Source organism: Clostridium sp. MCC344 (genome assembly GCF_018785365.1).
Lineage (GTDB): Bacteria > Bacillota > Clostridia > Lachnospirales > Lachnospiraceae > Pilosibacter.
This window is the reverse complement of record NZ_WQPQ01000020.1, coordinates 74341-180357: the sequence shown is the minus strand read 5'-3', so window position 1 is coordinate 180357 and position 106017 is coordinate 74341. Positions and strand designations below refer to the sequence as shown.

Genomic DNA, 106017 nt, shown 5'->3' with positions numbered 1-106017 from the left:
TATCCTTTATATTCAAAGTAACGTCTCACCGTATCAAATACGATCATCGGTCTTGCGTTTCCGATATGGATAAAGTTGTACACGGTCGGCCCGCATACATACATTTTTACTTTTCCCGGCTCGACCGGAACAAATTCTTCTTTTCTCTTTGTAAGTGTATTGTAGATCTTCATACCTTAGCTCCTTCATCTATCTTTCTGTCTGTGAGTCTCTTTTCATCCCTGCTGTTTACAGCCCGGGCAGCCTCCACAGCCCCCGGAGATCACTCCGACGCGGTCCTCCGGCGCGTAATCCGCAACCGAACTCAAAAGCGCGATCGCCTGGGCGGAGATTCCTTCCCCGGCCCCGGTAAATCCAAGACCTTCCTCCGTCGTCGCCTTCACGCTCACCTGATCAGGCTCGATCCCCAGCGCATCCGCGATATTTTTCGCCATCTGCGGACGGTACGGCAGAAGTTTTGGTCTCTGCGCGATCACCGTGGAATCGATATTCTCGATCAGATATCCGTTTTCCTGCAGGATCTTTCCGACTTCTTTTAAAAGTTCAACGCTCGAGATCCCTTTATATCTTTCATCTGAATCCGGGAAGTGCTGACCGATATCTCCGAGAGCCGCAGCCCCTAAAAGCGCGTCCATCACCGCGTGAAGAAGGACATCCGCATCCGAATGTCCTAAAAGTCCCTTTTCATACGGGATCTCCACACCGCCGAGGATCAGTTTTCTCCCTTCTACCAGACGATGTACATCATATCCCTGTCCGATTCTCATGAGAATCTCCTTTCCATAGCTGTTCATCTTCTTCCGTTTATGGGCAGTCCAAGACCGGCCCCGATACCACCTCAAGAACCGATCATCCGCATCCGCTTCGGGATACAGCGCACCACGAGATTCTGCTGGCACATACAGCTCTCACCGTCCATATGGACCGCGAGCGGTCTTGCCAGATGGACTTCCGCCTCGTTGCACTCAAAGACCCGGATCCCACGTTCTTTTTTCCGGACCCCCATCACAAGGTCCCGGAGGATCGGGATCATTTTTGTCTTTCTCGCGCTGTTTCCGATATAAACCGTCATCTTGCCATCATCATTCATCAGTTCGCTGTTCTTCCGTTTCTTCTTGTCTTCCCTGCGGACCATAAACGTAATGAAATATATATGATTAAACTCCACTTTCTGCGTCCCGTCAAGCAAAATATATCCTTTTGTCGGTTTTGCGAGAAAAAGCTGCTTGAGGCCAAGGCCGAATCTGAGTATTTTCGTCAGATGAAGTCTCGTCATCTGGTTTCTCACCGGGCAGCACAGAAGATTATGGCAGATCGCCGCGTCCAGTCCGATCCCGCACCGGCCCGCAAACCGCCTGCTCACGATCTCCTCATCTCCGAATGTTGCGACCCCATAGTCCAGCATCCGGTAATATTTCGGATGAAGGATCCGTTTTGCCTGACAGTTGACCTTCCAGAAGGATTCAAATCCCTTCGACAGCGCATTCCGAAAACCCGCCGGTACATATCCGAATGTCAGGAGTCCCCGGAAGGATACGCCATTCAGCACTTCATTATAAGTTCCTTCCCCGCCGACGATCACGATCACTTTCGCGTCATCCCGCTCGGCAGTCAGTACTTTTGCGATCTCAGCCGCGTCCCCCTGGTGTTCCGTAAAAAAGACCCGGTACTCCCGGCTGTCCATCTCCAGCTGATGTTCCAGTCGTTTCCAGATCCGGTATCCTCTTCCGGCACCGGCACTGGGATTTACGATAAACTGATACATAACGTCCTCCGAATCTTATATGTTCAGAATTTTCCGTGCAGCCATACACATCCTGACCGGGTCAGTACCATATGACATACGATATAGATTATAGTATATCACATAACCGCTAAAAAAAGGCTAAATTTTTTCTAAACTTCATGCAAGTGCACCGCGGGCACGTTACTGTTCGTTCCTTGCACAGACAGTAACTGATTTTGCCGAGGCTTCGCATTCCAAATCAGCGAAATGCACACACCACTCTATTGTCCGGAATTTTCAGTTCAGAAAATTCCTGCCCGCATACAGTAGCACGGACACATCCGCGTTGAAACGTAAGGAAATAGTAAATATCTCTTTCTTGTCAGCCAATATCTGTATCGATTATAATAAAAACAGATATAAGAAGCAAAGATATATAATTTTATGAACCCAAGCTCTGAAAGGAGGTCCCTGCTATGAAAAAAAGAATGCATGTCAGGCTTTTCATGTTGCTGTTCTATCTGATCTTTACAGTCACAGCACTTCCGATCACCGCAAAAGCTGATACGGGTCCAAAGCCCTCGGTGCGCATCCAGTTCAAAAATATGGGCGATGATCTGTGCTATGGCACACTGCTTTCAAAGGAGAAACGTACAGGACCTGCACGTGTCTGGGACGGCACCGCCAGAAATGAGCAGCTCTATGATCTTGACCGGAACATCTGGAAAGCTTTTGTAGATTACAAGGATCCTGACGGATATTATTTCCTTCAGAGGGGCTGGACGGTAAGCGAAACAGGCGAGATTGCGTGGACCTATTATCCACCCGAGGATTTTAAGATCCTCCTGTATTATCCGGAAACCGGGACCTTTGTATCAAGCGGAAGCTATGGGCGTTATGCATTTGATACTTATTACACCGTTGACATGGAGGGCGTCCGGATCGGATCCGTGGAATACAATGAGGGCCTGAGCACAAACGAGCGGATCAACGCGTATCGTTCCTATAATTATCGAAAGGAGCTTTTATCGCTCGCGGTCCGTATCCTTCTTACGATCGCAATTGAAATGGTCGTCGGGCTGTTATTCGGCTTCCGGCAGAAAAAACAGCTGCAGATCCTTGCGCTTGTAAATATCACGACGCAGCTTCTCTTAAATCTGCTTCTCAATATCATTCATTACAATGCCGGTCCGTTGGCCTTTATCACAAGCTATGTCTTTTTTGAGTTCATAGTCTTTGCGCTGGAGGCAGCTCTGTATTGCAGGCTTCTGAAGAAAGTGTCCCCAAAAAAGGAAAACGGGTACTACGTTCTCTATTCATTCATCGCAAATTCAGCATCGTTCTGGGTCGGATATTATCTTGCAACAGTATTACCGGGAATCTTTTAAGTGAGAATCCAGGCACCGACAGAGCCTCCCTTATGTCTGCAAGATCATTGCGGATGTTCTTTCCCGTTTTGGTGCAGCAGAATATTTCAGAAAAATTATTATGATCGAAAAAAATCCCGGGATTCTTCTCAGATTCTCGGGATTTCCAATCGTAGCGGAAGGGAGATTTGAACTCTCGACACCACGTTTGAAATACCCAATAAACAAGGAGGTTTGAGCACGTCATCCACCCAGTGTAAACAAAAGTGTAAACAAATTTTAGCTATTTTTTCGAACATAGGTTCGGAAATCGAATTAGTGTCTTTTTTAAAAATATAACCATTATATTATATCATAAAAATCCAATTTAAGGGAGTAGTCATTTTATTTTGACTGCTCCCTATTTTTTACGCCTCAGTGTTTGAGACTAATAGCAATAATAGTGATACTTTGTTTTTAGGTATACATTACCTTGACGACCGCCACTCTGGTATAATACGCCGTCCGGGAGAATACTTCCATTCTCTAACAACCACCGTGCATTTGCCCAGTTACGATCTGTGATCTGACGGTGAGCGTTACCGTCCCACCAGCTTGAATACTGCCCTCTCTGCGTGGCTACACCCGCAAATGTGTTAGGAAATTTGTTACTCTTGATTCTGTTTAAGAATACTGAGCCTACAAGTCTTTGCTCCTCGTCAGGAAGACTCTGGGCTTCTCCGCATAGAATCATTGCAAGGATTTTTAAATCCTCATCAGAATATGTACTGACCGGAACATCAGAGAACCAGTCTGCTTTCATAAAGGCGTATCCATCTTGTGTGGTAATCATTGCCCATCCATTGATCTCTGTAACAATCTCAAAAGATCCACCTCTCATGCTCTGTCCAAGGATTTCAGAGCTTGCGTTCGGTTCCTTACGGATGTTTACAGTAGTTGTAGTATACTTTGTTACCGTATCTGTCACGCTATTTAGAGCTTCTGCAAACTGTGCTGCCGTGACTGCAGTTGATGATTCAATTGTATTTGCCCGTGTCGCCACAGGCGTACAACAAGTGATGCACAGGGCGAACCCTGTTGCTAATAGAAATTTTTTCATTAAAAATACCTCCTGTTAGTTGTTAGTTGTGGATTACCGGTTTATCCATGTGTATGTAAACTCAAATGTCAACTACTCATAAGCCAAAGCTTAATGGGCTTGTAGCTCGATTAGACTTCGCAATTACATTTAAGGGCGTAATTGCTTATTCCAAAGCATAAACTACCTATCAGGACCAGAGCCAGCCCCTAAAATTCTTTTTCCCTCTGCTAATATATTTTTTGCAGCGTTAATATCTCTGTCGTGTATTTTGCCACATTCAGGACAGGTCCATTTTCTTATATATAATGGCTTTTTTCCACTAACACAGCCACAATAAGAACATATTTGAGAACTTGGAAACCATCTATCAATTTTTACAACAGTTCTTCCTTTGTTCGTTGCTTTATATTCCAACATGTTAATAAACATAGACCAACCAACATCTGCAATAGATAATGCCAAGTGATGATTTTTCATCATACCTTTTACATTTAAATCTTCCAAAGATATAACTTGATTCTCGTTAGTAATTTTGCAAGAAATTTTATGTAAATAGTCTTTTCGTTGATTCGCAATGTGTTGATGTAATTTAGCAACTTTTAATTTTTGTCTATTATAGTTATTGCTTCCCTTTGTCATTTTACTCAATTTTCTTTGTTCTCTTTTAAGCTTAAATAAGTTATTTCGTAAAGACTTTAATATAGGAAATTTAGTTCCATCAGAACATATTGCTAAATCTGTTAACCCTAAATCAATTCCTATTTCTTTTTCTACTTTTGGTAAGTTTTCGTTCATTTCATCTTCTTTCCAAAGTATAGAAATGTAAAACTCATTAGCAGGTGTCATAGAAATAGTACAAGACTTTGCAATTCCGGTTTTATGTCGATGGTTTACTATTTTTACTTTACCCAATTTTGGCAATTTGATAATTTCATTATCAATAGGAAATCCATTAGTGATCATAGTTTTATAACTATTTTTAGGATGTTTTTTACTTTTATATTTAGGAAAGCCTTTATTTGATTGTTTGAAGAATCCAGAAAAAGCAGATTGTAAATCCATCTGGGTAAAACAAAGTGCTTGTCCATCTACTTCTTTTAACCATTCATATTCTTTTTTATAAAAAGCTGGTGTATTTATCCTACTTTTCTTATTTTCCTCATAGTATTTAATATTGTCGGAAAGTGCTTGATTCCAATACCATCTGCAGCATCCAAAAGTTTTAAATATCAACTGCTTCTGTTCTTCGGTTGGAAAGCATCTAATTTTATATGCTTTTATGGTGCTCACCTCCAGATATAATATTCTCTCTTTGTTTTATTATTTGTCATACTCTCTTTCATTAACTAAAAATTCATTGGCTAAAAATTATTTTGAATTTCTTGTCACATTTTACGATCTCTATCGTTTATATTAGTGAAGGGCGGTAAAGCTAAAAGATATTTATGTGTAAAAGAGGTTGTGGTATCTTATGCCGTGCGTGAACCGCCCTTCGTTTTATCTCTTTATGCTGTGACAATTTCGTCGTAAAGTTTTGAAAAATTGTTAATATATGTTTCTTTGTATTTTTTAACAAATGTTTCCTCAATTAGCTTTATCATTTGCGATTTATTTTTCTCAAATAAAGCTTTAAATATAGGATACAGCTCCATCCAATCCACCATTAAAGCATAGTATTCGCCATTTTTTTCAAAAGTAGAATTATATTCTACTTTGTGAAATAATGCCAGTATAGAATTTGCAGAAAGACTGTATTTAAAATTGTCTTTAATCCAATTTATATTTTGTTGACTTTCGGCTAATTGTTTTCTTTTTTCTTTTAATTGGGTTATCAGATTAACATTGCCTTTTTCCACAAACTCTAAACAAGATTCTTTCCACCAGGCAGAACTTCCACCTGTTTCCATGTCAATGATTGAGTATCCGCCGTAACATGTTCCATTGCCGTATTTTTCTCCGTAAGAATATTCTATTACATACAATTTCCCTATATCGTCTCTTGGATCATTTGGATCACACCAATATGTATCAATTTTCTTAACGATATTTCCTGGTTTAAACCCCATATACCCACCTCTTTCTTTTTTTCTTTGATCCCATTTATTTTGAAATCACCATTTTGTGGTGATATTTTTTTACTCTTGCTGTAACATGTACTTCATAAGACGCTCAGAATCGCCTGTGGTGGACGTTACGAGTGTTAGTTGTAAAATGTACCCATTGGTAAATAAATCTGCGATAGCAAGGTACTGTGAGAGCTTGCTTTTAAGATTAATCATGTCCCCTTCGTCAGAAGCCAGAAATACATCTCCCTGGCATTCATCGATGACCTTAAAAAAGGTGTTGATATCTTTGATATTCATGAGTTTCATCTTCATATATAATTATTCTCCTTGTACAAGTATGATCTTGCCATTAACTCGTAATTAATCAAATTTGTAAATCCTGTTTCGAGAGCAGATTTGAGTAATTCCTCTATTTTATGTTCTGGCACATTGAACTTTAATGCGTATCCGTTAAATTCAACAATTAAAAGACATTTACTTAAAGAGTAGTCGTATTCTCTATATATCCTTTTTACCTCTATAACTTCTCGGTGACTATACTCTTTATACATGATTCTCATATGGTTATTCTCCTAATTTCCAACCAAAATAAATAATTTTCTTTTGCCAAGCTTGATCTCCTTGTAACTTAACCCATCAAGATTAACAACGAGATCCTTCCTATTTCTGCGAATCTCGCTGATAGATTTTGTTGCGCCAATGTCCACAAGGATTTTGGGCAAGAATCGCTCTTCCGTATAATGAGTCTTATCTTTTTCATTGGTGTCCCAATCGGTTAAATTCTTGCCAAAGATACTACATGGAGGAACGATTGGAGTTCCGATTACAATATTTTCTATGTACATGTATTCTCCTTAAGAAGCGATTAATTGATTGGCATTTATAAAGTTGAAAAATTTGTTCCTTAATTCTATTTCTGAATATGTCCCTTTTTCAACCTTTTGGATCTTTCCACCGGTCAATTTTTTTATTTCTTCATTTAAAAGAATATGGAACCTTGTATGCAATCCTCTTTTTATAATGTATAAATTTTCAGGATTATTGTTCAACTTATCGAAATCAATGTGATGCACACAATATTCTTGTGACAAATATTTTTTCCCGTTAATAATCGTGGAATTTTCTTCTGTTAATAAATATTTCTCGGCAATTAGACGATGTTCAAAGACCATATCATCAGAATTCTTAAATGGATGATTTAAACAACGGATAAGCTTATATCCGTAATAAGAAATTCGTTCATCAGATTTCCATGATGAATTTTTATCACCCTTTAAACCATATTGATGATTTCCTTCTCCACGCATTAAAATCGACTCAGCTTTTGACTTACATTCAGTCGAGCAATAATTATAGGTGTTTCTATCAATATGCGATTGTTTTCTGTGAAAAATTTTTCCGCAATATTCACATACACAGTTTTCTTCGCTTTGTTTTCTCCTGTATTCTCCCTCGCATTTCTTTCCACAAAAGATGTGCTGATGTTTTTCTATTCTAAATCGTTGACATAGAAATTCTTTTCCACAGTTATCACATTTTATTCTGATTTTGTCACATGGATGATCTTTATCAAATAAGAAATAATAGCCCTCAATCGGTTTATTATTTTTTCTACTTTTTCGCATTCTATGATCACTTATTCCTGTTGCAACCACTGCATCTTCTTGAGAGCTATATTTTGCAATAACGTTCATATTCTCGTCGTATTGTGTAATCGGTCTGTTTGGCATTAATTCTTACCTGTACTACCAAAGCCGCCACGACTTGTGTTGTCGAGATTTTCTACTTCCTCGATCTCAACCTGCGGCATTTTTTCCACGATTCTGAACTGACAAATACGGTCGTTTTTTCTAATAATTGTTTCTCTGGTAGCGTATGCCGGAAAGAACCACTGATCAGAAGAACCACAATACGTCTCGTCGATTAGGCCCATAGAGTTTGCTTGAATGATGCCATAGTTCTTAAAGGTGGAGCTACGTGGAATCACATGAGCCTCATAGCCTTCTGGAAGCTTCATACCAACACCCAGAGCGATAAGTCGAAAATCTCCTGGCTTGAGATTTGCGGATTCAGCCGCTCTCAAATCGATCCAGTCGCCCTTTTCAATTTTTTTAATTTTATCAATTTCTTTGTCAAAGTATTTAATCTGAATTTTTAAGCTCATTATCTTTCTTCCTTCCTGTATAATACTTCTCTTTTTATAAGGTCATTGATCAAGATTTCGAAGTTCTTAATCACATTTTCACGAACCAAATCACGACAGCAATTCGGGTTAAAGTAGAACGTGTTGTAAGTTGATTGTGTGTTCTTGTCGATCACTTCCCACTCAATTAAATCATGCAGATCCGCATTCAAATCAACTGTGATTGAGACATAAATAAGATTGCGACATAGGTTCTTTCGCAGCTCATATTTTGTTCCAAACTGTTTGAAGAAGCCAGCCTGAACTAACTTCTCAGGCGTGGCTCGTTTATGTAAATATAGTTCCAATTAGTTATTCTCCTTTATGGCAGAAAAATTGAATTCAGAGGACGAAATCTTCTTGTTGGAAATCTTTTGATAGATGTCTACATACATCTCATCTTTGTCACGGTTATAAGTAACTTCTGCATATTTGATTCCCATTGGTGGTCCCCAAATAGTACACTTTTTATAGCCCAATTCATGCGCAAACCAGACAAAATCTAACTTTGAAATGTCAGTTTCAACACCATATTTTTTTAGCTCATTAACGACCGCATTTTTAGCAACTATTTCGAATTCGTAACTTGTCATATAATCATTCTCCTTCAATCGCAATATAGGACGATTCTGCCCTGTTTAAGAGTCTCTTGCACGTCAATAACTCGCTGATTGGATGAACCTCGATAATTCAAATGTTGATCTTTTAATTTTTCAATATATGGGCCCTCAACAAGAACATCACACAAAGAAACAATCTTATTTCTCAGTTCGATGCGCCCATGTTTTTGAAGATCAAAATCGTTTGTAATAACTGGATGCATAATTTGCTCCCATGTTCGGCCAGAGTAAATCCAAATATTTTTTTCTGAAAACTTGTTTTTTATTCTTAGAACAAGGTTATAAATATCTTTCACGTTATCGTCAGCTAATGGCTCTCCACCTAAAATACTAATTCTCTTAATATAAGGGCGGTTGATGAGATCGAGGAAATGATCCTCGACCTCTTTCGTCCATTCTTTCCCATTATTAAAATCCCATGTGTCAGGATTGAAGCATCCTTTACAGTGAGGTATAATGTCACATCCCTGAGCAAATAAAGATACACCAATCTGACTTCCGTTGGAAATATCTAACTCTCTAATCTGTGCGTAACGCATACATTATTCCTCCTCAACTTCATGATCATCAAGATGTACATACCTCTCATGAATTTCTTCGGTTCGCCCTTTATTCCAGAAATTTGATCCAATATATCCGCAAGTACGTCTCGCGACATTCATTTTGTTGTGATCACGGTTCCCGCAATTAGGGCATTCCCAAATGAGTTCTCCATCTTCATCGATGAGCTTAATTTCGCCGTCGTAGCCGCATACCTGACAGTAATCGCTCTTCGTATTTAACTCCGCGTACATGATATTGTCATAAATAAATCTCATTACCTGTAGAACGGCTTCATTATTATTAGTAAGGTCGGCACATTCAATATATGAAATAGCTCCACCCGGACTAAGTTTTTGAAATTTACTTTCGATTTCCAGCTTCTTGAATGGATCGATTTTTTCGAATACAGGAATGTGATATGAATTGGTAATATAGTCTCGATCAGTAATCCCTTCTACGACCCCAAAACGCTTTCTTAAACACTTTGCGAATTTATAAGTAGTTGATTCGATGGGGGATCCATATGGGCTGTAATCGATATTTTCTGCCTGTTTCCAACTTTCACATTTGTCATTGATTTTTTGCATAATCTCAAGACCGAATTTCTCACCAATATCTCCATCCGTATGAGAATGACCTGTCATATATTTTACACATTCATATAGACCTGCATATCCTAACGAAATAGTTGAATAGCCATTATGTAACAATTTGTCAATTTTTTCACCCTTTTCTAATCTGGCTAAAGCTCCATATCTCCAAAGAATCGGAGCTACATCTGAAGAGGTTCCTTCTAACCTTTTATGTCGAATTTGAAGTGCCTTATGACAGAGTTCCATTCTTTCGTTAAAGATCTCCCAAAATGTATCCAAATCTTTTCCAGAAGAAAGTGCAATATCAGGAAGATTGATAGTCACAACACCTTGATTAAAGCGACCGTAATACTGTGGTTCTCCTTTTTCGTTTACATACGGTGTGAGGAAACTCCTGCAGTTATAACTATAAATGCCACTTACTTCAAAATGATCACTTGCAGTAGTAACATCGTAGCTGTAGTCACTAAGGACAATCGGCTCGACACTGTTTACTTTTGCTTTTAAATAAGTGTAATTTGTAGTATTTTCTACCATGTTGTCTTTTTTCTTCTGAGATACAATGAAAGACAACAGATCGTCCGTAGGCGCAAATTCAATTCTATATCTAATGGCATTTGGATTCTTTTTAGAGTAGTGGTTTAAATAACATACTGACGGCATACCTAATGCTCTCGCAAGTGCAGCTTGCTGTAATGCTAATTCCTTATTTGTAGATCCGATCTGTACGACTGATCCACCATGGCTTGTTGGATTAATGTATCCGTCTGCATCAATCATTCCAGCCATAAAGCCGAGTTTTGCAGTATAGTTCCATTCAAAGACCTCATTTGGAATGTGTCTTCTTGCTTTGGTTAAGCCCTCAAATTTCGTAGATAAATAATCGATCATCTGTGGCACATTTGGGCCAATAGAACAAAGGTCTTTGTAATTGCCCCTTTTACCTCTATGTCTTTCCACCACTTCTGTATCGATAGAGTATAATCGTCTCATCCTGTCTACATAAGCATCTTGAATGTCATTCTCAGAATCTAATGCAATAGATGACCATAAATGATTGTCGTAGCAGCCATCACAAAGGATGAATCCTAAAAGCCACGCCTTTTCATCATTAAATACAATATTTTCTTCAAAATACTGATACGGATTAATATCCACAATATCTTCGGAAGTTAAATCCTTTGCATTTTTTCTACCATTTGAAGTATGGAATGGGTGATCCGTAGTACACAAGAGAGATCTGCCGTGTTCCAATTTTACGTTTACCCAATTGTTAGATTTATTTCTAATTACTCTTTTTACTTCCACAAACCCATCTTTAGAGTCATAAATTTTTACATTAGATACATCAATATATAAATTGTCATTGATATTATTCTGTTTTTTAGCTTCAAAGCAATCAGACATTCTCTGCCACATTCTTTTAAACGATTCGACGTATAGTTTTTCATTTAAAGTATACGTGATGATCTCGTCGCCCTGAACACACCCCATACACGGGAAGCAATTGCCATTTCCGTTCTTATCAACCTTGTATTCAAGCATTTTCTTTTCTGAAATGTAGTCTGGAACCATGCGCTTTGCGGTACATTTTGCAGCAAGCTCTGTCAGGTAATAATATGGAGAATCTGATGCAATGTTGTCCTCTTCTAATACATAAAGTAGCTTTGGAAATGCCGGAGTAATCCATACGCCAGCTTCATTTTTTACACCTTGAATTCTTTGTTTAAGAACTTCTTCAATGATCATGGCAAGATCTTTTTTTGTCCTCTCATCATGTACTTCATTCAAATACATGCATACGCTCAAAAATGGCGCTTGTCCGTTCGTCGTTAAAAGGGTCACAACCTGATACTGAATTGTCTGTACGCCTTTACGAATTTCGTCTTTAAGACGTTTTTCTGAAATTGATTTAATTAATTCTTCGTCATTGGTATTTCCCAAATTTAAATCATTTTCAATGTGTTTAAATTCTTCTCTAACTTCCTGTAAAATACTCTTCCTACTAACTTCAACAAATGGAGCAAGGTGTGATAATGTTATAGTCTGCCCACCATACTGACTGGATGCAACCTGAGCGATGATCTGTGTCGCAATATTGCAGGCTGTGGAGAAGCTGTGCGGTTTTTCAATGAGTGTACCGCTAATCACCGTACCGTTTTGAAGCATATCTTCCAGATTAATCAAATCACAATTGTGCAATGTTTTCTGCCCGAAATAATCTATATCATGGAAATGAAGAATGCCGTCATCATGAGCCTGAACAATTTCTGGAGTTAAAAGGAACCTTCTACTCATGTCCTTACTGACAATTCCAGCCATATAGTCTCGCTGTGTGGTTACGAGTTTTTCATCCTTATTGGAATTTTCTGTTGCCCAATATTCACTTGTTCCGGTTAATAATTCTCCGATTTCCTTATCAGTAGTATTATAATTTTCTCTCTGAAATTCTCTAACACTACGATATCCTTCGTATGCCTTTGCAGTAAGTCTCTGTTTTTTTGAGATTAATTTATCGTATACTTTACCCTCGATTTCAGATATGCTCACATCTTCGAGATTCTTGCACTCTTCTTCAATTTCATTGGCAATATCTTCTGCAATTTTAGGCTTTACAACGCCAGATCCGTTCCTCATAGCTTTTAAAATTGCTGTAGAAATTTTCTTTTTATCGAAATCCACTTCGGTGCAGTCTCTTTTAATAACTTTTACCAAAATCTCGTACCTCCATTATTCGTCTTTTAACACGATGCAAATATGACTTTCTGGACTATCACATCCATATGTTCTCGTCCTTCGCACCGAGTCAATAGTATATTCTCTTCCGTTTAGTTCAACGGTAAGAAAATCGTCATCCATCTGAGTAAGGGTTCTCCTTAGCTCTGAACTTGTAAAAATCACTTACAGGTTGCCACCTCGATCCATGCGAAACTGTTCCATAGCAGCATCGAATCTTCTGATATCATCTTGATTGTCGCTGATCAGCACAGCTTCTGCCTTTAACGGATAGACAAAGCAAAACATGCCTAATGCCGATTTCCCGTCTAAGTTCATAGATCCGCAATTGATATCAATATCATCTACAAAGGTATTTGCAATTCTGCTAAACTCATTACCCTCTTCTTTATTCTCTAAAAAAATGTTTATTTTTCTCAAATTTTATGCTCCTTTACTTTTAAAAACCGTTCTAATTTATCAGCCACGGCCGCAATATTGTCATCGTTGTTATAAAGAATTCGATCAGTTTCTTGCTCAAATCCTTTAAAATCATTGATGTCAGCTTCAATTCTTCTCTTTGCTTCATCAGGGTTATCACCTCTTGATTTAAGGCGGTGCTGAATTGTCATAAGATTTGCAAACAGATAGATGACATGTGGCATAAACTCCAGTTCTTCTTTTACCGCTCGAATTCCGGAAGGTGTTAGAACAATAAACCTGTTAGACTCGTCAATATAGTCCTTGATTGCAGACCCATAATACCAATCTCCAAATTCGGTGTGGAAGACATTATGCTCCGCAAATTCATGATTTTCTAACATCTCCTGAAACTGTTCATTTGTAATGAAGTGGTATGTCTCTCCTTCTACTTCCCCATCTCTCGGAGGACGGGTCGTATACGTTACAACCCGCTTGTATCCGCGAGAGATAAGTTCTTGAGACAGTGTATCTTTACCACTTGCACTTTTTCCCGCAATGATAAACATTCTTAATCTCCTAACATTTTAATTAGCTCATTCTCTGTGATAATCTTCACACCTAATTCTTTCGCTTTTTTATTTTTGGACGAGGTGCTATTAATATCATTGTTTACAAGGTAATCTACTTTGGCACTTACGGATCCGACCACTTTACCGCCATGATTTACAATTGCGTCCTTGACAGTATCACGATTTGCAAAATGTTCTACACTGCCAGTGATTACAAACGTCTTTCCGGAAACTTCAGAAGAAAGACTCAGGTTTACTACTTTGGGAACATTGAAATTGAATTCTTTGGAAAGTTCAAAGATATTAGAGCATTCCTTATTGAAATACTCATCCATAGATTTGATAATGGAATCGCCTACTCCGTCCAAATAGTTAAAGAATTTTGCTCCTGTTAGTGTCATAATCTGCATAAATGCACCGAAATCATAATCACAAGCTTTGGCAATCATCTCACTGGCAGACCTTCCAACCATAGGAATACTCAGTCCATAGAGGAATCTGTCCAGTGTTGTCTCTCTACTCTTTTCAATAGCAGCCAGAATACCTGTTACAGATTTTGACCCAAATCCTGGGAACCGTTTCCATTCAATCTCATGACCTTTTAAATGGTATAAGTCCTTAAAGCAGCTTACCCATTTTCTTTTAAGTAAGAACTGGATTGTGGATTCAGACAACCCTTCGATATTAAGAGCATTACGACTTGCAAAATGAGAAAGTTTGTAGAGAAGTTTTCCCTGGCAATCAGGATTTGCACAAACAAGAACCTCAGAATCATTTTCTTTTACAATCTTAGTTTCGCCGCCACAAATAGGACAAGTTTGAGGGATATTAATAAAAGAGAGCTTCATGATGTCATTAAATTCACGCTGTTCTGTTACTGGTTCTCCCCATCTTATCTGAGGAATAATCTGGTTACTTTTAAAGACTCCAATTTTCTGTCCAACAAACGGTCTATGCAGAACTTCCCGCATAACTGAAATGTTATGAACTGAAGCCTTCTCAATAGTAGTGCCGTCAATCTCCACCGGCTCAAAAACCGCAACAGGAGTGAGAACACCAGTTTTACCAATACTCCATTCAATAGTCTTTAATTCTGTTTCTTCTTCATCTTCATAAAACTTAAATGCGAGGCTATGTCGAGGATGATGACTTGTCATTCCCAGAGATTTACCGTATTCAATGTTATCGTATGTAATTACCAGACCATCAATCGGATAATCTTTTTCTTTTGCGACCTGTTTTAATTCCTCAATTTTCTCATTGATATCATCTGTATTGCTGTTGTACTTTACATATGGAACTACTTCAAATCCCCACTCTGCAGCAACTCTGAACCCATCGGTAAAAGTAGTAAGTCCAAACGGGACTTTCCATACTACAAATCGCACATGCCGGTTCTTTGTAATATTGCTATCAAGCTGGCGCACCGATCCACTGGCGAGATTCCTTGGATTCTTATATTTATCATCAGGATTCTTGATTGTTTGATTGATCATCTCGAAGTCAGAATAACGAATAATTGATTCTCCTTCGATCTCAAATTTTCGATCAAACGGAATTTTAAGAGGTAGTCCCTCGAAAACTTTTGCATTATGAGTAATAAGTTCTCCAATCTCGCCATTTCCACGAGTCTCTGCCTGAACTAATTCTCCATTTTGATATGTACATAAGGTTGTAAGCCCGTCCATTTTCAAGGAAATAATACAGTCTTTTCCACTGGAAAACTTCACAAGATCATTAGGAGACTTTGTTTTGCCAAGAGAAAGCATCGGGTGTGAGTGTGTAACCTTTTCGAGTTTAGAAACGACTTCACAGCCTACTGTGTGTGTTGGACTTCCGGCTAATGAAATACCCATTTTGTTTTCAAGGGCTTCCAGCTCGTCATATAAATCGTCGTAATTCTTGTCCGACATAAATGGCTTATCATCCTGATAATAAGCTACAGAGGCTTTATGAAGCTCTGCCGTAAGGTGTTTTAATCGGTCAAGATCTTTATCGTATCCTTCTGTCATTTATTTTCCTCCTCAGAATGCGATTCTTCATTGCTACTTGTGTAAAGCTTTATAAGATCATCAACACACCTTTGGACTTTTTCATCATATTTCTCCAGTAATTCTTTTGAAACTGTTATACATTGAGAATTTATTTTAGTTGGCTCTTTTACAGGTTTTACAATTCTAAAAAAATCATTCTCTGTTGCGACTGTGTACTCTTTATTTTTTCCAAGCCGATGTAACAACTCAAAAAGTTCTTTTGTTAATTCTGTTTTGTATTCTTCTTCAAAATATGGTCCACCTAAGTCACCACCATATCTTGTTGCTGTTTCGAGAATTGAATTAAGGTGTTCAAAAAATGCATCTCCGATATAGATCATTTATTCTCCTCCTCGTTAATACTCTTTTTTAACAAAGATAACATCTCGGATTCTTCAGGGAAGAACGGATCAATTTTTTCCATGCCCTTAAGCCAATTAAAAAAATTCACCATAAACTGCCCATACCTCCAATCTGGAAAATATGTTTTATGAATACGGCACAACTCAGCATAGAATCTATCTAATCTATTCGGATCACGCATTCTTATCGTCTCCTTCGTACATGATTAGCTCCTCTGCATACGGCAATGTCTTAACCCACTCAACAAAAGATTTAGACCATTCTGTAAGTTTATGGTGTCTGCGATCAAAATACATCTGGCGGAGTACCTGATAATTCAGAGTAGTTGTTCGCTTTTGAAGCCACCCTTCCGGCAGTAATCGAATTAATTCTTTCCAATAGCGCTTATCATCTGTTGCTAAATATGCTTTTCTGAGATTTTCCATCACCATAATCATATCTTCAACATATACAGAAATATCGTCCAGTCCATCATCATGATCGTCGTCTTCCCTGTCGTATGCCAACGAAAGGTCTGGATCATAATCATCAGTCTCAAAGCAATCCAGTGTGATCGGTGTCTTTGCCAGACGATGCATGGTGCTTTCACTATTTGTTGTCACACCAACACGATATTGATCGGTTTCCTTCCACCAATAGAGCGGCGCCGTAATGTCCACGCACACAAGGATCTGTCTCAGAAACTTACTATGTGAGTTCCCCTGGGCAATAGATGCTTTCAGAAGACGCTGCATTAAACCTAAGTCATTTGGTCCGACAATATATTCTCCATTCTCATCGTACTTGCTATCGGATCTCGCCCAGCTTTCCAGAGGATTTCTCATTCCTCTGATTGATCCTTCAAAGTTCATAACCTTTGTATTCTCAAATTTCATAAAACTCTCCTTCTTATTTAATTGCACTGATACATCTTCCAGTTTTTTGTCCGTTGGAATATTTCGTAACCACCTCAAGCTCTACTCTGTCGCCAATTCTCTTATTTGCAAAACTGGGTGCATTATCATATCCCTCTACTGCCCCATCATTGATCAGCGTTAAATCTTCATACTTCACAATGATCCGCCATTCATACTTATCGACCTGATCGTACCAGTGTCTCATGTCAAGATCGGCAATTTTACCTACAACATCCTCGCAGCTATATGTAATATTCTCTCTTTCTGTTGGCTCAACGGGATTTTCAGTGCGACCGCACCCAATTAGGAATAATAGAACTGCCAAAAGAAATACAAAATGTATTTTAGTCGATTTTAACATCCGCTCCATCCTGTTCATCTTTGTGTAGATCAATACCCTCAATAACAGCTCTTGCTTCAAGAACAGTGAGATAATCCTTCATAGCACGAATCTGCAGGTCAAAAAGACTTCCTGGGCAGGTTGGTGTAAAGTTTAATGTGCCATGATCCATTTTATCTCGCATAATCACAAGACCGGTAAGCCTGCAAAAAAGCTGCTCATACTCTGCAATGAATCTTTCCTTATAATCGGTACTACACATAAATTCGCAAGTCTCTTTTAATGTCTTCATAGGTTATTTCTCCTTATTTCCAACTGATCGAATACCAGCTCTGATTATATTGATTTCCAACCTCCACTTTGTATCCTAATTCTTCTAATTTTTCTCTTGTTTTAGGTTTTAAACAGCCGTCATCACTGCATGAATAGTTTCCTTCTTTTGAGGCGGCATTGATTTTAGTAGCGATTTCTTGTAGTTCTTTTACAAGAGCATTATCAACAGCTTCGTCCGCGCGCTTTCTTGATTCTTCTGCTGATAATAATTTTCCCTTCGGAGGTTCTACTTTTGGCATTGGAATAGTATATGACGGATTGACATCGTAAAGCATTGTATGTATATCTCCACATAGATCTTTTTCGTTACACAAGATACATGCATTATGCATTCTACTTTCTGGTGGATATTTGCAAATCATATATTCTCCTCATGAAAAACATATTTTATTCCAAAACATTTACAGCTTTGTCTATATTCTCATTCGCCCATTTAACCCATCTTTCTGCATATGAGCGCGTCTTATCGTTCAAGCCAAAGATTTCGTTTGTAAGAATCCAACCTTTTCCGATTGATTCTTCCATAATTTTTGTATTACTATCTATATCATCTGCATCTAATGGATAAAATTTAGATTTTGTAAAATATCTTCTACCATATGTTTTTGTGATAGTAATCTTATTGATTTTATCTTCGATAAGCCGCCAGAATACTTTCCCATCTTTTTCTCTTTTTTGAAGCGTTCCAACAGAATCACCCACATTTAAATTTTCCATATTGATTGCCCTCCATTTTTAATTCCCAATTGTTTCATCAGAAGGAAATATTTTTATTTTAGACGATTCTATAAGTCGCCTATATGTAAGTAAAAAATTATTTGCATTCGACGCAGGAACAATTCTAATTGCACCCTTTTTCGTTCCGGCAACTTTAATGTCAAAACAAACATTGTTCCCAATCGTACCGTCTTTGCGAAGTTCAGCGACTCTGATGGAGTCTAAGGAAATTCTCATCTCGTCCAAAACATAATAGTTGCCAGTAAATCGTTTAATTGTCTCTACTTCAACCAGCCTTGTCATATTATCTTAGTTCAATTTCTCCGTATTTAAGACTATCGTTTCTAAATATCTTGTAACCATTGTATTTTGCGAAATAACCAGTTGACCAATCTGACAGTTTTTCTCCTGTTGAATTCGAAAAATCTTCAGATAATGCATAAAATGTTCCTTTACTCATAAACAAATATGGATCCGTTTTATATTCTACTTTATACATTAAAATCTCATTGTTAAGTTTATCCATATCAACAATCGAGGTAATTACTGAAAATTTACTCATAACATTTCTCCTCTATATTTCTTAATTTTCTCTCTTCTTTTCTCTTCCATCGTTCTCGTTCCAATGCTTGCTGATGTTTTAAATTTCTACATCCATTGCAGTTGTTTCTATTTTTGCAAAACCAGCAACCATCCGTATCCCACCAGTACCATTTTGCCGGTTGTGGCCGAGGTTTTCTTTTTGTTTTGCCCATTATCTTTTGGTTATCCCTACATTATTATTCTTCTGAACATCACTTCTACTTGCTAAAATTTGGTACTGAACCTTCCAACAATTGTGCGGGTTGCCATGGCATTTACTGACGTCGTAACCCTTTTCACACCAATGGTGCTCATTATACCCTTCGTAGTAACTGCATTGTGCGCCTATTTTATTTTGCGGCTTATCTGGATTGTGCCGTGCTTTTCTTGTTCTTTTCATATTTATAATTCCGCAAAATATGACTCAAAATAAATAACTTCCTTCATCTTGTCATTCTTCTGGACAGTAGTAAATTTGAACGAATAATCAGTAATATTAGATACTGTGCCGTTCCGATGATTGGTCTGGAAAATGTTTGCCATTTTAAACATATCTACCATTTATTTTTCTCCTTTTGAAAGTGCGATTTTATTGTCTCATGCAAAGTTTTGCTTCACCTTGTATAATTTTTTCTGTCTGTTAATCGTCAAGTGTTTTTCCTTTTATCTTCCATATTCCAATCTTTTTATGTACGAACTCTTCGTACAAAGTGTAAGGGTCTTCAGGTTGCAATAGCTTACATAGTTCAAAAAATATTATCTTTTTTCTTGCATAAAAGTTAATGTCGTCATCACTTTTTATGGAAATGTCATTTGTAACAAGCTTAATGGGTTGATCTTTAACTGGAAGAATATAAACCGTTTTGTCTTTTACAATTGTCATAGAATCGCTATTATAAAACTCATTTACTCTTTGTTGCAACTCTTCAATACCATGAATACTTCTCTTATTTGTTCCAGAGGCAATGGATTGAACACTTGAACCATTCTCAAACTTTAATTCCATTTAATCACCTCACGAAACTGCGAATTTATATATTATTTTTTATATGGTTTGCAAAATAATCTGTCTATAAATGTTACATATCCTTCATGTGCCGTCGCACACTTTTTGGATTGGCATGTGTTGTTTTCTTCATGGTAATAAATACAATTATTACATTTATTTCTCATTTTCTACCTCTGTGAAATAACTCTCTAAATCTTCTTTTGCAATCTCAAGCCAGTATGAAATTTGTTGGTCGGCACTCTCTAATCTTACTGTCTTTGGTCCATCACAAATCCTATACATATCGTAAGGATCTTCCTTCCAGATGGTATCCTTTTGTATAGTCTCGTATTTCCCAGTTAAGAACCCGTCATAATCACATATTTCGATACAAAGATTCTCTTTACATTTATATTTTTTGATCATTTTATATTTCTCCAAACTTCTTTACTTGTCCGACAGAATCCTCGACCTTTACAAATTTATCAAAGTAACTGTTACTAAATACATAATTTGAAACAGCCTTGTTAATTTCCCTTTCTATTTCCTTAAAAAGTTCAGACGAGGAAACCGAAGATCGAAATACTTTTGATCTATATTTATTTAAATCCCCTCTGAGAACCGGCAAGTTAGCATTTCTTCTTTTGTTGTTATCCCAATGCATAGGATTGTTATAGAATTCTTCTCTTTTGGTTTTATAATTATTTATATCCCGTTTTGCTAATTGTTTGATCTTTTCAACCATTTCATTAGGTATTTCGTAACCCATCCATTTCCTCCTGAAACCCACATTTCATCATTTTCCACATCGCTCTAACAATTCTTTGGGACAATAAATTATTCTCTTCCCGGCCTTCTGTGCCTTTCGAATAGTTGACCAGACACCACCGGATTTATTCCCGTCCCAAATTGCAATTAGGACATCACAATGATCAACCAAATATTGATCTCGAACACTGTCGCAGCCTTTATAAAATTCATCTGATAATTCTACCCATTCATACGATCTCTCTTTAATTTCTTCGTACAGTTTGTGAGTGGAATTATAATTTTTACAAGGTAATATACAATGTAATTTAACATTTCTCAAACAGATTCCAATTTGGGCAAATAGATAATCGCACCCATCTGCCATTCCACTATACATATGCAGTTCTTGTTTGTAATACATTAAAGTATATAATGTATCGATCACCCAACAACGGATCTGCCACCACTCTTTATTTGTCTCGTCTTCCGGTAAACCTAATCTCTGAGGTCTATGACCTGTTAATGCAACTTTCATTTTACCTCCGCTCAGTATAATTCGTTCCAAAAACCATACAATTTATGGCAACTCCATCCATTTTTTAATTCTCCTTTGTATCGTCGAATTTTCTTACTGGATTGCCGCTTATAATACTTTGACATTTTTCCTCGATACCATCTTTTGTAATATGGCTTTTGACGTTTTAATCTAACACCCCAAGAAATATATATCTCATCTTCTAATGTCACAGGAATAGGATATCCAGAACAATTTTCTGCCAGCCATTTAAGATGACGCTGATGCCGGATATATCTTTCTCTTTTGTCATGTTTTCGCCTACGAGAACTCGAAGGTTTTATGACCGGATTAGGCTCATGCATCTCAGAGCAGTGTCCTGCCCAAATAACTTTGCCACCAACTTTGTCGCACCAGCAATATTTTTCTGTTTGCTCAATTGCCGTATCTCGTGACATATCACCATAAACATCATTTGGGATTCCCTGTTCTGCAACGATAGCATCATACATATTTACTCTTCGAGTATAATCGTATTCACCGTAAGGACATTCGCTGCATCGCATGTTATCACCTACTCTCGAAATTTCTCTTTTATATCTTCGTCGAAAATCACAGATTTTCCAACAGGTCCTAACCAGAACTTAACCGGATGATCATAATAATCTTCCAAAAACTCTTTTGTATATAATTCTCCTGTTTTCTCCAACCATTTTCTAAAATCATTTTTAGAGGAAAAGCAATGAGAACATCCCATATTGCGCATAACAAAAGACTCCGTTACATAATCTCTAAATTCACATTCATACATAAGCTCTCTTTTGTATTCCATACCACACTTATCACAACGATAATAGAATAAAATTGGAAAAAATTTATGTATCGAAATTGAGTTCAAACAATCATTAACATATTTTTCTTTTGGATCTCTTATCATAGCCTATAATCCTCCTGAAACAACGGTTTTATTCACTTTTATTTCTATATATTATTCTCCAAATTTTAGCAAATCGTCCTTCTTAACAAAAATCATTACGAATAGCACAATCACAATAAGCACATTCATAATTGGAACGAAGAATGACCATATCCCAAGATTTATTGTCATATCATACTTCATATTTGAATCATTATTGATATAACCATGTTCTTTAATCTTGTTATAAAATGCCTTCGTAAAGCCCCAAAATGTAATCAGACATAATAACGAAAATGCAATATGAAATTTAATTAATCCCATCTATTTCTCCTTTAGTTTTTCGCATTTTTCAAAATCGTATTCTTTTAACGGAATAATTTCACCATGCACTTTAATCATTGGTTCCGAATATTTATCGCTTAACTCCACGCCGTATTTTTCACATAAATCATAAAATAATTTTGAATCAAACATTGTGTCTCCTGTTTACACATCTAACTCTTTATTACTTACTCGAACCTGTACATAACAGCTATCACCAAACATAAATCCGAAGCACTCAGCACCATCAAATTTATATGTGAGTACCAAACTATCCTCCAAAAGAAACAGCTCCATAAGTCTTTGTGCGAATTTTCTAACTGCTCTGCGTTGCAGAAATTTGCAATGTCTTCTGATCCAGCTACTACACCAAATCCATCCATATCCTATGCCTTCAACCTCGACCCATGTGTTATAATCTGGATCATTTTTATCGTCATACCAATATTCACAAACATCTATGTATTTGTATTTCCTGATGTCGGGAATGTCAGCATCACATCTTTTACAGATAAAAGCTCCGCATTTCTGTAGCTTAAACTCATCGATAATTTTAACTAAGTTCATTTGAGACCTCCGAATCACAATTTATAAAAATGTCAAATAACTGCTGATCTTCGGGGTTATTACAAATAACATCGATGTCCCCAATTCTATCTTTCGCACACTCTCTCATTCTTTGCCAAAAATACATAATCTTCTCATTTATAAGAGAATTATAAAGCTCTACGCATTCCTCATATGTGTCGGCGTAATAGCGACTATATTCTGCTAAGACTTCTTTGGATTTTGCGAGACTCTTTGAACCTTTTTTATACGGAGCAAAATAAGTTCTATAACCCTCTCCATAAATCTCACCTTGTACCGGTTTTTGGATAAGGCCATTTTTGTTTTTATTATTTTGCAGTTCATAAGCACACGCCCAGATAGGTTTATTTTTATGCGACTCAATTAATTTCCAAACTTCTTTTCTTTCTTTGTAAATCATACAACCTCCGCTAATCCAACAACCTTGCAAGTCCCATACCGAAGCCACAGCCAAGCCCCATAAACCATGCAGTTGTTCCAAATTCTTGTTTCAGCATCACTAAACATACAATCCATATAATCATTCCTGAAATTCCAATGATTTTTGCTAATTTCTTCATTTTATTATTCTCCTATCCGATGGTAAAACCACTATAATATTTATATTCTCGTGGTTCTTCTACTGGAACACATGTATCTGTCTCGTGATCATATTTGAACCACCAGCGTTCGCTGCTGTTAGTGGGCATATATAATCCTTCTTGAACCTTCTCGATTAGAACGTAATTGTAGTAGCATTTATCGAACCCACATAGGTATTTAGTAACTGATGAAACTGCCGTTTCATAGGCGCCGTACCAGCCAATTAGACGGCTTGTACCGAGGTCTGGGAAGAAATTTTTGACTCCCATGCGTTCACACATCATAATGGCGTAGATGAAGTCTCTGTGGATCGTCAGAGGCTGCACATTAAGGTATGTAAGTTCGTTTTGAGGATTAAGTATTTTATAGCCGGTTGGCATGTCCAGTGTAGCTGTACTAAACGTCATAGTTTTATTCTCCTTATCTTAGATAATTTTTCAGATAATATTGGAAATACCCTCGGATGAACACCCCTGAATACTGTGGATCTGGCATGAAGAATACTGGAATATGGTATTTAAACCAAAATGAATGAATCGACGCCCAAAAAGATTTTTTGTTGTATTGAGTGTTATAATTTCCGGTAATAATATCTGAATAATTTGCATTTTCAATCAGCAATACTTTTTCTTTCGGAGCCAAACAGAGTTCTTTTTCCAGACGATCTCGATCCTTTGTAAGATTACCACTAATTTCTTCAAGACTGCCCTTGCGCTCTACAATACATTCCTTGTCAAAATAAAGATCTCTTGGGATAGATAAATTATCATTCTTAGGTAACATAAAACTATAATCACCAAAGTCTAACGCTTTCTTTTTATAAGAAACCTTCCTTTTATCGAAATAGTCCGTTATGTGAGAAAACTGTTGTTCCCTTGTGTCGATAAGGATTACGATGGATGAAACGAGTTCATCCATCTCCTTATCTGTGTATTTATACTTATTAAATATCAGACTCACCATCCTCTATGTCATTTTTTACAATATATTTTCCAAGCCAATATTCAAATTTATCTGGTACTTCACGATAAATTTTCTTATCAGTATTTGGATCAGTCTCACCAGTAGGTTCTTTCTTATTCTTTTTCTCTAATGAAGAAATGTAGAGAATAGAGCATTCACAAAATGGTTTCTGATTATATTGTCTTGCCCACATTTTTACTTCTCTTATCTTCCCACTATAAACTTCATATAGATTGATATTGACTACTGATTTCTTTATATCCATACTTGTTACATAATAAATTCGCTTGCTAATCGCTGGTTCCACAATATTGACTATCCCAAGGATTTTTTGTTGATTATCCAGACGCTCTTTTAGAGTAAGCTCTTTATATGGGATCTTTAAAATCAAATCTTCAATGAGAGCTTTTGAATCCAATTTATTAAATTGTTTCTCTGTTTCATGCCCATATTTTGATAATGTTTCAAAAGGAATATTATTCTCTTTTGCTTTCTCTTTTCCAAGTTGCTTTTTATCATGAAGTAAATCATAATATGCAGCAATTTGAAGTAAAGTATTTACATCACCAAATTTTCTAAAATAATTAATTTTTATAAGATTTCCTACAATTGTTTTATTGATAGAATTAGAATATAGTGTCTCCAATACTTCTAAAAATGATTTATATTTTCTATTTCCTAATTCATAAAGGACGTTTACAACCCCTTCTCCAAAACCCTTTACACTGAATAAATTGGGATATATGTATGTTGAATTATTCTCCTCGTGGATATTAACTTTTCGATTATCTGTACCAAATTCGTAATCACCTAATTTATAACCCCAGAATTTAATAGCCTCTTTCACAAGAGCATCTATTTTGTCTTTTTTATTTTTCTCCTGATAGTGGTTAATTGCGACTTCGTAAAACATTTTTGTATAATGGGCTTTAAACCATGCCTGATAAGCGGAATCTCCGCCCATTGAATATGCATGAGGAGAATTAAAGGCATACGATCCAGAAGATTCAATTACATTCCAAACATTGCTAAAATTATCCAATTCCCCAATTTCGTTTTTCCAACCAGTTTTTAATCTTTCTTGTAGTTCTTTTAGCATCTCTGGGTGCGATCTATATTTTTTCTTCGAAATATTTTTAATTACTCCATATGTCTCTGACATCATCAACTCTAAGAATGACAAGACTTTCATAATTGATTCCTGATAAATCATGAAATGTGCCGTATCATCTAAAAGGTCGTCAATCTTTTTCTCACCAGTAGTATATGGTTCTCTGTTAAGAAAAGTATTTAATAATGATGAGAATCCTGGTCTGATCGCAGCAATAAAACTGCTTAATTCTGCTAAATTTTGTGGTTTATATTTCTTGACTCGATCAGTTGTAGCTTTTTTCTCGCATTGATTAACACAGCAGGTAATACCTTTCGCATAAATATCCCACGTCTTTTTATCTCCACTGATCATATCTCTTAATTCATCAAAAGACGGAACTTCTTTGCCAATACTATGAAAAAACTTATATGTGAGATACACGCTATCCACAATAAGAAAATCCTCTTTTACGTATCCAAATTCATCCAGATAACCGCCTTCAATTGCGGCGCATATAGTTCTTTTCCCTGTAGTCTCAGAAATGGCGCTGATTAATCCTACTTCTCTTCGAATATCACCATCGAAAATAAAATGACCACAGGCATGAACTTTCAAATTAATTGTGATTCCTTGATATTCATTGCTTTGTTTATATAAGTCAGCATATTCTGCTGGAATAAAATCTTCTACATGAATATCTTCTTTTTCATCCTCATCAGCATATTTCAAAGCTTTATTGTACTCATCAAGATATTTTGAAATCTGATTTGCATCATCTGGTTTTACATCATTAGCTCCTGCGTATAACTGCCATGCTGCTTTCTCTTTTAATTTTTCAATAGCCATTAGAGGGTAACATCCATGTTCACCTAATAACTTTTTTGCAGCTTTTACAAATGGTTCTTGTGTGGCTACATTCAAGTCAATATCTGGCATCTGTCCCGCCAATACACGTTCCTTTGTCAAAAATCTTTCAGGATAAATGGGAATATCTGCATTGAATCTATCGACAGTAGTCAAGCCTAATAGTTTATTTGTGATAAACGATGCCGCACTTCCTCTGGATGTTGTTGTTAGGATACCGCCTTCATTTTGGACAGCATCGTCAACAATAGCTTTACTTGTTAAGAAATAATCAACGACTCCAGCTTCCATAACTTGTTTTGCTTCATATCGAACGCCATCTGCTTTTTCTTTTGATTTTTCTTTTTCTTTTGCATAGGCTTTATTCAAAATTTTCTTATAGATATCACATTTTTCTTTATACGATTTTCCTTTAAAAACGCTTGGAATTTTGAATTTTCGATCAAGAACAATCTCTTCACACTCAGGAACAAAAACATTGGTGTTCATAATTGCTTCAAAGATTTCTTCTCTGTTCAATATCCCTTGTTCTTCAAATCTTTTAATAACCGTAGCCGTATCAGGATAGTCAAGATACCAACCTTCCTCGTCAGGATATTGTACTTTCTTATATTTAAGGATCTGTTCTCTTTTGATCGAATTTTCTTCTTTTACATAATGACTATCAAGTCCACATATAATCTGTATATTATTCTCTTTGGCGATACGAAGAATTTTTTTATTCAATTCTTTCTGCTTATCGGTATTATGGTATTGAACTTCCAGGAAGAAATTATCGCCAAAATAATCATGAATTTTTAACCAAATCTTTTCAGCATCTTCATAATTCCATCCGGCAACACATGCAGAAGTTACAATTACATTATCTTTTGGAATGTTGAATAATAATTCCAAATCAATTCTTGGTTTGTAATAATATCCATCAATATTGGCCATAGAAAGAGCAAAATTAATATCACCTCGTCCTTCTGCATTTTTCGCAGCGATAATCATATGACAGTTTGCTCTATCTTTTTCTTTTCGGTCTTTTACCCAATATACTTCAGAGGAATGGACATATTTTAGATGGTCATTTTCTGCAACTTTATATACTTGAAATTGATTTCCTTGAGATCCATGTTCTCCTGAAAACAAACATTTTGTTTTAAATTCTTTTATTCTTTTTGCATAGTTTTCTATAGACTCAGCGCAGTCAGGTGTTGATGTATTGCTGAAATCTTTATGACAATGATAATTTTCAAGATATAGATTTTCTACATAATCTTCTGCAGAATAAGGAAATTCAAATGATAAAGTTGGGATTATTTTTTTTATCAATTCAAGATCAGTAATATTAATCTACCTCCTCAATCTCATCGCAAATAGCCTTAAGCACAAATGTTCTACCAAGGAACCCTGAATCCAGTGTACAAACTGCTATAAGCTCATCCCCCATTAAACTGTGGTCTTCCATCTCGTCAAAAGACCCAGTAAAATTCCATTTAATAATCCATAAATAGTCACTTGGCTTAATGACAAGATGCTTGTAATCGCTCATTTGCCCAATGGTATACTCTGAAATTCCAGTCAATAAAATCTTAATTGGTTTGAATCCAGTCCCCGACACTTTATCTATTTTCTTAATTATGTTTACTAAATTACGGGAGATATCAGAAACATCCAGACAAATATCAGTTTGAACGGTAGAATCGAATTTAAGATCTGGCATTGTGCGTTCAATGTAATCTATAAAATCAGACATGTTTGATTTCTTAATTGAAATACCGGATGCAAGTTCGTGGCCGTCCGCTTTAGCAAAACCACTATCATTGCAGATAGCTCTGAAATCATCGACACCAACAGCTCGCATGGATCCTGAATAAAGGTTTCCATTATCTTTCAACACTAAAACTGGTTTCTGATATCTTTCAAGAAGTTTATTTCCAAGCAGACCACCAACTCCGTATGGAGAATCGATGTACGAGACAATCATTTTATTGGCTTTTTGTTTTTCGCATTGCTCCAAAACATCAGGCATAATTCTGTCTACTTCCTGATTTTGCGCTTCTTTACATTTCTTTAATTCTCTTATACAAGCTAAAACAGATTTATTCTCATCCTCAAGAAAGGCTTTCATCGCAACTTCATTTTTGCCCATTCTATTCGCTGCATTCACGATTGGAGCAATGCTGAATGCTATTGCTGTACTATTAAACTCAAAACTGCCTACAATCTTTTTAATAGCGGGATTATTAATCTTATTTAATCCAGTTGACACGATGTATCGGTTCTCCATCACAGACATATCCATCATATCTGCCACAAGACCACAGGCTGCAAGATCTAAAAATTGGTCTGCATAATCTACTCCCATTTTTTGATCCAGATATTTACAAAATTTCCATACAACACCAGCACCAGAAAGCTGTGGGTTTCCATATTCTCTTTGTGAAGAAACTAAAATAACAAACTTATCATACGGTTCTTCAACTGGAATTGCATGGTGATCTAAGATAATAATATCTTTGCCGCTATTATGCAGTTTCTTATATTGCGAAACATTTTTATCCAGGCTATCTACAATAATAATCAAATCTGAATCTGAAAAAACATCAATATCCTGTCCAATTAAACCGTGTTGTTTACCCTGATCAATATATGTAAATGGCTCAACAGAAAAGTTTTTGAGATACCGCGTCATAATTGTACCGGAAGTAATTCCATCTAAATCAGTATCAAAAAAGACTGCAATTTTTTTATTATTCTTGATAGCGTTTATTAAACAAGTTGCAGCTTCGTCAATTCTTTTAAGTAGACTTAGAGGAAGAAGTTCATTTTCGGTCGGATTAAAATAAGAATCCGGATCACCGATTCTTCGTAATTCTACAATTTTTTCGAATATGTCTTCTTCGCTCATTCCTCTGCAATCAGCTAAGTAATTATAATTCGTCCTCATCATCTCCAATCATTACTATTTCTTCTCTTATGATTTTTTCAAAGACCTCTTTCCCCATGTCTGTAGGTGAGACCTTGCTTGGATATTCTCGCTTTTGCCAGTTCCAATATCCAACATCCAATTCAGAAAATCTGGAATATCTTTTTAAGACATCAATATTTTTTAAAATATTTTCTTTTTCATATCCTTGATCATGTAAAAAAATCACCTTCTTAGGATGGAGCGAAAGAATCAATTTTGCTTGTTGAATACTTAGGCTTCCACTCATCAGCGCAAGAGCATTTCTATACCCATATGAATAGCACTGCATAACAAATTTCTCAGCTTCTCCTAAAAAAATTGTTCCATCAACCAAATATTGATAATTTTGTGAATATCCGAATAAAGTAGTGCTACACCGACATGGAATTGAATAAAAATACTTCATATCGCCATCTTCAACTTTATAGTTAAAACGCTCTTTGACTCCTATTAATTGCCCAAGTGAATCTCTGATAGGGATAACAATTCCTTGGGATTCAATGTCATATCTTATTCCAAAATATCGTTGGGATTCTAAAGAAATATGATCTCGTAAAAATCGCAAATTTGGAACATACTCGAATTGATTAAGAACCGACTCTTCTTGAATTTTAGATTCTGTAAATGTTCGTTTCCTGATTCTTTCATAAAAACCACCAAATATTCCTTTTCTATTAAAAAAATCATAATAGTCAGTAATATTTAAAATCTTTTTTGTGGCGTTGAGAATATCTACAAATTCAAGATTCCTTTGGGTGGCGATATATGAGAAGATATCCTTATTTATATTTCTGGCATAGTCGTGAACATATAAGTATGAATTATTTTCCAGCCGAATCACTATCGATTTTTTAGAAGAGTCAGCATCTCGACCAAACTGTATATAAGTCGGTCTTATTGCAATATTACAATAGCCGAACTGTCCTAATAGTTCTTTAATCCTTTCAGGATCTTTAAGTAACTCTTTTTTAATGTCTTCTAACATATATCACCACCGTGAACATTATTTTATTTCGCCATGTTTAAAACGTGCCTGGGCCGTCTCTCTGAAGATACAATGATCCCCATCAAATTTAAGAATATATCCAATTCCGTTATCACTTGAGTTTGCACCATTTCTGCATTTCTCAACAAACAATGCACGATATACTGCAGTCGGATCGAGATGATATTCTTCTTCAATCCATTTATCGTTGACTTTCTTCAACCTAAAAGGACGACAATAATATTTGCTCTTTTCATCCAATTCTTCATCATATACCGTCCGCATAAGGAATAAATTTTCGAGAATTTCTTTTATCTGCTTTGCATTACTTAATACTGAAGCATCAAGAAATAATTTACCCTTCATATATTCTGCCAACTGAACTGAGGCGAGCATAATCAAGTTATACTTTTTTGCAAGCTTATCTAAAGTTCTACTATCTCGCACTAAGGAGAGATCCTGTCTTTGACCTTGAAAATCTGATTCCTGAATTTTGAATGTGTCGTAAAGAACAGTATCATACCCATACTTTAGGGCATTTTCGCGGACTTTCTTTTTTACAACTGACATATCAGCATCGGCAATAGTAATAAATTTCACTCGCCCTTTATAATTCTTTCTCCAAAATTCTTGAACATCTCGAAGTTGCTCCCTACTAACCTTATCAATGTCACCTGTAGACATCTTTTTCTTTGTAAGTTTAAAATATCGATTGCGTTTACCGAGAAGCCAGATCATAAACTTGATTTTATATTTCTTAACCGTTTCTTCGTTTGAAATTATAAGAATTTTTCGATCATAATGAAGAAGTGCCATGATGATAGTAACCCACCAGGTAGACTTTCCAGCCGATGAAAACCCTCCCATCATGGTCAGAGTTCCTTCTAATAGACCCATAATCTGCTTAGAAAGAAACGGGAAACAATTCATTTCTTCGCCATTTTTATCATAGCCAGCGATATCAAACGGGACACCATTTTCTTCACCGTCTTCACACGAGTCAATAAACTCATCATCGAAGTCAATTTCCTCTTCTTCAAGAACCTTGCTGGAATATCCTGTTCCGTATCCACTAATCCTTGACTCATACCAATCAGTGACTTCTTCTGCCGTCATTTTCCGAAATAATTTTAAAGGTACGACTTTTTTACCGTTTATATCGATCTCTTTTAAAAGATTAAAACCATCATCACTCATGTGTAATAAGATATTCTCTCTGTAAAGAATGTCTATGTATGTGTCGAAGTTCTCCACGTTAATAATTTCAATCTGATGTTGAATTGATTCCCAACCACCGATATCTTCATATCGTTCAATAACATCTTCTGGGAGGTTTGATAAAATGGTAACCTCGTCTAAAGAATAAAAACCTTTGTCTCGGAGTACCTTTAACATAGAAAAATAGAACAGACCGTCGCTGGTAATAAAATCCTTTTGTACAAGAGATGTATCATCAATAAGTAGCATATCTTTAAAAAGACAGCTAATCACATTGCCCTCAGTTTCAATCCTGCCTTTTAATAACTGTGCGGGATATTTTTCTTTTACACCTGTAATAAATTCAGCTATATCACTCACCGACTTCCTGTTCAATTTCAGCTAAACTTCTTTTTTTATTTTTTCGCTTGTATTGGATTTTATCTGAATCATCCACACAGATTTCTTTACGAATCGGTTCCTTATTTAACAACTTTGATTTGGAATAATCTTGAATAGAATTGCCCACGACCACAGAAAAGTACCGGATTTTCCCGTACTCTTTATCGAAATCCCGATGCGCAATAGAATATAAGTAATCAAAATTTTCTTTAAGGTAAGAATATAATAACTTATATCCGTACTGAGAAATAAGCGGCGTCATTTCTTTAAATAGCGCCGTGTTAGTAACTACATACCCGAAAATTTCATTGATCTGTCCATACATTAAATTCTTATCTTCGCGTTCTTCACAAATTTTCTCATATTCTTTTTCATTGCAGTAGTAGGCGTTTTTCTCGCCTACTACCACTTTGAATGCATTGTTTCGATCAATCTTTTGACCACAAGCTCTGCATTTTACCAACATAATGATATTCTCCTTATCTCATCATGTCATAGATTCTTTTTAAACCATCCTCATCTACATCAACAAGTTTTCCGTATTCTGCAATCACATCTCTAACCTTTGCCTTCAAAACCTTATCTGTGCATTCTTTGAACATTGTGCGAATCGTGCCGGAAAGATCTGCCGGATAATCAGAATCTTCATCAATAGAATCTTCCAGCTCATCGTCAAGTTCATTGACTTTGGATTTCGCATCTTCTTCAAACGGTACATCAGATTCCACCTCTGTAGCCTGAGCTGGTGTTGGCTGTGTGGTTTTTTTCATTTCGTTTTTAGTAGTTACGGGATTACCCATTTCCTTTGACTTCTTAATCGCGTCCTTAAGAGCTGCAATTAACTCATCTGCATCCAGCGGAATCTCATTTACAATTCCTGCAAATCTGGACTTAGAATCAACACTGTAAGAATCGTCTCTAAATACGATCTTACGTTTTTCATCTTTAACCTTATTCACAGTTACTTCTTTATGAGTGACAATATTAGTACGACCAGTTCCTTCTGTCTCAATAGACCTGTCTACACAAGCCACACCAACAACATGAACTTTTGTTTTGAAATCGTTGAAATATCTCTGCGCCATATTAGAGGTTAAGGTTGTGTATGCTGCGTTTGTAATCGGATCAATGATATCCTTAGTCTTTGAATGGCATGTATACCATACCTTTACACCAACTTTTCCTAACGCCCTGACCTTATCATAAATCATATTAAATACGACATCATATCCAGCACCAAATCCACCCTCAATGCCATTTAATGTCTTAGCCGGTTTGAAATTTTTATTGCCGAGATTCTCTTTATTCCAATTTGCAATAGCCTGTGTTTCCGTACACTCTAAAAGCTGGTCAAGCGTATCTGCAATAACAACTTTAAGGTTTGGATAATCTGTGTCTTTATTCTTAATAATGTCGTTACATACATCTGTAAATTTCTTGAAATTCGGAACATTTTCATAAGTTACACCCTGAATTGCAGATACACCCTCCTCGTCTCCTGTATTTAAAAGTAAGTATCCGTCAGGACCAAATTCTTTCTCACAAACCTGACTAATTACTGTTGTTTTACCAACACCAGATTCACCACAAATCATAATAGAATAATCGTATAAGTTGTCACTAATCACACTTCTTTTTCCGAAAGCCATATATGTATTTATCTCCTTAAATTATATTATTTTGTATAGTAAGGGGATTGCTCCCCTTACGGATTATAGTTCATCATCATCAACAGCGTTTTCATCCTGGAATAAATCTTCCTCGGTGTTTTCATCCTCTTTTTCAAGTGGACGGATTACCATATCGTCATCGGTGTATACCGTGTCCTGACGTCCTTTGGTAAAGCCTTTGGCCGGTTTTACAAACTGATATTCTCTAATTCTTTCCCCATAAACACTTCCACCGAGTTCTGCACGAATATCGTCCAGAGTGATCAGTCCACACTCCAAATCTTCTTTCTGATCATCGGTAAGCATATCCTCCGTGATTTCTGTCTTCTGGGCACCATTGAGCATATTCACAACGACACCATATTCTTTATATGTGTCATCCTCTACGATGAACTTATGCTTAATACGTTCTACCTTCTTTTTTTCTTTTTCATCGTCATATACCGCAGGAATCACAATGCTAACCGGAACCGGAATATTTGCCCTTCTATTGTTGTCGTATTCCATCATGTGACCAGAGACATAATATTTACCTTTCTCTTCAACAGAGCCTTCATCTAAACTGTCTGCATTAAAGATAAGATTAATTGTCGCCGTAGAATATTCATCCTCGTCATCATTCGCTAAATAAATGCGGCTTGGTACATAACTTTCATAAACCTGCTGCTTGTTTTCGGAATACTGGTATTCTCCGTTACCTCTGATGTGGAATTTTGCGTCAGTATATTTACCGCTATCAACGACTTTTTTAATAAAGTCCATAAAATCCCATTCAAAAATAAATTCATGGTGCTTCTTATTACTCTTTTCGAGTGCAGATGCGACTTCATCAACACTCTCCAACCCAACTTCTTTAAGAGCTTCATCAGTTACATCTTTACCTTCGTGAACATCATCAGCCAAACGCTGTAGTTTATATCTACGGCCTGGCTTCTCAAGATCAAAAACAAACTTCTTATATTCTGCAACCTCTGCTAATAAAGGAGATGTTAAGCGATCTTTGAATGGAATTTTTAATAACTCACCCTTTGTCTTCTTTCCATCAGCACCTACAGATCCCTTAGAAAAGGTATATACATCACCGTCAGGAAATGCCCCTTTCTGAATCGTCAACATATGTCTGTTGTCTCCGCATGTTACATTAAAAAGTAACTGCCTTCTCACCCATCCAGATTCATATTTGCTTTCTGTAAATGGTTTAAATTTGTCGGTTTCTTTTCCGATACTTAGTTTTCCAAGCATTTCAAAATTCATAAAATATACTCCTTATGTATAAAAATTATTTTCTTTATCTCAACGCCCGCATCTCATTGATACAGGCGGATCATCAGGTCGCTAATATGTAAAAATCTATCTAAAATAGCGATTTTGGGGTACAAAAACCCAAGGGTGCGCTATTTTCACCCTACCGAAATTTGGTATTATGTTTTATTTTTTGAATTTTGATCCGAACCGGATCAGGAACAAATAGAAAGCCTAATTAGTTATTCTCTGTTTTCTTTTTACTTTTAGAAGATGTTTTAGCTGCTTCCATCAGTCGCAGGTTATCATTAATAAGAAGTGCCATTGCCTGATCTGCTGTAAAACCTACATTCATATATGCATCATAGGCGTTCTTAGACACTCTTGCTTTTGTTTCTGGGAATTCTGTATTGTTCGCATAGTCTTTATAGACTCCCAGAAGCTCATGCAGGATACCATACACGGCTGGTTTATATAAATCAATTACCTGTTTTACGAGTTCTACTGCCATCATAGGATCCTCTTTTGCTGCACTTACAAGTGCTTTTGTTGTTTCATCATCCATGTTGAAATTCATCTTTCATCGTCCTTTCTAAGCTTCAATTTCAGTAAAATTTTTCCTGTTTTTGTACCATTCAGTATTTTTTGTTGATTTATCTGACACTTTCAAAGCCATTTCAATCAAATTTTTTGCCAGATTCTTTCTGCGCGTTTCTGCGTTTGGTCCAATTGCCATACAGTAGTTGTAGCACCAATCAGCGCTGTTTATTTCGTGCCCATACTCAATCATTTTGGTAAGGCGGTATGTACCTTTGTCTGTTGTAATTTCTGTGAACTTCATATGTATTATTCTCCTAATCCCTATTTACAATTAACATAGAAGAAATGACATGACAAATCAGGAAAATAATTCCACCAACGGTACTTCCAAAGATGCATTTTAGGGCTGATGTCCCAACCATTAATCCTGTAAGAGTTCCTGCGTCAAACGCAACGCAGCAAGCAATAATCGGTTTAACAAACATTAACCAACCACCGACATATAGCCCTAAAACTGCTCCAATAACCCAGATAATGATTGCAATAATTCCTCTCATTATTTCTCCTTTTTCTCCTCTTTTTTCTTCTTTGCGTTGACTCTTTCAGCCTTTTCTTTTTCCTGCTGATTTGCCATTTTTCTCATAACGCCTTTAAGTTCTGTCATTTTGCATGTGATTCCCATAATAGAAATCCTCCTTTAAAATATTTTTATTGCATTGCTGCAGTGCGAACTCTCGGAGTCGAACCGAGTTTAAACCTTGCCAGGGCATACGGCTTATAAGGCCGTGACTCTTACCAGTTGAGTTAAGTTCGCATAACTGGGCATGTTGGATTCGAACCAACGAGTGCAGGAGTCAAATTCCTGTGCCTTACCGCTTGGCAAATGCCCATTGTCTATATATTTATTCTCTTTTCTGACCTCGATTTTCCAGAATTTTTCTTTCCAGCTCCAACCGCATTTTTCTAAGTTCGTCTAAGTTCATATGTAAATATTCTTCTGGAATCTCGAAATGGTCATTTTCTTGTATCAGATCTTCGTCGTTCATACTTTTATTCTCTTTTCTGGTGTAGCACTGAATCGAAATCCAGTACCACACCATATTGTTTATTCTCTTCCTATTACCACATTGTTCAGTAGCATAGCCACTGTCATCGGGCCAACGCCACCAGGAACCGGTGTGATAGCGGATACAACGTCTTTTACATCATCAAAATCCACATCTCCGCAAAGCTTACCATTCTCGTCTCGGTTGATTCCTACATCGATTACAACAGCACCCTCTTTAATATATTCTCTGTTAATCATCTTAGGCTTACCCACTGCAACGATCAGGATATCGGCTCTCTTGCAAACTTCTTTAAGACTCTTAGTGTGCGAATGCGCAATCGTAACTGTCGCATCCATTCCGAGCATCAGATGTGCCATTGGCTTTCCTACAATATTACTTCTCCCAACGATTACACATTCTTTTCCTTCTACCTCAATGTTGTATTTTAAGAGCAGTAACTTAATACCTAATGGAGTCGCAGGAATATGTCCGACAGGATAATCATGCATTAATCGCCCAGCGTTTTTATCTGTAAAACCGTCAACGTCTTTCTTCGCTCTGATCACTGAAAGAACTCTTCTTTCGATTATCTGTGGCGGCAATGGAAGTTGTACAATAATTCCATCTACTGATTTATCACCATTTAATCTTGCTATATGACCGCACAATTCAGTTTCTGAAATATTCTCCTTAAAGCGCTTTACTTCACACTCAACGCCAACATATTCACAAGCTTTAACCTTATTCTTGATATATGTATTTGACGCTGGATTGTCACCCACCTGCACGATCACAAGCTTCCGATGAATTCCAGAATCAACAATTTCCTTTAAACGGTCTTTTTCTTCTTGAGCCGTTTCTTTTCCATCTAATAGAATCATATATTTATTCTCCCATCTCCCAGTATTTTCTTCCTTCGAGAATATTAATAATAGAATTCTTATCACGCTCCAATGCGAGACAATATGATGATTTACGCATCGCATCCATATCGCTAATAGGTTCTTTTGAGAATTCTTTATCGATCATATCGTCGAGTGCTTGTACAAACTCTTCCAATCTGTCTCTGAGTCCGTCATCGACTTGAATACTTGGTTCATCTTCTTTATTATTCTCCGAAAATAATCGCGCCTCGTTTTTATTTAGCCATTTCTGCCATGATCCACAAGACCTACAGTATAGACCAATATTCGAACCCTTCTGTTCAGTAAATAATGATAAAGATCCGCATTTTCTACACTTCTGAATCATATGTTTATTCTCCTTAATAATCCCAGGTTTCTACTGGATCTACTCCCCGATCTCTAAGCATATCTACTTCTCCTTCGAGATCTTCGATCTCGTCATGTAAACTGTCAATTTCAGAACTTAACTCATTAATCTTCAATGCGTAAAAATATTCAATGGCTCCAGCGAGATTATCATTGAAATACTCTTTAACTAATCCTATGCAATCTTCCATATCCAGTGGAAACTCCCAGTTTTCTCCAATAAGAACTGAAGTCGGATTCTTAACCATATAATTATTTTCCTCTCGTATATTTTGTTATGTTTTCTTTTATAAGATCCTCGAATGATTGTAAATAATCACATTCTTCTAAGCAGCACATGGCATCATCATATTTTTTTAATATACATGTTGTTCCACAATAATCATATTTTCCAAATATGCATTCCGAATAACATTCTGGCATTTTGTCAACAATTATCTTCATTTTTATATTCCCCTTCGAAAGCAAAATTTCATCGGTTACTCAATAACAATTTTTGCATTAATAACCAAAACTTCTGCCGAATCTGCAATTGCATTTATTTCATTGTTTTCAAAATCTACGATTTTATTATTATAGTATTCGTCTGATGTGTTGGACTTTACTTTCATGCATAACCGATCACTATACATGAAGCACTGTCCTACTAAAACATCCTTAATTAATTTTCTTTTCCCGCCATAATTGTTTATGATCTTCACTTATTTCTTCTCCTTTTTTCGATTCTATTCTTATACCATGTAAAAAACATACTGAACCTCTTACTCGGCAACAATTTTAGCATTTACTTTTTTTACATGTGTACTTGGGGTAAAATCATCCAGCTCGTTTTCTCCTAAATTTACTACCAAAACATGCATTGGCTTATCGACGACTATATCATCGAAATTATTTTTTATTACTAAAAATAATTCATTTGCAAACTCAAAACAATCACCAACGTCAAGTGTTGAAACTTCCACTTTTTCACTATTTTTTCTCTTAATTTTCATTTGTTCTTTCTCCTTTTGAAACGCAGGTTTTAATCATTTTTTATCGATTAGTATTATTCTCCTAATCAAGTTTTCTAAAATCAAATTCAGCACCGCATGAACATTTAATTCTACCAGCCAACCCTAATGCGGTAGGTGCGAAAATATAGGTATAACTTGCTCTTGGGTGTTCCTGCATCTCGTGCTTATATTTCCACTCGTAAATACGCTTACTTTCTTCTTCGGTAATAGGAAAACCTCTGTAAACATCCTTCTTTAATTCATCATATTTATGCTGTAAATTCTGCAATTCTGTGTCTTTATAATGTTCACTTTTGAGGCGTTTATTTTCTTCCACAAGGCTTTTGATTCGCTTGTCCTGATCAGCATTTCTTTCCCTCAGAGACTCAATGCATCTATCAAAATCGAGCACATGCTTGGCTTTGCCGTCTTCCCACTTTGTATATTCCATATGACTACCTCTCACCTAAAACGATATGTGAATTTCACAATCAACATTGTATGTTTTCCCGTCATAATTGTATGAAAATCCTGGCTCCAAATAAATATCTCTAAATCCACAAACGAGATTGTTTTGCTCGTCGTGAATTAGAATGTTTTTATCTCCGAATTTTTCTTTTACGGCTTGCAACAACTCTATAAGATTTGATACCGTATACGGACCATCCAAATCTTCATTTAAAGACAAAGCAATCGTATCCTTGCCCATAAATGATTTCCATTTTGTTTCTACAATCTTACCCATATGATTATTCTCCTACGCCATAGCCATATCGCATTCATGGAAATCTAATAACATCTGATACTTTTCTTCTCCGAATCGGCGCTGCCATCTCTTCATAGTTCTCGTCGGTTCGCTCCAATTAAGGTTCCAACTGAACGGCAACATATGATAATTGATCAGGAAACAGATGTCTACAATATCCTCTTCATTCGGCTTTAATGACAAAATTTCATACGAGCCGACGTTCTCATGATTGTAATAATGAGCTATACCGTTTTCATCGATGGTCTGTGTAAACAGTTTTCCGACATCATGCAGTAGTGCTCCAGCATACCATGGCTGTCTGTATCCTTTGATGTCGAAGAACATGTCAGCCGCAAGTTGACAATGCTCATCTAAAGTAAAAGCATGGTACGGACTTTTCTGATCATACCCTTTCATCATCTCATCGAACCTATACGGTCGATCTTTAAATCCACCCTCAATCCTAATCTCCGTCCAACCTTCCTCCTTGAATGGAATCTGGAACCGACTGCGCTGGTGTTCAATCACCTCATCAGGAACCGGCCACTCACGCAGTTTGTTATCAACCAGACACTGCTCATACGGTTTTGGAACGATCAGGCAAATCTTGTTAATATCCAGACCGTTCACTTTGCCCAGAATAGCTCTACGGGACTTCATAGTAATATTGGTTGCATCTACGATTACATTCTTATGTTTCTCCAAATTCTTGCGGATTCTATCGTGAAATACTCTAAATACTTCGTCGTTCTTACTCTGATCCGCACGGTTTCCGTCGCATAATTCTTCTCTAATCTCATCAGAAGAGATAATCACGCTGCCGGGAATCTTTTTCTGATACTCTTTTGCAATGGTGGATTTTCCACTTCCGGAAAGCCCGCACATAACATAGAGTGATGGTTTATTGTTCACAAATTCGCTCATACTTCTCCTTTTACGACTCTTTCATTTACACTCTCGACAAAATCATTAATTGCCTTATAATCCGGATTTTCAGGTAGACTTGTATTTTTCTTCGCATAATCTAAACGTTTCTCATATTCATCTACCATTTCATAAAACTCTGGGATTGGCTACCGATTGGCATCAAGATATTTACCATTTCGAATATCCATAAGAAGATCATGCTCTTTGGCTCTGTAAGTAATAATTCTCTCTTTTTCAAGAATGTCTAAACACATCAAATACAATCTGATAAGATGCATCATATGCTTTCCCAACTTATCCTTCTGGATCGCTTTCTCGTTTCTTTTACCAATTTTGGCATAGGATTTTACGATACCCTGCATCTCAGACCATAAATCTTTGTAATCTCTTAGTGGATAATGTTTGAGGTGAACGTCCATGAAGATTTCGGAGTCATATCCTTCCTGAACTGCTATATCAGTATAGAGTTTGATCGCATCTTCTGGCATAGTGAAGTATCGCGCCTTAAAATCATATTCTGCATGTTTAATGGTATTCAGAATGTATTCTTCATTTTGTGCCTGTCCAACTAATCTATTAGCTTTATTCTCCATCCTCCGCAACTGCTGGTTCGCATATCCGCCAAATGAATATACTGCCCGTTTAGATAAAAACAGGTGAGCATTATCAAGTAATTCCTGACCAATGGATGACACATAAAGATAGTGTTCCTGTTTGTTACCAAGCTCCTCAATGGTATTAGGATTGCAATTAGAAAGCAGTGTAATCAACTTATTGAAGGAATAAATTGTAGTGTCGGTTTCTTCATTTACAAACTGCTCAAACTTTTCATTTGTAAGCAGTTGTCTCTTTGTGTTTAATGCACATCCGCGAATGTCCAGATCAGAGTTTTCGGTGTTGGTTCCATAGGCATAGCTACCGCCAAGAGTTAAAAGAATAATATTCTTTCCAAGATTCTTATCAGTTTTCAAGAAATCATATTCTTTTGACGAAAGTTTTGTTTCAATGTCTTTGATTGTCATTTTTACCTCGTTTTTTTTCTTGTTCCCTGTTATTCATTCTCATTGTTTGCAAATAATTTTCCATAATCCTCGATACCCATATCTTTGAGTTTTAAATAGCCAGAACCATTATGTTTTTTTAATACATTAATTGGATCTCCGAGATACAAAGATCGACAGAATCCGCGATATTTTTGGGGAACATTAGAATCGACCCAAATCATAAATTTCTTTTTATCGTTCTTTGGTGCTTTATTATAATATTTTCTAATGATGTTCTCAGTGTCACAAATATAATTAAAAACAATATTTGCAACTCTTTTTACATTGTCATGATAAGCTTCTGGAAGTTTTGAAAGAAGGTCGTCGAACGTATCATCTGCAATAGACTTAATGGTTAGATTTATTGAGGATAATTTAGATAAAGCTTTATGGATATGAACGTAGTCATTGTACTTGACTTTAACCTTATACCCATCAATGTTAATGACAAACCCTTCTGCTTCATCAGAAGATTTTTCATCAAGTTCTGCCATTACCTGGCCTAATGTTTTATCAAAAATCTCCGTTGTCGGAATATTATAAACATATGCGACATCTAAAACAGAACGGTATGGTAACTCTCTGCCGTCATTATTGTTTCTCACGCCAATCAAATATAGTCCCTCTTGCTCTTTTTTATATTTAACAACATGAGCGTCTTTAAGCGAAATATATTCAAAAATAAAAGTCAGACCAGGGTGTTCGGTCAGCATTCTCTTATAACCTGGACGCAAATCAAGCATTCTATAACCTTCCTGCAATCTCCATGAATTACTTGGATCAATTGCCTGACTTCCAGCCATAATAATCCGACCATCATACCACGTTGCCGATTGCATTGAGCCATCAAGTTTATTAGAAAATTCAACATTTGTCGCGGTAGCAATTCTGCGTTCTACATTCTCCAGACGAGTTTCTTCAAGTTCATTGATGTTAAAAAATTTCTTAAATGGTGCTAATACAATTTTATCATTTACAACGTCAATAACAACACTCCTGCATTCTCTATAAAATCCGCTATATCTGTCCCAAAAATCCTCGCCAGAAGACTCGATCTCACCGTCATATACATTACTATATCTGGCATATCTGATTATCAAAAACTGATTCCATTGATTCATTTCCAAGCAAGAAATAAGTTCTTCATACTGCTGGAATTGCTTATCTGGGAATTTTTCAATTAACTCTTTAACCCATCGTTCGAGACATGTTTTTGATTCATCTGTATAGCCAGACTTATAAGAATAGGTTGGTTCGCCAATTTTATTTTTATATGTATTTTTTATCTCAATAAATTTATTTAACACAGGGTTCCAGCTCATTTTGTCTCCTTTACTCGGTTGCTGGTAAGGCAGTTGCATTTGAACAAAATTGATTATCATACGGATGATACTCCAATTTGATCTCACTGAGTTTTTTATAACATAAAGGTGCCTTACCCCATTCTGCGTTAAAATCTTCTTCGCTATTAACTACCGAATATTCAATTAGTACATCTTTGTTTGGAAGTTCAATCATGTTATTAATTCGCACTTTTTCCACTACGCAAATTGAAAATGGATCGTATAGCCTGAAAATGTGGTCGCTACCGAAATCAAGGAACCAAGTTTCTAAATCCGTCATAAATTATCATCTCCTCCCCAACCCATGTCGTCATCATCTTCTGAAAGTCTTTTCGAATCCCATTTGTAATCATCCTCTTCGAATGGGATATCTGTTTCATACCAATCCCTCGCAACCAACACGTTATATTCTCCGTCTCCATCGTATTTAAATATAATTAGAAAGAGGTCTCCATATTTTGTAAACCAATAATATTCATTCTTGTCACTCCGTAGCCACTCAATTCCTCGCTTTATTTCATCTACGACTTTCTGATTTGTAACCTCCTTAACACCAATTTTCCCTGTTTTTGTTCTGTAAAAATGCGCAGGTAACTGGATATTATCTTTTGTAAGAGTAATGCCTTGCAGCTCTTCAACCATAGATTCTTCTCCACAGCATGGACAGGTTACAAATCGAGCACCGAGCCAACCAATATGAGTATCTTTTTTTGTGATTTCAAGCTCAGAATTACACTGGTCACAATATGTAATAAAAGTATTTTTCTCTACTTTTTTATTCTCTATTTTTTTATAATTGTTCTGAATTACTTTCGTGCTGTTATACCTCCTGAAATGCTTAATTTAACCTGTTGGATCAATTCCTGCAATAAACCCTACAACTGCCATTACAATATAAAAATGTCCTGTAGTTAATGTTACATTTACAAAAAGCGGTTGCAGTTCGTTAATAAAGATTTTATCAACTCCGAACATTGTCAGAATAAATGCAAGAACTAACCCACAAATTAACCCAATCATTATGTTTTCTCCTAACTCACGCTATAATCATGTTGCAACTCTCTGGTGTCTCAATTGTCTCATCACCGTCATATGTATGAATATAAAATGGTGTCCCTTTGGGAATCCAAGCTAATTTTTGTCTATCCGGTTCTCCACTTGGCCAGTTGTATCCAATACTTTTTAAGAAGTCCAACATGTCGTAGAAATCTTTGTTGGACTGCCAGAACTCTATAACTCTTTTATCCAGAGCCAGCCGATACGCTTCTTCACCTTTTAAATTGTGCAATTCAGCATCGTCGGTACTCCAAAAGCTTCCATATAGTACAGCCAGTTCACCCTTCTCATTGTACAGTCTTTCATATGTTGCCATATAATTATTCTCCTTTTGAAAGCGTAATTTTAGTCACACGTATAGGTTCCGTTCTTATAATTAACTCTATAATTATATTTTGCGCCAAACAATGTTTTAACAGAGAATGTCACATAATTTCCGTTTACTATAAAATTAGGCTCATCAGTGATAAAATCAAAATTTAGTTCTTTTAATAAAATGGAGCGTTCTTTCCCTCCTTCATAAACGTACAGATATGCATCTTTCCCAAAAGTTTGACGAAACAAACCTGAATCGATTACGTGTGGCACCTGGTTAAGCTTAAATCTTACTTTTTTATTTTCTCCAAGTACAGATAAAATTCTTTTTATGGACTCCAGGTTTTCCTCTAATTCCTCTATTCTTTTTAAAAGCGCTTGATTTTCACCCATAAATTATCCCACCATCTTATTTACTTTTTCCTGAAGTCTATCGACAAATTTTTGTGCAGCTTCTTTATCTCCAATAGATTTGATTGGACACGGCGCCAACGCGAAAGTAGCACCATTAAGAAATTTTTCATTGCCTAAAGCCTCAAAATATTTGTACGCTACTTCAAAATCAATTTTCTCGAAATCTGGCATCATAACGATCATGTCGCCCTTCTGAGGATGTAACTTTTTGATCTTAATCAGTGTATTTTTATATAGTTTATTTCTCTTTCTTTTATTCATAATTATCCCTATTTATTTCAAGCTCATGATATAAGTCGCATCTCGATGTAATCATCGATGCAATTAACATTCCATGAATCATTGCCATTTTACATTCCTGTTTATTTTCGTCTTTGCTAAAATATGTTGTATCGAACATTTTTGATAGCTCTTCTGAGCCAATATAATCAAGCACTTTTCTCTGAAACTTGGTCACTTCGATAAAAACCTTTTTATTTTTCATAACTATAAACTCCTCGAAACAGATTTTTCATCGTGTTACCATTCCTCTCTTTCACAGTCCAAATTTGGAAAGAAATTCGAATCTTTGATGAATTCATCCCAACAGCAGCATCCCATTTCAAGGTCATGAATCCAGTTAATTAATTCATGTAAAGCATCGAAAAACTGCTCTTTTGTTGGTTTATAAATATACCCGATATCAAAATCGTCATCGTCTCGTATGCCTACGCCGATTTCATATTTAGACCATGAAAAAAATGGTTTGTCATACATAGCAATTAAGATAATTCGAGGCTTTCCGCAAAATACTTCCTCATTATCGAATTTTATATTTGCAATTATATTGACATACTCTGTTCCCTCGACGCATGTTTTCGAAGGTGGGTAATAATATTTTACAAATTCCATTTTTTGTTCCTCTTTGTTTGTATTTTACACGTCTAATATCTTCATCATCGTATTGGCTTGCTCATTTACCGTCTCCTGCAAAACATTGTTGTTATGTACAAGACAATGAATATACTCGATAAGCTGCTTCTTTGTGAAACTCATAAGAGTAGAATCTGAATATTCTTTCTCCCATTTGATCGGAACTGGATCAGGCTTTGGAGGGATATAGTGTGCGCAATTTTTTTCATCTATATCGTCCAGCACTCTACATATTTCCCGGAAATGACACTCCAAATTTTGACAAGTCGATGGTTCATAATTCGGCATACGCTACCTCTTTCTGTATTTCTGAATATCCTCTTTTCTGGCGAGTTCGCAATTATGCCATAAAGTTCTCTCTCCGCTAAAAGACCAGCTCGTTGCTCCATAGTCAAAGGTCATATAATATCCGTTCTTTAGTCCAGCATAATATCTTTTCTGCTTATTTATTGTAAATGCATCCCAGACCAAAACCGGTGTATCTACTGGAACCTTATACCAGTCGATTTCAAATTCCTTATATTCAGAATTCGCCCATTTTTCTAATTGATCTACGCAAGTGCCAGGATGAAAATCACAGTCATTACAGTTTTCCATACCGCATACACATGGCTTTCCATCTGCTACGCCAAGGGTTCCCCCACTTGTCGCGATCTCGATAATTTCTTTTGCAAATTTTTCTTTATTTAACATCTAAATCTCCTTTTGAAACTAAAAATTCATTAGCATTTCTCAAACCTAAAAATACTATTTCTGGTCTCTACAATCACAGTATTATCATCCGGCACATAAACTCTTTTTACACGGCTTGTTGCCAAGATAAAAGTGCTATAATCGCTACCGTCCCGATCTTTTACATAATGTATAATCATCGGTAATCCTACCTCTATATTCTCTAAATCAAGCTCCACTGTTCGTCCTACTCTATGTATATATCTGCCGTCTTCGCGGTCAGTCCAGCGTTCTCCGCATGTGCCAGAATGCTGAATCCTTGCAATTTTATATTCCAAATTTCCCCTCCTACGAAAGATCGATTTCATCGTTCATTTTCATAAAATAAGTACCACAAAACAAACAGATAAATAGTGTTTACGATGTTATCGCACTCCCTGTTGAATTGTAATTCTCCGAATTGCATCCACTCTGATGCATACCATATAGCTGTAACTGCCAGATTTACTGTAAGTGCTTTTACAAACGATTTAATCATCCTCTTTTACCTCTTTGAATTTTGCCTCTTTGACACTGTAATTGCACGTAATCTGGATACCAAGCATCGTTAGCAATTCGATCCAGTCGGCACTATGTAAGTTATCTCTTTTGATCTTAAATGGTCCACACTCAAGAATTTCTTTGTTATCCTCAAGCGTATAAATAATCTGTGGCGGCATATCATTCCTCCTCTTATATTTTCTGAAATACTATCCGTAGCTATGACACTACGGATAGCTAATATCATCTTTTCTTTTTGCCAAACAGATATCCTACTGCGAGCGCAACGGCAAACACAGCGATAAATGTTCCAATATTCAAAGCGATCATAGATTCTCCTTACTCAATACACTTGAAGGACACGTCTGTACGACGGTTCATAGCCTTATGCTCTTCGGTGTCATTGTCAACCATTGGTTTACTGGAGCCATTTCCAACCGTTATGATTCTATCGGCAGAGATTCCGTTTAAAACAAAATACTGCTTAACAGTTTCTGCTCTCTGCTGAGAAAGCATCTTATTTGCAATATCCTGCGGATCAGAATATGGGTTCGGATCTGTGTTCCCCGCAATCTCAATAATTGTTCCATCAAGAACCTTCGCAATGTTAATAAAGTCGTCGAGCTTCTGTGTAGCATCTGCAGAATCTGTGAATTTCGCAGTGTTAATGATAAAGTTTACAGTAGCGGACTTCTGTAATAATGCTACGGTATCAAGCACCTCCTGCTTATTTTCTTCTGTGACGATAACATTGGCATCTGTTTTTGTAAGATCCTGAGCATCGTACTTATCAGAGAGTGCAGACATATATGTATTATCAAAAATTGTATTCAGAAGATCTCTGTTTACGGTTTCTCCAATGGATTCCCAAACACCACACATATCAGAAAAAATAGTCTTTGCTGTTCCGTTTAATAAACTCATATTGTCTGCATAAGTGCAAAGTTTCGCAGATTCACAGTTTCCTAAAATATCATCATCAGAAGCTGTGGAGAACATCGGCATAACACTCTTGATAGTTGTCAAATCTGTCTTATATAAATCCGATGCTTGAAGAGACCCATCAATAAATGCTGTTACCGTGTCTGGGTATTTCTTTGCAAAATCAGCATTGAATAAAATACCATCCATAATTAAACTGGAAGAACTTGCAGTGCTAAATAAAATATGTGCATCGGACATATTCTGAGCCTGTGTAAGATACGGTTCCCACGTAGCAGCTACATCAATCTGTCCCGCAAAGAACGCTTTCGCGGCTTCATCTGGAGTTTCAAAGAAAATTAAGTTATTGATAATTGTATCTTTCTGGTCCTGTGTTAAGTCAGACTGGTTTACGAACCACACTACTAAGGAATGTGCTTCGGAAAATTGAGGAACGCCAATCTTCGCATTTACAAGATCTGCAACAGAATTAATAGAGGACTTTGCAATAATACCGTCACCACCATTAGAGAAGTTAGTGACATACGGCATAATTACATCCACACCGGCATCAGCATATTTCTTAGAGAGGAACGCCGTTCTGTTAATAGTGTAACCTGCTGCGTCTAATTTTCCGCTGATTAAAGCATTGCTGGACTGTGTAGCGTCATTAATGATACTGATGTTCACTTTAATGCCGAGTTTATCATAGATCGAACCTTCTTTTGTGCTTAAACCTCCATTTGCGTCGATAATTGATTTCCAGCCAATCCACTCGTCTAAGGAAAGATTGATTGTTTTATCGTCGTCTTTATCTGTGTTGATCACATTTCCATCATCGTCGGCTTCTACGGATTCGGATGTCTGCATAGCTTTGGTTTCAGATACGACATCTACCGGCTTTTTCTTGGAATTTTTAATTAAACCTGTTTTCATTCCGAAATACACGCCGCCACCAATTAACGCCATCACAATAATTGCAATCAGGATCTTGGCCGCTTTGGTCAGTCTAAATCTCTTTGTACTCATACTCTTCTCCTTATTTGTTGTATTTTTTCTTTAAAGAATCCAGATAATCGTTACTGCAGGTTTTCCGCGCCTCTGCTTCTGCTCTCGCAAGCTTCGTAGACGTTCTATTTTCATGAACAACTCTGGACCCTTCGACAATAGCGTCAAGATCCTTATTTTTCTCACGAACAGATGTAAGAAGTTTGTCCGTTGCGGTAACATTTTTCAGATCATCCATGTCATCATATACTTCCTGAAGTTGTTTCTTTACTTTCATATTCTCTACGACTTCTTTACTCTCTCGTCTTAATGCTCGAAGGTTCTTTTCGCAACGCTCCTGAGTTTCTTTTGCGGTTACAGATGCCTTTTCATACGCCTTTACAAGCTCCGTTCCTCTGTTAATATCTGCAATAATCTCTTCTCTCTCTTCAGCCTTTAACTGAGCTGAATCGATTTTCCCAGCCTTCACAAGAGCTTCGCAATCCACTTCTACTTTTTTCAGTTTCGCCTTTAAATTATCTAAATCTCTTTTTGCGTTACTATATTTTCCTGCTGCAAGCTTATACGCATTGTCCGCTTTGTTATATGCATCCTGCGCCTGGTCAATTTTCTCACCGTAGATAGCTTCTGCTCCCTCTGGTGTTGTCGCCATATCTTTAACAAAAACTCTTGTGATTCCTTTAAGTAAAGTTCGCAACTCAGGAGAAATCCATAACACCAATACAATCAGAATAATGACAAGAATTGGCAGAATATTTCTAAGTTCCATTAAGCTTCACCTCCCACAAAAGAAATTAGTTTGCTGATTCTGTCGGACTCTGCATTAATTGTCTCAGTAGAAGCCTTAAGTACAGCCTGTTCCTCTGCGATATTCTTCTCTAATTCTGCAATCGTCTCTTTACAGGATTCGATTCTTTCCTGATAATCTGCAACCAGTTCATTCTTTTCAGAAGAAATTTTTGCAAGCGCAGCTTTTAGGATATCAACACGCTTTTCTCCGTCTTCAGTAACGATTTCAGCATTTAATCCGAATACTCCCAGCGCAGAAAGAACACTATTTTTCTTTGTCTCGGTTACCATCTCTTTTGGAAGAGAGTCCACAAGCTCTTCAACTTTAAAAATAGACTTTGACTGGTCGTTAAGATCATTCTGATCATATATATCCGCAATCAGTGTATTCGTGTTTACTGCTTCAAGGTTTACATCTTCAACCTGCTCATCAGAAAGATCATATGATAGATCTTCTCTACTTGGTCGGTCAACTTCTTCTACAAGACCTAACTTCTGAAATAATCCCATGTTCTACTCCTTTTTATAAATTTATAACCAAATCACACATTTTTTCAGCTTCTGACAAGCTATGTGTAACTATGATCACTGTATTATTCTCTTTTCGATGCTGCTTCATAACCAAATTTTGCATCGAAGACCGAGTTTGTGGATCAAGTGCGGATAACGGCTCATCCATCAAAATTATTTCCGGTTTCGCAAAGAGTGTTCTTGCGAGTGCCAATCTCTGTCGTTGACCGCCAGATAACTGTTTTGGATATTTATTCTCGTAACCATTTAATCCTACATGATCTAAAAAGTCTTTAGCGTTTTCTACATCTTTTTTTGTAATCGTTCTCTTAATCTTCATTGGTAAAAGAACATTTTGAAGGCAGGTCATCCAATCAAACGAAGTATAATTTTGATGCATCATAAAAACATTGTTTTTAAATGCCTTTGTTACTGGCTTCCCATCGATTATTACTTCTCCATTTAACGGCTTCATTAGGCCTGCAATTGTACGCAATAAAGTTGTTTTTCCACAACCAGACTCGCCCAGAATTCCATAAATTTTCTTATCAAAATTTGCGGAATAATTCTTCAATAATGGTTTGTCTCTACTGTAACCAGTTGTCAGATTATGTAGTTCAATCATTGATATACCTCCATTTAAAAATTCTCTTAATAATTCTCTTGCTTATCCAGTCAAAAATCACACTAATAACCATAATTGTGATAATTGCCATAAACACCATATCGGTTCTTCCTCTTGAAGAATTTTGCTGAATAATCCAACCAAGACCATGCTTTGCATTAATTGTTTCTGCGACAGCAAGATATGTAAAACCGATTCCATAACACATTACAAAGCTGTTTAAAACGCTCGGCAACGACGCTGGGAACTGGATTTTATATATGGTCTGCATTTTACTCATTCCAATAGTTAAACCCGTATCAATTAAATCCTGGTTAATTTCATTCAAACACAGAATCACAGATGGCATCATATAAACAAATGTCGCCATAAATAAGAAAATAATTTTCATCGTTTCGTCAATTCCGAACCACATAATCAATAGTGGGTAAAATGCTGTCACTGGGATATATCTAAGAACAGAAATTACAGGATTCAGAAAATCATGCGCCAAAGGAATATTGAAAACAATTAAAGCGACCGGTAAAGAAATCACTGCCGATAGCATTGATGCTATCGTAACACGTAGGAACGAATATTTAATCGCAATAAATAGTTCTCCGCTTCTTATAGAAATTTTGAAATTATTAAACACGTCCACCGGATTTGGTACAAACAGTGAATTGTAATACTGCGAGGCAATTAGCCAAATAAGGAAAATCGTTCCTACCAAACACAATCGCTTTAATATATTTTTCATTATATGTCCTTTCTTATAGCATTCGTTTCTCATAAACTATCCGTGGCAGTGATACCCCAAATTTTCATTGTTGTAAAGACCAGTAGAATTTTTATATGACCAATTGTTAAAATATTTCTCTTCTGCATTTCTACGCGCTTTTATAGCATCATTTTTATTAATAAAAGATCCCAAATTTATTTTTTCCTTGTTTACCTTAATTTCAGCGACCCAATTATTGTTCCTTTTATCCAACCAAACTCCAGTGGTTCCAGATGTATTATCTATTCGCATAGATAAATTCATCATATTATTACTTTGTGTTCCAATACGTAATTCTTCTTTTCTACAATCATAAAGATTATGCCGTACATGATCAACGACTTGCCCACTTGTTGCATTCATAATTAATCGATGTAAATATATTAATCTTCCATCATTTAAAGATGTTGCTATATATCCATTCTTCAATTCCATCCAACAATAATCTTTAATCTTTTCATAATCTTCCAGATCAAAGAAAAATTTTGTATCACTATTTGAACATATTCCAATACCATATGGACCAGTGATATCATATGTATTAATTTTTTTATGAATTTCACTCGCTCTTTTTTTCACCAAACAGCCACAACTTTTTGTCCACCCACTTCTCAATTTATCGCCAGACACCTCTACATCCTTTGTACCGCATTTACAGTCACATACATATATAAGACGTTTTGATGTAGACCTTTCAGAAACACTTTTTACTGTTAGAAGCCCGAAAGTCCTCCCTATCATATCTATTCTTTTTATATAACATTACCTCCTATAATTTATTCTCTGTGTAAATACGCCACAAATCTCTTAACTCTAACATCTGAGGATTTAGCATATTTTCCTCGCTCTCAATTTCCATCTCATGTTCGTTATAGAGCAATATAATTTCATTAGAGATTTCATAATATTTATTCTCTAAATCTTTATACTTTTCTTTTAATTTATTGAGATTTTCTTGGATGATTATCCGACGAGCTGATGTGATATCGAACACACTTAGATCATTTTCGGTCTTTGAAATCAGAGTTTTAACTGAACGAAGATTTTTACTTACCTTACAATATTCATCTACTGAAGCCCTTAGACGCCTTCTAAAAGGTTTGTACCATTCGTATCGTGGAAATTGTCGTTGGTGATGTATTAACCAAGCCCACAGGACCACACAGAGGGTCACTAAAGTCAGAACATATTTTGTCATTCGCCTCTCCTATTGAATCCTTTACCTTTTGGAAGTTTATACCCTATATAGAACGCATATCTTTGAATGATCTGTCGAACCCGTTCTCGTGAAATTCCATAAGCCTGTCCAATTTTCTCATATGTATATCCCTCAGATGCCATAACAATAACACTTTTATCTCTTGGATTTTTAAACCTATTTAATCCTTTTACAAAACGCTCCATTGTCAATATGTCGTCTTCAAAAGAGTAATTATCTGCATAATAATCTTTTATTGTATAGGCCTCTTCACCAGTTCCATATTCATAATCTAGCGAATAAATTTTATCTTTTGGGATCTGCCTATCTGTTATAGTCAAATAATATTGATTGCAAATATTATTCCAAATTGCCGCACACGCATATGTGCTAAACTGAATATTTTTACCTGGATCAAATAGTATTGCTGCTTTACATAATGCTAATGCTGCAACACCATACCATTCATCAATATCAAGATGATGGTCATAAAGCACTTTATAAATTAGATTATGATTCTCCTCTACAAGTTGTCTTTGCTCCTCGGTTAATTTCTCAACCTTTTTAGGTGCGAAACCTCCCATATATTTTTATTCCCCTATCTAATTTTATCAAATAATTTATTTTCAATTGAGGCTTTCAGAGTTTTATTAATCCACTCAATATTATCGTTATCATAAAACCAGTCTTCGATGATCTGTTCCAACGAAAAATAACTATCTTCCAATTGCTTATTCACATTTTGGGCAATCTGATCTTTGATAATATCTCTGATTTCGTAATCAGAAATTGTCCCAGCCGCTTTTCTAAATCTATCTGCAATTGGTTTTAATGATACGTAATCAAATGTTTGTTTATCCATATTTGTTTTCTCCCTATGAAACGTGCGTTAAATTACTTTTTCTTGATCGACCCCGATGTTTTTATATTCTGTATATACTTTATTCTCGCAATAATACAGATTATAATCACACTGTTCGATGTACCACCAACGCTTCTGATGGCCTTCTCTCAGATACTTCTGGCAGTAATAAGTGTCTTGATAATGATCGTCAACCATCTGCCGGAAACTCAGCTCATCAATCTCAGAAGATTCCTGGCAAAATGTTGCGATTTTATCAACTAACCCTTCTGTAAAATTCTCTGTAACGACAAATACTACACGAACAATTTCGTTGCCGTCTCGCTTAATAGTTTTCAACTGATCATAACTGTGCAAGTGGTATACAACCCGATTGAAGAAAAAATATGGGAATGTTTTTACGTTTGGAATACTTGTATGTAGTTCGATCTTATAATCTGTTGCGATATCAAAAAATTTTCTGTACCAATCTTTGTGGTTCTGATACTCCCACAATGGATCGCCACCACCGGATAACGAGATCCAGTTACAACCGCCCCTTTCAGCTTCCGAAATTAACGAATTCAATCCTTCAACCGTACTCTTTGGAATATGCAAATCATTATTTTTTACAATACAATATGGACACGAATAATGGCATCCAAAATTCGTAATTACGCTTATATATTTATCCATTTTTCTCCTTTTGAAACGTGCATTTTACCTCTTGTAATATGCAAAACTTCCATCATCGAAAACTATCTCTACACGATCAGGGTATTTCCCACATGCATGATAGTTTATATCTCTGATTTTTGTGATTCCAATATGTGACTTTTCGCATTCAGCACACCTGACTTTTTCTTTGTACTGCGTACCGCAATAATCACAAATATATAATTTCTGTTCTCTCATATGTTACCTCATATGTTATCTTGAAATATCGGTTTCATTGTGCTGTATACCTTTTCTCCATACCGCATTTTTTACATCGATAAACCTTGATCTTATTAACTGCTTCTCCGCTATTGTTAACGCTAGTGCAATCGAAAATCATTTCCCAGTCGTGCTTACAAAAACACGATCTGAGATTGTTAATCAGCCAACGCATAGCACCATCACCTTTTCTTTCTGATTTTTTCAAACATATCGTCTACTGAATTCAACAAATCATATCGCTGGTCCATCGAAGCAGTCGAACTCTTTGCGAATCTTCTCTCTACCATATCAATATAATATGTAAACTCAGAGTCATCGCCCATATAGAACTCGTCCCACTCTTCTTGGCTCAACAGACGTTTAACCTGCAACTGCTCGATGGCAAGATTATCAAAACTTACCACCTTGAATTTGTCAACAAGGCTTTCTAAATTCTCATACAGCCAACGCTGCTTATTCTCGATTTCTGTCTGATCAGCCTCGAAATACTCGTTGCCTCTTCTTAAATGTTTATATCCAAGAATAAGCATTTTCAAATCGTTATTCTGTAATTTTTCCACATCGGATTCAGATAGAATTCCATTGATTACATGGATCACCGCATTAGGATATTGTTTGATAAGTTTTAGAAAATGTTCTGTTGGATTTACAAGGGAAACGCCAAGACCATAGATAAGTTTTTCATCAACAAGTTTCTTAATAAGCTCCTGTTTTCTCTCGAAATGGACCTGATTAACCGTGATGTTTGCGATAACCTTTTTCTCTTTGAGTTTCTGCAAAAATGGAATTAAATCAGGATGACTTGTTATGTCGCCTCCACCGATTGCAACCTCTTGATATGGGTGAAGAGTATCAATAAACTTCTCATTTAAGATATCTCCGAGTTTTCCATTTTTCGTGCTTCCCTCATGACAAAAGGGACAAAGGACGTCGCATACGTTACAGATTTTTATATCCATATTTTCTGCAAAATCAGGCGTAAACTCTTCATCGTTTGTTTCTCTTATTTTTGTACCATCGTCAAAAATTGCGACATGGAAATTGCCGTTTTTATATCTCCCCAATAATTCCATTTTCACATTCTCCTTTACTTAATCATGACCATAATAACCGAATGCCACAATACTCTCGCCGCCTGGTGTTGTATATTTTTCTGAATACGTTTCATACCATTCGTTATCAAAAAATTGATCGAATGTTTTAACATTTTCGTCCTTAAAGATTTCCGCAACTCGATCCTCATCATCCCAGTCAGTATCGCGATACCAAAGTTTTCCATTCCAACCAGTATACTTTTTTAATTCCTCAATAAGTTCTTCTCTAGTCCCGAATTTATTCTTATGTTCCCAGAATAATAATTCTCCATTTTCCCATCGGTCGAACTCACTCTCTGTACACATTGCCAATGCATGGACACTAGATGAATTTGTTTCGAATACGCCTTTTCTAATTTGTCTTTTCATATTTAATCCTCCGTTCCATTGTTTACTGGATATTCATGATCAATAACATCCATATTGACTAATCCTAAATTTTTCATATCAGACCAGTAACATGTTTCATCTCCATCTTGAATAACAATATACTTTTTATTCGTCAGGTATTCTTCTAACGATACTTTTTCTCTTTTAAGAAAACCACTAAGCATATCTTCATCCACATATCCCACATATGGTCTTTCAAAACAAAAATACCCTCTGTCGTTTTCCCAATATCCAATTGCATCTATTCCCCAAGCTACCTCTTTTTGGTCAAGCCATTCATTGAACTCATCTTCTGTTTTTCCATATTTCTGTACATAGTCACTATTTTTATTTCCAGGAAAATCTTTATTAGGAACAGAGTCTAAAATCATTGGCATTACAATCTTTTTTAAACCAGGAACATATTTTAATGCAAGTGCTTCAAGCTCTTTATACTTATCATCGTTATATTCCAAAACTAATGAGGCACAAGCATACAACCACTTGTCATAAAAAGTTCCTAACGCTCTAAATGGACTTCTTCCGAATTCCAGATCATCATCATCAACATGCCATATACAATCCTCTTCACCAGTCTCTTTGTCATCCCACAAACAAAATTCCTTAAGGATTTCGTTTGAGGTATAATGACTGTTGTTTTTCATGATGCAAAGCGAATGCTGACTGGAAGAATTTGTTTCAAAAACACCTCTTCGGATCTGTCTTTTCATGATTTTCTCACCTCGAAATTTCGATTTTAAGGATTGTTAAGGGATTGATCAGGAATCTAACCAATCCCTTACATTTACTTTTACTCCATTGCCTGAATCATCTTATCCAGTTCTGCATCAGATAAACCTTCTAATGCTGCATCCTGTCTCTTTGCCTTAATTTCGAGAAGACGCTGCTTCATTTCTCTATTTTTCTTTGCGTCCTCTTTCGCTTTCTTTTCAGCCAGTTTCTCATTGACGATATACTTTACAATCTCAATCTTTTCGGAAAGCTCTTCGCTCTCTTTCGTCTGAGCAGAAAGAAGGCTTTCTTCCTCAGATTTTTTGTAATCTGCATTTAGACTCTTGAAGACCAGATCCAGACTCTGAACAGAAAGCTCCCATAAATCAATGATATTAATCATTCCTCTGAACGGGAACTGAAAGTTTTTCTTTGTCGCCTCAATAAACAATTCTGCTGTTGTCATAATATAATTCTCCTTTATAGTTAAAATTTAATCTTCATGATACGTTCTGTCGCGCCTTTTACTTTTACTACAAGATCCGCTCTCTTTGTCATAGAAAAACCGATTCCAGAAAGCTGATCGTCCACACTTGCCACATGGCATTTTGCTCCAAGAGCCTCAAATACTCTCTTATGTTTTTCTAAATCATTTTTCAGAAATTCATTATACCAGCCGTTCGGTTCTTCACCATTTATACAATCCTTCAGGAAAAACATAAGATGTTTATGACCAATTCCTTCCTGCTCGTCAAAATAATTTGGGCTGTAACTAATTACGGATACCGGAACAAACTGATTTGTTTGAACTCCCCAAATTGATCTGCTTGATACTGAATACGATCCATTTAGAACATCTTTAATGGAAAAAGTTCCATCGTTGTTAAGCGTAACTTCTGCAACAATAACATTACCAAACACAGGCTTATTGTATTCAAAAGCATGGATTTCCCCATTAAATTCAACCTCTGCCTTAAAGCCTTTACTACATCTTGCAAAGTACTGATTTACAAAAAACCGATATACCCCAGGCTTCATCTTAGACATATCTGCCCAGGTAATATTTTCTACTGCTGGCTGTCCGGGTCTATCTTCCATCGGTTGAACAATGTCAACATCAAGCTGACCACCCATACGAGATACTTTGGGTTTTCTACAATTAAGAAAATAAATTTCATTTTTATCCGGTTCAATACAATGAGCATCTAAGTCGCTATTATCGTTCTGATCATCATTCCACTGAATAGAAAACCTCAGAACTCCGTCTACGTTTCCACCGGCTGCCTTTACATTCTGTTTTATATCTGAATCCGTAATATTTCCGGTATATGCCCAGCTCAGGCCGTTATTCCATTTAAACATTGACTTGGCATCCGGATTCACAGGAGCAATTAAGGATACAAAATTCTTCTCGTGTTTATTCTCTACGAAAGCTTCGATTTCTTTTGCGGTCGGAAGCACCTTATCAATAAAATCCTGCGCAGAAATCTCTTCTACTTTAGAAAATCTCTTTGGGCTAATTGCAACATCCTTTTCCATCTCTCCAAAAATATCATCTGCCCCAACCATTTTTCGAACTGCAGATTTGTTGGAAAACAAAACATTGTTTACTGTGATATCTCTTAATGTTGCAAAGCGACGCTGTAAAGAATCCATGTATCCAAGTTCTGTAATTGTCTTCTTTGCGTCTTCAAGCATTTTCTTTGTAAAAATCGCCTTTGGACGTTTATAATTCGCTGGCGCAACAATCTGCTCATACTTTTTAACTGCGAGATCAAGATCCATATTTTCGCTGATATTAGTTAGCAGAACACCAATAGAATGATTTCTAATTCTACCAACTGCCATACCTGCTGTTGCTGATTTTTCCCACGCATACAGATCCTTTTCATTGTCAGTAGAAAGATTTGCATATTCTTTTTTGTATTTCTTAAACTCTGTTAAGGCAGCTTTCCACTCTGCACCTTTGTAAAGAGTGTTTGAATTGATTAACTCCAGAACCGTATCAACCGCATCTATAGTAATCTCATCGAGAGATCTCTTAAATACATTTTTCGTATCTCGGTACTGTCCTTTAATTTCTTCATTCGAGTCACAGGAACAATTCACATAATTGCTTGGAAGCTCTAAGAAAAAGTGATCCCAACGATGTGCTTTCCCGTCAATGTTTTCAAAGTTATGATCAGTTCCGATTTTAGAAAACTCACTGATATAAATATCCTTAATCTTCTGCGCTTTTATATATGTGTTAAGTGCTTCGCATACCGGTCTATACACTGCATCATCAGTAACTTCTTCCCAGAGCGTATAAATCTTGCCATCCTTAATTGCAATGACTGCACCGATATTTTTAATAAACTGTCTGCAACAGCTACAATCATATTCTCTTCTCTGACGGAACATTTTGTTTGTTCCGGCTGGAAAACTGTCTAAATATGTATTCCATAAAATGTCCTTATCTACATCCATCTCGTATAAATGGTCTGCATTCTTCTGCATTTTAGAAAAACGATCCTGTAACGCCTTTTTGAATTTCATAAAATCTTCCATTGTCATTCTCCCATTCTTTTATTTGTCTCTATATACCTGAATCCGACCATCAGCAAACACTACCTCATGGGCAACCAGTGGAGCAAGTCGAGCCACATTTTTTAATGACTCTCTAATCAGTGTTCCGTTTGGAGTTCTGTGAGCGCCAAGTTCGTACCAATTCCATTTGCCGGTCGCTTTTTCCTCCGCCTTTAGTCTGTTATATACTGTCTCGTATTTTTCAGCATATTCCAACTCGTCCAGTGCCACCTGTAATGAACTGATCATAAATTTAATTTTCTCTTTCTGATCCATATATGTATTCTCCTAACCCAATGCCTCTGCTAAAATATCCTGAATCACGTCGTCGCTCATATTTTTGACAGAATCCTCGATCTTTTTCAGAAGGACCATCTTAAGGTCATCTGGCGTGATTCTCCTTACTGCTTCTTTGAATTTTAATTCCAATAGGCAGTCGGCGCTCTCAGCAGTTCCTACGGTGTCTGCATGTACAACATCTTTTATGGCATCATTTAGCTTATTTATATCATCTCTACATAAAACCCATTCTTCTGAATCATTAGTTTCATCTGCTGGATTTTCGCTTTCTAATGACTCAAACATTTCGTCAGTCCAATTCCATGTTCCATAATCTTCTTCGATTTCATACCGATTGATACCTTCACGAACTTTGTGAATTGTTACAGTTTTTCCTAAAAATACAGTCATCGAAGGAGTGACATAACACCCATCATACGTTTTGTCTATTGATAAATCTTCTCTTACTCTAACCTTATCTCCAACCTTATATTTCATAATTCTCTTCTCCATCAGTATGTCCAGTCATTTTCTCTTACTTTGAATGCATCGCCACATTCAATAATGTCTGGATAATTCTTCTGTGCAACTTTAATAGCAGCATCTTCTATTTCATATGCCTTATATGTAATGTTGGTATATCCTAACTTGTCAAGAACATATCTTCCGGTTCCAATTCCATCATACATAGATAAAACCTCAATCGAATGATCCTTTGGAATATTCATGTGTGATAAAATCCAAATAATAACCTCTGCTGTCCATCCATTTCCGATACATTTATATCTTTTTGATTCTGAAATTCCTGCTGTATATTCATCTGGAAGCGTCTGTAATCTTTCGCATTCTATTGGTTTTAACTTACGAATCACATAAGCCCCATCAGGAAGATTGATGTCCTGAATCCCATATCTGGTTTCGATTTTCCCATCTTTTACAATATGGTACTTATCTTTTTCAAAAGTGTATTTTGAAATGTCTACCGGACACATATAAAGTCCAGTCTTCCCACCTTGACCACCAGCCGATGCGACCAAATTTACACTTTTCCCATATGGTGAATATACCCTATGCCCTTGACCACTGGTTCCAATATCACCCAGTCTAATAGTCTGAGCTACATAGTTGTCTTTTGCTACGGTTGTAATCGTGTTTGTTTTACCATCATCTCTTGGTTCCAAATGTTGGTGTACCTTTCCATTTTCGTCATATCTGCCTCGCATAGCTACGCAATACGATTTTGGCTTTGAAACATGCTCAAGATTGTATAAGATTTCACCATTACAATCATCTAAAATATCATCCACAACGATGCGACGGTCTTCCGGCTGACCTATATCGCCAAGATTGTGAACGTAAAATCGTTTCCGGTTCTGTGCGCTGACAAGAGCACTGTTAATATAATGCAGTGGTGCGCCAAGCTTTTCAGAAATCTCTTGCTTAATCGCTTCTGCTGCACTTCGGTTATTTTCATACAAGAAATAATCTGGTTTGAATTTTTCCTTTGCAATTAGGTAGTTTTTAAATAATTCCCAACCTAAACCCTCGCTTACAGTTTCTCTCTTATTGTTCCGCGCAATTGACCAAAACGTACATGGCGATCCTCCAATTAAAATCCGGATCGGCTTCTTTTCTGTGCTCATTACCTATATTTCAAGGTCTGCGCAGACGTCTTAACCGGTGTTACTCTACTTTCCTTTCCTTATTTGATGCATTCATGACTGCAACTATTTATTCTCTAAAACAACATTGGAGATTCCATATAGATCATAGATTTGTAACATAGACAATTCTTAGAAAATGTGTTAGTATGTATATGATAGGAATCTCCTATTCCTGATTTTCTATCAACCTGTGGCTGACCAGAATACCCGTCAAGTTTTCCTGGTCAGTCCATTTTTTATTATTCTTCTACGCTCTTATTCTCTTTCTTTCCTGTTTCAGCAAGAGCCTTTTTAATTGCCTTGGCAATAAGTTCCTCAATTTCCTTATCGCGTTTCTCTTTCTCACTCTTTTTCTTAATTTCTTCTACAATAGGTTCATTTTTCTTTTTGTGTTTTTCTGATAATTTTTTCCAATCTTCCTTTGCAGTCTTTTTATAAGATTTTCTCGCAGCGTCCATAATTGCCATATAATTCTTGTGACCACCAAGAAGATATTTAAGAAGACAAATCCGAATTCCGTTATCCAGATCGAATGTATCACCGTCATGGACTTCGGCTCTGGTCTGGACATTTTTACCGTTCTTGTCTTTCTTGTTGAACTGCATCACCATCGCACGGTCATTATAGTTTCTTACTGCCAAAATATCTTTCTTATCCATGGTATTATTCTCCTTTTTATTTAAAAAAGTATATTTAAACGATTCATTTACAATGCTGAAACCGTTAATCATGTCCTGTATTGCATCTGTATCTACAAAACAAGATGATGCTTGAATTGTTTCCCTATATCCAAATGGTCTTTCTTTTGGATATACATCTTCTTCTAATCCTTCAAAGAATTCGTCACACCACCAACCATCACATTCCTTAAGTCTATAAGTTCCGTCATTATCATCTACTTCTTTTATAGTAACCGTCTTCCCAAAATACGGCTCCATGTTAGACCAAAGCATAGGCCACTCTTCCATTGAATCTTTCATCTTCTCCTTGAAAATCACGACCACACGGTCGACTACTTTGTACTTGCTCATGCTGCTTTACCTCCATTTTCTTTCTCTAAAAACTCATCAAAATCTCTCTTTAAATATGTAAAGTTTGTTTTGTGGCTTGAACTATATGTATTATTTTTTGCGTTCTCTTTATCGAGCCATTCGCTGAACTCTGTATCTTTTTCTATATCAGTTGCATATGCCATTAAAGCGATTACCGTTTCTTCACCAGCTTTATAAATAGGTGATTCATCTTTTACAAAATCACTCAAAAAATCCTTATACAATGCAATATCTTCTGGTTCAATAGTATCTCTTACATTGTCCTGCGCGAATTTTAACACTGGATCAATCTCTACTTCATTTGTTTTTTCTACTGTATTATTATTTTCTTCTACTACCGGTTCAGTTTCTGTTTTTTTCGTCTTCTTAACATCAAAGAACTCATCAATAAACTGACAAAGAATCTCAATTTTTGCCTTTACAAGACCATTGTCGGCTGTACCGCGCAGTTTATCGAGTTTGTCCCATGTGATATCCCCGTCAAGATCTTTCTGTCTGTAATCGCATTCAACTACTCTCGTATGTAAATTCTCTTTAAAAGAATCCAAAAATCTTCTAAACTCTTTTTCTTTAATCCCTAATTCAAGGAAATGATTGTATGCTGCAAACCAAATCGGGACATTTTTCTGAGTAAATAATTCTTTATATGCATCACCAACTACATCGCACAGGCTATCCGCAAGATGCTGGAATAAATTAAATTCAGCGTCGCTTGCATTTGTATTTAAGAATATAGCAATATCTTTTGTGTCTTTTTTGTAGGTATCCATATGAAATACAGTCATCATTGATCTAAGAATCATGCCTTCACACGCACCCTTGTCGTTCTGTTTGCTTTTAAGTGCAGTTGACTCTTTGAAAAAGCCCTTAGATCCAATTGCTTTTACTTTTCGAGCATACATATCAAGATAGGTAAAGCTCTTCTGGTCCTTATTCATTCCTGTGTTCATATTGAACTGTCTGATCTTTTTGCTGATTTCCGACATTGTTTTATAACCTGTTAATGTTGCAAGTTTTACCTGGAATTTATCAAACTGTCGTTTTAATTCTTCCGGAAGATCGTCATATCCTTTGCCTTTAACATCGAATTCTGCGAGTTCCCATACTGGTTCTCCATTTTCATCCCTGATAACAATGCCATTTTTATCAAGTTTCTTTTTCTGATATTCAACAACGCTGTCCTCACATTTTTTTCTGAATTTATGAGCACCATTTTTGAATCTTCTTAACGCCGATGTTCTCTGCATTCCGTCGATAAGATATTTTCTTGTAATTTCTCCGGAATTAATCTCTCCTATAATTAAAGAAGGAAGATAATCACCTGTTAAAACTGTTAAAATAATTCCATCCTCAAATTCCTCAGTGGAGCAGAAATTTCTCTGCACATCCTGATTGTCGCTGATTGTTTCATTTGCAATGTCACTCAGGTAGGACTCCACTGATACAGCCTCTTCAATCACCTTTCTCTTCATAATTAATCTCCCTTTCTTTTCTTATATAAGAATCTTGTGTTACAATCAGAGCGGATCCAAGCCATATGCTCGTTGTATTCTTTGACACTGATGTGTAACTCTTCAATAATCATCTTACGGTCATATTTGTTGGCCAACAGTAAAACGATCTGCCGTTGTTTCCGTGATAAATGAGATAAATATTCTTCCACGTTTTCGCTCATATAAAGTGAACTGAAGCGCTCCTCAAGGATATCATCTACTGTACTGCCTGATCCCAGGCATTCCTTTCTTGCTTGTCCATTCTGCTTTATGGCATCGTAGGATTCATTCTTCAGAAAGATAGTTTTCTTTCCATTTTTATCCTTCTTTACATTTGAACGTTTATCCCTGTTTTTATCCCGTAAGTATGTATAATATCTCAACTTAAGATTATTGGTTAAATATGTATGAAATTTGCAATCCTGATCATTTTTATACTTGTCGATACTTTCACACAAAACATGCAGTCCCCAGGAATAGAGATCATCGTATTCCCATTTATCTATTCCGCCAATATTTTTTTTGAAAATTGGATAACATGTCGCTTTTAACTTCGACATATCGTTCCGGCAATATTCTTCCGCCAATGCCAATTGTTCGGGTGACCAATGCATTTTCAGTACCTTCTCGTTATATTCTTCCAAGCTCATCTCAACCTCCAAGTATATCTAATACTGTCTTATAATATTCTGTTCTCCCTTTATACTCTAAGTTAGATGCTTTTGATAACTCTTCCTTCAATTTTCCAATACTGTACTGATACTTAATTCCGTCCTGCATTACCTGAACATACCGAATACATTCCTTAATCCGTTTATGTTTGTCTCGCACCTCTTCTAAGATATAACCAATCTTTGCCATCTTATGTGCCTGTGGCTTCTTTTTGTGTCTGTCTTTGTAAGTTTGAAGTGCATGGACAATATCCGATTCGGCACTATCATATTTCCCTAACGCTGCACTCAACAGATTCATATATGTATTAAGCTGTCCGGAATCCCAACCGGCTAATCCTAAAATATTGTGAGATTCCTCATAGATCTTGTCGAGAATGCTTTCATCGAACTCAACATCATTCTTTCCGATATAAGCACCAGCGTTCCCTTTGTAAGTAAACGGCTGATCGGGTTTCCCTCCTGATCCATCGTCGATCATCTGATAGGACCTCACCCAGCTATACCGTTTCCCTGGTCTACTCAGAAACGACTTCGCCTGTTTGTAGGTGAATTTCTTTGCTTTGACCGCATATGTAGTCGGTATATACTCTCCGATCTTCAGCTCATTTTCCATCACATAATTTTTTCCGTCTGATAAAATATACATTTCTCAATCTCCTTTCGCTTATTTATTCTCCAAAAAGGAATGCTCCAAGTGAGATTCGAACTCACACGATATAAATCGGTGGATTTTGAGTCCACTGCGTCTTCCTTTCCGCCATTGGAGCTTTACCATCACCGAGACTGACGGGAATCGATGATGGGTACACCTATTAGAAGGCAAACCTGTACAAGTGAATGTATTTTGCGCGCACTAAATACACCTAGAGCAGCTTGTACTCTACTTATGTAACCTAACGCCGACCGTTAGGACACCCGGACATAAGTCCGAGCGCACTGGGTCAGCCGGATTCGAACCGGCAAATACAGCAGTTAAAGTGCTGTGCCTTACCTTTTGGCAATGACCCAATATATTTTCTCTATTAAATTGGTAATAATTGGAAATAGTTGGCGATATGCCTTGCGATTTTCGAAAAAAATATGTATAATGATATCGCAATGGCAGTTGTGGTGACCGCTTTTGCACCTAAGAGCCTTTTACACAATGGGCGGCAACCCAGTGTAGAGGCTCTTTTGGTTTATTTGCCTATTTCCTTCTGGCAATATTTACTATATACCCGAACGCTTGTTCTGTCAATAGTTTTTTTCGAACGCCTGTTCGTGTTATTATTTTGACAATTAATCTCTTAGAAGTACCGTTCTTAGAAATCCTCTTGGTTCAAAGTCTATCGGATCTGGCTGCTTTTCGCTAAATACCCGGAGTTCACACTCGATCTTTGCAATTAACTTTGCCTCGTCAATGAAATTCTGGCAATCTCTACCCTTCTTTTTACAAAACTTGGCGAGGGTATTTTTCTTTGTAAGATCCTGGACTGAAACTAAAACGATAGAATCCTCTCCAACTAACTCCATAGCTTCCTTTGCCGTCATCGTAACATAGCCTTCCATTCTTTAATCCTCCCCGAAGTTCGCGTCGTAAACTCTTTTAATACTCTTGCGATCATTTGCATTAATAATACATCCGACCTTTTTAATAATTCTCTCTTTGGAAATCTGTCTCAAACATTCTCCAAGTACAACCGACTGTTTTCTCAGACAATTGGATTCTGTCGGATGTAAAATGAAGTGAGTCGGTTGATTAAGTTTTTTCGGCTGACTGGTCAGTGGCATGACAAGAGTTGTACAACTGAATTCATTTCCTTTATTATTCTGAACCACAACACACGGTCTGATACCTGCCTGTTCTCCTTCAAAATTATCATCTCCGAAATCCACGACCAGAATATCATATTTCTTAATCTCCATTTTCTCACTTCCTCCCTCTTTTGATATTTTTGCTATCCTTTTGAATAGCTTTTATCTCTGTTTGTATAGTTAATATAGCACATCAAAGATTATATGTCAATAGAAAACTTTCACATTTGCCAAGTTTTTGTTGACACTTTAATAGTTTATGTTAAAATATGAATAGCGGAGGTATTTGTATGTTAAGCTATAAACCATTATTTAGATTACTCCTTGAACGAGACATGTCGAAAACACAATTAAAAAATGGCGTTTCTCTTAGTCCCAATGTTATGTCGAAACTATCAAAAGGTGAGTATGTGTCAATGGAAGTAATCGAGAGAATTTGTAAATATCTTAATTGCCGTATTGAAGATGTCGTTGAGATATTACCAGATAAGGACGGTGAATAACCGTCCTTTACATATCCCACCAATTATCTAATGCGAACTGGTCTTTAATATCATCATCTCTTGTCAGTCCTAAATATCTAAGCGTTTCGCTTGTGTTCCGATGATTCAGGCTGTGCTGAATTTTTGGCAAAGCCAGTGGATCTCCCGCTTCGACCAACATCATATATTTCTGATACGCATTGGTTTTCCGCAAGCTATGCGTATTATAGCTGCCTTTGAGCTTCAGATGATACTGCAGGTCCTTCATCATATTCTCCACCGGATCGCGTCCAATTGCTTTCCCGGTATTATAAGACACAAATACCGGTGCGTCGTATTCCGGCTGAATTCCGGTTTCACTCAAGTACCATGTGATTACATTCTGAATCGACTCGTTCGGAATCACCAGTTTTTTCTTACCGGTTTTCTTTTCTTTTTTATTTCTGGCATTAACGAATGTCTCCATGTCCTTCTCGAAAAAGTTTGACCACTTGAGCGCAGACAAATCAGACACTCGTAATCCGATATTGATTCCCACGATGAACAGCATCAGGTTTCTCCTTGATGTAAATTTCTCGTTCTTTTTATATGCCATCCTGACTTTGAGCTTCAGGTATTCAATGCAGCGCTCCACATCTGCCTTATCCCTGATCGGATCAACCCAGCGCTCTTCTGACTGAGGATTCGGAATCCAGTGCCCATCCTTCGTAAACCGTCCGGTTCCGTTTACAACCTTAAGCTGAATTACATCCTGTTTTTCATTTTTTACAACTGCTAATGCCATAAGATCTCTCCTTTCAAATAAATATTCTCCGTTTTAAATAAAAAAAATAGCCTGAATGAGCAAAGCTTTTCCAGACTACTGTAATACTGTATTCTATTTCACTTCGTTGGTTTTAGTCCCACCAAAATTCTAATTTTTTAACATCAATTTTGTTTTCTTTTGCCTGATTAATAATCTCTTCCTTAAGTTCGTCATAACCATACTCTTCTGGAACATCATAATTTGGCAACTCAATCTCTGCATACAATTCAAGATTATTTTCAATTTCTGCAAGCATATAATTTACAGATTTGTTTGAATACCTGCTTATGCCGCCCATAAAACAAACTTTAATCATAATATTCCTCCTTGCTATGAAATACAAGTTTTCTTAGTGTTAAAACTGCGACCGAATTGTTATCTTTAATACACCATCTACAATATCCAAGCTCTTAACTGTGAAATATTCATAATTTTAATATGATTGTTTCCATTAAAATTTTCAAGAAAATCATTTATTTTCATACACTACTATTTTCCTTTCGTTCACATGAAAACTTGGTTTCTGACTCCGTAATGTTTAAGCACATTACAAATTTCTCCTTTTACATGTATAACTAATAATTAGGTGGATTTATACTTTTATCAATCTTATTTTACATCAGCAGAATCTCTCTTAATTCCTCATCATCCATCTTTGCAATTTTATCCATAACAGCTTCACGAATAGTCTTATTTCCTAACACAATTTCCAGATTTTCCACAGAAAGCTTAGTAATTTTTGTATCATCCGGATGATCATAGAGATGTTTCATTTCCCTGTAGAAAAATTCTGCGTTTTTCTTATTGTGTGTCGTATAGAAATCCTTTTTATAAGAAGATACCGGATAATAGCATCTGTAAGTATCCGTATTCTTATCATAACACCATAGTTCTTCTGACCACCATTCATCTTCTTCGCAGTCATCGTGAAACTGCTTATTATAAGTAACCCTGATCTGACAACCCTGATGTAATTTATTAAAAAATTCTTCCTTAGATAATAAATTTACTTTCATACTATTTTCTCCTATCTCTCAGCATAAATATATAATTTAAGCAGAATATTTTTTTCTTCTTCTGTCATATCCTTTAGTATATTCTCTATTGCATCAGCAGACAGGAATTTAAAATCTGACTTTATCTTTGACATTTTATCTATGAGATCTGTTGCTACATAAACTTCATTTTTCATTCACTATATTCTCCTATTTTCTTTTTCTTCCTATTCTATTATTTCATCATTATCACACAACTCAACAATCCATTCATCCGGTTCGAACACCGAACTAATATTATCCCAGAACCAGTCTTTTGCTAATTCCTCTGCTTCGTCGGCATTATCTGCCCTCACAATCAGATTATAATCATCATATACTGTATGTACGAGATATAACTGTTTCATACCCTATCCTTTCGAAAACAATCTTTCATCTTAGTTAAATTTAGAACCTGTCATTGATATTAACCTGCGGCCAGCGACCTCCGCATTCCATACCACTTTCCAGTTCGTAAAAAGTTGTCATCCCAGTACCATGATCATATACGCGCTTAATCTTAACAAGCTCTCCTGTACGTTTACAGCCAATTTCTCGTGTTGTTCTAAACTCATCCATTGGATCCTCAGACAACCACTTGACGGCTTCTAAAAAATTTTCCATACTAATGCCTGTATTATCATGCCAATTCTGGAAAACTTTGCTTTCGCCAGATCGAACACGCTTTTCTATTTTTTCATACTTCCATGACATTTCCATATTTTTTTCTCCTTATGAAAGCAATTTTTCATTTCTTAATTAAAACCCTATCAGCTTCATCATAATCAAGAAAACATGCATGAGAACTATCTTCGGTATAAACCGTTATTCCAGTTTCGTCTTGATCTAAAAAATACCAATATCCTTTTTTAAATATATAATCTGTTCCATCGTTTGCGTTAGTATCTTGTTTCATTTGTACCATATAAGTTTTTGCAATATTTTTTAGTAATTCAATATCAGTTATATTATCCAAATCCATTTAATCACCTCGTTTTACTTTTGCAGGAAATCGTCATTTTAAAATTCTCTGCTTAAAATTGAGTTCCGCGCCAATCAAATGCTTTGTTCCATTCGGATTTTTTTACAAGATCATCAAGCTCATCATCTGTAAAGTCCAATACACGTTTGACTTCTTTACGCCCCTCTTCATTAAAGCACATTGCTTCCATATATGCTTCAAATGGTATGAATAAATTATATTTATTTAATCGTCTTTTTACAAAGCAGTCACAAAATATTTTATTCCATAATTTCTTCGACATTATTCCCATATATATATTATATTCTATAGCCATATCAACATACTTTTCTATGTAATGATGACCATTGTTTATTTTGTTTCTGTCAAAATACTCAGTAATGTGCCACATTACCTCTTTTCGTCCAACAAAATATATCCTACCATTTGCGAATTGTAATGATACTGTTTTAAACTTATCCATTTCTCTCTTAAAAGTTACTTTTCTCTTCTTCCGTCAACTGTTTCATTTTCCCAATATCAAATTTCCAAAATGTCATACCAGAATAACCATATCTGGCTTCTGCCGCCATCTTTAAATCATCATTAGTATAAATTGCGTTCGACTTTTTTAAATCCTTCACAAGCTTTTTACTCAATTTTGCTGGCGACTGAGAATCTAATCCTATGCCACAGCTTGAGGTAACCAACTGAAAACAAGCCCCATTGTCCAAAAGTAAATCTCGTTCGTTTACATCATATATATTTCTTCCAATTTTTATCTCCATAAAATTTCCTCCGAAAATTAAATTTCATGTTTCTTTACGTAATCCCAAGTGATACTTTCAGGTACTGGATCTGAATATTTGAAAATGAACACATCCCTATATCCAGCTCCAATCAGCTCATTTGCCTTTATCTTGTATTTCATCAGATTGTTTTCTAAATCATTTGTGATCCACGGTTCCGTTTCGCTAAAACCTTTCCCTAACTTGTCTTTATATGCGATGGCAAACATAATATCACTGCCTTTCAAACCAACTAAATATTTTCCCTTCCAAATCTATTTTTTCCTTCGTGTTCCGCATACCATCTATCGGCTATTATATGTGTCAACTCGACCTGAATCATAAAGGTAGCATTACAACCAAAATACTTATCATACTCGTTCTTTATTTTTCCAAGCTCGTTGTCTGGTCGAAATCCAGATTCTTTTTCTACTTCGAGAAATTGTCTATATAATACGGCTAATTCATCGTCTGTTTTTGTTACAAACATATTTATATGCTTCATGCCAATCCTCCGAAACTATTCTTTCATCGTCTATGCGTTCTGTAATAATCCTCATCGTCCCAACAGGAGTGATATGTGATACTGCTTCTGACTCCAGGGCAGTTCTTGATTGCCTCAAACTCTTCCTCACTGATTACAATGCCAGGATCTCCGTTTTTAACAGAATTAGGAAGGACTTTACATGTATAAGTTAGGTCTCTTCCTGGATAAATATCACGATAGATATCATACCAGCGCCATTTTCTACATTCTGTTTTTCCATTTTTAATTTTTCGTTCGATCTGAGCAATACGCTCTCCCGTATCTAAGTTAGTTGTTACTGGATTTATGCTTCTGTCACAATACTGTGCGCAATAGCGATACTGACCAGCAGGAATCTTTTTTGCGGCTTCCGTATTCCATTGATCAGTTCTTGACCAAATTACTCTGCCTTTTGCATCCTTAACATCATCACCAGTTCCAAAAATTTGCCGACCGTCAAGAAGGAATCTCCTCCCTTGGCGATCATAATAATAAGGAGTCCCATCCGGCAAGTGCTGAATATCCCTTTTGCATTCAGCATTTTCAATACCACATTTTACCGCACTTCCTAATGCTGCTCCACCAAATAACAAATTCATTAACCACATACTCGAACCTCCCTATATAATTGCATCCAAGTAATCACAAGCTTCTGAGATGCTCTCAGCCGCATTGTCCAGACTTTCTATTGCCTCTTCCGACGATTCTGCCCTTTCTGATCCCTGAAGATTATCAGGAATATTGTCATGGTATTCCTCTTCCTCATCATGGATATCATTTAACTCACCAAAGCAGCGACGCAGCTCTTCACAAATCTTTTTGATTCTTTCTTTTCTACATCGATTCATTTTTGTCTCCTATTATCTTACCACATTTCCTTTTGTCGGACAATAGTGTCCGATGGTTCTCTTATTTTCTTGACAACCCGTAAAGAGCTAAGATTTAACAGATTATGATTCCGTAGGATCCACGGCTCCATCATTGTTTTTTTCTTTGCTTCTTCTGCACTATCTGCTTCCACAATAAAATACCGTAAACCACCAAGGAGACAGGCGACACTCATTTCGTATTTACTCATTCAGATTTCCTTCTTTTAGAATTATTGCAAACTGATCGGCAAGATAATCATAATCTCGATCCTTGATAAATGCCTCTGTCTCCGATGCGATTCCTTTTTCCGTGAGAAAATCCTCTACAGTGTCGACCAGACTACCGATTGTATCTAATCGCTCTACTCCGTGGTCTTCCGTTCCAAAATATTTTGAGAATTTGAAATAACAGAATTCCTCAATCGAATCGTAGTAATCTTCTGCATTTACATCGTCCCAATCTGTGTCTTCGTGTTTCTCTTCGTACTCTTTAGCCATCTGGTAGATTGTTTTCCAGATATCTCGACTATCTTCCGGAACCTCAATTTCCTTTTTAGCAACCGTCTGCCAGAAAACAGATGTCATTTCTACTACAGTTTCCGTATATTTGCTTGTACCCATTTTCATAATTTTCCTCCTTCTGTATAAGCCATATTACCATATTGGTGTTTCTAATTTCCGTACCACATCGAGTTCTGCAATTGCGCTTTCCAAACGATCGATTTTACATAACATCTCCACCAGCTTTACCTGAAGATATGCTTCTTTTTCAGTTTCAAAAAATCCCTCATACGCATAATCTCTTAACCCAGAAAGAAGTTTATTTGGTCCCATTTCCTCTAATGCCACTCGCTGAAAGTTCCCTGCGAAAGAGCATAATTGTTTCCAAACGCTCTTCTCTCTTCTTCGTCTAATTTATAAATTCCCCAATCACTTACAAGCAACTCATTTTCTTCAATTATTTTTACTAATTTCATTTTTATTTCCTCTGAAACATGTGTTTCATCATCTCTCCTGAATTACCATCCTACCGGCTGCATATCAACAATATCGTTCTTTGCAAATTCATAGAAATCCATCGTGTCATCAGCAGTATATGTTTCCAGCCAACCATCGTCCAACCCATTTTTCTCCATATATTTATGTAATACACTTTCCTTTACCTGAACATCCAGAAGATTATCATCACCACCATCGTCAAATGGCGTTGTATCTTTATATACCTGTACCCACACGTATCCATGCGCTTTCATCTTCATGCCACCTCTCCGTATTTCTTTTCGTATTCTTTAGCAGCCCATTCGATGCACTCGTATTCAGTTTCGCCATTTCCCTCTGAATACCGTTCATATGCCTTTTCAGAATATTCGATTGCATACGGAGCCGGTACACTATACTGGGTTTTCAGCTCTTCTCTCATGAAATTGATCACAAATTCTTTATGGGCTTCATACAGCTCACTGACTGTTAATACATATTCTCTATTTCCACGTCTGATTTTCATTTCCATTCTCCTGTTCTAATCACAATTTTGTCATAATCATTTACCGTCAAATACTTTGCATTCGGAACCGAAGCAATTTCCAGATGCTTTACTGCTCGAATGTGATTCCGTAATTCGCTCGGTGTTCTGTACCGGTTAGTCGAAAACTCATATTTTCCATTTACATACACATCTAACTTCTTATACATATCATCACCCCACTTTAATTTCCACTCATTTCTGTCACAATAATAGCAATAATACTTAATCCAGGTATTACTTCTATGAGTGTTTCAATTGGTGCAAAAAGAGCAAAACAAACAAATGTTAATAATAAAAATATTTTCATAAAATCTCCTTATCCAAGTAAAAACTTCAACACAACCGCTACGACAAGAATTCCAAACAATAATTCTGGACACATAAGCCACAATAAAAAATACCCAACAATACAAACCTTTTGAAAGTTCGTTAGAATCATTTTTCCATCACCCCTTAAAGCAGCCGATTACTGCGTAAATAATCATTCCAAGTGTAATAAGTGGACAAATGCCCATTAACAAGCTCAAAACAAAAAGTCCAATTAAAACTGCTACTGCTCCATTATCTTCCATATCACCACTCCTTAAATTTCAACACCAAGTTTGTTAGCTGCCTTGTACAAAACTGCTTCGAAGTTCTCTCCGTCAGCTCGTTTCCATTCATCTTCCATACCGGCAAACCAACATAATTTTTCGCAATCTGCCATGCTCCACACATCTTTCTCTCGGAATGATGCTACCAATTCTTCTACCAAATCTCTCGATACTCCCATGTTTTCCTCCATTTTTGTTTTATGCAGCCACTCCACCGATAATTGCCGCAACTTCGTCTTCTGTAAGTTCTCTATTGATTTTCATTCTCTGTGCCAGGATCCATGTTCCACCCTGACTTTCAGGACGATTATATGTAGTAAAATCCTCAACTTCACACTCAACCCAGACACGCTGTTCTCCGTTTGCAAGTCTCATAGAAAGATGCGGCGCTACAGGGGTGAAACAGCAGTGCCATCCTTTCCGAACAGCAAATCCCTTTGTTGGATAACATTCTGCCTGCATCCATTCTCCGAATGGAGTTGTATGTGTCTTGTGAATGAATAACGGATACAGTTTCCCATCCGACAACTTCCGCAATAATTTATATGCTTTCATATGTAATCCTCCAATTTTTTGCATAAAAATAAGAGTGCCGGTTTCCCTACACTCTTTGATTCTCTATTTTATTCTGTTATTTTTATAATTCGATAAAGTTAGCTCTCCAAAAACCTTCGACAACGATGTCATCTCTACGATAGTCTGGATTTTTTGTGTTTGGATCATGATATTCTACCAAACCGATATCATAAAGAATTTCTGTTAATGCGTTAGCCGCAATTTCACTATCAGTCCATGCACTTACTTTTCCATTTTTATCAATGTTTACTGAACACCAATTTTCTTTTAACGACCTCATAAGAATATGCATTAATTTTTTCTTATTCATATCTTTCCCTCTGAAAACTTTATTTTATAAGTTCATTTAATACGTCATTCAATGTTCCTCTCACTGAATAACCTTCAGTATTATACTTTGATAACACCGCTCCCATTGTTTCTTGATCATCATCTGTAAGGCTAAATCCGTCCCAATAGCTTACAGTTTTATCGCTGTGTTCGAACATAATTCCTACAATTTTCGGCTCCATAATCACACCTCCTGAAATGCGGTTTTCATCTGTTTATTTTTCATTCACAACTGTCATTCCTACGACTCGAAATGCCCGTGGCAGCCCTCTATGATCGCTGGCAATCAACCCTAAATCATACAACCGATTCATATGTAAATTTACTGACGATGTGCTTCCAAGACCAACTCCGTCTCCAATTTCCCGTGATGATGGAGCATATCCATGCTGTTTGAAATACTCTTTGCAAAACTCTAAAATTTTCTCTTCCATAGTTAATTACCTTTCTAATATGCTTTCATCTGATATACCAAGTTTCAGTTTCAATAAAATCAATTTGTTTAATATGTGGATATTGTTTGAGAATAATGTCTTTATATTTATTATATAAACATCCAGCCTTTCCAATCATCCATCCAGGTTTATTGGTACAAATTTTTAATGTTTCTCTGACAGTGGGACAAGCACTTATTAGAATAATATCAGTATTTTTTAATCCTGCTTCATTTTTCCATTTTTTTATAATATCAGTAATTCTCTCTATATATAATCACCTCCTTAAAACTTGCTTTTCATCTACTTAAGATAAATCCCAACCAACCAGTTCTAATTAAATGCTGTCCATTTGAAAATGTAATATCTATATCTATTGCGCCCAAAGTTATAAAGGACAATAAAACAAATCCAATGTAATACAATATCTTCATATAATCACCTCATAAAATTTCCGTTTCATACTAAATCGCCAGTTCCAAACACAACACCCTTTTTCATTAAATCATTAAGCGTCACACTTTTGATAGCATTCTCTGGAATGTCAGCTATGATATTTGCGTTACCTTTTAATGCAGCAATATCAATTAGCTGTCCTAAATGTGTAAGCATAAATACGTGAAAATGAGGATACTCTTCTGGATTGTAATTTTCAAAATCCTCTGGCATTTTTAATTTTGAATCCTTAATATGATTATAAAACATTCCTGGAAGCATAAACATTCCACTCATAATATCTACCTCTCTTTCATACAACTAAATCTACGTTTTATCCTATTTGTAATCTCTACATATATCCATTACTGTATCTATCACATTTAGTTTAGAATCAATTCCATAACCGCTCATTAAGTCAAAAGAACTGTTATCTTTTGTGTAAACTAAATCGCAATAATGATGCCATCCATCTTCTTCATCATACGCAAAAGTAATTTCGAGATTTATACCATCGGCTAATTCACATTGCCAAGGACGTTCATCAAATGTTTCTGGCTTATTACTATTTCCGTCCCATAAAGTAGGGTTCATTTCGCTAAAAAAGTCATTTACAATTTTAGTTGCCCTTTCTCTTGTCATATTTTACCCTCGCTTTCTTCTGAAATCCTCATTTCATTAATTATCTATCGCTTTTAATCGCCATAGTTTCTTCTGTGATTTTACCTATTTTCATGTAAATTCTTTGTAACTGAATATTTCTATATTCTTCATACCTTTCCATGAATAATTCAATCAGTTTAATTTTTGTGTTAAGTTCACTCACTTCATCATCAAAACCATTGAATAATGTAGATGATGTAATGTGACAGATTTTCCATTTAAACTCTCTATCCTTATAAGAAAATCCGAAGTAATCAGACCAATGAGAACCAGAACTCATGCACTTCATAAACATCCCATTATCTTCAAAGTATTGAGAATCATTCATCAATACTCCCTGTTTCTCTTCGTCCCATCCACCATAAGGCATAATTCTTACATTTGCTTCTCTACAAAGTCTTTTTAAATCATACCAATCATCTAATAAACCACTTGCTTTTAACTTCATTTCTAATTTTGATAAAGCGTTTTTCTTATCTGCTATTCTATTGTTTTCCGCTACAATTTTGTTTGTATTTGTTTCTCTTACAGCCTGCAATAAATTACTATAATCATACATTTTCATATAATCACTTATCCCTTTCTAATTCTGCCAATGAAACTCTTGTTTTATTTTCCCTCAATCTCAATGCTCATCCCGTCAAAATACAGTACAATCATTGATACCTTCGCTTCCAATACATCATCAGGAATCTCAGTAGTTAATTTCCCATGCCGTGGAATAATCCACCGTCTCCCTGTATGTACATCGTTTTTATATTCGTTGATCCGAATCTCCAGATAATTGTCAGCGATCTTGCTAAGAAAATCGCCAACCGTAAATTCGTTCCGTTTTCCTGTTACTACCATATGTCTACCTCCCTATCTGTCCATATAGATTTTTACGCCACGAAACTCGTATTCGTGATCAGCATTTTCGTTTTCCATATCATCCAAAATTACAGCAATAAAATCATGTAATCCAGAAGACTCATAATCGAAATCCATTTCTTCTGCCGCATCTGTTGTAATGAATCCCATGGCGGAAGATTCCTGATATCTTGCCTCAAGCTCGATTGGAAAAACTTCTGTATTTCCAGCAAACATATCTAACAGCTCCATAATCTCATTTGCCGTCAGACCATCTGTAAAATGTTTTTCTTTTAATACAATTCCATATTTTTTCATCTCGTTTGCTTCCTACTCTTCCGGTTCTCCAAAAAGTTCACAGTATTCATCTGCAGAAATATTTTTCTCTGCCCATTTGTGCACTGCGTTTTCCGTAAGCGGTTCAAATCCATCACCGCCAGACCAACTGTTCTGTCCACAACTCTGTGAATATGGACTTGCAGCACCACCGATTCCATATAAGAAATACTCACCAGTTTTCTTTTTGTATAGAGTCTCTTCATAGTAGCTAAAATCTCCTGGCGTTCCGTGATAAGATGTTGCAAGTGCCTTTGCCGTCTCTGTGTTATACATTTTTCCATTGATAATTTTCTTCATATTGATTCTCCTCCGTTTCATTTAAAATAACTGTTTCATACTTTGCATTCTCTATATTCTTTTTCAGTTAATAGTCCTTCATCGCACATATTTTCAAGCGTTCTATATACAGCATTAGCTCTCCAACTTGCATATGAAAAACCATCAAACTCTCCGATAAGTGCATCTCTATTTTCTTCACTTTGTTTTTCTAATTTTTCTGCTAATATGGAATTACGAAAGAAATATGCTTTATACATAGCTGCTTTAATTCTAAGATTCTCAACTTCATATTCCTGATAAACTAATTTCTCTTGAGATTCTAATAACTGTAACCCCATATTTCCTAATGAGCTTCTTTCAATTCTATTTCCAAAATAAGTATAATTCACGTCTGTCACTCCACTTCTATATTAATTCATCGACTTCAACTACATCAGGATTATCACTAAACCATGAATCATTTTCTGCAATTTGTTTTAACTCTATAAAATCTCTTTCTGGATCAAAACAATCATTGTGTTTTAAATAAGCTACCTTTACTTTTTGTCTTGCATCTTCATAAGATTCTGCCTTTACTATTCCAACAGCCAATTCATCAATCCTATATGCGTATAAATTTGAAATATCCAACATATTAAGCACTCCTTTCCGCACTACAGAAAAAATCATCTTCTGTAAAACTATATCCATCATAGTGTTCATAAATAAATTCATCACTAACATATTCATCAATACTTGCAATCATTTCATATGACGGTTCATTAATATTAACTCCCATCACTTCTGCAAAAGTACCTTCATTTACAAGTTCTGAATAATATGCCTGTTTCAGTTCGTGTAACTGATCTCTATTTAATTCTTTTACTGTCATATATAATCACTCCTTATTACACATATACATTGCAAGTAATCCTGCTTCCATAACATTATCTGTATTACAAATCATATTTTCAATTTCATTTAAAAATTTATTTCCATCTCCATGCTGCTTATTAGGTTTTACCTTTACTAATTCTGGCATATGACAAATAATAAAGGGTTCAAATTTTCCAACATCATCTGTATCACCTCGTCTTTTTGCCACATAATTTGCGTAAGCAACCGCTTTATCACCTTCTAATGCTGAAAAATAATTCTGTTTTCCAATATTATCATTATAAAAATATTCACAAAACATTCCTGTGCCACCATGATTATGACCTAATCCAAATGTATTTACTACATATCGAGGTTCAGCAGTCTGTTTATACAAAACTCCATCAATCAAAAGATATTTTTTCATTTCTTTTCTTACAACACTAAGTATGTGTTTTCTATCAGGATGCTCTCCGTCTCTCCATAATCTCGGAAAGTACCAAGAATAGTGTTCATTCAAATATTTCAATATTTCTAATGCATCTTTGTATTTTTCTGTATCTCCTGCTATAAGATGACTCTTTTCAACCTTACTCCACAGCTTGTTTTTAAAATAATAAATATTTCCTTTTCCTGAATATGAATTATCTTCAAAAGCAAGTTTTACATCATCCATGGAGGTTTCTATAAGATTAGCGTTAATATAATCTTCACATTTTTTATATCTTAATTTTCTACATCTCGGTGGCAAATAACTCTCTTCATACTTTATCCATGTTTTAATTTTCATATAAATCGGCTATCCTTTCCATTTGAAATTGCTATTTCAACATCATACCCTGAAAATAGGCGAACACTTTTAACAGCGCCGCATATTTCCGTGGATGTGTCATAATATCTAAAATCTCCCAATCTAATTCCTCTGTATCTTTACACAATTCTTCCCATGTAAGTGCGAATCCGTTTAAGCCAGGAATATTTTCCCTTTCATAAACTGTAATAATCTGGTTTTTAATACTCTGGCTTATATCTCCTGCACTGATTTCCATTAGTTGCTCCATTTTCATTTATTTTCCCTCGTTTTTCATCACAAAATCAATCAATCCCCTAACTTCATCTGCATTATCTCTCATAAACCGAGAGAATCCATCATCATCATTTTCTCTTTCTGGAAGAAGGTTTCCGTCATTATCGTAAATCCATCTTTCCCACATCGTATCCTCAATGACCACGCTGTTAATTCGATGACCTTTGTACTCGATTTCTGGATCGGCCTGCGTTCCATGCCACACAAATCCAATATCTGAAATTCCATACCAGTCAGGAAGTTCTTTATAAATTCCATGCACAATATCGACAATGCTGTTTCCGTATTCTATCGTACTTCTCATGCCGTGCCTCCTAACTCACCATTTTCCAATTCAGTGTTTGTACATGTCCATCAGCCACATAGATCTTCAACTCTTCATCTTCAGGAATTTCGTATCGCTCTCTAAATACCTTTTCATATCCTTCTCTTTCGGCATCCCAAAGTTCTTCGCATGTCATTACATCACCATATTCTTCTTCGTTGTCTTTCAGAAAGATATCTACAACATTGCCGAAGTAATACGCTTCAAGCCGCTCTACATCAACGTCTCCTTTAACGATGTAATACTCCCAATCTCCCTGAGAATAGCCGCAAATAGTGCCGGTTTTAAACTCGTCATCAGGATATAAAATCCGTAACACTTCCACCGGAACATCGTCATGCGAATAATCCAAAATCTCTCTGATTTTTTCTTTATTTTCCTCAGACATATCATCTGGATAATCATCATAATTGTTGATATCATCGATGATTTCTTTTGCCTTCTGATACCAAGATGCCTCTTCAATTCCACTGTAATCTCTGTTTCCATACAGGACTACCTGCTCATTAAAATCCTCGCAGCCGACATAATCTTTCCAAGCTTCCGAACTTCCATATAACCACCAACATCCATCACCGGTTGTATTAATTCTAATTTCTGCCATATGTATTACCTCCGAATATATTCATAAATATCATCTAAGCTTCCATCTGTAACAAGCCTTGCATCTACAACGCTGTTCTTTTTCATATAATTCACATAACTGTCAAGCCGATCAGAATCAGCACTTTCAAGCGTTTCTTTTGCACGTTCATTATCAACCTCGAACAAATAAACTCCTCTCCAGTTCTGACAAAAAACAAGATGCTTATTTTTGCAGTACCGTTTAATCGCTTCTACCTTTTCTTTGCGTTCTTCGGCTAATTTCTTGCTTCTATCTTCCTCGGCTTTTTCTCGTTCTTCTTTACGTTTTCTGTTCTCGATCTGAGTATTAAACAAACAGTTGCTACTACACAGACATTTAAGGATATGTGATTTGATATCATAATTGTCCGGCTTGTCTTTTTGGATCCACCACAGAAAATTATCAATCGTTAATTCGAACGTACCTGGGAAAATACAGTTATTTCCGAGATATTCATCGACCAAATCTTTCTCTCCGTCTGAAATCCGTAACGTGATGAGTACAGATTTTACATCCGGTGACCATATTGAATCGTATCTGTTTTCTTTTCCATATACGGTGAGACCGTATGCCGAGTACAGTTCTTTTTCTTTTGCATTTTTATCATAAATGATTCCCATGTTTCTACCTCCGTAAATTTGGATTGTAAGCGGAATGAATTTCCATGCACTGATTTTTACATTTTTCTGCATCTGCAAATTCACACGCTGCACATTCATCCTTTTCACTTTCCTGATAGTCCAGAATTGCATCTTCGTAACTTTTCATTAGTTTCCACACTTTCTAATAAATAAAGCAGACACATTTCTGCATCTGCTTTATTATTCTCTGTATTACTTACCTGCGAATCTTGGAATAAATAATCCAAAATCTATTGCAGGAAATTCAATTCTATTGATGTTGTTCATAATTCCGTACAAATCATGAGCAAAATTAAATTCATCTGCCTTCAACCAATCGTCTAATCTTAAATGGAATTTCCGATCCGCACTTTCAATATCCATTAACAGACTTATTCTCTCTCCGCTGTAAAGATCTTCGTTTTCTACTCTCTTTGTAATTTCTACATATTTCTGATATCTTTCCTTATCCATACAAACACACTCCTTCCATTTAAAATTACAAATTCAAACTCTCTTATTCCACATGTCTATCACATCACATGCTTGCTGCGCCCATCCTGGATCGATCATTGCCAAACATCCAAAGCAAATAACTCTAAACCTTTCACCAGCGGCCATCTTATATTTGTCTATAACAATTTCTTTACTGCCACAAAATGGGCAAGGTCTTACCTCGTCCTCTTTACATCTCTTTAATTCTCCGTACATAAAGTCATTTTCCATAATTTCACCTCGTTTCTATGTTAATCCCAGTTAAACTCCAACTGGGGGAACGCATCTTCGAGTTCCACTGAACTTTCACAAGTATAATCACCGATGATCTTCCCATCTTTATAGATATTCCCGCGATATTCGCCGCTGTTCGGATAAAATGTGATACTGATTCCATCGGCTTCTTCTTTTACGTTTCCATACCACATATCTACTTGAACTCTTTTATTTTTCTCTTGTCGCATAGTTCTCCGCCTCCGCACTTTCAATTTTAGCGACTCCATTTTCCAATTTTATTTCCGTTGATATCAAGACAAGTTCCATATGTATAACCTTCTGCGATTTTCATCTTGATTTCATCAAGGATTCTATTTAATTCAAAACCTTCAAAATGTTCATCTTCTTCTCCCGTATACGGATCACAAAATGCTGCGTTGCCTGTCTTAATTTCACATTTAAACATACACTTTACCTCCTTATAATCCAAGTACATAACAATCTCTCTGATGATTCCAAAGATGTTCTTTTAAATCTGCAAGAGTTTTTGTACCATCCTTTAATGCTTCATAATCTGCCTTTAACATATCTGATGTATAATTTTTGTAGTAACAGATACATGAACGAAATTCCTTTCCTTCCTGTGCATACCATCCCTTATTTGGTGGAAATGTTTTCTTCGCTACGGCACAGAAATAGATCGCCAATCCGTTATAATCTGGTAGCTTATGTTTTCCACTTAAATCTCTAAGTTCAATTTCTATTCCGTCAGGTGTGACAGATTTATCAATAGTTTGCGTATTAATCACCTCAATTCTTACAATAGACAATTATCATAATCATAAATATCTGGATATGTCTGCTTAATTGCGTGCTTATTACCTCTGTTGCTTGCAAACACAATTCCTTCTGTTTCCTTGTTGATGAACTTACAAAGATGATCAATATCCTTTCTATGATAATTTCTGTTGATAAGTACATCTGCCATATCAGAATATGTTTTTTCGTAACAGCAATCACAATTGTAAAATTCATTTCCAGTTTTCTTTTTTACATAAAGCAACTTATCCCATTTATTTTTCATAGGGAACTTTTTAATAAGTGCTGCAACCACTTTTTCTCTTGCTGTTCTCTGGTCGTACATCGTTCCATAAGTCTTGTCATCGAACCAATTTCCAAGATACATATAAAACTGGATCCATGTCCTATCTTTTACCCAAGGTGTGTCCTGCATTACATAAGGCGAGTCAGTACATACAAACTCATACCATTCAACACCACAATATTCGTGTTTATGTTTTACCTTTGTGAACTGATATTTGTGGCCTAAATACTCAAATTCTGTATTTGGAATCGGTTCATATCCGATTTCTTTTTCTGCCCAACATCCTGTCCAATTTACATCATAATCTTTCGCCTTTTCAGGATATAAATCTGGATCTTTATAGGACAACAACCACTGATTTATTTTCATTGTGGTATCTCCATTCCAGCACTGGCTCCAAAACTCTTTGCTCAAATCTTCTTCATTGTGTCGGAACTCTTCTTTTGCTTTGTCCCATTGTTCTCTGATTACTGTTTCAAGTTTGGGAAGTTTATTTCCATCCGCATTCGAATAGCGAACCACTTCGTTTCCATATTCGTCACAACAGATAAACATTACATCATCTGCCATTGGTGCATTTAATTCACAGTAGCCAAGCGGATCGCATACAGAATACCAAGTTCCATCATCTCCATATGTGTATCTTCCATAATATCTATGTTTTCCATTAAGTTTTTCTACTGTTCTCCAAAGTTCCACATAACTGTCATTTTCTCCCTGGTATAACTTCACTTTAATTTCTCTCATATATAACAACCTGCCTTTCTAATCTCTCCAACTTTTTGTTACTGTGTCATACAAAGCTCCGTTTGCATCCTGATATTCATCATTATCTGAGTATGTGAATACATAGCATTTATGACCATTGATATTTTTCGTTTCTCTTTTACCATACAAGATTGCATATCTTTCTCTGAATCCTGCATTATCACACATTTCTCTCATTTTTTCATCTTGTTTTGGATTCCCACAAGCCGCCTGGACGCAGCCATATAGCCATCCATTCAGATAGTCAATGTTGTAACAATACTGTCTCCATGAATCTGAATCATCAGTAAACACATAGAAGCCCTCACCGTCATCTCCACGCTCAATCCGTGGTTTGCCGAAATTTGCAATATATGACATCAGATTGTCTTTAATGATTTCCATTTCATTTTTTGTAAAGTCATACATAATTCGTTCCCCACTTTCTATTTTTTCATAATAAAAAACAACCAGTTATATATTCTCTGGTTGCCTTTGTCTGGTCGCTATAAATTTGTTGCATTTCCGTTCTTGTCGTACTCGATTTTGTCAATACGCAACACATATCCGACTTCTTTTTCTTTGTCGTAAACTTCCATTGTGTTACCGCATGACCACTCAAACGAATACCGTAAATCATTTGACTCGATGACTTCGATCAGATGATCAACCAAATCATTTTTGTCTCTTGCTTCTGCTTTCTGCTTTTCAATATCCATTTGTCTCACTCCTTTTTTGAAATCTTAGTTTCATAAATTGTCAATGTCATTTCTAACATTAGCAATATCATCCATCAAATTGTTCATATCATCATCTTCTTCGTATTCCATATTCTCACACATATATTTTGTGAGTTCATAGAACATTCTGATTTTCTGTCTATCATCCATCGTATCGAAACACTTTTGCATTGTATCATTCATCTCTACCATAATCGTTTTCTCCAATCTTCCTATGAAATGTTGCTTTCTTTATGTGCCCTGCAAAATCTTTCCAAAGCGTATTTCTTAAACTGTCTCAAAATAATCTAAACCGATTTCTTTTCCTTTATTATAGAAATCAAAATCAAATCTATTTTCACTTCTGTATACAGTTCCACTAATTACAAGCTGCATACTTTCTATATTATTATTCCAGTGTCCAGCGTATAAACAATAATAATTATCATCATCTGGAATAATAAATAAAATTGCAACTTGATTATTCCAATCAAGCGGGATCTCCGTTATCTCTGCATTCTTCGGAATATTTGCCATATTCATCAATTTTCGTGCCAGTTCGCTTTTATTAAGAGATCTACAATCAGTAGATTCTACGTTGCAGATTTCTCTTACAATCTTCATGAATTCCATTTTTTTATCTCCTAGACATCAATAGAAATGCAGTGATAACACCACCATCTGTCTCTTCTCTTAACGAGTTTGTACCAAGATGTGAACTGCTGTCCTGTGCAATCATACGCAGATGGAATATATTCCAGGCGTTCGTTGTACTGAAACCAATCTTCCGCCTGATCTCTCGTTTTGATTTCCTTCGGAAGTTCCAGAAGCCAAATGACTGATTCCCAGCAATCATCTGCGTTTCCATTGATAACTCTGCGTACACCTTTTTCTGATTCTCTTTTAAAGAAATCACGAATAGCTCGTTTTCTCTGAATCAATGGTTCATTATTAACGACATCAAGATGTAACATTTTCGCTATCTTTTTCCATTCATTCAAGCCCCAGTATGCTACCTTGATATCTTTCCAATTAAAATAATGGTGTTCACTCATCATCTTCGTCCTCCTCTCCATCATTCAGTCCGAACCACTCTTTCTCTTCGTCTGTAAGATCCAGATCGTTCTCGCAAAAATCCGTAAAGGAATCCTCGTCGGTTTCCTTTAATTCATGCAACGCTGACGTTGCAATTTCCTCAAGCCGTGCCTTTGAAACATAGTATTCAGAAGCTCGACTGAGCAGGAAATCAACTGCTTTCATCAGCGCAGTACCTCTGTCACTGAACAAATACGAGAAATAATGTCCCTGTCTCCATTGCTGTCCAACTGGAGCCTCTGGATTATATCCAACTCCGACGATGTATTCTTCTGCGATCTTGTTCTCAACCAGAACGCAATTGCCTTTCCGTAAAAGTACCTCATAACTAAGCTCTGCCATAAAGTTTCCTCCTCCTTATATCAAACAATTTTCTTTAATCAGCCTTTCCATCACTAAATCGTTCAGATCTTTGTTGATTGTGATGTGTTTTCCACTCTGCCTATTAATATAGGTAAAGTGACTTCCTCTGCATCGAGCATACGAGTATCCGTTTCGCCGTAAGACCGGCACAAATTCTCGCATTTTCTTTGTAAGGTGAACTCTGCTACTCATAAATCATTCTCCTTTCCTTTTGTATTTTCGATCATATACATGACCACATTCTCACCGGTGATGGACTCACCGGCAAGATCTGGCTATGTATAATTATTCAGTTCTATGTATTAGTTCACGCTTCTGATTCCCTTCTTGAGCGCTGCTTCTTTTGCTTTTTCTCTATTAGATCTCTTGAACACACTTTCCATTTCGTACTGAACAACCTCTGCCAGCGCATCGAATGCCTGTCCCTGTGTTTTTTCCATGAGATTGTTTACAAAGAAATCCGTTCCCTTGCACTTCTCAAGAAGGATTTTCTCCATTTCGTCTTCTCTTCCGGCATAATATCCATAGAGCGTATGCATTACACGAATGAACTTTGCTGTATATGCCTTTCCGTTGTAGGTATCTGCGTAACCATTCCACTGCAATTTCGTGATAAGATCCACAATTTTATCTAACAGATCGGATCCGTTTCTCTGAATAGAACGGATACCATCTGAGATAGATGTGAACACACCGATCTGATTTTCGATTGGATCTCCTTTAACCGCTACATTGTGAGAATTACAAATTCTCTTTAACTCAATGTAGTTTGTATCGCCACTCTCTATTGCGGCTCTGTAATAATCAACCTGCGACATCTTTCTATGATCAACTCCCTGATCCAGAAATAATTTGATTGCTTCTGCCAGTGAACACTCGATGATTTCGCAAATAACAGAATCGATTTTGCCTCTAAAAGCTCCATAGATTCTGTGCATACCATCAATACAAAGCAGGATTCCCTTGTAGTAGAGCAGTTTCGGAACTTCCCATTTGTATTTGTTGTATTTTGCTCCAATTTCATTTGCAGCCACAACATCGCACTGTCTCTGCCATGATGGAATGTGTACATGAAGTGGATTGATTGCTACAAGAATTTTGTCTCCGAAGCGGGAGTTAATCCGTGCGTTGTCCACCATCTGTTTGATGATTAACTTCTCCGTTTTCCCGGTAAACTCTTCTGCGTTCCGTGCGTCCTGCATTTCTTTTTCAATCTCTACTGCTGCTACATATTTTCTTGTCTTACTCATGATTCATTTCTCCTTTATCTCTCTTTATTTTTTGTTTTCTATATTCAATTTTGCGTTGCACAAATATACATATATTTGCATATTTATGCATTTTGTTGTAAAAAAATAGCACCTCACATTTCTGTAAGATGCTATCTATATACCGTTAGAATTTATTTGTATTTCCGTTTCGCCTGTAAGAGTTTAGTACAGGCTATTACCGTAAGGATGTTTTCCGTGGGACAAACTGGATCCGAAGATCCATGTTTAATCCGTTGGCTAATTTCTTTAAAAGCTTTAAAGACGGGTTTCGAGTTCCGTTTTCAAGTTTGCAGATGTCTGCCTGGTTCATACCAATTCTGTCAGCCAGCTCTTTCTGCGTCAGATTCTGTTCGTTCCGCGCTTTGATCATTGCTCGGATGACATCCATTTCTGGCTGGATATCATCCCACTCTTTTTTCATTTTCGGATCCTTCATCTGTTCGTTGAAATAATCTTCAAACTTCATACTATTCACCATTCCTTTCTAAAAAATTCTTTCTATACTGCTTTGCTTTCTTAATCTCTTCTGGTGGTGTTTTCTGGGTCTTTTTAATAAATCCATGTGTTAGTATTATTCTCCCTTCATAATAGAAGAAATATAGCACTCTGGAAATATCCGTTCCAACTTTTGCACGAAGCTCAAAAATTCCATCGTCCAGATATTCGCTATAAGGTAGCCGAAGCTGATTTCCGTTCTCTTCAACTAAACGAATAGACATAAACATTTTCGCTCTCATCTTCTCGTCTAAACTGTCGAGAAATTCTTTTACAGGGATTTTATCTCCGTTTTCATAAAACTCTGCTTTAAATTTACTCATAAATTCCTCCGGTGTTTCTTTTGTATGAGTATTATATGGCATATATGCCATATTGTCAAGCAAAAATTTTTACCACTCCACTTCTCTTCCGGACGACCAGTTTACGTTTGACAAGCCGTTTCCGACCGTCACACTTCTGTGTTCTGTCCGGTTCTCCGCACCATGCATAATACTTACACCCACGACACGGATACTGCGACCGTAAGCGCCGCAATTTCGCTTCATAAAGTCTTGCTTCCATCTCTGTCATTCTTTCATCTCCTCAAATACTCCTGATTTCAGCATATCATGAAGCCAGATATCAAATTCCGGGTATTCCTTCTTATATATATATACCTGGTATAAATCTCTTAACACGCTAAGCGTGAAGATTTTGCCTTTAAACGGCTCTTCATATGTCACAAATCTGCGTTCCAGATCTTTGTACAGGTGAATATAAATTCCTTCACGCTCACCATCACTGTGGATTCCATCAGCGATTTCTCTGTCAAGCAGTTCCGGATAACACTGTTCAATAGTTCCACGCATTACTAAATCGCATTCCGGAAACATGTAGTCGTAGGCATAACCCTCGAAGTTTCCGTACCGATTCCGTTCTGCCCTGGAGATCTCCATGATCTGGAGTGTTGCTCCATAAGAGATAAACGGAAGCAGATCCCGTAAATAAAGTGTCTTTTTCATGATGCATTTCCCTCCTTTAGCCGATGATTACTAAACCGACACCACAAGCTGCGTATAATAGGTTTACTGATACGTTTCCGTATGACGGTTCAATCATACAAGCCGCACACAGGAGTCCAAGACCGACTCCTTTGAGAATGGCATGAGTTACAAGCTTCTGGATACGCCGTGACCGGTTGTTCACGTTTGCCTTGATGCGTTTCTCTGTGGACGCATTCCAGATCCGGCTGTCGTATTTGTTACTGATTTCCATGCAGTTAATAGTTTTCATTGTGATTTCCCTCCCTAAATGATTTCTCTTCTCGCCATATTCATAATGCGAGTCATTTCGTTTTCGCTTGCGGCTGCTTCAAGCCGTGCGATCACGTTTTCCTTGTAACCTAACTGTTTTGCCACGCTGATGATGTGACGCTTATACTGTTTTGTTGACATAGTTTTATTCTCCCTTCATCTTTCCCAGTAGTAACCGTCTCCGTTTGCCGTGTAGAGCATCAGCCCGGTTTCTGTTGCGTCGAAGTCTGTGACGGTTTCCATGTTGATGTAATTCTCTTTATCAGGCATGGATTTGCCTAATAAAAAAGCACTCGCTGTGAGTGCTAAAACTGCGATTCCGTATGCGATTTTTTTCATGGTCTGTACACCTCACTTTCGCTTCCGAGCGTTCCATTAAGGAACATACCAACAAGCGTATTCTCGTTGATGATCTGGAAATAACCATCGTCACCGATGGAAATTCCGTAGTATCTGCCTTCTACGAAACGAGGGAAGTTGCAGAATGTCGGAACGAGTGATGTCCGACAACCTGCATTAAATGCCCGTACAAACGCCTTATAAATCGGGCGAATTTCGCTGGCTGTGCCAACGATGACGGACTTAGAGGAAAATTCCTCGTTTACAGTGTCAAAAATTTCATAATTATATGCCTTCATTTTTTCTCCTTCTCCGTGCCTTTGCCTATGGGAGAATTTGCACGGTTCCCTTTTAAATACTATTCTCCGTTTTGAGGAGATTTCTGGAATTTTGGGCATAAAAATAGCACCCTGGCTTGTGGGCTGGGTGCTGTGGTGTGGTTATTTAGTTTTCTTTGCATTGAGAGCTTTTAGCTGCTTTTGCATTTCTGCAATTTGACGCTCAAGCTCAATCCGTTCTGCATTTTGAGCCTCATATTCTGCGTCCGGAATCCATTCCATGATATCTCCCGGCTGAACTTTAAGATACTCGCAGACTTTGTTGATGGTGTCGGAGTTTACAAGCCTATCATGTGCGAGTTTGGTTGGCATATTTGGTGAAAGTCCACCTTCCGTTGATAAAGCTCTCCATAATAGATTTTTTTCCTCTAAAATTTTTCCAAGTTTTTTATATACTATCATATAACATAACCTCGATTCCGTATTTTCTTTCATAATATCACACGTTCAAGGGAATGTCAATTTGATAGTATCCCCTTTAATTCCACACCCTCCGGAAATCATGAAGAGGGTCTTTTCTGCATTCGTAGTCTGTAATCTGTCCATAGAACTTTCCTAATCGGACACCGCCAGAACCAGTTTTCTTTTTCCGGTCATGTTTCATCATGTTCTCATAATTTCCCTTATAACAAGGTGCATTTAATTTCCGTTGCATTTCAAAGTGATACCGCCAGATTTCTTCTGTTAATGCGTTTTTCATCACGCATTTTACCCACTGATTTTTATCTGCGAAAAATACAGATGTTCGAATAGGATTCTTGCGCGGCGAATTGAATTTTACGCAAGCAACCAGATTTCCGTTGTCCAGGCACAAAACTACTGTCCCCATCGGGAAAAGTTTATTATGGATATAGTCCGATCCCGGAAGTGTATATAATTTTCTCATTTCCCATTTCTCCTCTCATTTTTTATTCATGCATACTACAAAAGGCAGGATTTCTCCTGCCTTCAAACTATGTATGAAATTCCCTTATTTCTCTGTGAAATAGTGTTTCAGAACGATTTTACTAATAACACTCGCAAGACCAGAATAGTCATATGTGACTTCGTTAGTCTTTTTGTTTCTCTTTGTCTTGACAAGACGTTTCACGGTTCTTTTTCCGATAGTAATAGCGCCAGTTTCATCGTTTGTGTCTCGTGCGTCGTTGAAATCCTTTACATAGCAATCATGCAGAAGCTTCTTGTCCTCTGCTGTCAGTTTTACTCGTGTTTTACTTGTATACACGGATTCGAACGGAAGGCTGAAAGTGGTCTTAATGATGGTTTCCAGTTCAGCAGATGCTTTCTTGTATGCATCCTTTACTTCTTTGGACATGACGAGAGCGCCGTCATCAGAAGCTTTAGAGGTGATATGGATAGTCTCCAGAGCATTGTACAGGTCAGGATTCTGGAAAGCCGGAATAATAGCATCCTTAATGAAGTTCGGAGATTCCACGGAGGCGAGAACTCGTAAGACAGTTCTCACAACGTCCGGATTGTTGCCAAAATGGTCAGCGTTCTTGACAGTCATAGCCGCAAAAACCTTGTCATAGACTTCTCGCGTAGACTCTGCTGTCTCCTCGTACTCAGCTTTTTCGGTCTTGAGTTTTTCCAGTTTGACGTTCTCAGCATCAATGTTCTTTTTCTTGTCCTCGACGCTCATATTTTTGTTGTTCTGGATGTTGGAGATTTTGGATTCAGTGGAAGCGATACGGTTCTTGCAATCCTCGATTCCCATAAGTGCGTTCTCGTGATCTACTGCATCCATGAACTCAGACCGTAACTGTGTGGACAGGTTCTCAGCATAGAAGTTGATTGCTAAATAAGTGTTGTTTTTTCTCATGATGTCCTCTTTCTCCTATTTAACGCATAGGTGCAATAATTTTTATTATTTGGAAAGAGACAAGTTGAGATTAAACCATAGCGTCAAAGCGCACTTGTCCCGTTGAGCTAAATTGAACCAGATACAGAGCTTCTACTTTGTATTGTCAAGGCTGTCAGAGTTACCCAACCAACCTTATCGACTCTCGCAGGTGTTACCCTGTTAAGATACAAATATAAAAGATGTAACCTTTTATAATTAAAGTTGAAGTAAGTTTTTATATGAACCTTCAACTTTCTATCGTGTTCATCGATAGGACTCTTATTTTGATTATTTACTACCATATCGTTTTTATAACGCTTCAACTTTCACCACTCCACGGAATAATTACTTGCATCGACTTAAGGATATGTTTTCAACATGTGAGTCAAACACTTCACGCAGACAATTGTCTGAATGGTGGTATCCACTACTCAATCGGGCATCCCGACTTTTCGCGCCATATGTTCTATGGTCACATTTTCATGTGGTTACTATACTTTTTTCTGGGATAAACGTTTAACCGCTTTATTCAATTTGTACACACGGAAAATTTAAAACCTGTGTGGAATCTTAATATTCTTTTCACCTTATCGTATCCACGCCGTGGCTATGGGCAGTGTATGAAAATCCTAAAAAGATTGTTTAAAAATAGTGGAATTTTTTACAGAAATGTGATAGAATTGTAATTAGGATTATGTAATGAAGATGTCGCAATTTTCTAACTACAATCCTACCACAAGGTGGAACTATTTGTTAATGTTGTTGTGTTTCATTAACCATTTTATTAGTAGCGTGATAAAAATGATTCTAAAAACCATAACAGTGTAACTCATTGGTTTCACCTTCTTTCTGTATAGATTTATGGCGTGACCTACTATATAGGAATGTTTAACACGGTATGAACCGTGTACCATAATCTATCACTAATTTTCAATGTACAGTAGAACTTTTTCGGATAGAACCGAATATGATTTTTTAGGGGCTTTTGAAATGCCCCCTTGAATTTGTTGTCTTAATGATATCACACGTTCGTGTGATTGTCAAGAACTTTTTGAAACTTTTTTATATTTGATTGCGTTAATTACTCGTTCGTGATTGACTGTATACATAGTATCACACGTTCGTATATATGTCAATCATTTTTACGATATTTTTTCTATCTATTTTCTTATAAATATCAATAAGTATTATTAATAATTCGAACCATGGTTAATATTTATAATTGTAAACCATTATTTCTAATATGGTTGACATTATCATTCCAGACCATACCAGAATTTAATTCTTTACCACTTTACCACTTTAAATACAAGTGACTGTAAAATGTACGTTTACAGCCACTTCACGGTAACGCATTACCGCGTTAAAGTGATAGGGGGTAGCAAAAACCAGAACGTGCGTTCGATTCCGCAGCTAGACCGTAAGCTGATCGCCCCACACAGTCACTTCAAAAATCACCCCTATCACTCATCACCAATTCTAATATACATATAAGTATATCTAATAATTCAACAACCAATTAAACATTCAATCCAGCAACCATCCCACTCCAATTCGCCACCATCACCAATCACTCCCAAACCGCACAATTTCCGCGTTTATCCCGCTATCCACCACTTTCACCCCATTATCGAGATAAATATCGAGAAGTACCCGTATTTTCTTACCAAAAACCGACCTCACTCTCCCACTTTTTTACATACAAAATTTCAATTTTTCCACCATAACCAGCCGCAAACCCCAAAATTTCCGGCAAAATTTCGATAATAAATTTTAATCATATCTTTATAGGCCACTTAAGATATCTGCCAAAATGAACTGCACCCCACTTGTTAGATAGTATACCATACTGTCTAACAAATGGGGTGTTTTGTTATGCCAAAAGGAGTACCAAACAAACGATATACGCCGGAATTCAAAAAACTGGTGATTGAAACTATGCAGGAAGAGAAATTAAGTTACAGCGAAACCTGTCGTAGATTTGAGGTAAACAGCAGAGATCGAATCAAATCATGGGAGCGAATCTATCTGGAGGAAGGGCCGGAAGGCTTTGCCGTCGAACGGCGTGGCCGCAGCAGTAAGGGTCGTCCGCCAAAGCAGCTGCCGAAGCAGGTAGAAGAAGATCTGCTGGCCGAAGTGCAGCGACTGCGTGCGGAGAACGATTACCTAAAAAATTTGCAAGCCTTGGTTTTGGAAGACGAGCGACACCAGCACAAAAAACGCTGGTAGTTCAGAAGCTAAGGCAAAAACACGCACTCAGTATTCTGCTCTCAATCGCTCAACTGCCCCGTGCAACTTTCTACTATCATTTGAAGCAGATGCAGAAAGAAGACAAATATGCATCTGTTAAGGAAGAAATCACAACGATTTACCATGAAAACAGGGGTCGATACGGCTATCGCCGGATCACGGCAGAACTTCGCAAGCGTACATTCTCTGTGAACCACAAGACTGTCCAGCGGCTTATGAAAGAGTTGGGCTTAGTTTGCCGTGTCAGGATGAAGAAGTATCGCTCTTATAAGGGAGAAGTGGGCAAAATCGCACCAAATCTGCTAAATCGGGATTTCCATGCCGAAAAGCCGAATCAGAAATGGGTCACGGATGTGACGGAGTTCAGCCTGTTTGGAGAGAAGCTCTACCTGTCCCCGATTCTCGATCTGCACAGCAGCGATCTGGTCAGTTACACCATATCGGATCATCCTGTACTCAGCATGGTAACCACCATGCTGGACGAGGCGTTTGCAAAGATCCCGGCCGGAACACGCCTGATTCTCCACTCTGATCAGGGTTGGCAATATCAACACAAGCAGTACCAGCGGATGCTTCGCGAGAAGGGGATCCGACAGAGCATGAGCCGCAAGGGAAACTGTCTGGACAATGCTGTGATAGAAAATTTCTTCGGACTGCTCAAAAGTGAACTGTTATATCTGCAAGAATTTCAATCCATGGAACACTTCAAACAGGAACTGATCGAATATCTGGATTACTACAACAACCGCAGGATCAAGGCAAAGCTAAAGGGCTTGCCGCCTGCAATTCACAGACAGCAAGCCCTTTCGGCTGCTTGAACAATTTTTACTTCAAAATATTGTCTAACTTTTGGGGGTCACTTCAAAACAGGTGTCTTTTCTTTTATCAAAAAATATTTGACCTTCTATACGCCTCTCTAATCGATTTGCATATCTTCATTAAACAAGTTACCACCCAATTATAGAAAACGTTCTACAACGGCTCATAGGATCTCAAAACAATATCACAGCACTTAATATTCTATTATTTATATAACGTATAGCATACAATCAAAAACAGCATGACACTCCACAATCGTTTCTACGGCATTTTCTTTTCATCAGCCAACACTTTATCAATAAATATGTAAAACTCTCGCACAGCGTCTCACAGGAGCTTAAAATGGTATTTCTGTTATATATATTCTATTATAATTATCACATAATCGGTTCTTGTAGTTCCGAAGATACACATGCATCATATTAAAAGAAACCGTATAGGGGGTATGCTTAAACGCTGCCAGGATAAGATGACCGTATAACGGGACGTACTGATCAGGAATAGAAAAAATTTTTCAAAAATTATAGTGAGTTTTGAAGACTTTAAAGCTATGATAACGCATACTCATTTTTTACTGTCAAAAAGAGAATACCAATGTAAACCACAAGACATTTGAGAGCAACGCTCGAAAATGGATTGTGACCACATTAAAGCTACTGAACGGAATGCGTAACGAAGTGAAGCATGGAGAGAATAGCTTTGATGTGGATAACTGTCTGTAAGACATGAATCATATATTGGCCTACGGCGTTCTTTCCATGTTCGCTTTGTTCCAAAGCTCGCATGGGTGTGTCGATGAACAAGTTCATCTCCACACGTTAAAAAAAATCACTTTTTAATATACTTCTTATAAGGGATCAATTTCTGAAACCCTTGTTTTTACGGGGTTTGAGGCATGTCAAAATTCAATTTTATCACTTTTTGAGCCAAAACTGAAATCGTGCTAAGTCCGTATTTTTAGGGGTTTTAAGGTTATCACTTTTTTTAAAAAAAAGGTGATAAAAATAGAGAATATTTATTTACGGCATTCAAAGGAGGAATTTTAATGAATTTTAATTGTGAAGTAAATATAGTCGATGCGATTATGGGTGCAGGAAAGACTCAATCTATCATGAACTATATAAATGAATCCATTGGAGATAGATTTCTTGTAATTACTCCATTCTTGGATGAAATCAAGCGTTATAAAGAATATTGTGAAGATACTGATTTTAAAAGTCCTAAGTTTAGCTCAACCAGAACAAAACTGGACAATCTCAAGCTTCTTATAAATAAAGGAGAGAACATTGTTTCTACTCACGCATTATTTCAAAAGTTTGATAACGAACTGATTGATTTGTGCCGGTCGCAAAATTACACATTAATTATGGACGAGGTGGCTAACGTAGTAGATGAATATCCTATTTCTAAGCAGGATTTTGAAACACTAAGAAGTACATATGTTGATATTGATCCAGAAACAAGACAATTGATTTGGAAGCCAGAATATGATGATTATTATGGAAAATTTGATAATGAAAAACGTCTTTGTGAGCTTGGAAGCCTTGTATGTTACGGAGACAGTTTAATGGTATGGCTTTTTCCAATTGAGACTTTTAACTCATTTAGGAAAATATATATTCTCACATACCGATTCGATCTTCAACTTCAAAAATATTATTATGATTACTATGGTCTCACTTATAAGTATTGGTCCGTTTCTGGAGACTCTATGGAAAACTATCATTTATGTGAATTCGATCCAACAAAATGTTATTTAGAATATGATTACAGTAAATTAATCCATATTTGTGACAACCCAAAATTAAATATGATTGGCGATAGAGAACATGACCTTTCTAAATCATGGTATATCAGAAATAAAAATAACGCCGCAATAAAGACTCTCAAAAATAATATTATCAATTTCTTCAGGAATATACGTGGAACTTCATCTTCTGATGATATCTGGACTACTTTTAAAGATTTTCAACACGTATTAAAAGGAAAAGGGTATTCAAAAGGGTTTCTTCCTATTAATTCCAGAGCAACGAACGATTATAGAACACGAACATCTGTTGTATATCCTGTAAATCGCTATATAAACCCATTTGTGAAAAATTTTTTCCTTACAAACGGCATTTCTGTAGATGAAGACGGATATGCTCTTTCAGAAATGCTACAGTTCATTTGGCGATCAGCGATTAGAGACGGAAAAGAAATCTGGATCTATCTTCCGAGTATTCGAATGAGAAATCTTTTGATTAAATGGATCAATGAAAATTCGCCTATTCTCTCCTCCCAAAAAGAGAATAATCCTTTGTAGAAAAAATACAAAGGAGCATCACAATTGTTTTACGCATCAGATTACAAATATTTTGACAAAGCACGTCAGGCAGCACTCATCTCCGACTTCCCACGTCCGCATATCGGATGTGTGGCAGTTTATCATGGTCAGGTGATTGCTGCCGGATTCAATCGACAGAAAACACATCCACGCCAGCGCTATTACAATCGCTATCGGATCCAGTCGGATTCACTTCTCCCTAAACTTCACGCAGAAATCGCATGTATTAATCAGATTAAGAATCTCGACATCAATTTTTCCAAAGTGAAACTTTACATCTTCAGAACCAGAGAAGATCAGCCATGCGGAATGGGGCGCCCATGTCCATCATGCATCGCTGCTATTAAGGACATTGGAATAAGAGAAATATATTATACGACCAATGATGGCTACGCTTTTGAAGAGATTAAATGAGGTGATTGCTATGTATAAAATTTTCACAAACAGAAAGGATTTTTACTATGACAAAAACACAGACAGAAATTATGAAGAACCATAACAATTTTGGCGGAGATCTCACAGTAGAAGATTTTTCAACTTTTTCTCCGAATAAAAAGAGAATAAATACACAGATGGTAGCCGACAAGCTACCAGAAAAACTGAAAAACAAAAAAATTAAAATCGAGGAGAAGAAAAAAATGCAATCTTACACACTGGAAGAACTTCGCGCAATGAAATTAGTATCTAACACAAATGGAAGACCTGAATCCACTCTCACAGATGAAAAATGGCAGAGAGAATTTGAGATTCGCAAATTCCTGATCAAACCAACTAAAGAAAAACGTATGGGTGGAAAATATTCCAAGGAAAGTGGTCAGTGGAATGAGGAGTCGCTGGGGGGATATTGCGGAGCTACTAACTGGCAGGACTACTGCTCTTATATCAATGATGTGTTGAAAAATATTCGTGAAGGCCAGGTTGACTATCTTTATTTTATTTTCCAGATCGAGGAGCTACTGCGCTTTCACCTTCGGGATCTGAGAACAAAATATGTTCCTGACGGCGGGTGCGGCTACTGGAAAGTATGGTTAGAGTGATAGATTTATGAAAATTTCTATGAGAAATGGAGAATTAATATATAGAAAATGAAACAAAGGAGGTAGCTACTATTTTAACTTGTAAGATTCGAAACGAAATCATCAACTGTTATGATGGAATACACACCAGAAAACAGTTAAAACAGTGGTCCAAAAAGAAAATTTTATTATGTCCAGCATGTGGAAAACCGTATGAATATTGTCATGGTCGAATTGTAGATCCATACTTCAGACATGCAGATAAAACTGAATGTGAAAACTATTCGGAACCAGAAACTAATGAACATATGCAAGGAAAGATTGATCTCTACACGTGGATCAAAAAACAAAAGGGTGTCAGTGATGTGGTTCTTGAAGGTTGGATTCCAGAGACAAAACAGCGTCCTGATATTATGTTTACATATGGGAACGAGTTATGGGTTATTGAATATCAGTGTTCTCCTATTGCAACTGAATATGTTGAACGACACGAATTGTATCAGGCGGCAGGAATTCATGATATTTGGATTTGTGGGACAGAAAAATACTTAAAACCATTCATGAGAGAAAAGTATTTACAATCCGAATCTGTGGGCTTTTATGATTCAGCAAATAAGTATTTTTTTGCATTAGAAGGAAATAAAATCTATTCGTTAACAAACTTTAAAGCAGAAAAATATTATCATTCACAAGGTACTTTTTATGGTCTTCCGTTGGATGATTTTATTTATAAAGGAACTATTATCAATGTGTATATTGGTGATGCGATTTCTGCTATGAAGCGTAAAGAATTACATTTACAGAATGAAAAGCCTCGAAAAAAGTATACAAAAAATCGTTATTTGAGAAAACAAAAAGAGTTACTAAAGGATGAATTGAGCAGAAAAATCGTCCAGCTAAGTAATAATAATTGGAGTTTTTATATTGATACATTTCGTATTAATAAAAAATATAAACGTTGTATTGTAGCAGAACCATTTTGTTTACAATCAGTAAGGTCTTTTGTTTGGTCAACTATTTTAAATTATATACTTGAGAAGATAGATATTGATAAATTGGACTTTTTTGTATTACAAAAGTGTGTTAAAAATCCAGAATTTCTAAAGAAATTTTTAATTCCAATTATGCAGCATAATAGACAGGCTTTATTGACTTACGAGTCTGATGAGTATAGATTTTTGGAGGTTACACATGAGTAAGCATTTAACATCACAAAGATATGTATATAAAATTCGCACATCTCGCTTAAGGAGAAAAAAGTGGAATCTGCAGCTTTCTATTTCAGATGCCAGAGAAAATCAGGAACTGATTGCTTTAAGCGAAAGCCAGATTATGCGCTGGATTGATGAACTAAATGGAATCACAAATCCTGAGCTACATATTTCTGATATTCGCTCACAAATTAAAAAATTAAAAAAGGAAGAAAATCTTTCTATTTCCAGACCGAAAATCAAGAAATTATATATAGAGCTGGACAGCTATCAATTTAAGAAAGACTATGTATGCGTCGTAATTGATAAGGTGAAAGATTTCGAATATATCTATAAGAACGGTTTTACAATCAATGGCATTAAGTATAGATGGTTGCTTGGTACGACTGGAGGTGTTAAGAATAACACCTTGGTTTTTGTAAATGAAAAGTTACTTCCTGATCTTCGGACAAGAATTGATAATGGTCGGAATACAAATATGAAATTCGCACCTGCAAAGCTTGAAGCATATATAGCGCTGGTGTGCAGTTCATCTACTCCTGTCTCTATGCCCAATGGTATTGTGGTTGTTCATGATTGTATTACTCAATTTAAATCTGATGTGATTGAGCTTGATGACACTGGTCTTGATCAGCCAAGTATGAAATACATAAAAGACAAAGATGTTAAACTGATCGACAGTGATGGATATGGATTGGCGATGCCACAGTTAATGCAGCGTTGGGGAGAAGAAATTCATGAAGATTTTTTACTTCCTGGCTGTGTGATTAGGAATTCATTTTGTAAAGGTGCTGTTTTCCCAGTGGATTTCCAGGAATTTGCTGCCAACCATGGATTCACAGAAATTACTGATGTATGGGGAAACACTTATAACATCAACGAGGTTGAACTAATTCTTACAGAATCTATGCTTAAACTTTGGGAATCCTACTCTTCTATTGAGAATTATTTGGAAAACTGCGAAAAAAATCACTATACATTTGCCATCACAAAATCTTCAGAAGAATCTCTTGAAAATGTCAGAACTATGAACTACCAGTTCTTACAGAGTTACGATTTTACAGATGAAGAAATTGATGAATTAATTGCGCCGACGGTTAATGAGGTTAAAGATATTTTAGCAAATGATTACCGTAAAACTGTCTTGTATGCAAAAGGTGTTGGGCTAAATGCGAATAGTGTACAACACTTGGACAACTCTTTTGCTACGGCACTTATGATAGAACCAGATATGGTTAATGACCCATTTATTAAGAGTCAGATCCGTTCTATGATTCGTAAGCGCATTGATGATGCCAAAGTGGGGGTACTTAAAGTACCGGCCAACTATTCTCTTGTATCAGGTGATCCTTATTCTCTTTGTCAATCAATGTTTGGAATGGAGGTTACAGGACTTTTAAAAGCTGGACAAGTTTATTCTAAATATTGGATTGATAAAGGCGTGGAGGAAATCGTAAGTTTTCGCGCACCAATGACATCGCACAATAATATCAGAAAACTCCAGGTCGTCCATAATAAAATGATGGATGAGTTTTACCAATACATGACTACTCCGACTATTTTTAACAGTTGGGATACCTGTGCGGATGCCATGAATGGTTTCGACAAGGATGGAGATTGTGTTATTAATACTTCTTTTGATTTGCTTGTTAAAAAAACACAACAGCTTCCAGCTATTGTATGCGTACAGCGAAAAGCTCCGAAATGTGTTCCAAATAACGATGATATCATGAGATCCAACATCAATAGTTTCGGAAATGCTGTTGGAGGTGTTACAAATAAAATCACATCTATGTTTGAGGTTCAAGCAAACTTTCCAAAGGATAGCCGAGAATACAGATTGCTTGATTACAGGATAAAATGTGGGCAGCTTTATCAGCAAAATGCGATTGATAAGACTAAAGGTATTGAGGCGAAGCCAATGCCTGACACCTGGTATAACTGGATCGCAAATAAGCAAACAAAGGCAACTGACAATGAACAGCGTAAATCTTTTTGGATGAACCGAAAAATTATTGCAGACAAAAAGCCATATTTTATGCAGTATATTTATCCGTCCGAAAGGGCAGAATTAAATAATTATCGCAAGAAAAATAATGAAAAAAGTCTCGTGAGATTTAGATTGACATTAGATCAGTTAGTAAAAAAAGAGAATAAAACTAAAGAAGAAGAGCGCTTTGTTTCTTGTTATTATGATAGGATGCCGTTAGGTATTGGACCATGTACAATCAATAAAATTTGTTGGAGAATCGAAGAATTATTTGATCATATAGACTTTTCTGATGATGTAGATTTTGATTATACGATTATGAAGAGTGATATTGCTTATTCTGATAAAGTGTATGGTAAAATCAAGAAATTGTACGAATCGTATAAAAGAAGTCTCCAGTCATATATTCAGTATGCTAAAACAGAACGCATTAAATCAGATGAGCGCCAAATTCAGAAATATCTTTTAAAAGAAGAATTTAAAGAGAAATGTCTTCGGGATTGCCCAAACGAAGATATGCTTTGTAATATTGTTCTTGATTTATGTTATTCTAAATCAAAAAACAGTAAGCAGTTTGCATGGGATATGTGCGGAGAAGTATTTGTTAAAAATCTTCTGCGTAGAAATAATTATAAAATTTCTTATCCTGAATTTGACGAAGATGGAGAAATTGAATTTGCCGGAATGAACTTTTCAATGAAACAAGTTGATATCAAAGTAGATGTGGATATGGAGGATACTGAATGTCAGTTATATTAAACGAAAAGGAATATGTAGAAAGAATTATTGAGAAAGGGGAGGTTGGCAAAAAGCCAACTTCTACCCTGTTTCTTTTATCAAAGTATTATCGGCAAGAAATGAAATTAAGCGAAAAGAAAACCGCCGAGAAACTTAATGAGTTTATGGAGAAGAACTATAAAGATTATAATCCGGCCCTTTGGGAAGATCTAATTGAGGATGTCTCTCGAAAAGGGAAAAAATATTTGCTGCAGGAAATCGAATACGTCGGGATTACAGAAAACGAACTAAGTAGCATCGCTCTGGTAAAAGGATTAAAATATCAGAAATTGTTATTTACCATGTTATGTTTTGCAAAATTATACAATACTATTTCTAAGACCAATAACGGCTGGGTTAATACAGAAATTCCTGATTTATATAGAGTTGCACGTGTGATTGTAAAATACAAAAATGATAAATTTTTGTATTTAAACGATCTCGAAAAAACTAAACTTATTTCATTTTCTAATAAAAATGACAATCTCAATATGAAGGTTAATTTTGTTGACACCAAAGGAGAGATCATTTTAAAAATAACTGATTTTCGAGAGTTGGGGTATGAATACGAAAACTATATTGGAAAAAATAAATTTTTCAAATGTTCTGAATGCGGTAGACTTGTTAAAAGAAGAACAAATAACCAACTTTATTGCCTTGAATGCTCGAAAAAAATGAATTTGGAAAAGCAAAGAGAACGTGACAAAATGAAAAATCTTGATTCAGAAACACCCTTGTAAGCCGCATAAAATAAGGGTTTTCTGGCACTATGCCCGTTTTTCTTTTTATGAATATACATATATTGCGCTCTAATTTTGGGCGTTTGTACTAAAAGGAGAAACAGGATATGAGAAAAATCACAGTTACAGAAGGTCTTAATGAGTTAAAGTTATATGATTCTAAAATCGAAAAGGCAATCAACAATCTTAAACTTATTGGTGCGAAGAAAAAATCAGTTGATAAAGTTGGCGTTGTAAACGTCGAGAAGTTTGTTGCTGATGCAAAAGCGGCGCATCAGTCCATTATGGATCTTATTAGAAATAGAAATGCATTAAAGGCGGCCATTGTGAAATCTAACGCCATTACATACTTAGAGATTGGTGATCAGAAAATGACTGTTGCTGAAGCCATCGAGCGCAAGAATTCTATTCAGTACGAGAAGGAACTTTTGCTCGCTATGAAAGCTCAGTATGGATCTGCTACTGTGACAGTAAATAAAGAGAATGCAAAGGTGGACAATAAAGTTGATGAGTTAATTCAGACGCTTGTAGGTCGCGATACCACAAAGAAGCTCGACAAGGACGAACAGGCCGCCGTAGAAGTGCCGTATAGAGCAAAGAACGAGTGGGAGCTTGTGGATCCGCTTAATCTTTTTGACCTCATGACTAAACTTGAAGCTGATATCGACACATTTGAATCTCAGGTAGACGGAAAACTCAGCTTATGCAATGCCACAACATTCATTGAGTTGGATTTCTAAAAAAATAGTTATACAATAACCAGAACGGAATATATATGCAACTATCACGAAAATCTTATACTTACGCCCCGCTTTGCTGGCACGGGTAATTGCCAGCAACCTATTAAATAATAGAACAAATTCTTATGTCGAAATCATTCTGAAAATGATTTTAGATATTGCATAAAAGAATATAAAATTATCTTCTTTCGCAGATGAACACTTAGGTGGCGAAAACATTTATGAAAGTTCAGCGTTCAGAAATCAATTTTTAATGTTCAATTATCAAAATTCTTTTCTTCTAAAGATCAAGTCTAAAGTTACAAAGATCGATTAAATCCAAGAGAAAGTTTATATACGTGTAGCGTAATTGGCGGAAAGGTTTGTACTTGGCTGTGGTAGTTGCAATCATGCGGGATGCATGGTAATCACAATGGGGTGATTTGGAGTTCGAATCTCCTATCCCGCCTTGCGGGTAACCGCACTTCTGTACCTATGTATTTTGTTATAGGTTTCATTTTTCATAATTTCTCTTCACTCTCTCTTGATGGCGGTGTGCTACTGATCGGTAGTATGCCGCCATTTTCTGGTCGAGAGAAAATAAAGCTGGCGGGAGGTCAGATATCTCGTTGGGTCTCATAAACCTGATTAACCAGGTGCAACTCCTGGGCGTAGCAATTTTATTTGGTCTCGTAGTCGAGCGGTAAGACACTACCCTTTCACGGTAGTAACGTGGGTCCGAACCCCGCCGAGATCACTGCTCTCCCATTATGGAGAAATAATAAAGAAAGAGATGTGAATTATTATAATTAAGATTAATAAAAATGAAGTTGAATTTCTGGTAAAGAATGGTGTGAAGTATGGTGAATATGGTGTAAGTCATACAGAAAGTTGCCATAAAAGAAAAACTTATTATTTAACAGAGAGTTCAAAAAACATGGAGCTTCATAATAAATATCTGGAATTAATCGCGAAATAGCGAAATTTGAATTGAAAGGCGGTACATAGTCATCGCTAAAAAAAAGAAAAATAGCATTACGGTATCCTTTGTGGATTCACCATCTTCGGAGGATGTGACCGGAAGCCTTATTTATATTGAGTCTCCAAATCATAAGATTTTGGTAGACTGTGGACTACATCAGACAAATGATCGTTTTGAAGATTTTCTGGTAAATAATCGAAAATTCAAAGAATTTAAGCCGAGGGATATAGATTTTGTGTTTGTGAGCCACTTGCACGGCGATCATGTTTTATTGGTTCCGCGCTTATATCGTGATGGTTGTAAAGCAGCCACAGTTATTTCTATGGGTTCCAGGCAGGTTTTGAAAGATATGTCTATGGATGCTGCCTATATTACTGAGCGCGATGTTCTTTTAATTAATTCCCAAAACAATAAGAACTACAAGCCTCTATATGATGTTTCCGACGTTAATAAAATGCTGGAATATACCATTGAGGAACCGGTAAATACGAAAATTACTGTAGATAATGAATTGGCATTTGAATTGATTCCTAACGGTCATCTTCTCGGTAGTTGTCAGGTGAAACTATATCTTACTGTAGATGAGGTTACTAAGACAATTTTGGTTACTGGTGACATTGGAAATAAAATTGTAGATAACAAATTTGTCGGGAAATATCAACAGGTCGAATACGCTGATTGTGTTATTGGAGAATCTACATATGGGGATCGTCCTGATCTTAAGACAGGTACAAAAGAAAGAAAAAATGATTTAGATAAGCTAAAATCTATCATTGACACTCAGGTACATGATATGAGTGGACGAGTTATTATTCCAAGTTTCGCACAGTCGCGCTGTCAGGCGCTTGCGTACATGATTTATGATCTGTATAAAGACTCTGAGTGGAAACCTAAAGTTTATATTGATTCGCCACTGGCCATTAAAATTTTCGAAGATTATGCAGAATGTTTGGATGGCGATGAAAAAGAAGATCTTAAGAGGATTATGAGTGATCCGATGTTTACTTTTGTAAAAGAAACCGAGGATAGCAAGGCTCTTGTAAGCAGTTCTGAGCCATGCTGCATAATTTCTACAGCCGGTATGTGTCAAGTCGGAAGGGTGCGGCATCATTTAAAGGCAAATATTTCTAATCCCAATGCCACTATCCTGTTTGTGGGATTTAGTACAGAAGGTAGTTTAGCATCCTTATTGAAAGATTCTAAGCGAAAATCTGTGACTATTGATCAAAAAGAATACGCTTGTAAATGTGCATCTTATTCTCTCAAATCAATGTCTGGACATGCACCATTTAATCAATTAGTGGATGATTATACTTCTATTAATTGTCAGAAGCTTATTCTCCATCACGGATCTTCTTCTGCAAAAGAGATGTTAAAAAAGACATTAGAAAAGGAATTTGAAAAGCAGTGTAAATCGACTCGTGTTGTTATTGCTAATTCAAGTCTGAAATTCACTTTATAAAAATATTATGAAATCGGAGGCAATTTCGCCTATGAATAAAAGGAATAATCAGCAAAAACAGGTAAAGCCTATTTTTAATAGTTTTTTAG

At 36.4% G+C, this 106017-nt stretch carries 175 protein-coding genes and 4 tRNA genes (2 of these 179 cut by a window edge); 14 read left to right on the top strand and 165 right to left on the bottom strand.

Translation table 11 applies throughout. From position 1 onward, the window contains the following. The 3 genes from cysS to GPK90_RS05685 all read right to left on the bottom strand — a co-directional run. Positions 1-173 carry the 5' portion of a cysteine--tRNA ligase gene (gene cysS, locus GPK90_RS05695; RefSeq protein WP_118531943.1) on the bottom strand. 1237 nt of this gene lie to the left of the window's left edge, so the window shows 173 of its 1410 coding nt (coding positions 1-173); the start codon lies at positions 171-173; its stop codon lies beyond the left edge, outside the window. 42 nt (positions 174-215) lie between these two features. Beyond that, on the bottom strand, positions 216-767 hold the full coding sequence (gene ispF, locus GPK90_RS05690) for a 2-C-methyl-D-erythritol 2,4-cyclodiphosphate synthase (RefSeq protein ID WP_118532113.1): 552 nt from the start codon (positions 765-767) through the stop codon (positions 216-218). A 71-nt stretch (positions 768-838) separates the two neighbouring features. Next, complete coding sequence (locus GPK90_RS05685) at positions 839-1765, bottom strand: diacylglycerol/lipid kinase family protein (RefSeq protein WP_118299215.1); 927 nt, start codon at positions 1763-1765, stop codon at positions 839-841. A gap of 437 nt (positions 1766-2202) precedes the next feature. Between GPK90_RS05685 and GPK90_RS05680 the strand changes: the two genes are divergently transcribed. Next, complete coding sequence (locus GPK90_RS05680) at positions 2203-3114, top strand: hypothetical protein (RefSeq protein WP_215702473.1); 912 nt, start codon at positions 2203-2205, stop codon at positions 3112-3114. 406 nt (positions 3115-3520) lie between these two features. Here the strand turns inward: GPK90_RS05680 and GPK90_RS05675 are convergent, their stop codons facing one another. The 99 genes from GPK90_RS05675 to GPK90_RS05185 form a co-directional block, all read right to left on the bottom strand. Next, the gene (locus GPK90_RS05675) at positions 3521-4192 is read right to left on the bottom strand and encodes a cell wall hydrolase (RefSeq protein WP_252197353.1); all 672 of its coding nucleotides are present in this window, start codon (positions 4190-4192) and stop codon (positions 3521-3523) included. Positions 4193-4354: 162 nt separating this feature from the next. Then, positions 4355-5464, bottom strand: coding sequence for an RNA-guided endonuclease TnpB family protein (locus tag GPK90_RS05670; RefSeq protein WP_215702472.1), 1110 nt, complete (start codon positions 5462-5464; stop codon positions 4355-4357). Positions 5465-5679: 215 nt separating this feature from the next. Beyond that, complete coding sequence (locus GPK90_RS05665; protein WP_215702471.1) at positions 5680-6240, bottom strand: hypothetical protein; 561 nt, start codon at positions 6238-6240, stop codon at positions 5680-5682. A gap of 69 nt (positions 6241-6309) precedes the next feature. Further along, a complete protein-coding gene (locus GPK90_RS05660) occupies positions 6310-6552 on the bottom strand; it encodes a polya polymerase (protein ID WP_486463661.1) in 243 nt (80 codons plus the stop codon). Continuing rightward, positions 6549-6800, bottom strand: a complete 252-nt coding sequence (locus tag GPK90_RS05655; RefSeq protein ID WP_215702470.1) for a hypothetical protein — start codon at positions 6798-6800, stop codon at positions 6549-6551. Before GPK90_RS05655 ends, GPK90_RS05660 begins: the two co-directional genes overlap by 4 nt. A 12-nt stretch (positions 6801-6812) precedes the next feature. Then, the gene (locus GPK90_RS05650) at positions 6813-7085 is read right to left on the bottom strand and encodes an inorganic diphosphatase (protein ID WP_215702469.1); all 273 of its coding nucleotides are present in this window, start codon (positions 7083-7085) and stop codon (positions 6813-6815) included. Positions 7086-7094: 9 nt separating this feature from the next. After that, complete coding sequence (locus tag GPK90_RS05645; RefSeq protein WP_215702468.1) at positions 7095-7934, bottom strand: HNH endonuclease family protein; 840 nt, start codon at positions 7932-7934, stop codon at positions 7095-7097. Positions 7935-7969: 35 nt separating this feature from the next. Then, entirely contained in the window at positions 7970-8404 is a 435-nt protein-coding gene (locus tag GPK90_RS05640) for a dUTP diphosphatase (RefSeq protein ID WP_215702467.1), read from the bottom strand. Further along, the gene (locus tag GPK90_RS05635; protein WP_215702466.1) at positions 8404-8730 is read right to left on the bottom strand and encodes a hypothetical protein; all 327 of its coding nucleotides are present in this window, start codon (positions 8728-8730) and stop codon (positions 8404-8406) included. The genes GPK90_RS05640 and GPK90_RS05635 overlap by 1 nt, the downstream gene beginning before the upstream one ends. Then, positions 8731-9015, bottom strand: a complete 285-nt coding sequence (locus GPK90_RS05630; RefSeq protein ID WP_215702465.1) for a DUF6275 family protein — start codon at positions 9013-9015, stop codon at positions 8731-8733. Positions 9016-9029: 14 nt separating this feature from the next. Then, positions 9030-9581: an anaerobic ribonucleoside-triphosphate reductase activating protein gene (gene nrdG / locus GPK90_RS05625; RefSeq protein WP_215702464.1), complete on the bottom strand. Its 552-nt coding sequence runs from the start codon at positions 9579-9581 to the stop codon at positions 9030-9032. A gap of 3 nt (positions 9582-9584) precedes the next feature. After that, on the bottom strand, positions 9585-12893 hold the full coding sequence (gene nrdD / locus GPK90_RS18990) for an anaerobic ribonucleoside-triphosphate reductase (RefSeq protein ID WP_252197352.1): 3309 nt from the start codon (positions 12891-12893) through the stop codon (positions 9585-9587). A gap of 186 nt (positions 12894-13079) precedes the next feature. Then, positions 13080-13334 (bottom strand): hypothetical protein, encoded by a 255-nt coding sequence (locus tag GPK90_RS05605; RefSeq protein WP_215702463.1) that lies wholly within the window; start codon positions 13332-13334, stop codon positions 13080-13082. Further along, a complete protein-coding gene (locus tag GPK90_RS05600; protein ID WP_215702462.1) occupies positions 13331-13882 on the bottom strand; it encodes a guanylate kinase in 552 nt (183 codons plus the stop codon). Before GPK90_RS05600 ends, GPK90_RS05605 begins: the two co-directional genes overlap by 4 nt. A gap of 2 nt (positions 13883-13884) precedes the next feature. Further along, positions 13885-15897, bottom strand: coding sequence for an NAD-dependent DNA ligase LigA (gene ligA / locus GPK90_RS05595; RefSeq protein ID WP_215702461.1), 2013 nt, complete (start codon positions 15895-15897; stop codon positions 13885-13887). After that, positions 15894-16259: a hypothetical protein gene (locus GPK90_RS05590; RefSeq protein WP_215702460.1), complete on the bottom strand. Its 366-nt coding sequence runs from the start codon at positions 16257-16259 to the stop codon at positions 15894-15896. The genes ligA and GPK90_RS05590 overlap by 4 nt, the downstream gene beginning before the upstream one ends. Beyond that, the gene (locus GPK90_RS05585) at positions 16256-16462 is read right to left on the bottom strand and encodes a hypothetical protein (protein ID WP_215702459.1); all 207 of its coding nucleotides are present in this window, start codon (positions 16460-16462) and stop codon (positions 16256-16258) included. Before GPK90_RS05585 ends, GPK90_RS05590 begins: the two co-directional genes overlap by 4 nt. Beyond that, positions 16455-17156, bottom strand: a complete 702-nt coding sequence (locus GPK90_RS05580; RefSeq protein ID WP_215702458.1) for a hypothetical protein — start codon at positions 17154-17156, stop codon at positions 16455-16457. The genes GPK90_RS05585 and GPK90_RS05580 overlap by 8 nt, the downstream gene beginning before the upstream one ends. 13 nt (positions 17157-17169) lie before the next feature. Continuing rightward, positions 17170-17538 carry a hypothetical protein gene (locus GPK90_RS05575; protein ID WP_215702457.1) on the bottom strand — a complete coding sequence of 123 codons (369 nt, stop codon included), beginning with the start codon at positions 17536-17538 and terminating at the stop codon, positions 17170-17172. Beyond that, positions 17522-17809: a crAss001_48 related protein gene (locus GPK90_RS05570; RefSeq protein ID WP_215702456.1), complete on the bottom strand. Its 288-nt coding sequence runs from the start codon at positions 17807-17809 to the stop codon at positions 17522-17524. The genes GPK90_RS05575 and GPK90_RS05570 overlap by 17 nt, the downstream gene beginning before the upstream one ends. A gap of 13 nt (positions 17810-17822) precedes the next feature. Next, positions 17823-18212, bottom strand: a complete 390-nt coding sequence (locus GPK90_RS05565) for a hypothetical protein (protein WP_215702455.1) — start codon at positions 18210-18212, stop codon at positions 17823-17825. Positions 18213-18237: 25 nt separating this feature from the next. Then, positions 18238-18567, bottom strand: coding sequence for a hypothetical protein (locus tag GPK90_RS05560; RefSeq protein ID WP_215702454.1), 330 nt, complete (start codon positions 18565-18567; stop codon positions 18238-18240). Positions 18568-18871: 304 nt separating this feature from the next. Beyond that, entirely contained in the window at positions 18872-19129 is a 258-nt protein-coding gene (locus GPK90_RS05555; protein WP_215702453.1) for a hypothetical protein, read from the bottom strand. Positions 19130-19789: 660 nt separating this feature from the next. Next, on the bottom strand, positions 19790-20155 hold the full coding sequence (locus GPK90_RS05550) for a hypothetical protein (RefSeq protein ID WP_215702452.1): 366 nt from the start codon (positions 20153-20155) through the stop codon (positions 19790-19792). Positions 20156-20311: 156 nt separating this feature from the next. Further along, positions 20312-20563, bottom strand: coding sequence for a hypothetical protein (locus GPK90_RS05545; protein ID WP_215702451.1), 252 nt, complete (start codon positions 20561-20563; stop codon positions 20312-20314). 1 nt (position 20564) lies between these two features. Continuing rightward, the gene (locus tag GPK90_RS05540) at positions 20565-20906 is read right to left on the bottom strand and encodes a hypothetical protein (RefSeq protein WP_215702450.1); all 342 of its coding nucleotides are present in this window, start codon (positions 20904-20906) and stop codon (positions 20565-20567) included. A 27-nt stretch (positions 20907-20933) separates the two neighbouring features. Next, positions 20934-21422, bottom strand: coding sequence for a hypothetical protein (locus GPK90_RS05535; RefSeq protein WP_215702449.1), 489 nt, complete (start codon positions 21420-21422; stop codon positions 20934-20936). Between the two features lie 11 nt (positions 21423-21433). Further along, on the bottom strand, positions 21434-21913 hold the full coding sequence (locus GPK90_RS05530) for a hypothetical protein (protein WP_215702448.1): 480 nt from the start codon (positions 21911-21913) through the stop codon (positions 21434-21436). 62 nt (positions 21914-21975) lie between these two features. Continuing rightward, complete coding sequence (locus tag GPK90_RS05525) at positions 21976-22338, bottom strand: hypothetical protein (protein ID WP_215702447.1); 363 nt, start codon at positions 22336-22338, stop codon at positions 21976-21978. Between the two features lie 51 nt (positions 22339-22389). Continuing rightward, positions 22390-22641 carry a hypothetical protein gene (locus GPK90_RS05520; RefSeq protein ID WP_215702446.1) on the bottom strand — a complete coding sequence of 84 codons (252 nt, stop codon included), beginning with the start codon at positions 22639-22641 and terminating at the stop codon, positions 22390-22392. Continuing rightward, positions 22642-22794, bottom strand: a complete 153-nt coding sequence (locus GPK90_RS05515; protein WP_215702445.1) for a hypothetical protein — start codon at positions 22792-22794, stop codon at positions 22642-22644. It abuts the gene before it with no gap. 12 nt (positions 22795-22806) lie between these two features. Beyond that, a complete protein-coding gene (locus GPK90_RS05510; protein WP_215702444.1) occupies positions 22807-23208 on the bottom strand; it encodes a hypothetical protein in 402 nt (133 codons plus the stop codon). After that, a complete protein-coding gene (locus GPK90_RS05505) occupies positions 23195-23629 on the bottom strand; it encodes a hypothetical protein (RefSeq protein WP_215702443.1) in 435 nt (144 codons plus the stop codon). Before GPK90_RS05505 ends, GPK90_RS05510 begins: the two co-directional genes overlap by 14 nt. Positions 23630-23639: 10 nt before the next feature. Then, on the bottom strand, positions 23640-23789 hold the full coding sequence (locus GPK90_RS05500; protein WP_215702442.1) for a hypothetical protein: 150 nt from the start codon (positions 23787-23789) through the stop codon (positions 23640-23642). Positions 23790-23801: 12 nt separating this feature from the next. Next, entirely contained in the window at positions 23802-24218 is a 417-nt protein-coding gene (locus GPK90_RS05495) for a hypothetical protein (protein WP_215702441.1), read from the bottom strand. Between the two features lie 13 nt (positions 24219-24231). After that, entirely contained in the window at positions 24232-24729 is a 498-nt protein-coding gene (locus GPK90_RS05490) for an ERCC4 domain-containing protein (protein ID WP_215702440.1), read from the bottom strand. A gap of 25 nt (positions 24730-24754) precedes the next feature. Continuing rightward, entirely contained in the window at positions 24755-28048 is a 3294-nt protein-coding gene (locus GPK90_RS05485) for a PHP domain-containing protein (RefSeq protein ID WP_215702439.1), read from the bottom strand. Positions 28049-28064: 16 nt separating this feature from the next. Next, positions 28065-29627 carry a DHH family phosphoesterase gene (locus GPK90_RS05480; RefSeq protein WP_215702438.1) on the bottom strand — a complete coding sequence of 521 codons (1563 nt, stop codon included), beginning with the start codon at positions 29625-29627 and terminating at the stop codon, positions 28065-28067. 22 nt (positions 29628-29649) lie between these two features. Beyond that, complete coding sequence (locus tag GPK90_RS05475) at positions 29650-30672, bottom strand: hypothetical protein (RefSeq protein WP_215702437.1); 1023 nt, start codon at positions 30670-30672, stop codon at positions 29650-29652. An 18-nt stretch (positions 30673-30690) separates the two neighbouring features. Then, a complete protein-coding gene (locus GPK90_RS19520; RefSeq protein WP_215702436.1) occupies positions 30691-32250 on the bottom strand; it encodes a DnaB-like helicase C-terminal domain-containing protein in 1560 nt (519 codons plus the stop codon). Beyond that, positions 32243-32737, bottom strand: a complete 495-nt coding sequence (locus GPK90_RS05465; protein WP_215702435.1) for a hypothetical protein — start codon at positions 32735-32737, stop codon at positions 32243-32245. Before GPK90_RS05465 ends, GPK90_RS19520 begins: the two co-directional genes overlap by 8 nt. A 13-nt stretch (positions 32738-32750) precedes the next feature. Continuing rightward, positions 32751-33920 (bottom strand): AAA family ATPase, encoded by a 1170-nt coding sequence (locus GPK90_RS05460; RefSeq protein ID WP_215702434.1) that lies wholly within the window; start codon positions 33918-33920, stop codon positions 32751-32753. A 63-nt stretch (positions 33921-33983) separates the two neighbouring features. Then, the gene (locus GPK90_RS05455) at positions 33984-35195 is read right to left on the bottom strand and encodes a hypothetical protein (protein WP_215702433.1); all 1212 of its coding nucleotides are present in this window, start codon (positions 35193-35195) and stop codon (positions 33984-33986) included. Between the two features lie 226 nt (positions 35196-35421). Beyond that, positions 35422-35760 (bottom strand): hypothetical protein, encoded by a 339-nt coding sequence (locus GPK90_RS05450; protein ID WP_252197351.1) that lies wholly within the window; start codon positions 35758-35760, stop codon positions 35422-35424. Positions 35761-35775: 15 nt separating this feature from the next. Beyond that, on the bottom strand, positions 35776-36024 hold the full coding sequence (locus tag GPK90_RS05445) for a hypothetical protein (protein WP_215702432.1): 249 nt from the start codon (positions 36022-36024) through the stop codon (positions 35776-35778). A gap of 13 nt (positions 36025-36037) precedes the next feature. Further along, positions 36038-36280 (bottom strand): hypothetical protein, encoded by a 243-nt coding sequence (locus tag GPK90_RS05440; protein WP_215702431.1) that lies wholly within the window; start codon positions 36278-36280, stop codon positions 36038-36040. Further along, positions 36280-36405: a hypothetical protein gene (locus GPK90_RS19380; RefSeq protein ID WP_275950564.1), complete on the bottom strand. Its 126-nt coding sequence runs from the start codon at positions 36403-36405 to the stop codon at positions 36280-36282. Before GPK90_RS19380 ends, GPK90_RS05440 begins: the two co-directional genes overlap by 1 nt. Positions 36406-36448: 43 nt before the next feature. Then, a tRNA-Ile gene (locus GPK90_RS05435) sits at positions 36449-36537 on the bottom strand. A gap of 4 nt (positions 36538-36541) precedes the next feature. After that, positions 36542-36613: transfer RNA gene (locus GPK90_RS05430), tRNA-Gln, on the bottom strand. Positions 36614-36625: 12 nt separating this feature from the next. Further along, positions 36626-36769 carry a hypothetical protein gene (locus GPK90_RS05425; protein WP_215702430.1) on the bottom strand — a complete coding sequence of 48 codons (144 nt, stop codon included), beginning with the start codon at positions 36767-36769 and terminating at the stop codon, positions 36626-36628. A 59-nt stretch (positions 36770-36828) separates the two neighbouring features. Further along, positions 36829-37653 (bottom strand): bifunctional 5,10-methylenetetrahydrofolate dehydrogenase/5,10-methenyltetrahydrofolate cyclohydrolase, encoded by an 825-nt coding sequence (locus tag GPK90_RS05420; RefSeq protein ID WP_215702429.1) that lies wholly within the window; start codon positions 37651-37653, stop codon positions 36829-36831. Between the two features lie 4 nt (positions 37654-37657). Then, positions 37658-38023, bottom strand: coding sequence for a hypothetical protein (locus GPK90_RS05415; protein ID WP_215702428.1), 366 nt, complete (start codon positions 38021-38023; stop codon positions 37658-37660). 13 nt (positions 38024-38036) lie between these two features. Continuing rightward, the gene (locus tag GPK90_RS05410) at positions 38037-38291 is read right to left on the bottom strand and encodes a hypothetical protein (protein ID WP_215702427.1); all 255 of its coding nucleotides are present in this window, start codon (positions 38289-38291) and stop codon (positions 38037-38039) included. A 4-nt stretch (positions 38292-38295) separates the two neighbouring features. Then, a complete protein-coding gene (locus GPK90_RS05405; RefSeq protein WP_215702426.1) occupies positions 38296-38487 on the bottom strand; it encodes a hypothetical protein in 192 nt (63 codons plus the stop codon). Between the two features lie 35 nt (positions 38488-38522). Beyond that, positions 38523-38744, bottom strand: coding sequence for a hypothetical protein (locus GPK90_RS05400; protein WP_215702425.1), 222 nt, complete (start codon positions 38742-38744; stop codon positions 38523-38525). A 60-nt stretch (positions 38745-38804) separates the two neighbouring features. Continuing rightward, a complete protein-coding gene (locus GPK90_RS05395; RefSeq protein ID WP_215702424.1) occupies positions 38805-39035 on the bottom strand; it encodes a hypothetical protein in 231 nt (76 codons plus the stop codon). Positions 39036-39096: 61 nt separating this feature from the next. After that, positions 39097-39486 (bottom strand): hypothetical protein, encoded by a 390-nt coding sequence (locus GPK90_RS05390; RefSeq protein ID WP_215702423.1) that lies wholly within the window; start codon positions 39484-39486, stop codon positions 39097-39099. 15 nt (positions 39487-39501) lie between these two features. Next, complete coding sequence (locus GPK90_RS05385) at positions 39502-39780, bottom strand: hypothetical protein (protein ID WP_215702422.1); 279 nt, start codon at positions 39778-39780, stop codon at positions 39502-39504. Between the two features lie 12 nt (positions 39781-39792). After that, positions 39793-40707, bottom strand: coding sequence for an AAA family ATPase (locus GPK90_RS05380; protein ID WP_215702421.1), 915 nt, complete (start codon positions 40705-40707; stop codon positions 39793-39795). After that, the gene (locus GPK90_RS19515) at positions 40704-40835 is read right to left on the bottom strand and encodes a hypothetical protein (RefSeq protein ID WP_346011211.1); all 132 of its coding nucleotides are present in this window, start codon (positions 40833-40835) and stop codon (positions 40704-40706) included. Before GPK90_RS19515 ends, GPK90_RS05380 begins: the two co-directional genes overlap by 4 nt. A 21-nt stretch (positions 40836-40856) precedes the next feature. Further along, on the bottom strand, positions 40857-41732 hold the full coding sequence (locus tag GPK90_RS05375; RefSeq protein WP_346011210.1) for a DNA polymerase beta superfamily protein: 876 nt from the start codon (positions 41730-41732) through the stop codon (positions 40857-40859). Positions 41733-41761: 29 nt separating this feature from the next. Further along, a complete protein-coding gene (locus tag GPK90_RS05370) occupies positions 41762-43135 on the bottom strand; it encodes a T4 RnlA family RNA ligase (protein ID WP_215702420.1) in 1374 nt (457 codons plus the stop codon). Then, positions 43086-43376: a hypothetical protein gene (locus tag GPK90_RS05365; protein WP_215702419.1), complete on the bottom strand. Its 291-nt coding sequence runs from the start codon at positions 43374-43376 to the stop codon at positions 43086-43088. Before GPK90_RS05365 ends, GPK90_RS05370 begins: the two co-directional genes overlap by 50 nt. Then, a complete protein-coding gene (locus GPK90_RS05360) occupies positions 43373-43738 on the bottom strand; it encodes a hypothetical protein (RefSeq protein ID WP_215702418.1) in 366 nt (121 codons plus the stop codon). The genes GPK90_RS05365 and GPK90_RS05360 overlap by 4 nt, the downstream gene beginning before the upstream one ends. Before the next feature lie 201 nt (positions 43739-43939). Next, a complete protein-coding gene (locus GPK90_RS05355; RefSeq protein ID WP_215702417.1) occupies positions 43940-44116 on the bottom strand; it encodes a hypothetical protein in 177 nt (58 codons plus the stop codon). A 16-nt stretch (positions 44117-44132) separates the two neighbouring features. Further along, positions 44133-44468 carry a hypothetical protein gene (locus tag GPK90_RS05350; protein WP_215702416.1) on the bottom strand — a complete coding sequence of 112 codons (336 nt, stop codon included), beginning with the start codon at positions 44466-44468 and terminating at the stop codon, positions 44133-44135. 29 nt (positions 44469-44497) lie between these two features. Beyond that, a complete protein-coding gene (locus tag GPK90_RS05345; protein ID WP_215702415.1) occupies positions 44498-44860 on the bottom strand; it encodes a hypothetical protein in 363 nt (120 codons plus the stop codon). 3 nt (positions 44861-44863) lie between these two features. Continuing rightward, positions 44864-45064 (bottom strand): hypothetical protein, encoded by a 201-nt coding sequence (locus GPK90_RS05340; protein ID WP_215702414.1) that lies wholly within the window; start codon positions 45062-45064, stop codon positions 44864-44866. A 70-nt stretch (positions 45065-45134) separates the two neighbouring features. Beyond that, positions 45135-45365 carry a hypothetical protein gene (locus tag GPK90_RS05335; RefSeq protein WP_215702413.1) on the bottom strand — a complete coding sequence of 77 codons (231 nt, stop codon included), beginning with the start codon at positions 45363-45365 and terminating at the stop codon, positions 45135-45137. A gap of 35 nt (positions 45366-45400) precedes the next feature. After that, entirely contained in the window at positions 45401-45772 is a 372-nt protein-coding gene (locus GPK90_RS05330; protein ID WP_215702412.1) for a hypothetical protein, read from the bottom strand. A gap of 312 nt (positions 45773-46084) precedes the next feature. Then, complete coding sequence (locus GPK90_RS05325; RefSeq protein ID WP_215702411.1) at positions 46085-46486, bottom strand: hypothetical protein; 402 nt, start codon at positions 46484-46486, stop codon at positions 46085-46087. A 29-nt stretch (positions 46487-46515) separates the two neighbouring features. Continuing rightward, a complete protein-coding gene (locus GPK90_RS05320) occupies positions 46516-46803 on the bottom strand; it encodes a hypothetical protein (RefSeq protein WP_215702410.1) in 288 nt (95 codons plus the stop codon). Positions 46804-46995: 192 nt separating this feature from the next. After that, the gene (locus GPK90_RS05315; RefSeq protein WP_215702409.1) at positions 46996-47184 is read right to left on the bottom strand and encodes a hypothetical protein; all 189 of its coding nucleotides are present in this window, start codon (positions 47182-47184) and stop codon (positions 46996-46998) included. Positions 47185-47344: 160 nt separating this feature from the next. Continuing rightward, positions 47345-48955, bottom strand: coding sequence for a phosphate ABC transporter substrate-binding/OmpA family protein (locus GPK90_RS05310; protein WP_215702408.1), 1611 nt, complete (start codon positions 48953-48955; stop codon positions 47345-47347). Positions 48956-48965: 10 nt separating this feature from the next. Next, positions 48966-49703, bottom strand: coding sequence for a hypothetical protein (locus tag GPK90_RS05305; protein ID WP_215702407.1), 738 nt, complete (start codon positions 49701-49703; stop codon positions 48966-48968). Continuing rightward, entirely contained in the window at positions 49703-50233 is a 531-nt protein-coding gene (locus tag GPK90_RS05300; RefSeq protein ID WP_215702406.1) for a hypothetical protein, read from the bottom strand. The genes GPK90_RS05305 and GPK90_RS05300 overlap by 1 nt, the downstream gene beginning before the upstream one ends. A gap of 13 nt (positions 50234-50246) precedes the next feature. Then, entirely contained in the window at positions 50247-50858 is a 612-nt protein-coding gene (locus GPK90_RS05295; protein WP_215702405.1) for an ABC transporter ATP-binding protein, read from the bottom strand. Then, positions 50851-51597, bottom strand: coding sequence for an ABC transporter permease (locus GPK90_RS05290; protein WP_215702404.1), 747 nt, complete (start codon positions 51595-51597; stop codon positions 50851-50853). The genes GPK90_RS05295 and GPK90_RS05290 overlap by 8 nt, the downstream gene beginning before the upstream one ends. Positions 51598-51633: 36 nt before the next feature. Beyond that, positions 51634-52248 carry a hypothetical protein gene (locus GPK90_RS05285; RefSeq protein ID WP_215702403.1) on the bottom strand — a complete coding sequence of 205 codons (615 nt, stop codon included), beginning with the start codon at positions 52246-52248 and terminating at the stop codon, positions 51634-51636. 139 nt (positions 52249-52387) lie between these two features. Continuing rightward, the gene (locus GPK90_RS05280; protein ID WP_215702402.1) at positions 52388-52816 is read right to left on the bottom strand and encodes a hypothetical protein; all 429 of its coding nucleotides are present in this window, start codon (positions 52814-52816) and stop codon (positions 52388-52390) included. After that, complete coding sequence (locus GPK90_RS05275) at positions 52813-53400, bottom strand: sigma-70 family RNA polymerase sigma factor (protein WP_215702401.1); 588 nt, start codon at positions 53398-53400, stop codon at positions 52813-52815. Before GPK90_RS05275 ends, GPK90_RS05280 begins: the two co-directional genes overlap by 4 nt. 14 nt (positions 53401-53414) lie before the next feature. Further along, positions 53415-53678: a hypothetical protein gene (locus GPK90_RS05270; RefSeq protein WP_215702400.1), complete on the bottom strand. Its 264-nt coding sequence runs from the start codon at positions 53676-53678 to the stop codon at positions 53415-53417. A 27-nt stretch (positions 53679-53705) separates the two neighbouring features. Then, positions 53706-54353 carry a hypothetical protein gene (locus tag GPK90_RS05265; RefSeq protein WP_215702399.1) on the bottom strand — a complete coding sequence of 216 codons (648 nt, stop codon included), beginning with the start codon at positions 54351-54353 and terminating at the stop codon, positions 53706-53708. Between the two features lie 24 nt (positions 54354-54377). Continuing rightward, positions 54378-54572, bottom strand: coding sequence for a hypothetical protein (locus tag GPK90_RS05260; RefSeq protein WP_215702398.1), 195 nt, complete (start codon positions 54570-54572; stop codon positions 54378-54380). A gap of 203 nt (positions 54573-54775) precedes the next feature. After that, on the bottom strand, positions 54776-55669 hold the full coding sequence (locus GPK90_RS05255; protein ID WP_215702397.1) for a radical SAM family protein: 894 nt from the start codon (positions 55667-55669) through the stop codon (positions 54776-54778). 18 nt (positions 55670-55687) lie between these two features. Continuing rightward, complete coding sequence (locus tag GPK90_RS05250) at positions 55688-56059, bottom strand: hypothetical protein (RefSeq protein ID WP_215702396.1); 372 nt, start codon at positions 56057-56059, stop codon at positions 55688-55690. Positions 56060-56061: 2 nt separating this feature from the next. Beyond that, complete coding sequence (locus tag GPK90_RS05245; RefSeq protein WP_215702395.1) at positions 56062-56790, bottom strand: hypothetical protein; 729 nt, start codon at positions 56788-56790, stop codon at positions 56062-56064. An 80-nt stretch (positions 56791-56870) separates the two neighbouring features. After that, positions 56871-57257: a hypothetical protein gene (locus GPK90_RS05240; protein WP_215702394.1), complete on the bottom strand. Its 387-nt coding sequence runs from the start codon at positions 57255-57257 to the stop codon at positions 56871-56873. Between the two features lie 20 nt (positions 57258-57277). Then, complete coding sequence (locus tag GPK90_RS05235) at positions 57278-59341, bottom strand: hypothetical protein (protein ID WP_215702393.1); 2064 nt, start codon at positions 59339-59341, stop codon at positions 57278-57280. An 18-nt stretch (positions 59342-59359) separates the two neighbouring features. Beyond that, positions 59360-59635, bottom strand: a complete 276-nt coding sequence (locus GPK90_RS05230; protein WP_215702392.1) for a hypothetical protein — start codon at positions 59633-59635, stop codon at positions 59360-59362. Positions 59636-59647: 12 nt separating this feature from the next. After that, positions 59648-60136, bottom strand: a complete 489-nt coding sequence (locus GPK90_RS05225) for a hypothetical protein (protein ID WP_215702391.1) — start codon at positions 60134-60136, stop codon at positions 59648-59650. 14 nt (positions 60137-60150) lie between these two features. Beyond that, a complete protein-coding gene (locus tag GPK90_RS05220; RefSeq protein ID WP_215702390.1) occupies positions 60151-61281 on the bottom strand; it encodes a DNA cytosine methyltransferase in 1131 nt (376 codons plus the stop codon). A 260-nt stretch (positions 61282-61541) separates the two neighbouring features. Continuing rightward, the gene (locus tag GPK90_RS05215; protein ID WP_215702389.1) at positions 61542-62333 is read right to left on the bottom strand and encodes a hypothetical protein; all 792 of its coding nucleotides are present in this window, start codon (positions 62331-62333) and stop codon (positions 61542-61544) included. Continuing rightward, positions 62330-63826 (bottom strand): hypothetical protein, encoded by a 1497-nt coding sequence (locus GPK90_RS05210; protein ID WP_215702388.1) that lies wholly within the window; start codon positions 63824-63826, stop codon positions 62330-62332. The genes GPK90_RS05215 and GPK90_RS05210 overlap by 4 nt, the downstream gene beginning before the upstream one ends. Before the next feature lie 2 nt (positions 63827-63828). After that, the gene (locus GPK90_RS05205; RefSeq protein ID WP_215702387.1) at positions 63829-64497 is read right to left on the bottom strand and encodes a hypothetical protein; all 669 of its coding nucleotides are present in this window, start codon (positions 64495-64497) and stop codon (positions 63829-63831) included. Between the two features lies 1 nt (position 64498). Next, positions 64499-65167 carry a hypothetical protein gene (locus GPK90_RS05200; RefSeq protein WP_215702386.1) on the bottom strand — a complete coding sequence of 223 codons (669 nt, stop codon included), beginning with the start codon at positions 65165-65167 and terminating at the stop codon, positions 64499-64501. Between the two features lie 40 nt (positions 65168-65207). After that, positions 65208-65288: transfer RNA gene (locus GPK90_RS05195), tRNA-Leu, on the bottom strand. A gap of 511 nt (positions 65289-65799) precedes the next feature. Next, complete coding sequence (locus GPK90_RS05190) at positions 65800-66069, bottom strand: hypothetical protein (protein WP_215702385.1); 270 nt, start codon at positions 66067-66069, stop codon at positions 65800-65802. A gap of 3 nt (positions 66070-66072) precedes the next feature. After that, positions 66073-66426, bottom strand: coding sequence for a type II toxin-antitoxin system PemK/MazF family toxin (locus GPK90_RS05185; RefSeq protein WP_215702384.1), 354 nt, complete (start codon positions 66424-66426; stop codon positions 66073-66075). A 179-nt stretch (positions 66427-66605) separates the two neighbouring features. Between GPK90_RS05185 and GPK90_RS05180 the strand changes: the two genes are divergently transcribed. Then, positions 66606-66818 carry a helix-turn-helix domain-containing protein gene (locus GPK90_RS05180; RefSeq protein ID WP_215702383.1) on the top strand — a complete coding sequence of 71 codons (213 nt, stop codon included), beginning with the start codon at positions 66606-66608 and terminating at the stop codon, positions 66816-66818. Between the two features lie 7 nt (positions 66819-66825). Here the strand turns inward: GPK90_RS05180 and GPK90_RS05175 are convergent, their stop codons facing one another. From GPK90_RS05175 to GPK90_RS04875, 63 genes are all read right to left on the bottom strand, one after another. Beyond that, a complete protein-coding gene (locus GPK90_RS05175; protein WP_215702382.1) occupies positions 66826-67581 on the bottom strand; it encodes a tyrosine-type recombinase/integrase in 756 nt (251 codons plus the stop codon). A 112-nt stretch (positions 67582-67693) separates the two neighbouring features. After that, positions 67694-67918: a hypothetical protein gene (locus tag GPK90_RS05170; protein ID WP_215702381.1), complete on the bottom strand. Its 225-nt coding sequence runs from the start codon at positions 67916-67918 to the stop codon at positions 67694-67696. A gap of 298 nt (positions 67919-68216) precedes the next feature. Further along, positions 68217-68618, bottom strand: a complete 402-nt coding sequence (locus tag GPK90_RS05165; protein WP_215702380.1) for a hypothetical protein — start codon at positions 68616-68618, stop codon at positions 68217-68219. 11 nt (positions 68619-68629) lie between these two features. Beyond that, positions 68630-68794, bottom strand: a complete 165-nt coding sequence (locus tag GPK90_RS05160; RefSeq protein ID WP_215702379.1) for a hypothetical protein — start codon at positions 68792-68794, stop codon at positions 68630-68632. A gap of 30 nt (positions 68795-68824) precedes the next feature. Next, positions 68825-69004: a hypothetical protein gene (locus GPK90_RS05155; RefSeq protein WP_215702378.1), complete on the bottom strand. Its 180-nt coding sequence runs from the start codon at positions 69002-69004 to the stop codon at positions 68825-68827. Positions 69005-69044: 40 nt separating this feature from the next. After that, on the bottom strand, positions 69045-69356 hold the full coding sequence (locus tag GPK90_RS05150; RefSeq protein ID WP_215702377.1) for a hypothetical protein: 312 nt from the start codon (positions 69354-69356) through the stop codon (positions 69045-69047). 28 nt (positions 69357-69384) lie between these two features. Further along, positions 69385-69618, bottom strand: coding sequence for a hypothetical protein (locus GPK90_RS05145; protein WP_215702376.1), 234 nt, complete (start codon positions 69616-69618; stop codon positions 69385-69387). 52 nt (positions 69619-69670) lie between these two features. Next, complete coding sequence (locus GPK90_RS05140) at positions 69671-70081, bottom strand: hypothetical protein (protein WP_215702375.1); 411 nt, start codon at positions 70079-70081, stop codon at positions 69671-69673. Between the two features lie 7 nt (positions 70082-70088). Continuing rightward, positions 70089-70385 carry a hypothetical protein gene (locus GPK90_RS05135; RefSeq protein ID WP_215702374.1) on the bottom strand — a complete coding sequence of 99 codons (297 nt, stop codon included), beginning with the start codon at positions 70383-70385 and terminating at the stop codon, positions 70089-70091. A 17-nt stretch (positions 70386-70402) separates the two neighbouring features. After that, positions 70403-70615: a hypothetical protein gene (locus GPK90_RS05130; protein WP_215702373.1), complete on the bottom strand. Its 213-nt coding sequence runs from the start codon at positions 70613-70615 to the stop codon at positions 70403-70405. A 23-nt stretch (positions 70616-70638) separates the two neighbouring features. Then, entirely contained in the window at positions 70639-70890 is a 252-nt protein-coding gene (locus tag GPK90_RS05125; RefSeq protein WP_215702372.1) for a hypothetical protein, read from the bottom strand. Positions 70891-70913: 23 nt separating this feature from the next. Then, a complete protein-coding gene (locus tag GPK90_RS05120; RefSeq protein WP_215702371.1) occupies positions 70914-71519 on the bottom strand; it encodes a hypothetical protein in 606 nt (201 codons plus the stop codon). A gap of 12 nt (positions 71520-71531) precedes the next feature. Beyond that, a complete protein-coding gene (locus tag GPK90_RS05115; RefSeq protein WP_215702370.1) occupies positions 71532-71759 on the bottom strand; it encodes a hypothetical protein in 228 nt (75 codons plus the stop codon). Between the two features lie 17 nt (positions 71760-71776). Beyond that, the gene (locus GPK90_RS05110; RefSeq protein ID WP_215702369.1) at positions 71777-71989 is read right to left on the bottom strand and encodes a hypothetical protein; all 213 of its coding nucleotides are present in this window, start codon (positions 71987-71989) and stop codon (positions 71777-71779) included. Then, positions 71982-72407, bottom strand: coding sequence for a hypothetical protein (locus tag GPK90_RS05105; RefSeq protein WP_215702368.1), 426 nt, complete (start codon positions 72405-72407; stop codon positions 71982-71984). Before GPK90_RS05105 ends, GPK90_RS05110 begins: the two co-directional genes overlap by 8 nt. 27 nt (positions 72408-72434) lie before the next feature. After that, a complete protein-coding gene (locus tag GPK90_RS05100; RefSeq protein WP_215702367.1) occupies positions 72435-72629 on the bottom strand; it encodes a hypothetical protein in 195 nt (64 codons plus the stop codon). Beyond that, on the bottom strand, positions 72620-72757 hold the full coding sequence (locus GPK90_RS05095) for a hypothetical protein (RefSeq protein ID WP_215702366.1): 138 nt from the start codon (positions 72755-72757) through the stop codon (positions 72620-72622). The genes GPK90_RS05100 and GPK90_RS05095 overlap by 10 nt, the downstream gene beginning before the upstream one ends. Positions 72758-72799: 42 nt before the next feature. Beyond that, the gene (locus tag GPK90_RS05090; protein ID WP_215702365.1) at positions 72800-73039 is read right to left on the bottom strand and encodes a hypothetical protein; all 240 of its coding nucleotides are present in this window, start codon (positions 73037-73039) and stop codon (positions 72800-72802) included. Beyond that, positions 73036-73284 (bottom strand): hypothetical protein, encoded by a 249-nt coding sequence (locus GPK90_RS05085; RefSeq protein ID WP_215702364.1) that lies wholly within the window; start codon positions 73282-73284, stop codon positions 73036-73038. Before GPK90_RS05085 ends, GPK90_RS05090 begins: the two co-directional genes overlap by 4 nt. Before the next feature lie 202 nt (positions 73285-73486). Then, on the bottom strand, positions 73487-73612 hold the full coding sequence (locus GPK90_RS19375; RefSeq protein WP_275950563.1) for a hypothetical protein: 126 nt from the start codon (positions 73610-73612) through the stop codon (positions 73487-73489). A 139-nt stretch (positions 73613-73751) separates the two neighbouring features. Further along, positions 73752-73877, bottom strand: a complete 126-nt coding sequence (locus tag GPK90_RS19370; protein ID WP_275950562.1) for a hypothetical protein — start codon at positions 73875-73877, stop codon at positions 73752-73754. 11 nt (positions 73878-73888) lie between these two features. Then, positions 73889-74077 (bottom strand): hypothetical protein, encoded by a 189-nt coding sequence (locus tag GPK90_RS05080; protein ID WP_215702363.1) that lies wholly within the window; start codon positions 74075-74077, stop codon positions 73889-73891. A gap of 19 nt (positions 74078-74096) precedes the next feature. Further along, positions 74097-74453: a hypothetical protein gene (locus GPK90_RS05075; RefSeq protein WP_215702362.1), complete on the bottom strand. Its 357-nt coding sequence runs from the start codon at positions 74451-74453 to the stop codon at positions 74097-74099. 82 nt (positions 74454-74535) lie between these two features. Beyond that, the gene (locus GPK90_RS05070; protein ID WP_215702361.1) at positions 74536-74784 is read right to left on the bottom strand and encodes a hypothetical protein; all 249 of its coding nucleotides are present in this window, start codon (positions 74782-74784) and stop codon (positions 74536-74538) included. Positions 74785-74803: 19 nt separating this feature from the next. Continuing rightward, a complete protein-coding gene (locus GPK90_RS05065) occupies positions 74804-74986 on the bottom strand; it encodes a hypothetical protein (RefSeq protein WP_215702360.1) in 183 nt (60 codons plus the stop codon). Positions 74987-75019: 33 nt separating this feature from the next. Further along, positions 75020-75238, bottom strand: a complete 219-nt coding sequence (locus GPK90_RS05060) for a LexA family protein (protein WP_215702359.1) — start codon at positions 75236-75238, stop codon at positions 75020-75022. A 459-nt stretch (positions 75239-75697) separates the two neighbouring features. Continuing rightward, positions 75698-75970, bottom strand: a complete 273-nt coding sequence (locus GPK90_RS05055) for a hypothetical protein (protein ID WP_215702358.1) — start codon at positions 75968-75970, stop codon at positions 75698-75700. Between the two features lie 42 nt (positions 75971-76012). Further along, positions 76013-76315, bottom strand: coding sequence for a hypothetical protein (locus GPK90_RS05050; protein WP_215702357.1), 303 nt, complete (start codon positions 76313-76315; stop codon positions 76013-76015). Between the two features lie 40 nt (positions 76316-76355). After that, complete coding sequence (locus tag GPK90_RS05045; RefSeq protein WP_215702356.1) at positions 76356-76901, bottom strand: hypothetical protein; 546 nt, start codon at positions 76899-76901, stop codon at positions 76356-76358. Positions 76902-76945: 44 nt separating this feature from the next. Further along, on the bottom strand, positions 76946-77185 hold the full coding sequence (locus GPK90_RS05040; protein WP_215702355.1) for a hypothetical protein: 240 nt from the start codon (positions 77183-77185) through the stop codon (positions 76946-76948). Between the two features lie 12 nt (positions 77186-77197). After that, on the bottom strand, positions 77198-77503 hold the full coding sequence (locus GPK90_RS05035; RefSeq protein ID WP_215702354.1) for a hypothetical protein: 306 nt from the start codon (positions 77501-77503) through the stop codon (positions 77198-77200). Positions 77504-77515: 12 nt separating this feature from the next. Then, positions 77516-77821, bottom strand: a complete 306-nt coding sequence (locus GPK90_RS05030) for a hypothetical protein (protein ID WP_215702353.1) — start codon at positions 77819-77821, stop codon at positions 77516-77518. Between the two features lie 35 nt (positions 77822-77856). Then, positions 77857-78192 (bottom strand): hypothetical protein, encoded by a 336-nt coding sequence (locus GPK90_RS05025; protein WP_215702352.1) that lies wholly within the window; start codon positions 78190-78192, stop codon positions 77857-77859. Positions 78193-78208: 16 nt separating this feature from the next. Next, positions 78209-78436, bottom strand: a complete 228-nt coding sequence (locus GPK90_RS05020) for a hypothetical protein (RefSeq protein WP_215702351.1) — start codon at positions 78434-78436, stop codon at positions 78209-78211. Position 78437: 1 nt separating this feature from the next. Continuing rightward, positions 78438-78674 carry a hypothetical protein gene (locus tag GPK90_RS05015; protein WP_215702350.1) on the bottom strand — a complete coding sequence of 79 codons (237 nt, stop codon included), beginning with the start codon at positions 78672-78674 and terminating at the stop codon, positions 78438-78440. Between the two features lie 6 nt (positions 78675-78680). After that, positions 78681-79448, bottom strand: a complete 768-nt coding sequence (locus tag GPK90_RS05010) for a hypothetical protein (RefSeq protein ID WP_215702349.1) — start codon at positions 79446-79448, stop codon at positions 78681-78683. Positions 79449-79479: 31 nt separating this feature from the next. After that, on the bottom strand, positions 79480-79725 hold the full coding sequence (locus GPK90_RS05005; RefSeq protein ID WP_215702348.1) for a hypothetical protein: 246 nt from the start codon (positions 79723-79725) through the stop codon (positions 79480-79482). Further along, positions 79726-80049: a hypothetical protein gene (locus GPK90_RS05000; protein ID WP_215702347.1), complete on the bottom strand. Its 324-nt coding sequence runs from the start codon at positions 80047-80049 to the stop codon at positions 79726-79728. It abuts the gene before it with no gap. Positions 80050-80059: 10 nt separating this feature from the next. After that, positions 80060-80674 (bottom strand): hypothetical protein, encoded by a 615-nt coding sequence (locus GPK90_RS04995; protein ID WP_215702346.1) that lies wholly within the window; start codon positions 80672-80674, stop codon positions 80060-80062. Positions 80675-80679: 5 nt separating this feature from the next. Next, positions 80680-81315 carry a hypothetical protein gene (locus tag GPK90_RS04990; protein WP_215702345.1) on the bottom strand — a complete coding sequence of 212 codons (636 nt, stop codon included), beginning with the start codon at positions 81313-81315 and terminating at the stop codon, positions 80680-80682. 213 nt (positions 81316-81528) lie between these two features. Next, entirely contained in the window at positions 81529-81789 is a 261-nt protein-coding gene (locus tag GPK90_RS04985) for a DUF6874 family protein (RefSeq protein WP_215702344.1), read from the bottom strand. Positions 81790-81822: 33 nt separating this feature from the next. Beyond that, a complete protein-coding gene (locus GPK90_RS04980) occupies positions 81823-82041 on the bottom strand; it encodes a Lar family restriction alleviation protein (RefSeq protein ID WP_215702343.1) in 219 nt (72 codons plus the stop codon). Between the two features lie 20 nt (positions 82042-82061). Continuing rightward, on the bottom strand, positions 82062-82274 hold the full coding sequence (locus tag GPK90_RS04975; protein ID WP_215702342.1) for a hypothetical protein: 213 nt from the start codon (positions 82272-82274) through the stop codon (positions 82062-82064). Between the two features lie 26 nt (positions 82275-82300). Beyond that, positions 82301-82492 carry a hypothetical protein gene (locus GPK90_RS04970; RefSeq protein WP_215702341.1) on the bottom strand — a complete coding sequence of 64 codons (192 nt, stop codon included), beginning with the start codon at positions 82490-82492 and terminating at the stop codon, positions 82301-82303. Between the two features lie 13 nt (positions 82493-82505). Continuing rightward, complete coding sequence (locus GPK90_RS04965) at positions 82506-82856, bottom strand: hypothetical protein (RefSeq protein WP_215702340.1); 351 nt, start codon at positions 82854-82856, stop codon at positions 82506-82508. Beyond that, complete coding sequence (locus GPK90_RS04960) at positions 82844-83878, bottom strand: hypothetical protein (protein ID WP_215702339.1); 1035 nt, start codon at positions 83876-83878, stop codon at positions 82844-82846. The genes GPK90_RS04965 and GPK90_RS04960 overlap by 13 nt, the downstream gene beginning before the upstream one ends. Before the next feature lie 18 nt (positions 83879-83896). Continuing rightward, entirely contained in the window at positions 83897-84307 is a 411-nt protein-coding gene (locus GPK90_RS04955) for a hypothetical protein (RefSeq protein ID WP_215702338.1), read from the bottom strand. 77 nt (positions 84308-84384) lie between these two features. After that, on the bottom strand, positions 84385-84597 hold the full coding sequence (locus GPK90_RS04950) for a hypothetical protein (RefSeq protein WP_215702337.1): 213 nt from the start codon (positions 84595-84597) through the stop codon (positions 84385-84387). Positions 84598-84627: 30 nt separating this feature from the next. After that, the gene (locus GPK90_RS04945; RefSeq protein WP_215702336.1) at positions 84628-84810 is read right to left on the bottom strand and encodes a hypothetical protein; all 183 of its coding nucleotides are present in this window, start codon (positions 84808-84810) and stop codon (positions 84628-84630) included. Positions 84811-84885: 75 nt separating this feature from the next. Next, the gene (locus GPK90_RS04940) at positions 84886-85230 is read right to left on the bottom strand and encodes a hypothetical protein (protein WP_215702335.1); all 345 of its coding nucleotides are present in this window, start codon (positions 85228-85230) and stop codon (positions 84886-84888) included. A gap of 11 nt (positions 85231-85241) precedes the next feature. After that, the gene (locus GPK90_RS04935; protein ID WP_215702334.1) at positions 85242-85655 is read right to left on the bottom strand and encodes a hypothetical protein; all 414 of its coding nucleotides are present in this window, start codon (positions 85653-85655) and stop codon (positions 85242-85244) included. Then, positions 85645-86034: a hypothetical protein gene (locus tag GPK90_RS04930; protein ID WP_215702333.1), complete on the bottom strand. Its 390-nt coding sequence runs from the start codon at positions 86032-86034 to the stop codon at positions 85645-85647. The genes GPK90_RS04935 and GPK90_RS04930 overlap by 11 nt, the downstream gene beginning before the upstream one ends. Positions 86035-86357: 323 nt before the next feature. Further along, a complete protein-coding gene (locus tag GPK90_RS04925; protein ID WP_215702332.1) occupies positions 86358-87305 on the bottom strand; it encodes a DUF6551 family protein in 948 nt (315 codons plus the stop codon). A gap of 196 nt (positions 87306-87501) precedes the next feature. Then, positions 87502-87792, bottom strand: coding sequence for a helix-turn-helix domain-containing protein (locus GPK90_RS04920; RefSeq protein ID WP_252197350.1), 291 nt, complete (start codon positions 87790-87792; stop codon positions 87502-87504). A 1-nt stretch (position 87793) separates the two neighbouring features. After that, on the bottom strand, positions 87794-88144 hold the full coding sequence (locus GPK90_RS04915; RefSeq protein ID WP_215702330.1) for a type II toxin-antitoxin system RelE/ParE family toxin: 351 nt from the start codon (positions 88142-88144) through the stop codon (positions 87794-87796). 69 nt (positions 88145-88213) lie between these two features. Next, entirely contained in the window at positions 88214-88369 is a 156-nt protein-coding gene (locus tag GPK90_RS04910) for a hypothetical protein (RefSeq protein WP_215702329.1), read from the bottom strand. A gap of 21 nt (positions 88370-88390) precedes the next feature. Then, complete coding sequence (locus GPK90_RS04905; protein WP_215702328.1) at positions 88391-88825, bottom strand: hypothetical protein; 435 nt, start codon at positions 88823-88825, stop codon at positions 88391-88393. Between the two features lie 16 nt (positions 88826-88841). Next, on the bottom strand, positions 88842-89096 hold the full coding sequence (locus tag GPK90_RS04900; protein ID WP_215702327.1) for a hypothetical protein: 255 nt from the start codon (positions 89094-89096) through the stop codon (positions 88842-88844). Positions 89097-89110: 14 nt separating this feature from the next. Next, entirely contained in the window at positions 89111-89257 is a 147-nt protein-coding gene (locus GPK90_RS04895) for a hypothetical protein (RefSeq protein WP_215702326.1), read from the bottom strand. A gap of 15 nt (positions 89258-89272) precedes the next feature. Continuing rightward, on the bottom strand, positions 89273-89455 hold the full coding sequence (locus GPK90_RS04890) for a hypothetical protein (RefSeq protein ID WP_215702325.1): 183 nt from the start codon (positions 89453-89455) through the stop codon (positions 89273-89275). Next, positions 89452-89754, bottom strand: coding sequence for a hypothetical protein (locus tag GPK90_RS04885; protein WP_215702324.1), 303 nt, complete (start codon positions 89752-89754; stop codon positions 89452-89454). Before GPK90_RS04885 ends, GPK90_RS04890 begins: the two co-directional genes overlap by 4 nt. A gap of 141 nt (positions 89755-89895) precedes the next feature. Further along, the gene (locus GPK90_RS04880) at positions 89896-90195 is read right to left on the bottom strand and encodes a helix-turn-helix domain-containing protein (protein ID WP_215702323.1); all 300 of its coding nucleotides are present in this window, start codon (positions 90193-90195) and stop codon (positions 89896-89898) included. A 568-nt stretch (positions 90196-90763) separates the two neighbouring features. Next, a complete protein-coding gene (locus GPK90_RS04875) occupies positions 90764-91615 on the bottom strand; it encodes a hypothetical protein (RefSeq protein ID WP_215702322.1) in 852 nt (283 codons plus the stop codon). A gap of 1896 nt (positions 91616-93511) precedes the next feature. Here GPK90_RS04875 and GPK90_RS04870 point away from each other — a divergent pair. The 12 genes from GPK90_RS04870 to GPK90_RS04815 all read left to right on the top strand — a co-directional run. After that, complete coding sequence (locus tag GPK90_RS04870; RefSeq protein WP_118655571.1) at positions 93512-93865, top strand: helix-turn-helix domain-containing protein; 354 nt, start codon at positions 93512-93514, stop codon at positions 93863-93865. After that, positions 93859-94704, top strand: a complete 846-nt coding sequence (locus tag GPK90_RS04865; protein WP_118655573.1) for an IS3 family transposase — start codon at positions 93859-93861, stop codon at positions 94702-94704. The genes GPK90_RS04870 and GPK90_RS04865 overlap by 7 nt, the downstream gene beginning before the upstream one ends. Positions 94705-95750: 1046 nt before the next feature. Then, the gene (locus GPK90_RS04860; protein ID WP_215702321.1) at positions 95751-97010 is read left to right on the top strand and encodes a DEAD/DEAH box helicase family protein; all 1260 of its coding nucleotides are present in this window, start codon (positions 95751-95753) and stop codon (positions 97008-97010) included. A gap of 24 nt (positions 97011-97034) precedes the next feature. Then, positions 97035-97445 carry a tRNA-specific adenosine deaminase gene (locus tag GPK90_RS04855; RefSeq protein WP_118727336.1) on the top strand — a complete coding sequence of 137 codons (411 nt, stop codon included), beginning with the start codon at positions 97035-97037 and terminating at the stop codon, positions 97443-97445. 47 nt (positions 97446-97492) lie between these two features. Beyond that, complete coding sequence (locus GPK90_RS04850) at positions 97493-98068, top strand: hypothetical protein (RefSeq protein ID WP_215702320.1); 576 nt, start codon at positions 97493-97495, stop codon at positions 98066-98068. Positions 98069-98109: 41 nt separating this feature from the next. Next, entirely contained in the window at positions 98110-99246 is a 1137-nt protein-coding gene (locus tag GPK90_RS04845) for a competence protein CoiA family protein (RefSeq protein WP_215702540.1), read from the top strand. Then, the gene (locus GPK90_RS04840) at positions 99239-102007 is read left to right on the top strand and encodes a P-loop NTPase family protein (RefSeq protein WP_215702319.1); all 2769 of its coding nucleotides are present in this window, start codon (positions 99239-99241) and stop codon (positions 102005-102007) included. Before GPK90_RS04845 ends, GPK90_RS04840 begins: the two co-directional genes overlap by 8 nt. Then, entirely contained in the window at positions 101992-102765 is a 774-nt protein-coding gene (locus tag GPK90_RS04835) for a hypothetical protein (protein ID WP_215702318.1), read from the top strand. Before GPK90_RS04840 ends, GPK90_RS04835 begins: the two co-directional genes overlap by 16 nt. A gap of 107 nt (positions 102766-102872) precedes the next feature. Next, positions 102873-103505, top strand: a complete 633-nt coding sequence (locus GPK90_RS04830; RefSeq protein ID WP_215702317.1) for a hypothetical protein — start codon at positions 102873-102875, stop codon at positions 103503-103505. 665 nt (positions 103506-104170) lie between these two features. Continuing rightward, positions 104171-104241, top strand: a tRNA-Glu gene (locus tag GPK90_RS04825). Between the two features lie 316 nt (positions 104242-104557). Next, on the top strand, positions 104558-105928 hold the full coding sequence (locus GPK90_RS19510) for an MBL fold metallo-hydrolase (protein WP_215702316.1): 1371 nt from the start codon (positions 104558-104560) through the stop codon (positions 105926-105928). 31 nt (positions 105929-105959) lie between these two features. Further along, positions 105960-106017, top strand: the 5' portion of a protein-coding gene (locus GPK90_RS04815; RefSeq protein ID WP_215702315.1) for a hypothetical protein. Its footprint extends 134 nt past the window's final position; the window shows 58 of its 192 coding nt (coding positions 1-58); the start codon lies at positions 105960-105962; its stop codon lies beyond the right edge, outside the window.

What these genes read in the sequence shown, in the direction of transcription:
- GPK90_RS05010 (WP_215702349.1), bottom strand. Translation starts at nt 79,448, where the DNA reads ATGAAAATTAAAACATGGATAAAGTATGAAGAGAGTTATTTGCCACCG.
- GPK90_RS04985 (WP_215702344.1), bottom strand. Translation starts at nt 81,789, where the DNA reads ATGGATAAGGAAAGATATCAGAAATATGTAGAAATTACAAAGAGAGTA.
- GPK90_RS05580 (WP_215702458.1), bottom strand. Translation starts at nt 17,156, where the DNA reads ATGAAATTTGAGAATACAAAGGTTATGAACTTTGAAGGATCAATCAGA.
- GPK90_RS05310 (WP_215702408.1), bottom strand. Translation starts at nt 48,955, where the DNA reads ATGAGTACAAAGAGATTTAGACTGACCAAAGCGGCCAAGATCCTGATT.
- GPK90_RS05645 (WP_215702468.1), bottom strand. Translation starts at nt 7,934, where the DNA reads ATGAACGTTATTGCAAAATATAGCTCTCAAGAAGATGCAGTGGTTGCA.
- GPK90_RS05480 (WP_215702438.1), bottom strand. Translation starts at nt 29,627, where the DNA reads ATGAGCGAAGAAGACATATTCGAAAAAATTGTAGAATTACGAAGAATC.
- GPK90_RS05650 (WP_215702469.1), bottom strand. Translation starts at nt 7,085, where the DNA reads ATGTACATAGAAAATATTGTAATCGGAACTCCAATCGTTCCTCCATGT.
- GPK90_RS05340 (WP_215702414.1), bottom strand. Translation starts at nt 45,064, where the DNA reads ATGATCGTTATGATGCCAGATTTCGAGAAAATTGATTTTGAAGTAGCG.
- GPK90_RS04840 (WP_215702319.1), top strand. Translation starts at nt 99,239, where the DNA reads ATGAGTAAGCATTTAACATCACAAAGATATGTATATAAAATTCGCACA.
- GPK90_RS05020 (WP_215702351.1), bottom strand. Translation starts at nt 78,436, where the DNA reads ATGTTGGATATTTCAAATTTATACGCATATAGGATTGATGAATTGGCT.
- GPK90_RS05445 (WP_215702432.1), bottom strand. Translation starts at nt 36,024, where the DNA reads ATGAAGTTCACAGAAATTACAACAGACAAAGGTACATACCGCCTTACC.
- GPK90_RS05685 (WP_118299215.1), bottom strand. Translation starts at nt 1,765, where the DNA reads ATGTATCAGTTTATCGTAAATCCCAGTGCCGGTGCCGGAAGAGGATAC.
- GPK90_RS05185 (WP_215702384.1), bottom strand. Translation starts at nt 66,426, where the DNA reads ATGGAGATTAAGAAATATGATATTCTGGTCGTGGATTTCGGAGATGAT.
- GPK90_RS05425 (WP_215702430.1), bottom strand. Translation starts at nt 36,769, where the DNA reads ATGAACGACGAAGATCTGATACAAGAAAATGACCATTTCGAGATTCCA.
- GPK90_RS05405 (WP_215702426.1), bottom strand. Translation starts at nt 38,487, where the DNA reads ATGAAGATAATTGTTGACAAAATGCCAGAATGTTATTCGGAATGCATA.
- GPK90_RS05290 (WP_215702404.1), bottom strand. Translation starts at nt 51,597, where the DNA reads ATGAAAAATATATTAAAGCGATTGTGTTTGGTAGGAACGATTTTCCTT.
- GPK90_RS05085 (WP_215702364.1), bottom strand. Translation starts at nt 73,284, where the DNA reads ATGAAAATCAGACGTGGAAATAGAGAATATGTATTAACAGTCAGTGAG.
- GPK90_RS04935 (WP_215702334.1), bottom strand. Translation starts at nt 85,655, where the DNA reads ATGATGAGTGAACACCATTATTTTAATTGGAAAGATATCAAGGTAGCA.
- GPK90_RS05240 (WP_215702394.1), bottom strand. Translation starts at nt 57,257, where the DNA reads ATGACAACAGCAGAATTGTTTATTGAGGCGACAAAGAAAAACTTTCAG.
- GPK90_RS05220 (WP_215702390.1), bottom strand. Translation starts at nt 61,281, where the DNA reads ATGAGCACAGAAAAGAAGCCGATCCGGATTTTAATTGGAGGATCGCCA.
- GPK90_RS05120 (WP_215702371.1), bottom strand. Translation starts at nt 71,519, where the DNA reads ATGTGGTTAATGAATTTGTTATTTGGTGGAGCAGCATTAGGAAGTGCG.
- GPK90_RS05150 (WP_215702377.1), bottom strand. Translation starts at nt 69,356, where the DNA reads ATGGAAATGTCATGGAAGTATGAAAAAATAGAAAAGCGTGTTCGATCT.
- GPK90_RS05305 (WP_215702407.1), bottom strand. Translation starts at nt 49,703, where the DNA reads ATGGAACTTAGAAATATTCTGCCAATTCTTGTCATTATTCTGATTGTA.
- GPK90_RS05335 (WP_215702413.1), bottom strand. Translation starts at nt 45,365, where the DNA reads ATGAAAAATAAAAAGGTTTTTATCGAAGTGACCAAGTTTCAGAGAAAA.
- GPK90_RS05460 (WP_215702434.1), bottom strand. Translation starts at nt 33,920, where the DNA reads ATGGCTTTCGGAAAAAGAAGTGTGATTAGTGACAACTTATACGATTAT.
- GPK90_RS05110 (WP_215702369.1), bottom strand. Translation starts at nt 71,989, where the DNA reads ATGAGTAAATACGAAATGAGTGTCGCCTGTCTCCTTGGTGGTTTACGG.
- GPK90_RS04930 (WP_215702333.1), bottom strand. Translation starts at nt 86,034, where the DNA reads ATGGCAGAGCTTAGTTATGAGGTACTTTTACGGAAAGGCAATTGCGTT.
- GPK90_RS04885 (WP_215702324.1), bottom strand. Translation starts at nt 89,754, where the DNA reads ATGAAGGCATATAATTATGAAATTTTTGACACTGTAAACGAGGAATTT.
- GPK90_RS05265 (WP_215702399.1), bottom strand. Translation starts at nt 54,353, where the DNA reads ATGGATAAATATATAAGCGTAATTACGAATTTTGGATGCCATTATTCG.
- GPK90_RS04925 (WP_215702332.1), bottom strand. Translation starts at nt 87,305, where the DNA reads ATGAGTAAGACAAGAAAATATGTAGCAGCAGTAGAGATTGAAAAAGAA.
- GPK90_RS05155 (WP_215702378.1), bottom strand. Translation starts at nt 69,004, where the DNA reads ATGAAACAGTTATATCTCGTACATACAGTATATGATGATTATAATCTG.
- GPK90_RS05210 (WP_215702388.1), bottom strand. Translation starts at nt 63,826, where the DNA reads ATGAAGAGAAAGGTGATTGAAGAGGCTGTATCAGTGGAGTCCTACCTG.
- GPK90_RS05225 (WP_215702391.1), bottom strand. Translation starts at nt 60,136, where the DNA reads ATGAAATATAAGGTTGGAGATAAGGTTAGAGTAAGAGAAGATTTATCA.
- GPK90_RS05475 (WP_215702437.1), bottom strand. Translation starts at nt 30,672, where the DNA reads ATGTTAGAAGACATTAAAAAAGAGTTACTTAAAGATCCTGAAAGGATT.
- GPK90_RS05070 (WP_215702361.1), bottom strand. Translation starts at nt 74,784, where the DNA reads ATGAATAAGAAAAAATTAATGCATATTCTTATGAGGTCGTTAAAAGAA.
- GPK90_RS05505 (WP_215702443.1), bottom strand. Translation starts at nt 23,629, where the DNA reads ATGATTTACAAAGAAAGAAAAGAAGTTTGGAAATTAATTGAGTCGCAT.
- GPK90_RS05080 (WP_215702363.1), bottom strand. Translation starts at nt 74,077, where the DNA reads ATGGGAGTATCGAGAGATTTGGTAGAAGAATTGGTAGCATCATTCCGA.
- GPK90_RS04870 (WP_118655571.1), top strand. Translation starts at nt 93,512, where the DNA reads ATGCCAAAAGGAGTACCAAACAAACGATATACGCCGGAATTCAAAAAA.
- GPK90_RS05065 (WP_215702360.1), bottom strand. Translation starts at nt 74,986, where the DNA reads ATGGAGCCGAAAATTGTAGGAATTATGTTCGAACACAGCGATAAAACT.
- GPK90_RS05075 (WP_215702362.1), bottom strand. Translation starts at nt 74,453, where the DNA reads ATGAAAGCATATAAATTATTGCGGAAGTTGTCGGATGGGAAACTGTAT.
- GPK90_RS05540 (WP_215702450.1), bottom strand. Translation starts at nt 20,906, where the DNA reads ATGGGTTACGAAATACCTAATGAAATGGTTGAAAAGATCAAACAATTA.
- GPK90_RS05450 (WP_252197351.1), bottom strand. Translation starts at nt 35,760, where the DNA reads ATGAATTTCAACATGGATGATGAAACAACAAAAGCACTTGTAAGTGCA.
- GPK90_RS05420 (WP_215702429.1), bottom strand. Translation starts at nt 37,653, where the DNA reads ATGATTCTATTAGATGGAAAAGAAACGGCTCAAGAAGAAAAAGACCGT.
- GPK90_RS05390 (WP_215702423.1), bottom strand. Translation starts at nt 39,486, where the DNA reads ATGGAATATACAAAGTGGGAAGACGGCAAAGCCAAGCATGTGCTCGAT.
- GPK90_RS19370 (WP_275950562.1), bottom strand. Translation starts at nt 73,877, where the DNA reads ATGGAAGATAATGGAGCAGTAGCAGTTTTAATTGGACTTTTTGTTTTG.
- GPK90_RS05140 (WP_215702375.1), bottom strand. Translation starts at nt 70,081, where the DNA reads ATGGATAAGTTTAAAACAGTATCATTACAATTCGCAAATGGTAGGATA.
- GPK90_RS05105 (WP_215702368.1), bottom strand. Translation starts at nt 72,407, where the DNA reads ATGAAAATGGGTACAAGCAAATATACGGAAACTGTAGTAGAAATGACA.
- GPK90_RS05200 (WP_215702386.1), bottom strand. Translation starts at nt 65,167, where the DNA reads ATGTATATTTTATCAGACGGAAAAAATTATGTGATGGAAAATGAGCTG.
- GPK90_RS05345 (WP_215702415.1), bottom strand. Translation starts at nt 44,860, where the DNA reads ATGGGTGAAAATCAAGCGCTTTTAAAAAGAATAGAGGAATTAGAGGAA.
- GPK90_RS05410 (WP_215702427.1), bottom strand. Translation starts at nt 38,291, where the DNA reads ATGGTTAAGAATCCGACTTCAGTTCTTATTGGAGAAAACTGGGAGTTT.
- GPK90_RS05665 (WP_215702471.1), bottom strand. Translation starts at nt 6,240, where the DNA reads ATGGGGTTTAAACCAGGAAATATCGTTAAGAAAATTGATACATATTGG.
- GPK90_RS05055 (WP_215702358.1), bottom strand. Translation starts at nt 75,970, where the DNA reads ATGAGTGGAATGTTTATGCTTCCAGGAATGTTTTATAATCATATTAAG.
- GPK90_RS04895 (WP_215702326.1), bottom strand. Translation starts at nt 89,257, where the DNA reads ATGTCAACAAAACAGTATAAGCGTCACATCATCAGCGTGGCAAAACAG.
- GPK90_RS04875 (WP_215702322.1), bottom strand. Translation starts at nt 91,615, where the DNA reads ATGAGAAAAAACAACACTTATTTAGCAATCAACTTCTATGCTGAGAAC.
- nrdG (WP_215702464.1), bottom strand. Translation starts at nt 9,581, where the DNA reads ATGCGTTACGCACAGATTAGAGAGTTAGATATTTCCAACGGAAGTCAG.
- GPK90_RS05535 (WP_215702449.1), bottom strand. Translation starts at nt 21,422, where the DNA reads ATGAAAGTTGCATTAACAGGTCATAGACCTCAGAGATTAGGTTTACCG.
- GPK90_RS05415 (WP_215702428.1), bottom strand. Translation starts at nt 38,023, where the DNA reads ATGATTCAGAAGTGTAGAAAATGCGGATCTTTATCATTATTTACTGAA.
- GPK90_RS05555 (WP_215702453.1), bottom strand. Translation starts at nt 19,129, where the DNA reads ATGAGTAAATTTTCAGTAATTACCTCGATTGTTGATATGGATAAACTT.
- GPK90_RS05160 (WP_215702379.1), bottom strand. Translation starts at nt 68,794, where the DNA reads ATGAAAAATGAAGTTTATGTAGCAACAGATCTCATAGATAAAATGTCA.
- GPK90_RS05040 (WP_215702355.1), bottom strand. Translation starts at nt 77,185, where the DNA reads ATGGTAGTAACAGGAAAACGGAACGAATTTACGGTTGGCGATTTTCTT.
- GPK90_RS05375 (WP_346011210.1), bottom strand. Translation starts at nt 41,732, where the DNA reads ATGACAATCAAAGACATTGAAACAAAACTTTCGTCAAAAGAATATGAT.
- GPK90_RS05350 (WP_215702416.1), bottom strand. Translation starts at nt 44,468, where the DNA reads ATGGCAACATATGAAAGACTGTACAATGAGAAGGGTGAACTGGCTGTA.
- GPK90_RS04835 (WP_215702318.1), top strand. Translation starts at nt 101,992, where the DNA reads ATGTCAGTTATATTAAACGAAAAGGAATATGTAGAAAGAATTATTGAG.
- GPK90_RS05315 (WP_215702409.1), bottom strand. Translation starts at nt 47,184, where the DNA reads ATGCCGCCACAGATTATTTATACGCTTGAGGATAACAAAGAAATTCTT.
- GPK90_RS05515 (WP_215702445.1), bottom strand. Translation starts at nt 22,794, where the DNA reads ATGTTTGATTCAAAATTATTTTATGATTTATGTGAAAAATACGGCGTG.
- GPK90_RS05000 (WP_215702347.1), bottom strand. Translation starts at nt 80,049, where the DNA reads ATGAGAAGTACGATAGAATACGGAAACAGCATTGTCGATATTGTGCAT.
- GPK90_RS05440 (WP_215702431.1), bottom strand. Translation starts at nt 36,280, where the DNA reads ATGAGAGGAATTATTGCAATCATTATCTGGGTTATTGGAGCAGTTTTA.
- GPK90_RS05235 (WP_215702393.1), bottom strand. Translation starts at nt 59,341, where the DNA reads ATGGAAGATTTTATGAAATTCAAAAAGGCGTTACAGGATCGTTTTTCT.
- GPK90_RS05180 (WP_215702383.1), top strand. Translation starts at nt 66,606, where the DNA reads ATGTTAAGCTATAAACCATTATTTAGATTACTCCTTGAACGAGACATG.
- GPK90_RS05500 (WP_215702442.1), bottom strand. Translation starts at nt 23,789, where the DNA reads ATGAAGAAATTAGCAAAAATCATTGGAATTTCAGGAATGATTATATGG.
- GPK90_RS05355 (WP_215702417.1), bottom strand. Translation starts at nt 44,116, where the DNA reads ATGATTGGGTTAATTTGTGGGTTAGTTCTTGCATTTATTCTGACAATG.
- GPK90_RS04890 (WP_215702325.1), bottom strand. Translation starts at nt 89,455, where the DNA reads ATGAAAAAAATCGCATACGGAATCGCAGTTTTAGCACTCACAGCGAGT.
- GPK90_RS05255 (WP_215702397.1), bottom strand. Translation starts at nt 55,669, where the DNA reads ATGGAATTATTGGGGAGATATAAAAACGGCAATTTCCATGTCGCAATT.
- GPK90_RS05510 (WP_215702444.1), bottom strand. Translation starts at nt 23,208, where the DNA reads ATGAACTTAGTTAAAATTATCGATGAGTTTAAGCTACAGAAATGCGGA.
- GPK90_RS05325 (WP_215702411.1), bottom strand. Translation starts at nt 46,486, where the DNA reads ATGTTAAATAAAGAAAAATTTGCAAAAGAAATTATCGAGATCGCGACA.
- GPK90_RS05570 (WP_215702456.1), bottom strand. Translation starts at nt 17,809, where the DNA reads ATGAAGACATTAAAAGAGACTTGCGAATTTATGTGTAGTACCGATTAT.
- GPK90_RS05360 (WP_215702418.1), bottom strand. Translation starts at nt 43,738, where the DNA reads ATGGTTGAAGAGCTGCAAGGCATTACTCTTACAAAAGATAATATCCAG.
- GPK90_RS04990 (WP_215702345.1), bottom strand. Translation starts at nt 81,315, where the DNA reads ATGGGAATCATTTATGATAAAAATGCAAAAGAAAAAGAACTGTACTCG.
- GPK90_RS05295 (WP_215702405.1), bottom strand. Translation starts at nt 50,858, where the DNA reads ATGATTGAACTACATAATCTGACAACTGGTTACAGTAGAGACAAACCA.
- GPK90_RS05230 (WP_215702392.1), bottom strand. Translation starts at nt 59,635, where the DNA reads ATGGATCAGAAAGAGAAAATTAAATTTATGATCAGTTCATTACAGGTG.
- GPK90_RS05170 (WP_215702381.1), bottom strand. Translation starts at nt 67,918, where the DNA reads ATGATTAAAGTTTGTTTTATGGGCGGCATAAGCAGGTATTCAAACAAA.
- GPK90_RS04830 (WP_215702317.1), top strand. Translation starts at nt 102,873, where the DNA reads ATGAGAAAAATCACAGTTACAGAAGGTCTTAATGAGTTAAAGTTATAT.
- GPK90_RS05490 (WP_215702440.1), bottom strand. Translation starts at nt 24,729, where the DNA reads ATGGATGAACTCGTTTCATCCATCGTAATCCTTATCGACACAAGGGAA.
- GPK90_RS04940 (WP_215702335.1), bottom strand. Translation starts at nt 85,230, where the DNA reads ATGGAATTCATGAAGATTGTAAGAGAAATCTGCAACGTAGAATCTACT.
- ligA (WP_215702461.1), bottom strand. Translation starts at nt 15,897, where the DNA reads ATGACAGAAGGATACGATAAAGATCTTGACCGATTAAAACACCTTACG.
- GPK90_RS05675 (WP_252197353.1), bottom strand. Translation starts at nt 4,192, where the DNA reads ATGAAAAAATTTCTATTAGCAACAGGGTTCGCCCTGTGCATCACTTGT.
- GPK90_RS04910 (WP_215702329.1), bottom strand. Translation starts at nt 88,369, where the DNA reads ATGAAGCGAAATTGCGGCGCTTACGGTCGCAGTATCCGTGTCGTGGGT.
- GPK90_RS04945 (WP_215702336.1), bottom strand. Translation starts at nt 84,810, where the DNA reads ATGGTAGAGATGAATGATACAATGCAAAAGTGTTTCGATACGATGGAT.
- GPK90_RS19515 (WP_346011211.1), bottom strand. Translation starts at nt 40,835, where the DNA reads ATGGTAGATGAATATGAGAAACGTTTAGATTATGCGAAGAAAAATACA.
- GPK90_RS05545 (WP_215702451.1), bottom strand. Translation starts at nt 20,563, where the DNA reads ATGATCAAAAAATATAAATGTAAAGAGAATCTTTGTATCGAAATATGT.
- GPK90_RS05530 (WP_215702448.1), bottom strand. Translation starts at nt 21,913, where the DNA reads ATGTATGATGCTATCGTTGCAGAACAGGGAATCCCAAATGATGTTTAT.
- GPK90_RS05370 (WP_215702420.1), bottom strand. Translation starts at nt 43,135, where the DNA reads ATGATAATCAATTTTGTTCAAATGCAACTGCCTTACCAGCAACCGAGT.
- GPK90_RS05270 (WP_215702400.1), bottom strand. Translation starts at nt 53,678, where the DNA reads ATGGATAAACAAACATTTGATTACGTATCATTAAAACCAATTGCAGAT.
- GPK90_RS05520 (WP_215702446.1), bottom strand. Translation starts at nt 22,641, where the DNA reads ATGGGATTAATTAAATTTCATATTGCATTTTCGTTATTATGTCTGATT.
- GPK90_RS05005 (WP_215702348.1), bottom strand. Translation starts at nt 79,725, where the DNA reads ATGAAAATGGAGCAACTAATGGAAATCAGTGCAGGAGATATAAGCCAG.
- GPK90_RS05095 (WP_215702366.1), bottom strand. Translation starts at nt 72,757, where the DNA reads ATGAAATTAGTAAAAATAATTGAAGAAAATGAGTTGCTTGTAAGTGAT.
- GPK90_RS05300 (WP_215702406.1), bottom strand. Translation starts at nt 50,233, where the DNA reads ATGGGATTATTTCAGAAGTTAGGTCTTGTAGAAGAAGTTGACCGACCA.
- GPK90_RS05115 (WP_215702370.1), bottom strand. Translation starts at nt 71,759, where the DNA reads ATGAATCGATGTAGAAAAGAAAGAATCAAAAAGATTTGTGAAGAGCTG.
- GPK90_RS05455 (WP_215702433.1), bottom strand. Translation starts at nt 35,195, where the DNA reads ATGAATTTTGAAATGCTTGGAAAACTAAGTATCGGAAAAGAAACCGAC.
- GPK90_RS05280 (WP_215702402.1), bottom strand. Translation starts at nt 52,816, where the DNA reads ATGACAAAATATGTTCTGACTTTAGTGACCCTCTGTGTGGTCCTGTGG.
- GPK90_RS05680 (WP_215702473.1), top strand. Translation starts at nt 2,203, where the DNA reads ATGAAAAAAAGAATGCATGTCAGGCTTTTCATGTTGCTGTTCTATCTG.
- GPK90_RS05365 (WP_215702419.1), bottom strand. Translation starts at nt 43,376, where the DNA reads ATGACGGATTTAGAAACTTGGTTCCTTGATTTCGGTAGCGACCACATT.
- GPK90_RS05130 (WP_215702373.1), bottom strand. Translation starts at nt 70,615, where the DNA reads ATGTTTGCCATCGCATATAAAGACAAGTTAGGGAAAGGTTTTAGCGAA.
- GPK90_RS05260 (WP_215702398.1), bottom strand. Translation starts at nt 54,572, where the DNA reads ATGAGAGAACAGAAATTATATATTTGTGATTATTGCGGTACGCAGTAC.
- GPK90_RS05205 (WP_215702387.1), bottom strand. Translation starts at nt 64,497, where the DNA reads ATGAGCTTGGAAGAATATAACGAGAAGGTACTGAAAATGCATTGGTCA.
- GPK90_RS05190 (WP_215702385.1), bottom strand. Translation starts at nt 66,069, where the DNA reads ATGGAAGGCTATGTTACGATGACGGCAAAGGAAGCTATGGAGTTAGTT.
- GPK90_RS05145 (WP_215702376.1), bottom strand. Translation starts at nt 69,618, where the DNA reads ATGGATTTGGATAATATAACTGATATTGAATTACTAAAAAATATTGCA.
- GPK90_RS05465 (WP_215702435.1), bottom strand. Translation starts at nt 32,737, where the DNA reads ATGTTGGTAAAATGCAGAGCTTGTGGTCAAAAGATTGATCGAAACAAT.
- GPK90_RS05175 (WP_215702382.1), bottom strand. Translation starts at nt 67,581, where the DNA reads ATGGCATTAGCAGTTGTAAAAAATGAAAAACAGGATGTAATTCAGCTT.
- GPK90_RS19380 (WP_275950564.1), bottom strand. Translation starts at nt 36,405, where the DNA reads ATGGGAATCACATGCAAAATGACAGAACTTAAAGGCGTTATGAGAAAA.
- GPK90_RS04995 (WP_215702346.1), bottom strand. Translation starts at nt 80,674, where the DNA reads ATGGCAGAAATTAGAATTAATACAACCGGTGATGGATGTTGGTGGTTA.
- GPK90_RS05395 (WP_215702424.1), bottom strand. Translation starts at nt 39,035, where the DNA reads ATGAAAATTAAGAGAAAAAATAGTGAAAAAGTGGAAGTTTCAACACTT.
- GPK90_RS04950 (WP_215702337.1), bottom strand. Translation starts at nt 84,597, where the DNA reads ATGGATATTGAAAAGCAGAAAGCAGAAGCAAGAGACAAAAATGATTTG.
- GPK90_RS05640 (WP_215702467.1), bottom strand. Translation starts at nt 8,404, where the DNA reads ATGAGCTTAAAAATTCAGATTAAATACTTTGACAAAGAAATTGATAAA.
- GPK90_RS04880 (WP_215702323.1), bottom strand. Translation starts at nt 90,195, where the DNA reads ATGATAGTATATAAAAAACTTGGAAAAATTTTAGAGGAAAAAAATCTA.
- GPK90_RS04915 (WP_215702330.1), bottom strand. Translation starts at nt 88,144, where the DNA reads ATGAGTAAATTTAAAGCAGAGTTTTATGAAAACGGAGATAAAATCCCT.
- GPK90_RS05660 (WP_486463661.1), bottom strand. Translation starts at nt 6,552, where the DNA reads ATGAAGATGAAACTCATGAATATCAAAGATATCAACACCTTTTTTAAG.
- GPK90_RS05495 (WP_215702441.1), bottom strand. Translation starts at nt 24,218, where the DNA reads ATGACGTTTAGTACAGCTACACTGGACATGCCAACCGGCTATAAAATA.
- GPK90_RS05380 (WP_215702421.1), bottom strand. Translation starts at nt 40,707, where the DNA reads ATGAGCGAATTTGTGAACAATAAACCATCACTCTATGTTATGTGCGGG.
- GPK90_RS05060 (WP_215702359.1), bottom strand. Translation starts at nt 75,238, where the DNA reads ATGGAAGAGAAAATTTTAGAGTTTTGCAAAGAGTATTTCAAACAGCAT.
- GPK90_RS05215 (WP_215702389.1), bottom strand. Translation starts at nt 62,333, where the DNA reads ATGAGCAAGTACAAAGTAGTCGACCGTGTGGTCGTGATTTTCAAGGAG.
- GPK90_RS05550 (WP_215702452.1), bottom strand. Translation starts at nt 20,155, where the DNA reads ATGGAATTAAAGTTTGAGAATGGTTCAAGTGTTCAATCCATTGCCTCT.
- GPK90_RS04960 (WP_215702339.1), bottom strand. Translation starts at nt 83,878, where the DNA reads ATGAGAGAAATTAAAGTGAAGTTATACCAGGGAGAAAATGACAGTTAT.
- GPK90_RS05250 (WP_215702396.1), bottom strand. Translation starts at nt 56,059, where the DNA reads ATGAAAAGACAAATTAGAAAAGGCGTATTCGAAACAAATTCATCTAGT.
- GPK90_RS05575 (WP_215702457.1), bottom strand. Translation starts at nt 17,538, where the DNA reads ATGTTAAAATCGACTAAAATACATTTTGTATTTCTTTTGGCAGTTCTA.
- GPK90_RS05245 (WP_215702395.1), bottom strand. Translation starts at nt 56,790, where the DNA reads ATGAAAAGACAGATCCGAAGAGGTGTTTTTGAAACAAATTCTTCCAGT.
- GPK90_RS05035 (WP_215702354.1), bottom strand. Translation starts at nt 77,503, where the DNA reads ATGAAAAAATATGGAATTGTATTAAAAGAAAAACATTTTACAGATGGT.
- GPK90_RS05590 (WP_215702460.1), bottom strand. Translation starts at nt 16,259, where the DNA reads ATGATCTATATCGGAGATGCATTTTTTGAACACCTTAATTCAATTCTC.
- GPK90_RS05630 (WP_215702465.1), bottom strand. Translation starts at nt 9,015, where the DNA reads ATGACAAGTTACGAATTCGAAATAGTTGCTAAAAATGCGGTCGTTAAT.
- GPK90_RS05030 (WP_215702353.1), bottom strand. Translation starts at nt 77,821, where the DNA reads ATGAAGAAAATTATCAATGGAAAAATGTATAACACAGAGACGGCAAAG.
- GPK90_RS04860 (WP_215702321.1), top strand. Translation starts at nt 95,751, where the DNA reads ATGAATTTTAATTGTGAAGTAAATATAGTCGATGCGATTATGGGTGCA.
- ispF (WP_118532113.1), bottom strand. Translation starts at nt 767, where the DNA reads ATGAGAATCGGACAGGGATATGATGTACATCGTCTGGTAGAAGGGAGA.
- GPK90_RS05585 (WP_215702459.1), bottom strand. Translation starts at nt 16,462, where the DNA reads ATGCGTGATCCGAATAGATTAGATAGATTCTATGCTGAGTTGTGCCGT.
- GPK90_RS04970 (WP_215702341.1), bottom strand. Translation starts at nt 82,492, where the DNA reads ATGTTTAAATGTGAAATTAAGACAGGCAACGCAGCATTTTGTGATCCG.
- GPK90_RS05600 (WP_215702462.1), bottom strand. Translation starts at nt 13,882, where the DNA reads ATGTTTATCATTGCGGGAAAAAGTGCAAGTGGTAAAGATACACTGTCT.
- GPK90_RS04900 (WP_215702327.1), bottom strand. Translation starts at nt 89,096, where the DNA reads ATGAAAACTATTAACTGCATGGAAATCAGTAACAAATACGACAGCCGG.
- GPK90_RS05045 (WP_215702356.1), bottom strand. Translation starts at nt 76,901, where the DNA reads ATGAAAATGTATGATTATAGTAATTTATTGCAGGCTGTAAGAGAAACA.
- GPK90_RS04850 (WP_215702320.1), top strand. Translation starts at nt 97,493, where the DNA reads ATGACAAAAACACAGACAGAAATTATGAAGAACCATAACAATTTTGGC.
- GPK90_RS05385 (WP_215702422.1), bottom strand. Translation starts at nt 39,780, where the DNA reads ATGGGTAAGATTGTAGAAACAAAATGGAAATCATTTATGGGCAAGGAT.
- GPK90_RS05135 (WP_215702374.1), bottom strand. Translation starts at nt 70,385, where the DNA reads ATGGAGATAAAAATTGGAAGAAATATATATGATGTAAACGAACGAGAT.
- GPK90_RS05330 (WP_215702412.1), bottom strand. Translation starts at nt 45,772, where the DNA reads ATGGAATTTGTAAAATATTATTACCCACCTTCGAAAACATGCGTCGAG.
- GPK90_RS04955 (WP_215702338.1), bottom strand. Translation starts at nt 84,307, where the DNA reads ATGTATGACTTTACAAAAAATGAAATGGAAATCATTAAAGACAATCTG.
- GPK90_RS05015 (WP_215702350.1), bottom strand. Translation starts at nt 78,674, where the DNA reads ATGACAGTAAAAGAATTAAATAGAGATCAGTTACACGAACTGAAACAG.
- GPK90_RS04980 (WP_215702343.1), bottom strand. Translation starts at nt 82,041, where the DNA reads ATGGAAAATGACTTTATGTACGGAGAATTAAAGAGATGTAAAGAGGAC.
- GPK90_RS05565 (WP_215702455.1), bottom strand. Translation starts at nt 18,212, where the DNA reads ATGATTTGCAAATATCCACCAGAAAGTAGAATGCATAATGCATGTATC.
- GPK90_RS05525 (WP_215702447.1), bottom strand. Translation starts at nt 22,338, where the DNA reads ATGATAAGAGATCCAAAAGAAAAATATGTTAATGATTGTTTGAACTCA.
- GPK90_RS19375 (WP_275950563.1), bottom strand. Translation starts at nt 73,612, where the DNA reads ATGAAAATATTTTTATTATTAACATTTGTTTGTTTTGCTCTTTTTGCA.
- GPK90_RS05090 (WP_215702365.1), bottom strand. Translation starts at nt 73,039, where the DNA reads ATGAAGATGAAAGCGCATGGATACGTGTGGGTACAGGTATATAAAGAT.
- GPK90_RS05655 (WP_215702470.1), bottom strand. Translation starts at nt 6,800, where the DNA reads ATGAGAATCATGTATAAAGAGTATAGTCACCGAGAAGTTATAGAGGTA.
- GPK90_RS05560 (WP_215702454.1), bottom strand. Translation starts at nt 18,567, where the DNA reads ATGGAAAATTTAAATGTGGGTGATTCTGTTGGAACGCTTCAAAAAAGA.
- GPK90_RS04905 (WP_215702328.1), bottom strand. Translation starts at nt 88,825, where the DNA reads ATGAAAAAGACACTTTATTTACGGGATCTGCTTCCGTTTATCTCTTAT.
- GPK90_RS05165 (WP_215702380.1), bottom strand. Translation starts at nt 68,618, where the DNA reads ATGAAAGTAAATTTATTATCTAAGGAAGAATTTTTTAATAAATTACAT.
- GPK90_RS05275 (WP_215702401.1), bottom strand. Translation starts at nt 53,400, where the DNA reads ATGGGAGGTTTCGCACCTAAAAAGGTTGAGAAATTAACCGAGGAGCAA.
- GPK90_RS04920 (WP_252197350.1), bottom strand. Translation starts at nt 87,792, where the DNA reads ATGAAGTTTGAAGATTATTTCAACGAACAGATGAAGGATCCGAAAATG.
- GPK90_RS05125 (WP_215702372.1), bottom strand. Translation starts at nt 70,890, where the DNA reads ATGAAGCATATAAATATGTTTGTAACAAAAACAGACGATGAATTAGCC.
- GPK90_RS04975 (WP_215702342.1), bottom strand. Translation starts at nt 82,274, where the DNA reads ATGCGACAAGAGAAAAATAAAAGAGTTCAAGTAGATATGTGGTATGGA.
- GPK90_RS05050 (WP_215702357.1), bottom strand. Translation starts at nt 76,315, where the DNA reads ATGACAAGAGAAAGGGCAACTAAAATTGTAAATGACTTTTTTAGCGAA.